The sequence below is a fragment of the Streptomyces populi genome, assembly GCF_002911015.1.
GTDB lineage: Bacteria > Actinomycetota > Actinomycetes > Streptomycetales > Streptomycetaceae > Streptomyces > Streptomyces populi.
Genome location: NZ_KZ626848.1, coordinates 57,672 through 138,472, shown reverse-complemented (window position 1 = coordinate 138,472; position 80,801 = coordinate 57,672). Strand labels below are relative to the sequence as shown.

Below are 80,801 nucleotides of genomic sequence, written 5' to 3'. Positions count from 1 at the left end.
GTCCCCCATGCCCCGCGCACCCCTGATGTTCGGCCTGCCCGCCCTCTGCTTCACGCTCGTCACCTGGCAGGTCGTGGCGGGCGGCCCCCTCGTGCGCCTGGACGAGCGGCTGAGCGGCACCCTCGTCCACCCGGACCGGTTCTCCGAACTGTTCGCCGACCTGGGCAGTGTCCAGGTGGCGGTGCCGCTCCTCGCCCTGGCGCTGGTCCTCGTCGCCCGGCGGAACCGTGCCACCGGCCTGGACCGCTGGTGGCTGCCCCCGGCCGCCGCCGCGGTCCTGATGCTCCTGGTCCCCGCGGTGGTCGTGCCCCTGAAGGAACTCGTCGCCCGGCCGGGTCCCCCGGTCATGGGACCCGGCACCGGCTTCTACCCCTCGGGCCACACCGCCACCGCCTTCGTCGCGTACGGGGCGGCGACCCTGCTCCTGCTCCCGCTGCTCCGCACCGCCGGTGCCCGGGGCGCGCTGCTGTGCGTCTGCGCGGCCCTGAACGCGTGCGTGGCCTTCGGCCTGGTCCGGCGCGGCTACCACTGGCCACTGGACGTCGTGGCCAGTTGGTGCCTCTGCGCGATGCTGCTGTCCTGCCTGTGGCTCTTCCTCAGCCGAAGTACGCGTCGAAGTTCCGCGAGAACTCCCAGCCTCCGAACCGGTCCCAGTTGACCGACCACGTCATCAGGCCGCGCAGGCCCGGCCAGGTGCCGTGGGTCGCGTACGAGCCGCAGTCGGTCTTCTTCGTGAGGCAGTTCAGGGTCTTGGTGACCTCGGCCGGGGCGACGTAGCCGTTGCCCGCGTTGGTGGTGGCGGGCATGCCGATCGCTATCTGGTCGGGCCGCAGGGGCGGGAAGACGTTGTTCGCGTCGCCCGCCACCGGGAAGCCGGTCAGCAGCATGTCGGTCATCGCGACGTGGAAGTCGGCGCCGCCCATGGAGTGGTACTGGTTGTCGAGGCCCATGATCGACCCGGAGTTGTAGTCCTGGACGTGCAGGAGGGTCAGGTCGTCCCGCAGCGCGTGGATCACCGGGAGGTACGCCCCGGCGCGCGGGTCCTGGCCGCCCCACTTGCCGGTGCCGTAGTACTGGTAGCCGAGCTGGACGAAGAACGTCTCCGGGGCCATGCTCAGCACGAACTTCGAACCGTACTTGGCCTTCAGGGTCTTCAGGGCCGAGATGAGGTTGACGATCACCGGGGTGGTCGGGCTCTTGAAGTTCGTGTCGCTCGCGTCGAGGGAGAGCGAGTGGCCCTCGAAGTCGATGTCCAGGCCGTCCAGGCCATAGGTGTCGATGATCTTCGAGACCGAGGAGACGAAGGTGTCACGGGCGGCCGTGGTGCTCAGCTGGACCTGGCCGTTCTGGCCGCCGATCGAGATCAGCACCTTCTTGCCGGCCGCCTGCTTGGCCTTGATCGCGGCCTTGAAGTCGGCGTCGCTCTCGACCGTGGGGCACTCGGTGACCGGGCAGCGGTTGAAGCGGATGTCCCCCGAGGTGACGGAGGTCGGCTCGCCGAAGGCCAGGTCGATGACGTCCCAGCTGTCGGGCACGTCGGCCATGCGCGTGTATCCGGCTCCGTTGGCGAAGCTCGCGTGGAGGTAGCCGACGAGCGCGTGCGTGGGCAGGTCGGAGGAGCCGCCGCCCCCGCCGGAGCCCGCCGAAGTGGTCGCGGTGACGGTCGCCGACTTCGCGGACTCGCCCGCGTCGTTGGTCGCGGTGACCTGGAAGGAGTACGCGGTGGAGGCCGAGAGCCCGCTCACGGTGGCCGAGGTCCCGGTGACGCTCTGGACCTTCGCCCCGTCGCGGTAGACGGAGTAGCCGGTCGCGCCGGACACCGCCGTCCAGGACAGACCGACCGACGAGGACGTGACCGTGCCGGTCCTCAGACCGGTGGGCGCGGCCGGCGGCTGTCCCGCGTCGACGCCGGGGCCGGTCAGCGAGAGGTCGTCGGCCCAGTAGGAACCGGTGCCGTACCAGCCGTGCGTGTAGATCGTGACCTGGGTGGTGGCGGCGCCGGTGCGGAAGGTGGTGCTGAGGTGCTGCCAGTCGGCGGCGGACGGGGTCCAGGTGCTGACGTCGGTCGTGCCGGTGCCGGTCGCGCCGAGGTAGACGTAGGCACCGCGGACGTAGCCGGAGAGGGTGTACTGCGCGTCGGGCTTCACCGTCACGGTCTGCGAGCACTGCGCGTAGTCGCTGCTGGCCGGGGTCGCCGTCATCGCCGAACTTCCGCCGTGCACAGGTGAGTTGACGACCGCGGATGCCGTGCAGGCCCAGTTGCCCAGGCCCGACTCGAAGCCGCCGTTCTTCACGAGGTCGACGTCCGCGGCCTGGGCGGCCGAGGAGAGCGCGACCAGGCCGGGAACGGCCAGGACGGTGGCCGCGCAGGCGGCGAGCAGCCGTCGGCGACGGTGCGCGAGGGGTCTGTCGTGTCTGGTGGGGGCCATGAGTGCCTCCGGGCAGGGGGAGTTGGAGGGTGGGGCGCGCCCAACTTGGTCCAGACCAATTCGGTTGTCAAGTCCCCCGGCACGTACCGGAGTTCACGCTTCCACCGGAACGACTCCTGGACAGCCGCCGGAACCGGGCCCCTCACCGCGACCGGAACCGCCCCTCACCCCCGCCCCTCACCCCCACCGGTCCCCGCCGCCGCCCTCATCGGGACCGGCGCTCACCCCACCCCTCCCGTCTCCCCGCGAGGCCCGCCGCGGCCTCGTGCATGGCCAGTTCGAGCAGTGCCGGGTCGGTGAGGGTGCCCGAGCCGTCCGGCGGGACCAGCCAGCGGACCCCACCGGTCGACCGCCCCGGATACGGCACCACGATCCATGTGCCGTGGCCCGCCGTGCGCACCCCCGTGCCCAGCCACCGAGCCGCGGTGCCCGCGGGCACGAAGAAGCCCGTCCGGGCGTCGCCGAAGTCGACGAGCACCGGCCCGGGCAGGTCGAGCACCCGGGTCAGCACGTCGAGGGTCGGATAGCCGAGCTCGGCCGGCAGGATCAGGACGTCCCAGGCCCTCCCCGCGGGCAGCAGCGCGATCCCGCGCGGATCGCGCTCCCACTCCCAGCGGCAGGCCTCGGGATCCGGAGCCACGGATGCCAGCCACTGGACCGCCGCCTTGGGCCCTGTCATGACGGAACCTCCCTCTCGTGTCGACGCGGGTCGCGTCACGGGGGAGAGGGAGGTCCGGGCGGTTCATTACGCGGGTTCGGGCGACGACTTGAAAGAAGTTCAACTCACCGGCTCATCGGCCCACGCGGAGCGGGCGCCGCCCGCCGCGGCCCTAGGGCGTGTTTCGAAAGTGGCGTCGTCCGCCCGGAGGGCGGGGCTCGCGGCGCCTGGTGCGGTGCATCGCAAGGCGGAGGGTCGCCCGCGTACTGGGCGTACTCGGGCGATCCCGACAACGCAGCGAGGTGCCGTACCAGGCGTCGCGAGCCAGACGGGACTTTCGAAACACGCCCTAGCTGTCGAAGCCGAGGCCCAGTCTGTCCATCACCTTGAGCCACAGATTGCGCCGGCCGCCGTGCGTGTCCGCCCGTGCCAGCGACCACTTGGTGAGCGCGATGCCGGTCCAGGCGAACGGCTCGGGCGGGAACGGCAGCGGCTTCCTGCGGACCATCTCCAGCTCGGTGCGTTCGGTGCGCTCCCCCGCCAGCAGGTCGAGCATCACCTCCGCGCCGAACCGGGTGGCGCCCACACCGAGACCCGTGTAGCCGGCCGCGTAGGCGACCTTGCCGTGGTGGGCGCTGCCGAAGAACGCCGAGAACCGGGAGCAGGTGTCGATCGCGCCGCCCCAGGCGTGCGAGAAACGGACGCCCTCGAGCTGCGGGAAGCAGGTGAAGAAGTGCTCGGCGAGCTTGGCGTACGTCTCCGGGCGGTCGTCGTACTCGGCGCGCACCCGGCCGCCGTACGGGTAGATCGCGTCGTAACCGCCCCACAGGACGCGGTTGTCGGCCGACAGCCGGAAGTAGTGGAACTGGTTCGCCGAGTCGCCGAGCCCCTGGCGGTTCTTCCAGCCGACGGACGCGAGCTGCTCGGCGGTGAGCGGTTCGGTCATCAGCGCGTAGTCGTAGACCGGGACGGTGAACGGACGGACGCGCTTGACCAGGTTGGGGAAGATGTTGGTGCCGAGGGCCACCCGGCGGGCGCGGACCGAGCCGTACGGGGTGCGGACGACCATGCCGGCGCCGTACGGCTTCAGGGCGAGGGCGGGCGTGTGCTCGTACACCCGCACCCCGAGCTCCACGCACGCGCGCTTGAGGCCCCAGGCCAGTTTCGCCGGGTGGAGCATGGCGACCCCGCGGCGGTCGTGCAGCCCGGCCAGGAAGGTCGGGGAGTCGACCTGTTCGCGTACCGCCCCGGTGTCGAGGAACTCGATGCCCTCGGCGAGGCCCCGCCGCTCCAGTTCCTGGTACCACTCGCGCAGCTCGGCCGCCTGGTGCGGCTCGGTGGCGACGTCGATCTCGCCGCTGCGCTCGAAGTCGCAGTCGAGGGAGTAGCGGGCGACGGCCGCCTCGATCTCGTCGAGGTTGCGGGCGCCCAGCTCCTCCAGCTTCCCGATCTCGTCCGGCCAGCGGGCGAGCCCGTTGGCCAGACCGTGGGTGAGGGAGGCTGCGCAGAAGCCGCCGTTGCGGCCCGAGGCGGCCCAGCCCACCTCACGGCCCTCCACCAGGACGACGTCCCGCCCGGGGTCGCGCTCCTTGGCGATCAGCGCGGTCCACAGCCCGCTGTAGCCGCCGCCGACGACGAGCAGGTCGCAGGTCTCGGCACCGGTGAGCGCGGGCTCGGGGCGGGGCCTGCCGGGGTCGTCCAGCCAGTACGGGACCGGCTGGGCGTCGGAAAGGGATTTGGTCCACTGATTACCACGGGTCATGGCGCTTGGGGCCATGATTTCAACTCCCTACAAAGGTGGAGAACGTTATGCCTTCTGCCTGTTCCGGCGATTTCCGATGATCATTCCGGCCAGGACGAACAGCACGGCGACGAGGAACATGGCCGTACCGATGACATTGATCTGGACGGGCGTTCCGCGCTGTGCCGAACCCCAGACGAACATGGGGAACGTGACGGTCGAGCCCGCGTTGAAATTGGTGATGATGAAATCGTCGAAGGAGAGCGCGAAGGCGAGCAGCGCGCCCGCGGCGATTCCGGGGGCGGCGATGGGCAGGGTGACCCGCAGGAAGGTCTGCGCGGGTCCCGCGTAGAGGTCCTGGGCGGCCTGTTCGAGCCTCGGGTCCATCGACATCACACGGGCCTTGACGGCCGTGACGACGAAGCTGAGGCAGAACATGATGTGGGCGATCAGGATCGTCCAGAAGCCGAGCTGGGCGCCCATGTTGAGGAACAGGGTGAGCAGCGAGGCGGCCATGACGACCTCGGGCATCGCCATCGGCAGGAAGATCAGCGAGTTCACGGCGCCACGCGCGCGGAAGCGGTAGCGGACCAGCGCGAAGGCGATCATCGTGCCGAGGACGGTGGCCCCGAGCGTCGCCCAGACGGCGATCTGGAGGCTGAGCCCGAGCGAGCCGCACATGTCGGCGACCCCGCACGGGTCCTTCCAGGCGTCCGTGGAGAACTGCTGCCACTCGTAGTTGAAGCGCCCCTTCGGTTTGTTGAAGGAGAACACGGTGACGACGACGTTGGGCAGCAGCAGGTAGGAGAGCGTCAGCAGTCCCGCGATGACGACGAGATGACGCTTGAGCCAGTTGACGAAGGGCATTTAGACCAGGTCCTCCGTCCCGGACCGGCGGATGTAGACCGTGACCATGAGGAGGATCGCGGCCATGAGGATGAAGGAGAGGGCGGCGGCCGTCGGGTAGTCCAGGATCCTCAGGAACTGGGTCTGGATGACGTTGCCGATCATGCGGGTGTCGGTCGAGCCGAGGAGCTCGGCGTTGACGTAGTCACCGGCCGCCGGGATGAAGGTGAGCAGGGTCCCGGAGACCACGCCCGGCATCGACAGCGGGAAGGTGACCTTGCGGAAGGTCGTCCAGGGCCGGGCGTACAGGTCTCCCGCGGCCTCGTGCAGCCGGCCGTCGATGCGCTCCAGCGAGGTGTAGAGCGGCAGGATCATGAACGGCAGGAAGTTGTACGTCAGACCGCACACGACGGCCAGTGGCGTCGCGAGGACGCGGTCTCCCGCGGTCCAGCCGAGCCAGGTGGTGACGTCGAGCACGTGCAGCGTGTTGAGCGCGCCGACGACCGGGCCGCTGTCGGCGAGGATCGTCTTCCAGGCCAGGGTGCGGATCAGGAAGCTGGTGAAGAAGGGGGCGATCACCAGGATCATGATCAGGTTGCGCCAGCGGCCCGCCCGGAAGGCGATGAGGTACGCCAGCGGGTAGCCGAGCAGCAGGCACAGGACCGTGGCGGCGGCCGCGTAGGAGACCGAGCGCAGGAACTGCGGCCAGTACTCGGTGAGCGAGTCCCAGTAGGTCGCGAAGTGCCAGGTGACCTTGTAGCCCTCCTCCAGGGAGCCCGTCTGCACGGACGTGGAGGCCTGGTAGATCATCGGCAGCGCGAAGAAGATCACGAGCCACAGGAGTCCGGGCAGGAGCAGCCAGTACGGGACCAGACGGCCCCGCTTCCTCGGCGGCTTCGGGTCGGTCTCCGGCGCGAGCGGCGGCGCTTCGGCCTCGGTGACGGTGGCCATCAGGCGGCCTCCTCCCCGGCCGTCTCGACGCCGGCGTCGATGTCCTGAGCCGCGTCGAGGCCGAAGGTGTGCGCCGGGCTCCAGTGCAGGACGACGTCCGCGCCGGGGACCAGCCGGGGGTCCCGGTCGACGTTCTGCGCGTAGACCTCGAACTCGGGGCAGACGGCGCTGTCGACGACGTACTGCGTGGAGACGCCGATGAAGCTGGAGTGGGCGATCTTGCCGGTGATCCGGTTCCGGCCGGCGGGTATCTCGCCCGCGTCGTCCGCGTGGGTGAGGGATATCTTCTCCGGGCGGATGCCCACGAGGACCTTGCCGCCCGCCTGCGCCGGGGCGGAACATCGCGCCCCGGGCAGCACCAGCTTGCCGCCGCCCGCCTTGAGCACGATGTCCTCGCCGCTCCTGGTGTCGACCTCGGCCTCGATGAGGTTCGAGGTGCCGAGGAAGTTGGCCACGAACGTGGTCCGCGGGTTCTCGTACAGGTCGGTGGGCGAGCCGAGCTGCTCGACCCGGCCCCCGTTCATCACCGCGACCGTGTCGGCCATGGTCATGGCCTCCTCCTGGTCGTGCGTGACGTGCACGAAGGTGATGCCCACCTCGGTCTGGATCCGCTTGAGCTCCAGCTGCATCTGGCGGCGCAGCTTGAGGTCGAGGGCGCCCAGCGGCTCGTCGAGGAGCAGCACCTTGGGGTGGTTGATCAGTGCGCGGGCGACCGCGACGCGCTGCTGCTGGCCACCGGAGAGCTGGTGGGGTTTCTTGCGCGCCTGCTCACCGAGCTGGACCAGGTCGAGCATCTCGTCGACCTGCTTCTTGACGCTCTTGATGCCGCGTCGGCGCAGGCCGAAGGCGACGTTCTCGAAGATGTCCAGGTGCGGGAAGAGCGCGTACGACTGGAAGACGGTGTTCACCGGCCGCTTGTAGGGCGGCAGGTGCGTCACCTCCTGGTCGCCGAGGTGCACGGTGCCGGAGGAAGGTTCCTCCAGACCGGCGATCATGCGCAGGGTGGTCGTCTTGCCGCAGCCCGAGGCGCCGAGCAGGGCGAAGAAGGAGCCCTGCGGCACGGTCAGGTCGAGCGGTTGCACGGCGGTGAAGCCGTTGTCGTAGGTCTTGCTGATCCCGCTGAGGCGGACGTCGCCGCTGGTCTGTGTCGTCATCATCGTCACGCCCCTGTGAGCTTCGCGAACTTCTCTTCGTAGGCCGTCTCTTCCTTCTGGCTCAGCGCGCGGAAGGAGTGGGACCTGGCCTGCATGGCCTTGTCGGGGACGATCAGCGGGTTGTTCGCCGCGTCCTGGTCGATCTTGGCAAGGTAGGGCTTCACGCCTTCGACCGGCGTCGCGTAGTTGATGTACGCGGCGAGTTCGGCGGCCTGCTCCGGCTCGTAGTAGAAGTCGATCAGCCGCTCGGCGTTCGTCTTGTGACGCGCCTTGTTGGGGACCAGCAGGTTGTCGGTCGACGTCATGTAGCCGCTGTCCGGGATGACGAAGTCGACGTCCGGGCTGTCGTTCTTGAGCTGGACGATGTCGCCGGCCCACGCGACACAGGCGGCGATGTCGCCCTTGGTGAGGTCGGACGTGTAGTCGTTGCCCGTGAAGCGGCGGATCTGGCCCTTGTCGACGGCCTTCTGGAGCCGGGCGATCGCCGCGTCGTAGTCGTCGTCGGTGAACTTCGCCGGGTCCTTGCCCATGTCGAGCAGGGTCATGCCCATGGTGTCGCGCATCTCGGACAGGAAGGAGACGCGGCCCTTGAGCTTCGGGTTGTCGAGGAGGTCGGAGACCGACTTCACCTCGATCCCGTCGAGCGCCTTCTTGTTGAAGGCGACGATCGTGGGGATACCCTGCCACGGGTACGAGTAGGCGCGGCCCGGGTCCCAGTCCGGGTTGCGGAACTGCGGCGACAGGTTGGTGTAGGCGTGCGGCAGGTTGGACGGGTCCAGCTTCTGCACCCAGCCCAGGCGGATCACGCGCGCGGCCAGCCAGTCGGTGAGGACGATCAGGTCGCGGCCGGTGTCCTGGCCCGCGGCGAGCTGCGGCTTGATCTTCGCGAAGAACTCGTTGTTGTCGTTGATGTCCTCGGTGTACTTGACCGAGATGCCCGTCCGCTTGCGGAAGGTCTCCAGCGTCGGGTGGTGCTTGCCGCTGTCGTCGAGGTCGATGTACTCGGTCCAGTTGGAGAAGCTGAGGGTCTTCTCCGTGGCCGAGTGGTCCTGGGCGGACGTGCCGCCCTGCGTCCGGCCGGCCGCGGGGATCCCGCAGCCGGTCAGCGCCCCGAGTCCGCCGACGGCCAGCGCGCCGCCCGCCGAGGCGCGCAGCAGCGAACGGCGGGTGAGGGACGCCCTGCCGCTGCGGAGACTGCGCCGCATGGCGGCCAGTTGTACCGGGGACAGGCGTTCGGGCTCGTACTGCTCCATGCTCTGGTGCCCTTTCGGAAGGGTCGCGGCCGTGGTCGCGGCCTGGTGTGCCACTGGGCCGTAGCCGGTGGAGGGGCTACGGCCGGTCCCCGAAGACCGTGCGGTGCCAGTCCTTCCTGGCGACCGCGGTGTTGTCGAACATGACGTGCTTGACCTGTGTGTACTCCTCGAAGGAGTAGGCGGACATGTCCTTGCCGAAGCCGGAGGCCTTGTATCCGCCGTGCGGCATCTCGCTGATGATCGGGATGTGGTCGTTGACCCACACGCAGCCGGCCTTGATCTCGCGGGTGGCGCGGTTGGCGCGGTAGACGTCCCGGCTCCAGGCGGAGGCGGCGAGTCCGTACGGGGTGTCGTTGGCCAGCGCGATGCCCTCGTCGTCGGTGTCGAAGGGCAGCACCACGAGCACCGGGCCGAAGATCTCGGCCTGCACGATCTCGCTGTCCTGCGCGGCGTCGGCGACGAGCGTGGGCGCGTAGTAGGCGCCGCTCTTCAGGTCCCCCTGCGGGGCCTCGCCGCCGGTCACCACGCGCGCGTAGCCGCGGGCCCGGTCGACGAATCCGGCCACGCGGTCGCGCTGGGCGTGCGAGACCATCGGGCCGAGGTCGGTGCCGGGCGCGAACGGGTCGCCCACGCGGACGCTCGCCATCAGGGCGGCGGTGCGCTCCACGAACGCGTCGTACAGCGGCCGCTGCACGTACGCGCGCGTGGCGGCGGTGCAGTCCTGGCCGGTGTTGATGAGCGAGCCGGCGACCGCGCCCTGCACGGCGGCCTCCAGGTCCGCGTCGTCGAAGACGAGGAAGGGGGCCTTGCCGCCGAGCTCCAGGTGCAGGCGCTTGACGGTCGAGGTGGCGATCTCGGCGACGCGCTTGCCGACGGCGGTCGATCCGGTGAAGGAGGTCATGGCGACGTCGGGGTGTCCGACGAGGTGTTCGCCGGCCTCCTTGCCCAGCCCCGTCACGATGTTGATCACACCGTCCGGGATGCCCGCGTGCGTGGCCGCCTCGGCGAACAGCAGGGAGGTCAGCGGGGTCAGCTCGGCGGGCTTCAGCACGATCGTGTTGCCGGCCGCGATCGCGGGGAGGATCTTCCAGGCGGCCATCTGGAGCGGGTAGTTCCAGGGCGCGATGGAGCCGACGACGCCGATGGGCTCGCGGCGTACGTACGAGGTGTGGTCGCCGGAGTACTCACCGGCCGACTGGCCCTGCAAGTGCCGGGCGGCGCCCGCGAAGAACGCGGTGTTGTCGATGGTTCCCGGGACGTCGAACTCACGGGTGAGCTTGAGGGGCTTTCCGCACTGTAGCGACTCGGCCTGCGCGAACTCCTCGGCCCGCTCGGCGAGCACGGCGGCGAACCGGTGCAGCGCGTCGGACCGCTCCCCGGGGGTGGTGGCCGCCCAGCCGGGGAACGCCGCGCGGGCGGCCGCGACGGCGGCGTCCACGTCGGCGGTGCTCGCCAGCTCGTAGGTGTACACCTCCTCGCCGGTGGCGGGGTCCACGACCGCGTGCGTACGACCGGAGGTGCCCTCGACGAGACGGCCCCCGATGTACTGCGCGCCGTCCGCGAGGCGGTCCTGCGCCTGGAAGCGATGGCCCGGATTGTGCATGTCGCTCTCCTCCGCCGTTCTCCCCGTCGAGACGGGGCCGGCGTAGCTCCAGATCGATTTGAGTGCCGATCCTGACAGAGCAAAGGGACTCCAACAAGTGATTCCGTTGTTGCCTTTTGGTTACGCGACGGAATCCTTTGACCAGGTGTCGAGTCCTCCCGAAAAAGGCGGGACGGTGTGTCAGTGGTGCGTGCCAAAGTGGCGTGCATGGGGAAGATCGATACACGCGATGCGCTGATCAGCGCGGTCGCGTCGGGCACGCCGGTGAAGTACCTGCACTTCTGGGGACACCGCCCGAGGGCCGACGGCTCGGTGGGGGCGGGCTGTCTCAGCCAGTGGTGGCCGTCACCCTTCGTGGTCGAAGGGGTCGAGTACGCGACGGCGGAGCACTGGATGATGGCGTCCAAGGCACGCCTCTTCCGCGACGCCGAGGCCGAGCGGCAGGCCGTCGCCGCGGCGAACCCCGCGCTCGCCAAGAAGGCGGGGCGGCTGGTGCGCGGCTTCGACGAGACCGTGTGGGAGCGGGAGCGGTTCGGGATCGTCGTCGAGGGCAGCGTCCACAAGTTCGCCGCCCACCCCGACCTGCGGGCGTTCCTGCTGGGCACGGGCGGGCGGGTGCTGGTCGAGGCGAGCCCCATGGACCGGGTCTGGGGCATCGGCCTCGCCGCCACCGACCAGGGCGCCCACGACCCCCGGCGCTGGCGGGGCGCGAACCTGCTGGGTTTCGCCCTGATGGAGGCACGCGAGCGGCTGCGTCGGCAGCCGGCCTGAACAGGGGACCCGGACGCGGGAACCAGGGGCCACCGCGCCCCGGGTTCCACGTGGCGGCGCTCCGCGCGGCGGGTGCCGCCGCCCCGGTCCTGCCACCGGGTCCGCGCGGCGGCCGACGGCCCCGGCTCGGCGGGGGCTTCACGGTGCCGGGGGGGAAGCGGGGCGCCCGGCACGAGAAGGGCCGGGCGGCAGGGCGGCTCCGCGGACGCCCCTCGACGGTCCTCCGCGGGCGTACTCGACGGTTCCCCACGGGCCCCGGCACGGCTCCGCGGGTGCCCTCGGCACGTCTCGGCACGCGCCCGGTCGTGCGGCGGCCCGGATGCAGCGGCGGGCGAACCGGCTGAGACTGTGCCCGTGACCGGCATCGATGCGTCGCGGGACGACACCGCGGCCACAGGACCCCGCACCCCGAACCAGTCGCTCGCCCTGGCGGCGATGCTCTTCGCGGTGTCGATGACCTTCATCGACCAGACGATCGTCTCCATCGCCGCACCGGACATCGTGCGCGAGCTGGGGCTCTCGGCGTCCGGCATGCAGTGGGTGGTGAACGCCTACCTGCTGTCGCTGGCCGCCTTCTTCGCCCTCGGCGGGCGGCTGGCCGACCTGCTCGGGCCACGCCGTGTCGTGGTCGTCGGCACGCTCGTGTTCGTCGTCTCGTCGGTGCTGTGCGGCTGTGTGCCCGAGGGGGACCTCGCCCAGACCTGGCTGATCGTCTTCAGGGCGACGCAGGGCCTGGGGGCCGCCCTCCTCTTCCCCGCGGCGCTCGCCGTGGTCGTGGCCGTGTTCCCGGTGGACCGGCGCGGCCGGGCCCTGGCGCTGTTCTTCGGACTGTCGGGAGCGCTGACGGCCGTCGGCCCGCTGCTGGGCGGCTGGCTCACGGCGTGGACCTGGCGGGCGATCTTCTGGGTCAACGTGCCCGTCGCGGTCGTGGCGCTCGTGCTGACCGTGCTGGCCCGCATTCCCGACCGGCGGCGCGACGAGTCGCTGGACGTCGTCGGGGCCGTGCTCATCGCGGTGGGCATGGGCCTGAGCGTCCTCGGATTCCAGCAGGCCGCGTCCTGGGGCTGGGGCAGCGTGGCGACCTGGGTCTGCATCGTGGGCGGCCTCGTCGTCCTGGTCCTGTTCTGCCGCTACGAACGGGACCGGCGCCATCCGCTGGTCAACCTGGCGGTCTTCCGGGACAAGGCGTTCACCGTGGACGCCCTGGTGCTCTTCTTCGCCATGCTCGCCTTCGTCCCGGTCTTCTTCTTCGCCTCGGTGTACGCGCAGGTCTCCCTCAGCGCCTCGCCGAACCAGGCGGCGCTCTACCTCCTGTACTTCTTCGCGGGCTTCGCGATCGCCTCCCAGTGGGGCGGCCGCATGCTGGACAAGAAGGGCGCGCGGCCGCCCATGAAGATCGGCGCCGTCCTGGGCGCGGTCGGGTTCTACCTCTGGGCCGGCAAGCTGACCGACCTGTCCATGCACGACCAGTGGCCCTACGTCGCCCTCGCGGGAGCGGGCATCGGCTTCATCCTGGCGCCCGCGTCCACCGACGCCGTCAACCGGTCCATCGGCGCCTCCTACGGCGAGGTCACCGGCATCACCCAGACCGTCCGCAACTACGCGGCCAGTGTCGGGCTGGCCGTCTTCGGGACGATCCTGACGCACAGGATGACGGACAACGTCGTCTCGACGCTCACGTCCCACGGCCTGTCGTCGGCCAGGGCCCACGACGTCGCCGACGACATCGCCCAGGCCGTCACCGGCAACGCCGACGCACGGCAGCCGACGGGGACCGGCGCCGCCGCGTCGACCATGCGCGAGGTGATGGCCGACGTCCGCACGGACTTCGCCGAGGCCAACCAGTGGGTCTTCTACGGCATGGCGATCGCGCTCGCCGTCGCGTTCTTCTGCGCCCTGCGCCACCCCGGGGGCCGAGGGGGTACGGCGGCGCGGGACGACCCCCCGCCCGCCGGCTGACACCGCCGTCGGACCGGCCCGCGGGCGGGCCGGCCGCAGGTCATCGCCGGTGTGTCAGCAACGACGTGGAGAAGCCGTCGCCGTCGCCCGGGTCACCGCCCCTGTCGTTCGGGGCGAAGACGATGATGAGGACGAACACGGCGACGGCGAGGACGAGCCCGACGGCTCCGCAGATGACCCCGGCCAGTGCCTGCCCGGAGTTCGTGGCCTCGCCGCGGCGGGCCTTGGCCCCGCCGATCAGCCCGAAGACCACCGCGAGGACGCCCAGCACGATCGCCAGCGGCCACACGACGAACAGCACCGCCGCGATGATGCCCAGCACGAGCCCGGCGGTTCCCATGCCGTTGCTCGGCATCGGCTGCATCAGGGGCCAGCCGTAGCCCGGAGCGCCGGAGTACCCCGGGGGGCCGTAGCCGTACGGAAGGCCCGGGCCGCCGGGGGCGATCGGCGGCGGGGGGACGGGCTCGCCGGGAACGGGCTGCGGGTAGGGGGTGGGGACCGTCGGCGCCGCGAAGGGGTTGTTCCCCGTCGGCGGGGCGAAGGGGTTGCCCCAGGAGGGACCGCCGGGGCCTCCCGGTCCGGGCGGGACCGGTGCGCCGGGCAGCGAGGTGATCGCCGGAAGGCCGTACGCCGGAGGAGGCGCGGCGCTCCCCCGTGCGGCCCTCCCGGACGGAGAGGTCTCCTCGGGCGGCGCCCAGGGGTCGAACCCGGGCTCCCCGCCCGCGTCCCGCTTCCCCAGGGAGACCTTGGCGTCGGGGGCGGGAGCGGCGGCGAGTGGCGCGGTGCCCTGCGCGGGCACGGAGCCCCTCGGCTCGTCGCCGGACACACCGCCCGTCACGGACGCGCCGTCCGTCCGAGGCGTGCTCCCCTCGGGCCCGGGACCCGGACCACCGTCGCGGTCGCCGCCCGCTTCTCCGCCCCGGTCACCGTCCGGGTGCCCGTCCCGGCCGCCGTCCGGCGAAGGCACCGTGTGGTCCGGACCGGCGGCAGGTGTCACGTGGTCAGGACCGGTGGCGGACGCGCGATCCGCGCCGGGTATCGCGTCCGCGGCGGGACCGGAGTCCGCGGCGGCGCCCGTCCCGGCCGACCCGGCCCGCGCGGACGCCGGGTCCGCCCCGCCGGGCGGAGCCCACGCACCCGCGTCGCGCGGGGCTGCCGGCCTCTGGGCGTCGTCGGACATGCGCGAGGTCCCCTCTCTCGTACGTTCCGTCATGCTACGGCCCGTGCTCCTCCGTGGATCTCCGTCGTACGGGCCCGCACCTCCCGGCAGAACGCACCGGGCCCGGACGGCGGCGGACGCCTACGATGATCCCGAACCGTCGATCAGCCGATCACCCGCGTCCCGCCGAACACGGCACGGGGACGCCGTTCCGGGGAGGAACCCGTTGACCGAGCACATCACCGCACGTGACGACGCCCGTGACCTGGGCACCTTCATCGCCGGGCTGCCCAAGGCCGAACTGCACGTCCACCACGTCGGCTCCGCCTCCCCGCGCATCGTGGCCGAGCTCGCCGCCAACCACCGCGACTCCCGGGTGCCGACCGACGCCGAGGCGCTCGTGGACTACTTCACGTTCACGGACTTCGCCCACTTCATCGACGTGTACCTGTCCGTCGTCGACCTCATCCGCACGCCCGAGGACGTCCGGCTGCTGACGTACGAGGTCGCCCGCGACATGGCGCGCCAGCAGGTGCGCTACGCCGAGCTGACGATCACTCCGTGGTCGTCCACGCGGCGCGGGATCGACGAGCGCGCCTTCATGGACGCGATCGAGGACGCCCGCAAGGGGGCCGAGAAGGAGCTCGGTGTCGTCCTGCGCTGGTGCTTCGACATCCCCGGCGAGGCCGGTCTGGAGGCCGCCGAGGAGACCATGCGGCTCGCGACCGACGACCGGCTGCGGCCGGAGGGGCTCCTCTCCTTCGGGCTCGGCGGTCCCGAGATCGGCGTGCCGAGGCCCCAGTTCAAGCCGTACTTCGACCGTGCCCGCGCGGCGGGACTGCGGTCGGTGCCGCACGCCGGTGAGACGACAGGTCCGGAGACGGTCTGGGACGCGCTGAACTTCCTCGGCGCCGAACGCATCGGCCACGGCACGAGTTCCGCGCGGGACCCGAGGCTGCTCGCCCATCTCGCCGAGAACGGCATCGCGCTCGAGGTCTGCCCGACGTCGAACATCGCCACCCGCGCGGTCCGCACCCTCGGCGAACACCCCGTCAAGGAGTTCGTGGCGGCCGGGGTGACGGTCACCGTCAACTCCGACGACCCGCCGATGTTCGGCACCGACCTCAACACCGAGTACGCGGTCACCGCCCGCCTCCTCGGCCTCGACGAGCAGGGCGTCGCCGGGCTCGCGAAGAACGCGGTCAACGCCTCGTTCCTCGGCGACGCGGAGAAGACCGAACTCGTCGCGGAGATCGACACGTACGCCGCGACCTGGCTCGCGCCCTGACCCACCACAATGGCCCCATGCGCACCCTGACCGCAGTCGCCCACCGCGGCGACCCCTATCGCGCCCGTGAGAACACGGTCGACTCGCTGCGTTCCGCGCTCCGCCGGGGCGCGGACGCCGTCGAGATCGACGTACGGCTCACGCGCGACCGCGTACCCGTCCTGCTGCACGACGCGACGCTCAAGCGCCTGTGGGGACACGACCGGCCGCTGAGCTCGCTCTCCGGCGACGAGGTGAGCGGACTCACCGCGGGCGGTGTGCCGACGCTGGCGGAGGCGCTCGGGGCGACCGGCGGCAGCCGGGTCATGGTCGACCTGCCGGGACAGGTGGACGTGAGGGTCGCGCGCGAGGTCGTGGACGTGGTGCGGGCGTGCGGGGCCGGGGAGCGGGTGTACTACTGCGCCGCCGCCCCCGCCATGCTCGCGGTACGGGCCGCCGACCCGTCCGCGGAGATCGCGCTGACCTGGACGACCCTGGCACCGCCACGCCCCGGCCTGCTCGACGTCGTACGCCCGCGCTGGCTCAACTACCGCTTCCCGCTGGTGGACCGGGAGCTGGCGGACCGCGTCCACCGCGACGGCCACCTGCTCTCCGTGTGGACCCCGGACACCCGTCGCTCCATGCGCCGGCTGCTCGACGCGGGGGTCGACTCGATCACGACCAACCGCATCGACGCGCTGACGGCCCTGCGCGGGGACTGAGCGGGGGTCCGGAGCGAACTCAAGAGGTGTTTGACCAAAGGGAGTTGACGCCGTCCCCCTAGGGGCGACCCCGGCACGGATACGGGGGGCGGTGCCCTGCCTGGTGAGGATCCCGGGGCGGGCGCACCGGCCGAGGATGAGCGGTGTCCCCTTCCGGCACAACCTCCTCAGGAGCACTCGATGCCCGTACGCCGTACCGCAGTCGTCCTCGCCGCCGCTCTCGCCCTCGGTCTCGCGGCCGGACCGCTGGTCGCTCCGGCCTCCGCCTCCCCCGCACCCGTGGCGGCGCGGACGTCCACCGGGCCCGACGCCGCCGCGCTGCGCGCCGCGCTCGCCGGACTCCCGGACGCGGACGCGACGGCGGCGCTCGTACGGGTCGGGGGCAGCGACGGCACCTGGCGCGGCAGCGCCGGGGTGCACGACCTGGAGAGCGGGCGCGCGGCCGATCCGGACGCCCGCTTCCGCGCCGGTTCCACGACGAAGGTCGTCACGGCGGCGGTCGTCCTCCAGCTCGCGGCCGAGGGCCGGATCGGGCTGGGGACTCCGGTGCAGAAGTACCTCCCCGGGCTGCTGCCGTCCTCCTTCGAGCCGGTCACCGTACGGCAGTTGCTCAACCACACGAGCGGCATCCGGGCCGGGGACGGCTTCGGCGACGCCTTCGAGGACGCGTACGCGCACCGCTTCGACACCCTCACCCCGCGCCGGGTCGTGGCCTCCGCCGTGGCGAAGGGACCGGAGTTCGCGCCGGGCACCCGGCAGGACTACCTGAACATCAACTACACGGTCCTCGGCCTGCTGATCGAGAAGGTGACCGGTCACAGCTACGAGCACGAGGCGGCCCGGCGGATCCTCGGTCCGGCCGGGATGCGCCACACGTACTTCCCCGGCACCGACCCGCGCATCCACGGGCCGCACAACCACGGGTACCAGGCGGTTCCCCGGCCCGACGGCACGACCGCGTTCGTGGACGTCACCGACTGGAACCAGGCGGACCGCTGGGCGGCGGGCGACATGATCTCCACCACGGCGGACCTGGAGCGGCTGGTCACGCACCTGTTCCGGGGCGACCTGGTCCCGGCGCGGCAGTTGGAGGAGATGTTCACCGTGCCCTCGGACATCGAGGGCGCCGACATGAGCGCGGGACTCCAGCGCTTCGAGTACGGGGGCACGGTCTACTGGCTCAAGTCGGGTGCCCGGTACGGATACAGCACCGTGATCGCGGCCACCCGGGACCTGTCGCGCACGGTCGTCTACTCGGTCGGCTCCACCGACGCCAAGGGCGAGGAGATGAACCCGGTGGCCCGGCGGATCGCCCTGGCCGCGCTCAAGTAGCGGGCACCGGCACGGGCGTCGGGCCGGCGCCGAGCGCCTCCAGACGCTTGATCCTCTTCCGGACGACGTACAGCGGGATCACCCCGAAGACCCCGAAGGACATGTCGAGGACCGACCACCAGAAGGGGATTCCGCGGACCGGTCCGCAGATCAGGGCCAGCGGGACGATGCCGGCACAGGCGATCATCCCGAACTCGACGACCCAGATGTTGCGGACCGGATCGCGGTACGGGCCGTAGAACGCGACCGCGATCACCAGGTGCGCGAACGCCAGCCAGTCCGTTCCGTAGAGCAGGAAGGGGTAGTCGGCGTCGGCGGTGTCGAGGCCGCGCCGGACGCGTTCGATCCAGTCCGCCAGGGCGGGCAGGTGCTCCGGCACGGACAGGGCCTTCAACAGGTCCTCGGTCCAGTGCAGTTCGTGCACCAGGGGGAAGGCCGTGGCGCCACTGAGCACCAGGCTGACGACGAAGAAGGCAAGCCACGCACGGATGCCCCGGAGCAGGGCGGCTCTGTCGCTCATACCGGGAGCGTACGCCCCGACTTGAACGTGTTCAAAACCGCCCCCGTCCGGGGCATCGGCGACTCAGGCGCCGCTCTCCCGCAGCATGTCCTCGCGCTCCACGAGCTTCACGCGCTCGCGGCCCTGCGGTTCGCCCAGCGCCTTCTCCGCCGCGTCGAGCTTGTACCAGCCCTCCCACGTGGTGAAACGGACGTCCCGCTCGCCGAGGAAGGCGTCGACGGCCTCCGGCTCGGGCGAAGTGGGCGTGAGCAGACGGCCGTTCGCGTGGTCGTCGAGCAGGCTCGCGACCGTCTCGTTGGCGTCGCCCTTGGTGTGACCGATCAGACCGATGGGACCGCGCCGGATCCAGCCGGTGACGTAGGTGGACGCCAGGTGCTCGCCCGAGTCCTCCAGCACCCGGCCGGCCGCGTCCGGCACCGTGCCCGACTCGACGTCCCAGGGCAGCTTGGGCAGGCTGTCGGAGAGGTAGCCGACGGCGCGGTAGACCGCGCTGACGTCCCAGTCCTTGAACTCGCCGGTGCCCTTGACGTTCCCGGTGCCGTCGAGGGCGGTGCGCTCGGTGCGCAGGCCGACGACCTCGCCGTTCTCGCCGAGGATCTCGGTGGGCGACTCGAAGAAGTGCAGGAACAGCTTGTGCGGGCGGTCACCGGTGTCGCGGATCGCCCAGTTCTCCAGCGTCTTGGCGACCATGTCGGCCTGCTTGTTGCCGCGCCGGGTGGCGATCGAGCCCTCGTCGTAGTCGATGTCCTCGGGGTCGACGATGACCTCGATGTTCGGCGAGTGGTCCAGCTCGCGCAGCTCCATCGGGCTGAACTTCGCCTGCGCCGGTCCGCGGCGGCCGAAGACGTGGACCTCCAGGGCCTTGTTGGCCTTGAGCCCGTCGTAGACGTTCGGCGGGATCTCGGTGGGCAGCAGTTCGTCCGCGGTCTTGGCGAGGATGCGGGCCACGTCCAGCGCGACGTTGCCGACGCCGAGGACGGCGACCTTCTCGGCCTCCAGCGGCCAGGTGCGCGGGACGTCCGGGTGACCGTCGTACCAGGAGACGAAGTCGGCCGCGCCGTACGAGCCGTCGAGGTCGATGCCGGGGATGTCGAGGGCCCGGTCGGCCGTCGCGCCCGTGGAGAAGATCACCGCGTCGTAGAAGGCGCGCAGATCGTCCAGGCTGATGTCGCGCGGGTAGTCGACGTTGCCGAAGAGACGGATCTGCGGCTTGTCGAGCACCTGGTGCAGGGCGGTGATGATGCCCTTGATCCGGGGATGGTCGGGGGCGACGCCGTAGCGGATGAGACCGAACGGGGCCGGCATCCGCTCGAAGAGGTCGATGGACACACCGGGATCGGCGGCCACTGCGGATTTCAGCAGCGCGTCGGCGGCGTAGATTCCGGCGGGGCCGGCTCCGACAATGGCTACCCGCAGGGGGCGAGGCATGATCAGGTTCCCTTCGAGCAGGGGCGGGGGACTCGACGGGAAGCCTAAACTGAGGCAAACCTAAGTCAGTAGGCGGGTCCGGGCTATGACCTCATAAGGCTGACTTATGGGTACTGAAGGACCTCTTTATGAGTGGCGCCCACCACCCTCGCACGGCGGGGAACCCGCCCTTCCGGCACCCCCTGGTACGGGCCCCGAACGGGGGGACCCGCACCCGCTACCGCTGGGTCCCCCTGGCCGGGGTGGGGACGGCCGCCCCGGTCCGGGCGGCGGACGGACGGGCGGTCGCGGTCGCGGAGTCCTGCCCGGCCGACGGCACGCGGGTGAAGGTGGGCACGCCGGAAGGCCGCGCGGTGGGAACGGGTGCGGTGCTCGGAGCCGAGGTCCGGTCGCCGAGGCCGCTCCCGCCGGAACCCCGGTCCGCGGGCCCGGGAGACGCCGAGGGCGTGGGCTCGGCCGGCGGACTGCTCGCGGGGGACGGCGGGGCCAGCGGGACGACCGGGGACACGGGCGCCTCCGGTGCGGCCGACCGCAGCGGCAGCACGAAGAGGGCGCCGACGGCACACGCCACCGCCGTCCCGGCCGCGGCGCGCAGCAGCCGACGCCGGGCCGCGCCCCGGCGGATCGCCTCGTAACGGCCGGGCGGTGGCGAGAGGTACTCGGCGGGGGGCCGCATGATGACGGCGAGCGGGTCGTCGGGTCCGAAGTCCGGGTCGTCGTCAGAGTGTGTGATCAAGGCTTCTCCTCAGGTGGGCGCGGAGCAGTTCGCGGGCCGCGTGGAGATCGGCCTTGATCGTTCCTTCCTTGCGCCCGGTCAGCGCGGCCACCTCCCGGATCGGCATGTCAGCGTAGTAGTGCAGCAGGATCGGGACGCGCAGCCGTCCGGGCAGGGACTGCACGAGCAGGCGTACGGACGGGTCGGCCTGTTCGTTGCGCGGACCGACGGCGGCCTCGGCGGTGGCCCGGCGCACGGCCCGGCGCTCCCGCTCCAGCTTGCGCCAGTGGTCCCGGACGAGGTTGGCCGCCGTGACGTAGAGGAACCCCCGCGGCTCGGCCACGGCGGTCCAGCGGGACCAGAGCCGGGTGAACGCCTCCGAGGCGATCTCGTGGGCCGTCCCGTCGTCGTCGACGAGACGGCGGCACCAGCCGGCGAGGCTCGGATAGAGGGCGGCGAACAGCTCGGACGCTGCCTTCTCACGGGACCCTTTCAACGTTCTCCATGGTCGTGACGGTGCCGGCCGGGGGATCCCGGGCCGCGGGGTGTTACGTCCGCCGGCCCAGGATCCCGGACCGCCGGCCGGCCGGGGGGTCAGGGGCTCGCGGAGGTCAGCACCGCGAACACGATCACGTTGTCGAGGTAGCCGCTCCCGGAGCGGGGCCCTCCACAGGTGATGAGCCGCAGCTCCGGGCGGTCCACGTCGCCGTAGACCGCGTCCGCGGGGAAGTCGGCCTTGGCGACCGTGCGGACCTCGGTGACGGCGAACACCGCCGACCCGCCGTTCTCCAGGCGCACCACGATCCGGTCGCCGTGGCGCAGCCGCGCGAGGTGCCGGAAGACGCCGTCGCCGTACGAGCCGACGGTGACATGACCGAGGATCACGGACGGGCCCTTCTGACCCGGCGTCGGCGAGTACCGGTACCAGCCGGCCCGGTCGTGGGCCGTGATCGGGGGCACCTGGGCACGGCCGTCCGGGGTCAGCCCGAGCCGTGTCAATCGGGTGTTGACCCCGATGGCCGGTATCCGCAGCCCGACCGGGACCGAACGCCCCAGCGCGCGCGCCGGTTCCACGGCGGACGGCGCGGCCGCGGAGGCTTCGCCGGAGCGTGCGGTCGCGGGTGCGCCGCCGGACCGCGCACCGGCGGAGGGACCGGAGGGATGGCCGCCGCAGCCCACGAGGAGCGCGGCCACCGCCGTGGCGACGAACGCGCGCCTGGAGCGGGACGTCATGCCCCGGTCGCCCGCCGGCGGCGTACGACGAGGACGACCGCGCCCGCGGCGACCACCGCGGCGGCACTCCCGCCGACGAGCCCGCCCGGACCCGAGGAAGACGCGTCGGTCGACGCCACACCCGTGTCGGGCGCTCCGTTCGGCCGGACGGAGACCTGTCCCGTGTCGGAGGCCTGCCCCGAGCGCGGCGCCCGGGTCGGCGCGGCGCTGGGAACGGGGGACGGCGCCCGGGTCGCGGTGGGGCTCGCCGGAGCGGGGGTCGGGCCTCCGCCCGAACCGGTCCCGGTGGAGTCGGCCGGGGCGGGCGCCGAGGTGGCGCTCGGGCGGGCCGTGGGGCGCGGGGAGCCCCCGTCGGCGAACGCGGGCACCGTGCCCACCAGAACGGCGGTGCACGCCAGTGCCGTGGCACTGAAGACGGTTCGGCGCATGAATCGCTCTCTTTCGTCGGTCCGCCCGCCCGTCGGAACGGGCGGGCTGTGTTACGGATCGAGCGGAGAGACGAACCGGCGGGGGACGGGGTTGTAAAGAGATGGCAAAGGCGCCGGGGGCGGGAACGGACGGCCCCGGCGCACCGGGCGACGGCGACTCGCGGGCCGGTCGTCAGTTCGCGGGCAGGCCGTCGGCTCGCGGGCCTGCCACCGGCTCACGGTCCGGCTGCCGACTCACAGACCGGCTATCGCGTTCCAGCGCTTGGCGAACTCCGTGCGTTCGGCGGAGGTGATGTCACGGGCGATCGCGAGGCGCTCCCGCATGGTCGCGTCCGGGAAGATCAGGGGGTCCTAGGCGAGGGCGGCGGTGTCCTTGTCCTTGGAGGAGGCGAGGACGTCCTGGGCGGCCGGGACCGGGCAGACGTAGTTGACCCAGGCGGCCAGCTCGGCGGCGACCTCCGGCTCGTAGTAGTAGTCGACGAGCTTTTCCGCGTTGGCCTTGTGCCGGGCCAGGTCGGGGATCATCAGCGACTCGGCCCACAGTTCGGCGCCCTCCTCGGGGACGACGAAACGGATGTCGGGGTTGTCGGCCTGGAGCTGGATCACGTCGCCCGAGTAGGCCTGGCAGGCCAGCACGTCCCCGCTCGCGAGGTCCTTGATGTAGTCGTTGCCGGTGAAGCGGCGGATCTGACCGCGGCGCACCTGCTTCTCGACCTGGTCGCACACTCGGTGGAAGTCGTCGGCCCGCCACTTCGTGATGTCGACGCCGTCGGCCTGCATGAGCAGCGCGAACGCCTCGTCCAGACCGGAGAGCAGGGTGACCCGGCCCTTGAGGTCGTCGGCCCACAGGTCCGACACGTGCCATCTCGCGGCCGAGTTCGCGGTGGTTGTAGGCGATGCCGGTGATCCCGGACTGCCACGGCACCGAGGACTTGCGGCCGGGGTCGAAGGCGGGCGACCTCAGCAGCGGATCCAGGTACCTGGCGACGTTCGGCTGCCGGGACCGGTCCATCTCCTGGACCCAGCCGAGCCGGACGAAACGGGCGCACATCCAGTCGCTGACGACGACGAGGTCGCGGCCGGTCCGCTGGTGGTTCATCAGCGACGGACTGATCTTGCCGAAGAACTCGTCGTTGTCGTTGATCTCCTCGATGTAGTCGACGGAGATCCCGGTGCGCTTCCCGAAGGCCTCCAGCGTCGGCCGCCGGGTGGTGTCCTCGTCATCGGTGTCGATGTACAACGGCCAGTTCGCCCAGGTCAGCCGCTTGTCCGTGGCCGAGAGGTCGGCTCCGGCCCGGTCGCCCGGTCCGACGTACGCCGCCGGCACCCCGCATCCCGCGAGGGCTCCGAGCGCGGCGCCGCCGCCCAGTGCGCGCAGCAGGGAGCGGCGGGAGGGGGACGGGGTCTTCCGGTCGACTGGCACACGCGAAGCATGCCGACCCGGCCCCGGTCCGGACAATGGACGCTGCGTCGATCACCGGCCCGCGGACCCGACACCCTGTCGATCGGTTCCCGGGAGCGGCGGTGCGCACGGCGGGAACGTGACCCTCACCGACAGACCGCCCCGGGAACGGGGCCACGCCTCGACCGTGCCGCCGTGGGCGGTGGCGACGGCCGTGACGATGGACAGGCCGAGCCCCAGGCCGTCACGGGGCCGGCCCTTCCCGCGCGGCTGGACGCGGGTCCGTTCCGCGCCCAGCCGCCGGAACGGCTGGAAGAGCCCGGCCACCTGCTCGCGCGGGATCACCGGGCCGGTGTTGTCGATCCGCAGGACCGGGCGGCCCGCCTCAGTCCCGGTCCACAGACGGACCCAACTCTCGCCGTCCTCGGTGACGTTGTGCCGTACGGCGTTGTCCGCGAGGTTGACCACCAGCCGCTCGATCAGCTGGGGATCGCCCAGCACGGGCGCGGAGCCGAGGTCGGCCCGCACGCGCGGCCGGCCGTCCCCGGGCCCACCGCCCTCGTGCCCGCCATGCCCGGGCCCACTGTTTTCGGGCCCACTGTTTTCGGGTCCACTGTTTTCGGGCCCGCCGCCCTCCTGGGGCCCGGCAGCCCCGGCCCCGGTGCCGTGGGAGCCGCCCGCCACCACCGCACCGTCCGGCAGGCGTTCGCGCACCAGGTCGGCGAGGTCGACGAACTCCCGCCGCTGTAGCCCGCCCTGGCTGCGGGCGAGGGTCAGCAGGGCGTCGATGAGACGTGCCTGTTCCTGCCCGGCGGCGCGCACGCGCAGGCACGCGGCCCGCAGACTCTCCACCGACGCCCCGGGGTCGGCGAGCGCGACGTCCACGATCGCCTGCTGGAGCGTGAGGGGAGTGCGCAGTTCGTGCGAAGCGTTGGCGACGAACCGCTTCTGCGCCTCGAACGCGCCCTCCAGCCGCCCCAGTACGTCGTCGAAGGTGTCCGCCATCGCCTTCAGTTCGTCCTCGGGGCCGGGCACCGCCAGCCGCTGGCGGAGGTTGTCCGCGGAGATCCGGCGGGCGGCGGCGGTCATCGTGCGCAGCGGCGCGAGGACGCGTCCTGCCATCAGCCGGCCCAGGGCCACGGAGGCGAAGGTCATCACGGCGAGCGCGATGCCCGCCTCGACGAGGAGCTGGTGCAACTGGTCGGCGCGCAGGGCCTCGGCGTACATCGTGAGCGTGGGCGGATCGGGGGCGTAGCCGTCGCCCCCCGGTATCCCGGACACCGAGGACGACCCCCCGACCGCCGTCGACGGCGCGGCCCGCGAGGCCAGCAGGTAGGTGAAGCCGAGCAGGGCGGCCCCCGCGGCCATGAACAGCGCGCTGTAGATCAGGGTGAGCCGCCAGCGGATGCTGCGCGGGGCCAGCCGCCACCGGAAGCCGCCCGGGGCCGGCGGCCTCCGCGCACCACCCGGGGCCGGCCACCACCCGGCACCCGGGTCCCGCCGTCCGCGGACGGCCCGCGGGACGCGCCACCGGCGACGGCCGGACGCCTCGGACGGCACGGACTGCACGGACGGCGGGCACGCGCCGTACGGGCCCGGCCTGTTCACGTCTGCGGATACGTCCGTCATGCGATCCGGTATCCCGCCCGGTCCACCGTCGCGATCAGTTGCGGCTCCCCCAGTTTGCGGCGCAGACGGCTCACCGTGACCTTCACGGTCTGGCTGAAGGGGTCGGCCGCCTCGTCCCAGGCCCGCTCCAGGAGTTCCTCGGTGGAGACCACGGCACCCTGTGCGGCCAGCAGGAGTTCGAGCACGGCGAACTCCTTCGGGCTGAGGGCGAGCCCCGAACCGCCCCGGGTCGCCTGCCGCCGCGCCGGGTCGAGCCGCAGTTCCCCGCGGACCAGGACGGGGGGCAGGGCGGGCTGCGCGCGTCGCGCCAATGCCCGTATCCGCGCGACGAGTTCGGCGAACGCGAACGGTTTGGGCAGGTAGTCGTCGGCACCGAGGCCGAGCCCCATGACCCGGTCGGCCACCGTGCCGGACGCGGTCAGCATCAGCACCCTCGCCCGGCTGCCGCCCGCGGCCAGCGTCCGGCACACCTGGTCGCCGTGGACGCCGGGCAGATCGCGGTCGAGCACGACGACGTCGTACCCGTTGACAGTGGCGCGCTCCAGCGCCGTGGGCCCGTCCAGCGCGAGATCGACCGCCATGCCCTCGCGGCGCAGCCCGGCGGCCACGGTCTCGGCGAGCTCTTCATGGTCCTCGACCACCAGCACACGCATGGCGGCCAGTGTGGCGCCCCGGCGGTTACACGGGGATAAACGCCCCCTGTGCGGGCCCCGACCGCTCCCACGCTCCCCGACCAGGACCACACCCTCCGGCGGCCCACGCACTCCCAGACCGAACCCTCGGCCCCCAGCCGTCCCACACCCCCGGGCCGGACCCGCAACCCCCGGCACACCCCGCACTCCCCGACCCGACCCGCGCTCCCCGACCACCCCCGGCACACCCCGTACTCCCCGACCGGATCACGGTCCCTGGCGGGCCCCCGACTCCCCTTCCCGGCCGGGCAGTCCCGGTGACTCCGGCTCCTTGTCGGTTCGCGATAAGGACGGCCGTTCCCGTGCCGTAACCGCCCCCCGGCTTGTCTGGAGCACGGCACGACAGCGCACACCCCGCCACGCCGCCTCCCGGCACGACGGGTCACGCCGGGCACAGCGCGGCACGACCCGTCGGGTCACGACGCGGACCGGCACGGCGGCGCGCGGTCGTGCGCCACCCGTACGAACCGGCGGCACCGCCGCCCACTCCATGGAGGAAGCCCATGCGTGCACCGGCCACCCGGCCACGACGACTCGCCCTGGCCTGCGCCTTGATCTCGGCCGCCACTCTCGGGACCGTCAGCGCCTCGGCCGCTTCGGCGTCCGACAGCTCCACCACGACGGCGGGGACCGCCGCGGAGGTCCGGACCGCCCAGCACTCGACGGCCGGCAAGCCGCCGAAGGGCGGCCCCGCGGGGCTCCCGGGCGCCGTCGGGTACCGGCCCACCTCCCACGCGCCCGGGGACGTGAACACCGCCAACGACGCGTTCGCGGCCTGCATGCGCGGCCACGGCCAGAAGGTCTTCCCGGCCTTCCACGCCTCGAAGGACAAGCACGGCCGCATCCTGTTCAGCGTGCAGGTCGGGGCGTCCAAGGGATTCGACCCGGACTCCAAGAGCTACCGGGCCGCGGTGAAGGCGTGCGCGCCGATCCTGAAGAAGGCCGGCATCACCCTCTCGTCGAAGGGCGGCCTGCCCCCGCTGCCCGTTCCGGGCAAGCCCGGCGAGCCCGGCACCGGTTCCGGCGGGGGCTCCGTCGGCGGTTCCGTCGGCGGCTCCGACGGACTGCCCGGCTTCCACACGGAGAAGGGGGAGCCGGGCGCGCCCACGCTCTCCCGCGTGACCGAGAGCGCCTGATCCGGCGCGAAGGGGGAACGGCGTGGCCCCGGACGGGATCGACTCCCGTCCGGGGCCACGTGGTTCACCCGGTCCGACGCGCGGCCGCTCAGCCGTCCAGCGACGTCATCACGTGCTTGATGCGCGTGTAGTCCTCGAAGCCGTAGCCCGACAGGTCCTTGCCGTAGCCGGACTTCTTGAAGCCGCCGTGCGGCATCTCGGCGACCAGCGGGATGTGGGTGTTGATCCACACGCAGCCGAAGTCGAGGGACCGGGACAGGCGCATCGCGCGGCCGTGGTCCTTCGTCCAGACCGAGGAGGCCAGCGCGTAGTCGACGCCGTTGGCCCACTCGACCGCCTGCGCCTCGTCCGCGAAGGACTGGACGGTGATGACCGGGCCGAAGACCTCGTTCTGGATGATCTCGTCGTCCTGCTTGAGGCCCGAGACGACGGTCGGGGCGTAGAAGTAGCCCTTGTCGCCGACCTGCTGGCCGCCCGCCTCGACCTTGGCGTGCGCGGGCAGGCGCTCGATGAACCCGGCGACCTGCTTGAGCTGGTTGGGGTTGTTCAGCGGGCCGTAGAGCACGTCCTCGTCGTCCGGCTGGCCGGTCTTGGTCTCGGAGGCGGCCTTGGCGAGCGCGGCGACGAACTCGTCGTGGATGGAGTCCTGGACCAGGACGCGGGTGGCGGCCGTACAGTCCTGGCCGGCGTTGAAGAAGCCCGCGACCGAGATGTCCTCGACGGCCTTGGCGATGTCGGTGTCCTCGAAGACCACGACCGGGGCCTTGCCGCCCAGCTCCAGGTGGACGCGCTTGACGTCCTTGGACGCCGACTCGGCGACCGAGATGCCCGCGCGGACGGAGCCGGTGATGGAGGCCATCGCCGGGGTCGGGTGCTCGACCATCGCGCGACCGGTGTCACGGTCGCCGCAGACGACGTTGAAGACGCCCTTGGGCAGGATGCCGCCGAGGATGTCGGCGATCAGCACGGTGGAGGCCGGGGTGGTGTCCGAGGGCTTGAGCACCACCGTGTTGCCCGCGGCGAGGGCCGGGGCGAACTTCCACACCGCCATCATCATCGGATAGTTCCACGGCGCGACCTGGGCGCAGACGCCGACCGGCTCGCGGCGGACGATCGAGGTCATGCCCTCCATGTACTCGCCGGCCGAGCGGCCCTCGAGCATGCGGGCGGCACCCGCGAAGAAGCGGATCTGGTCGACCATCGGCGGGATTTCCTCGGACCGGGTCAGACCGATCGGCTTGCCGGTGTTCTCCACCTCGGCCGCGATCAGTTCCTCGGCGCGCTCCTCGAACGCGTCCGCGATCTTCAGGAGGGCCTTCTGGCGCTCGGCGGGGGTCTTGTCCCGCCACGCCGGGAAGGCCGCGGCGGCGGCGGCCATCGCGGCGTCCACGTCCGCCTGGCCGGAGAGCGGCGCGGTCGCGTACGCCTCGCCGGTCGCGGGGTTGACCACCTCCGTGGTCCGTCCATCGGCGGCATCGCGGAACTCTCCGTCGATGTAATTGCGCAGACGACGCAGCTCGGTGCTCACTGCCCGGCCCTCCTGTCGGATGTCCAACGACCCAGGTGTCCACTACCTGAGATGCCTGGCCCCCACCCTAATCCGTGGCTCCACGTTTTCAACACCCCCGAACGGCCCAGGGCTGCGAAATCCGCAAGACACGTAGCCGTAAACAACGAATTTCATCGCTGGAGCCTTGCGGAACTGTCGATACGTCGTGCAGAGTGAGCCCGTGGCCAGTCGAAGCGCGGAACCCAGGGACTCCCGCGAGTCCAGGAACGGCAGTCCCCAGTTGGACACCGTCTCCCTCGCCATCATCGAGCAGCTCCAGCAGGACGGACGCCGCCCGTACGCCGCGATCGGCAAGGCCGTGGGCCTCTCCGAGGCCGCCGTGCGCCAGCGAGTCCAGAAGCTGCTCGACCAGGGCGTCATGCAGATCGTCGCCGTCACGGACCCGCTCACCGTGGGATTCCGCCGGCAGGCGATGGTCGGAGTCACCGTCGAGGGCGACCTCGACCCGGTGGCCGAAGCGCTGACGGCCATGTCGGAAGTCGAGTACGTGGTGATGACCGCGGGCTCGTTCGACATCCTCGCCGAGATCGTCTGCGAGGACGACGACCACCTGCTGGACGTCATCAACAAACGCATCCGGGCCCTGCCCGGGGTGCGCTCCACCGAGAGCTTCGTCTATCTGAAGCTCAAGAAGCAGACCTACATGTGGGGAACCCGATAGCCGTGAGCACCAAGGACCTCAGCAAGACCGCGTACGACCACCTGTGGATGCACTTCACCCGCATGTCCTCGTACGAGAACGCGCCCGTTCCCACCATCGTCCGTGGTGAGGGCACCTACATCTACGACGACAAGGGCAGGCGCTACCTCGACGGTCTCGCGGGCCTGTTCGTGGTCCAGGCGGGCCACGGACGCACCGAGCTGGCCGAGGTCGCCGCCAAGCAGGCCGCCGAGCTGGCCTTCTTCCCGGTGTGGTCCTACGCCCACCCCAAGGCCGTCGAGCTGGCCGAGCGGCTCGCGCACCACGCGCCGGGCGACCTGAACAAGGTCTTCTTCACCACCGGAGGCGGCGAGGCCGTCGAGACCGCGTGGAAGCTCGCCAAGCAGTACTTCAAGCTCAAGGGCAAGCACACCAAGTACAAGGTCATCTCCCGCGCGGTCGCCTACCACGGCACCCCGCAGGGCGCCCTGTCCATCACCGGCCTGCCGGCCCTGAAGGCGCCCTTCGAGCCGCTCGTCCCGGGCGCGCACAAGGTCCCGAACACCAACATCTACCGCGCCCCGATCCACGGCGACGACCCCGAGGCGTTCGGCCGCTGGGCCGCCGACCAGATCGAGCAGCAGATCCTCTTCGAGGGCCCCGACACCGTCGCCGCGGTCTTCCTGGAGCCGGTGCAGAACGCCGGCGGCTGCTTCCCGCCCCCGCCCGGCTACTTCCAGCGCGTGCGCGAGATCTGCGACCAGTACGACGTCCTGCTCGTCTCCGACGAGGTCATCTGCGCCTTCGGCCGCCTCGGCACCACGTTCGCCTGTGACAAGTTCGGCTACGTCCCGGACATGATCACCTGTGCCAAGGGCATGACCTCGGGCTACTCCCCGATCGGCGCCTGCATCGTCTCCGACCGGATCGCCGAGCCGTTCTACAAGGGCGACAACACCTTCCTGCACGGCTACACCTTCGGCGGCCACCCGGTCTCCGCGGCCGTCGGCCTCGCCAACCTCGACCTGTTCGAGCGCGAGGGCATCAACCAGCACGTGCTGGACAACGAGGGCGCCTTCCTCAAGACCCTCCAGAAGCTGCACGACCTGCCGATCGTCGGCGACGTCCGCGGCAACGGCTTCTTCTACGGCATCGAGCTGGTGAAGGACAAGGCGACGAAGGAGTCCTTCAACGAGGAGGAGACCGAGCGCGTCCTGTACGGCTTCCTGTCGAAGGCGCTGTTCGAGAACGGTCTGTACTGCCGTGCCGACGACCGCGGCGACCCGGTCGTCCAGCTCGCCCCGCCGCTGATCTCCACCCAGGAGACCTTCGACGAGATCGAGCAGATCCTGCGCGCGACGCTGACGGAGGCGTGGACCAAGCTCTGATCCCGTGCCGTATGCCCGGCCCCGCCCTTTCACCGGGCGGGCCCGGTCTTCCGTACGGCTGACCGACACCGGCCCCGGTGCCGCCCGTTCGAGTGAGAATGGGCGGCCCGGGGCCGCGTGCTGTCCGGCCTCCCGGCCCCGACTCCTTAGCGTGCCCTGTAACCGATCGGCCCTGCCTTCGTTCCCTCGTCCGGGGGACCGAGCGACCTCCAGGAGGTCGCCGGGCACTGCACATCAGATCCGAACGAGGTGTACGCGATGGTGGCCCCGCCCGACAACGACGTGCTCTGGGCACGCGCCCTGCACGTCGAGCACAACGGCTCGCCCGCGCTCAGCGGTGTCTCGCTCGGCGTCCGTGAGGGCGAGATCCTCGCCGTCGGCGGCCCGCGCGGCAGCGGCAAGACGACCCTCCTGCGGTGCCTGTCCGGCCAGCTGCTGCCGCGGGAGGGCGAGGTCTGGTTCAACAGCACGCCCGTGCACACCATGGGCCCGCTCACCCGCGAGCGGCTGCGACGGGACCGGTTCGGCTGGATCGACCCGGTCCCGACACTGATCCCCGAGCTGAACGCCTGGGAGAACACCGCCCTCCCGCTGATGCTGCGCGGCTGGACCCGCCGGGCCGCCAAGACCGCCGCCCGGGAGTGGCTGGAGCGCCTGGACATCGGCGGCTGCGCCCGCAAGCGCCCGCACGCCCTCCTCCAGTCCGAGCGGCAGCGGGTGGCCGTCGCCCGCGCCCTCGCCCCCTCCCCCACCGTGCTGTTCGCCGACGAGCCGACGGCGCCGCTGCACCGCGCCGACCGGGCGCACGTGCTGCGCACCCTCACCTCGGCGGCCCGTTCGCACGGCATCACCGTCGTCCTCGCCACCCACGACCCGGACACCGCCGCCCTCGCCGACCGCACGGTCTCCCTGCTCGACGGACGGCGTGTGAACACCGTCCACCTGCCCCCGCTCGCCGAGGCGGAAGGCCGGACCGCGTGCTCGCTCTCCGTCTAGTCCGCGGGGGCCGCCCCCTCGTCCAGCTCCGCAGGCTCCTGGTCACCGCCGCCTCCGCGGGCACCGGGTTCCTGCTGCTGTGCACGCTGGGTTACGCGATGAGTCATCCGGACACCTCGGCCGCCGGTGCGCTGCGCCTGGCCTGGTGCGCCGTTCCCCTCGCCACCACGGTCCATTTCGCCGTCGCGGTGGCCCGCACCGACCCCGCCGCCCGCCCCCGGACCGGTCTGTCCGCCATCGGCCTCGGTCCGGGCCGGCTGATGGCGGTCTCCGCCGCCACCACGGCCCTGTCCACGCTCCTCGGTTCGCTGCTCGCCCTGCTCCTCTTCCTCCATCTGCGCGGTGACCTGACCGGCGTCCCGTTCGGCGGCTCGACGACGGACTTCCTCGCCCCCGGCCTGTCCCTGCCCCTGCCCGCGGCCCTGACGCTGCTCACCCTGGTGCCGGTCGCGGCATCCGGGGCGGCCGCCCTGGCCCTGCGCCCGCGGCGCGGCGGCCCGGCACGCACCGCACGGCCGTACGGCCGCACCTGGATGTCGGCACGGCAGAACACGGCCACGAGCGCTCCGCGGCCCGGTGCCCGCGACGGCGGACGGCACGCGGACGGCACGCGCGGCAGGCCCGCGGCGACCGGCGCGGCGGACGGTCTCGCCCTGGACGGCACGGTCGAAGGTCTCACCGTGACGGGCACGGGCGACGGATTCCGGGGCGCGGCGGCGGACGGCGCCTCCCTGCCGGCACCCGACCCGCGGGCCCCCGGACCGGACGGCTCCCTCGACCTCGACTTCCACTGGACCGCCGAGGCGTACGCCTCCGGGGAGACCCTGCCGGTGGCCGACCGGGACCGTTCGGCCGTCGTCGCCCCCGGACGGCACGAAGAACGCGGCCGGCGGGGAACCCCTTCCCGGTACGAGTTCATGGACATGCCGTACGTGGACGTGGCCGTGCCGTACGTCGAGGTGGCCGTGGCGCACGAGGGCTCGGCCGTGCCCTGGGGCCCGGACCGGCACCGGAGCGCCGACGCCGGCCCGCATCGGCCGACACCCCCGCAGTCCTGCCCCGACGGGCTCCCCTGGGGCGCGGCCACGCTGGCGGCGGGGCTGGCCGTGGAGACGTACGCGAGCCGTTCGGGCCCCTCGCCCGCGCTCGCGCTGCCCGGCGGATTCGTCGGCGGCCCGGCCGGGGTACTGCTCGGCTGGGTGCTGACGGCGGCCGGTCTGGCCCTCGCCGGGCCCGCGATCACCTATCTGTGCGGATGGCTGCTCCAGTCCGTACGGCCGGGCGCGCTGCGGCTGCTGGCCGGGCGGGCGCTCCAGGCGGAGGCCCGTCGTATCGGGCGGCCGCTGGGAGTGGTGTGCGCGGTGGCGTCGGGCGGGTTCGCCATGACGGCCCTGTACACCGGAGCCCGGCCCGCGTTCGGCCCACTGACCACCCTCGGCGCCCTGCTGGTCGCCGGGTGCACGCTGCTGACGCTGGCGACCGCCGCCGTCGAGGCGCGGCAGGCCCGGGCCGACACCACGGCCGCCCTGCTGCGGCTGGGGGCGCCCGCCACGCTGCTGCGCGGTGCCGCGGCCCTGCGCGCCGGAGCACTGTTCGCCGTGTTCGCCCCGCTGACCTGGGCGGTCGCCGAACTGGCCGCGCTTCCCCTGATCGGCTGACCGGTCCGCGGGGCGATCAGCCGGTCCGCCCGCTGACCGCGCGGACCGCGCGGACCGCCGGAAAAAGATCCGTGCCGGGCGATGATTTCCGTGCGGGCCCCCGGTCTACCCCTGCGAACGGCACAACACCGACGGGAGAACCTCGCATGTACCAGCAGATGATCTTCGTGAACCTGCCCGTGTCCGACGTCGCCGCCTCGAGGAAGTTCTTCACGGAGCTCGGCTACACGATCAACCCCCAGTTCTCCACGGACGACTGCGCCTGCGTGGTGATCAGCGACACGATCGTCGCGATGCTGCTGAGCAAGCCGCGCTACGCGGACTTCACCAAGAAGGAGATCGCGGACGCGACGAGGACCAGCGAGGTGCTGCTGTGTCTGAGCGCCGAGAGCCGCGAGAAGGTCGACGAGCTGGTCGACGCCGCCATCGCGGCGGGCGGTTCGGGAACCGGCGAGGCACAGGACCAGGGCTTCATGTACGGCCGTGCCTTCGACGACCTGGACGGCCACACCTGGGAGGTCATGTGGATGGACCCGGCGGCGGTCCAGGGCTGAACCCCCCGCGGACCGGGCGGCGTTCCGGGGCCGACGCGCGGTACAGGGGTCCGCGCGCCGGCCCCGGTGCGTCCACCCGAGGGGCCGGCCCGCTCCGCCGTGCCGTGCCGTGCCGTGCCGTGCCGTGCCGCGCCGCGCCGAGGAGACACCTGCCGGAGCGTCACCCCCGCACCGGCCGCCCCCGGCTGACGCGACAACGGCCCGGCCCGCCGGACCGGACACCGCGAATCCCACGCGGGCCACCACACCGCCAAGCCCCCGCCTCAGCCACGGCCACGGCCACGGCCACGGCCACGGCAACCGAACCAACTCGGCGAACCCGGCCCGGCCCGCCGCACCGGCCCCGAACCGGGCACGGACCCGGGCCGAGCACGGACCCGAACACGGGTGTAGGGCATGGAGCCGGACAAGGGCGCGGAGCCAGGCACGGCACGGACCCGAGCACGAATCCGAACACAGCCGTGGGGCCTGGTACGGGCGCGGCCCCGAACACAGGCGTGGACGTGTAGTCGGGCGCGGGCGCGGAGCCGAGCGTGGACGTGGGGTCGGGCGCGGAGCTGGGCCGGGCCGGGCGCGGGGGTTGGCGTGGAGGTCCGCCCGCCCCGGTGGGGGACCAGGCCCGGGGCCGGAATGTGCCGCCGGGCCCCGGACGCCGGGTGCACCCCGGGCGGCAGCCCCTAGCATGGCCGCGTGCTGCCGACTCCTCATCACACCTCCCACGACCGTGAGATCGAATCCCTCGCCGAGTTCGACGAAGTCGTCTCGGCCGGCGGATCGCTCGCCGGTTTCCGTGTCCAGGCGGTCGACCTGACGGGCCGTACGCGGGATCTGCTCGCCGTGGACACCACGGACGCCGTCTTCCTCGGATGCCCGATGGAGCCCGAGGCGGCCGCGCGGGTCCGGCTCTCGGGCGCCCTCGTCTTCCCGCCGGTGCCGGACCTTCCCCTCGATCCCTACCGGGGCCGTCTCTACTCCCCCGCCGAACTCTTCGCCTCGCTCGACGCGGGGTACGAGTCGACGCCCGACGCCCGCGCGTACGCCTGGTTCCGGCGGACCAGAGCCGACGGCGACATATTCGCCTCGGCGATGCGCGCCCTCCACGACGACTCCGTCTCGGACGCGTTCGACGAACTCCTCGTCGGCGCAAGGGTGGTCGGAGTGATGGGCGGCCACGCCACGGCCCGCGGCACGGAGGCCTACGCGGGGGCCGCGCGGCTCGGCCGCGCCCTCGCGCGCTCCGGTCTGACGGTCGCCACCGGCGGTGGCCCCGGCGCCATGGAGGCGGCGAACCTCGGCGCGTACGCGGCCCCGTTCGACGACGGCATGCTCGACGAGGCGCTGCGCGTGCTGGCCGCGGTCCCGTCGTTCACCCCGTCCGTCACCGACTGGGCGCGCGCCGCGTTCGAGGTGCGCGGGCGCTGGCCCTCGGGCGGCCCCTCGGTCGGCGTCCCCACCTGGTTCTACGGCCACGAGCCGCCGAACGCCTTCGCCGCGCACATCGCCAAGTACTTTGCCAACGCAACCCGCGAGGACGGGCTGTTGGCCCGCGCGAACGCGGGTGTCGTCTTCCTGCCGGGCGCCGCCGGGACCGTCCAGGAGATCTTCGACAACGCGACCCCCAACTACTACGGGTCCAGGGGCGAGCCCACCCCCATGGTCCTGGTGGACCGCGCGCACTGGACCGAACGGTTCCCGGCCTGGGAACTGCTCAAGTCGCTGGCCCGGGAACGTGCGATGGAGTCGCGGATCGCCCTCGTCGACGACGTCGATGACGCTCCGCAGGCGCTCAAACACCTGGGAGGTTAACAACTCGGCAAAGCCGAGGGCCATACAGGACGCACACATTGACAGGCCTTAGGCCGCGCTTATAAACCTGTGAAACCGCTGGGGGCCCTGTTGCTGGAATGATTCACAGCAAATCCCCCAAAACCCCCCGCAGTTGCGCAACCTGTGAAGGGCAATCGTGTCCATATCTCGACGCACCGCACGTTCCGTGCGAATCCTCGGCGTTGCCTCCGCCTCTGCCGCGCTCGCGCTCGGCGTCGCCGGCAACGCACTCGCTTGCAGCATCAAGGACTTCTCGGCCGCCGCCACCTGTGACGGCAACGGGAAGGGCATCATCACCGTGACCGACGTCGACCCCTCCGCCAAGGAAGCCACCATCACGGTCTTCCTGGAGCGTAACGGCGCCGACGACCACCAGGTCGGAGAGGCCCAGAAGGTCACCGGCAGCAAGAGCGGCGCCACCATCTCCTTCTCGGAGGACTGGGCGCCCAAGGCCGAGTACCGCATCCACGTCAGCGTCCCGGGCCTCGTGGACAAGGACATCTCCCCGAACCTGGTGACGAAGGACGAGGCCTGCTCCACGAAGTCGGAGTCGCCGTCCCCGTCGGCGAGCCCCGAGCCGTCGGAGTCCGCCTCCTCGGAGTCCCCCTCGGCCCCGGCCGCCGGCCCCTCCGAGTCGGAGAGCAGCGCCGCCCCGGCCACCCCGGGCGACAACCAGCCGTCCGCGGCCGCCGGTGAGTCCAACCTCGCCGAGACCGGTGCGAACTCCAACACCCCGATGATCGCCGGTATCGCCGGCGCGTTCGTCCTCGTCGGTGGCGGAGCGGTCTTCTTCGGCATGCGCCGCCGTGGCGCCTCGAAGGCGAGCTGAACCACCTCCTGAACGACCGTGTGGCCCGCCCCCTCGACAGGGGGCGGGCCACACGGCTTTCCGGACGTTCCGCTCAATCGGCCCCCGGCGCCGGGCCCTTCACGGCCGGCTGCGCCGAGGGAGCCCCGAGGACGACGGTCTCGGCGGCGTCGAACCGCACCCCGACCGTGGCCCCGGGCTCCGGCGCCTCCCGCAGCGCGCACGCCGCCTCGAGGCGGGGCGCCCCCTCGGGCTGCAGTTGTACCGCGACGTGCGTGCCCCGGAAGGTGCGTGCGGCGACCGTGCAGCGCAGCCCGTCCGCCGCGGCCACGAGCCGTACGCCGGCGGGCCGTACGAGGAGCGTGCCGGGTCCCTGGGCCGAACCCTCGGGCACCGGGACCTCGCCCCACGGGGTGTCGGCCGCCGTCCCGCCCACCACCGCCTCGACCACGTTGTCGAAACCGAGGAAACGGGCCACGAAGGCGTCCGCGGGCCGCTGCCAGACCTCCAGCGGGGTACCGGACTGGGCGATCCGTCCGTCGCGCATCACCACGACCCGGTCGGCGAGCGCGAAGGCCTCACCCTGGTCGTGCGTGACGGCGAGCACCGTCGTACCCAACTCGCCGAAGAGATGGCGGAGTTCGACGACGAGCCGTTCGCGCAGCGAGCGGTCCAGCTGACCGAGCGGTTCGTCGAGCATCAGCAGCCGGGGCCGCGGCGCCAGCGCGCGGGCCAGCGCCACGCGCTGCTGTTCGCCACCGGAGAGCGAGGCGACGGCGCGGTCCCGGGCCCCGGGCAGACCGACGAGGTCCAGCAGCTCCCCCACCCGCGCGGCCTGTCCGTCCCTCGACGTGCCGTGCATCCGCAGCCCGAAGGCGACGTTGCCGCCCACGTCCCGCTGCGGGAAGAGCTGGTGGTCCTGGAACATCAGGCCGACGCCCCGCTTGTGCGCGGGGACGGCCGCCTGGTCCCGTCCGTCCAGCACCACCCGGCCCGCGTCGAGCTGTTGCAGACCGGCCACCGCCCGCAGCAGCGTGGACTTGCCGCTGCCGCTCGGCCCGAGCACGCACACGGTCTCGTGCTCGGCGACGTCGAGGTCGACGGCGTCGAGCACGGTCCGCCCGCCGAAGCGCACGGTCGCGCCCTCGAGGCTCAACAGCATCTAGAACTCCCCGGTCCTGTCGGTCCGTACCCGCTCCAACAGCAGCAGCGCCACCGCGCACACCACCATCAGGATCGTCGAAAGGGCCATTGCCTGGCCGTAGTTGAGATCACCGGCGCGTCCGAGCAACCGGGCCACGGCGACCGGCAGCGTCGGGTTGTCGGGCCGGGCGATGAAGACGGTCGCCCCGAACTCCCCGAGGGAGACGGCGAAGGCGAACCCGGCGGCGATCAGCAGCGCCCGTCGCACCATCGGCAGGTCGACCTCGCGCCACACCCGCCAGGGCGAGGCCCCGAGCACGGCCGCGGCCTCCCGCAGCCGCCCGTCCACCGCGCGCAGCACGGGCAGCATGGTCCGTACGACGAAGGGGACGCCCACCAGCGCCTGCGCCAGCGGCACCAGGATCCAGCTCGCGCGCAGATCGAGCGGCGGCTCGTCCAGGGCGATGAGGAACCCGAAGCCCACGGTCACCGCGGAGACGCCGAGCGGCAGCATCAGCAGCGCGTCGAAGCCCCGCATCAGCCGGCCGGCCCGCCGGGTGAGGGCGGCGGCGGCCAGACCGCCGATCAGCACGGCGATGGCGGTGGCGGCGAGCGCGTACTCCAGCGAGTTGCCGACCGCCTCGATCGGGGCGACGAGGAAGACGCCTCCGTCGTCGTCGGCCAGCGCCCGGTAGTAGCCGAGGCCCGGGGCATCGAAGGACCGCTGGACGAGGACCGCGAGCGGCAGCACGAGCAGGACCGCGATGCTCACCAGCACGCCGCCGAGGAGCGCCCACTGCCCGGCGCCGCGCGGCCGGCGCGCGGTGGTGTCCGGGGCCACCAGACGCAGGGCGGTCTCCCGTCGGCGTACGGTCGCCGCGTGCACGGCGAGGATCGCGCCGACCGCCACGAACTGGACGATCGTCAGCACCGCGGCCGTGGTGAGGTCGAAGATCTCGGAGGTCTGCCGGTAGATCTCGACCTCCAGGGTCGAGAAGGTGGGGCCGCCGAGGATCTGCACCACACCGAACGAGGTGAAGGTGAAGAGGAAGACCATGAGGGCGGCGGCCGCCACGGCGGGGCCGAGCGCGGGCAGCGTCACCCTGCGCCAGGCCGCGAGGCGCGAGGCGCCGAGCATGCGCGCGGCCTCCTCCTGGCGCGGGTCGAGCTGCGACCAGAGCCCGCCGACGGTCCGTACGACGACCGCGTAGTTGAAGAAGACGTGCGCGAGCAGGATCGCCCACACCGTGGTGTCCAGGCGTACGCCCCACAGCTCGTCGAGCAGTCCGCCCCGGCCGACCAGCGCGAGGAACGCCGTGCCGACGACCACGGTCGGCAGCACGAAGGGCACCGTCACCACGGCTCGCAGGACCTGCTTGCCCCGGAAGTCGAAGCGCGCGAAGACATACGCGCCCGGGAGCGCGACCAGCAGCGTGAGCGCCGTCGAGGCGAGCGCCTGCCAGGTGGTGAACCACAGCACGTGCCGGATGTCCGACCGGGTCGCGACGTCCCAGATCCGGCCGAGCTGCCAGCCGCCGTCCCCGTGGAGCCCGCGCGAGACGATGGCCGCGACGGGATAGGCGAAGAACACCGCGAAGAACGCGACGGGCAGCGCCATCAGGGCGAACCGCGCCGCGTCCTGTCCGCGGGCCCGGCGCGGAGCCCGGCCGGCGCGGTCCCGCCCGCCGGGTCCGCCCGGTCCGGCGGTCCTCTCCGGCCCGCCGGCCTTCACCGGTCCGGCGGCTACTTCAGTACGAGCGAGGTCCACGACTTGACCCACTGGTCGCGGTCGGCGGCGATCTTCGCGGGCGCCAGGGTCTCGGGATCCTTGGCCGGCGGACCGTACCGCGTGAACTCCGGCGGCACCTGCGCGGCCTCGCGCACCGGGTAGACGAACATGCTGAGCGGCATGTCGTCCTGGAACTCCTTGCTGAGCATGAAGTCGAGGAGCGCCTTGCCGCCCTTGGCGTTGCCGGCGTGGCTGAGCAGACCCGCGTACTCGACCTGGCGGAAGCAGGTGCCGGTCGCGACACCGGTCGGAGCGGTGCTGGGCTTCGGGTCGGCGTAGATGACCTCGGCGGGCGGCGAGGAGGCGTACGACACGACGAGCGGCCGGTCGGCCTTGGCCTTCTTCCCGCCTGCGGACCCCGAGAACTCCTCGTTGTACGCCTGCTCCCAGCCGTCGACGACCTTGACCCCGTTGGCCTTGAGCTTCTTCCAGTAGTCCTCCCAGCCCTTGTCGCCGTAGTGGGCGGCGGAGCCGAGCAGGAAGCCGAGGCCCGGCGAGGAGGTGGCGGCGTTCTCGGTGACGAGGAGGTTCTTGTACGCGGGCTCGGCCAGGTCGTCGAAGGACTGCGGCGGCTTCAGCTTGTGCTCGCTGAAGTACGCCTTGTCGTAGTTGACGCAGATGTCGCCGGAGTCGATGGGCGTGACCCGGTGCTTGTCCTGGTCGATCCGGTACTCGGGCAGGACCAGGTCCGCGCCCTTCGCCTCGTACGGCTGGAACAGTCCGTTGTCGAGCGCGCGGGAGAGCAGGGTGTTGTCGACGCCGAAGAAGACGTCGCCCTGCGGATTGTCCTTGGTCAGGATCGCCTTGTTCACCGCCTGCCCGGCGTCGCCGTCCTTGAGGACCCGGACCTTGTACCCGGACTGCTTCTCGAAGTCCTTGAGCACGCTCTTCGACACGACGAACGAGTCGTGGCTGACGAGCGTGACCGTCTTGGACTCGCCCGAGCCGGATGCCTCGGACGAACTGCACGCGGACAGTGCGGGCAGGGCGATCAGGCCGAGCCCGACGGCCGTGACCGCGAGCCGTCTGCTGCCGGTGTTGGTGATCACTGATTCCTCCTGGGTGACCAGGAAGAGACGCGGCCCTGCCCGGGACCTCTGACGGTTCCCGGGCAGGGCGCAACAGCTTGAGTAACGACCGAACTTCCTACCCAGAATGACCTGGGCAAGGTTCAGAGGGTCTGCGGGCTGTCCCGCACTCTCAGCGCTGTGGCGCTCCCCTGTCGGAATATGAAGATGTCGGACGGTGAAGATGTCGGGTCATGACGGCGTCGGACCATGAGGACGCCGGAACGGACCGACTCGGTTCAGACTACCGCTCCGTCGCGGCGAGCTGGCCGCACGCTCCGTCGATCTCCTGGCCCCGGGTGTCCCGGACGGTCACCGTGACGCCGTGGGCGGCGATCGCCTCGACGAACGCCTTCTCGTCCTCGGGCCGCGACGCGGTCCACTTCGAGCCCGGGGTCGGGTTCAGCGGGATGAGGTTGACGTGCACGGGCCTGCCCTTGAGCATCCGCCCGAGCCGGTCGCCACGCCACGCCTGGTCGTTGATGTCGCGGATGAGCGCGTACTCGATGGACAGCCTGCGCCCGGACCGGTCCGCGTACCCCCAGCCCGCGTCCAGCACCTCGCGCACCTTCCACCGCGTGTTCACGGGGACGAGGGTGTCGCGCAGCTCGTCGTCCGGGGCGTGCAGGGAGATCGCGAGCCGGCACTTGAAGCCCTCGTCCGCGAAGCGGTTGATGGCGGGGACGAGCCCGACCGTCGAGACCGTGATGCCGCGCTGCGAGAGGCCGAGGCCGTCCGGCTCGGGGTCGGTCAGGGCCCGGATCGCCCCGACCACGCGCTTGTAGTTGGCGAGCGGCTCGCCCATCCCCATGAAGACGATGTTGCTCAGCCGCGCCGGTCCCCCGGGGATCTCGCCGTCACGCAGCGCTCGCATGCCGTCGACGATCTGGTGCACGATCTCGCCGGTCGACAGGTTCCGGTCGAGGCCGGCCTGTCCGGTGGCGCAGAACGGGCAGTTCATCCCGCAGCCCGCCTGCGAGCTGATGCACATGGTCACCCGGTCCGGGTAGCGCATCAGCACGGACTCGACGAGCGTGCCGTCGAAGAGCCGCCACAGGGTCTTGCGGGTGGTGTCCTGGTCGGTCGACAGGTGCCGCACGACCGTCATCAGCTCGGGAAGCAGCGCTTCCTGGAGCTTGCCGCGCGAGGCGGCCGGGATGTCCGTCCACTGGGCGGGGTCGTGCGCGTACCGGGCGAAGTAGTGCTGCGAGAGCTGCTTGGCACGAAACGGCTTCTCACCGATCGCGGCAACCGCCTCTTTGCGCTCGGCGGGCGTGAGATCGGCGAGGTGCCGCGGCGGCTTCTTGGCTCCGCGCGGCGCGACAAAGGTGAGTTCTCCGGGTGCAGGCATAACCCTTCCAGTGTCGCAGATCAACTCGACCGGCCCAGGCCGGAGCGGGGTGGGAGCGGTCACCTGTGGGTGCCGTCTGTCAGCTCCGGTCGACCTCGCACGGCCCGGGAACGGCACAGCACGGCACTCGGCCGGACCGCCCTGGCGACTTCAGTGCGGTGACTGTGGTGCGACGACCATGGAGCGTGACCTGTTCTTCCCCGGCACCGCGGGCTCGATCAGCCCCACGGACAGGAACCACTCCCTCACCATCTGATCATGGTTCGTCACTCTTCGCGGTCAGTCCTTCCGCTCCCCGGAGGGAGACCGACGGCGCCGGCGAACTCATGCGTGAAGACGGCCATGACGTCATCGGTGGCGAGGTAGAAACGCCCGTCCGGTGGCCATTCCACCGGCCGGCCCACGACAAGCCACGCTGTGGCGGCAGGCGCACGAAGCTCGACAGCGACAGGTATGCGGAGTCCGTCGACACTCTCGGACCATAGGATGTCGGCACCCAGGAGCGGAACCCCGACAAGCCTCGACCAAGAGGGATGGCCGGTCACCTCCACGGCCGGCGTTCCTCCGGGCTGTCCGATCATGGTCAATCGGCTGGACATCGGCTCCCGGAAGATCTCCAGGCCGTAGTGGTCGAAACTGTGGCCCCACACTGCCGAGTACCGAGTGCCGTTCTCGGCGACCAGGCCGACGCCCATCGTGGGCTGGTGCCATGCGCCGAAGTCCCACTCCTCGGCCTCGGCGCCGTCGTCACCGCAGCTCAGCGGATAGTAGGTGACTTCTACCAGGCGCGTCCCGCGCAGACTTTCGACAGTTCTCTCCTACTCACCCTCGGTGAGCTCGGGCGACCGCATCGCACCATTGTCGTGGTCCCGACGCCGCTGTCGGACCTGGATGGCAAAGCTCCGGGTCCTGATCGGCGGGGGCCTTCTCCCCTGCGGGCGCGGAAGCTCGAACCGTCGGCATCCGCCTTGTCCGTTCGATCTGCTCTCGCCCCGGAAGGGGCCACCTCAGTCACCGGTGCCACACGTGGGTGCCGAGTGCCGCCGCCGTCCGGGGCATTGATGTCAACGCTGGATGTCAGCGGAAGAGCTCCGGCACGGGGCAGGGCTCCAAAGGCTCGTCCGGCCGGTCGGCCCAGTTCCACCAGACATGCCGACCGCCACATCTCCACAATGTCCGGCAGGTGCGCCGGCCGTCGTCCTCCCGCCCGCAGAGGACGAAGCCGCCGGACTTCATGGGCCGGCTGCACTCGGGACAGGCCGGGGCGTCGTCGGTCATGCCGCGCACCTTAACGGAGCGACCGCTTCGTCCCGAAGCGACTTGGGCGAACCGTACCGACATACCCGGTCGAGTTCAGTGGTCGGGCCCGGTCCAGTCGAAGGTGATGTGCTTGCTGGACCGGCCTTCGCGGCTCCAGAGGAAGCCGTGGGCATCGGCACGGTCCACCGTCGAGCGGCCCCAGGTCGCGACCTGGCCCGGTCCGGTCTCCGCACCCGGCAGGTTGGTCGACTGGACGCGTGCGCCCTCCGGGGTCGTGGGTCCCGTGAGCGCGGTCGCGCTCGCCTCGATCCGGCCCGGTACCACGGCCCGCCAGCTCGCGAGGTCGTCGGCGACCTCGATCTCGATGGGGGCGAACTCCATGCCGCGCATCTCGGCGCCCATCATGCTCACCATCTGGGCGGGCCAACTGCCCGCCTGGCCACCGAAGATCATCTGAATCGCCCCGCGCTGGGGGTCGTCGGCGCGCTCGTCGACGAAGACCGCGGCGTACGTGTCCGTGTGCTCGGCCCAGATGTTGCCGACGAACGAGGCCACCATCAGCACGTTCAGGCCGTCGAGCCGTACGTCACCGTAGTGGCCCTCGCGGATGTGCCAGGCCAGGATGCCGTCGCAGTCCCCGTGGCTGGGCAACTGCGCGAACGAGCAGGGGCAGGGCACGTTGCACTTGCAGGTGTCGAACCAGTCGCCCGCCGCGTGCCACCGGGGAACGGTCGCCGTCGTATCGGACATCTCCCTGCCTCCTTGTGACCGTGCCAGGACGTCGGTCTCGGGAGGACGGCAGAGCCCCCGTGAGCCGTCGTCGGCCCACGCCCGGGTCGTACAGGTATCCACCCCGATTGTCCCACCGCAGGGGCAACCGGAGGAGGTGCTTTACGCGTACACGCGTTCCCGCGCGCACGTGCCGGTCCGCCGTGGTGTGCTGGAGGCGTGCGCCTCGACCGGCAGGCCCTGTCACCCCCTCTGCGTCCGGCGAATCTGCTGTCGGCCCGGCAGCTTGCGTTCGCCTGGTCCCTGATGGCGTCGATCGCCCTCCTCGCCTGGGTGCTGGTGGTCGATCAGGCCCGTGACATGGGGGTCGAGCCGGGAACCATGGGTATGGGCGTCCCGCTGTTCCTGCTGCTGTGGCTGGTCATGATGATCGCCATGATGTTCCCGTCGGTGGCCCCGGTGGCCCTCACCTGGGCGCGGGCCATCGGGCGCCAGTCGCCCACGGGAGTCGTGCGGGTGTCTCGTACCGCCCAGTTCGTCGGCGGGTACCTGCTGGTCTGGACAGCCTTCGGCCTGGTCGCCTACGGCCTCCTCGCCGGGACCGGTGCCCTGGTGGACGAGCACCCGGGCACCGGGCGCTGGATCGGCGCCGGGGCCTTCCTGTTCGCCGGGCTGTACCAGTTCGGCCCGTGGAAGGACCTCTGCCTGCGACACTGCCGGAGCCCGATGGGCCAGCTCGCGCATTACGCGGGCTTCCGGCCCCGGGCCCGCGATCTGCGGGTCGGGGCGCACCACGGGGCGTACTGCGTGGGCTGCTGCTGGGGGCTGATGGTCGTGCTCGTCCCGCTGGGCGTCATGAACGTCCTGGCGATGGCCGCGGTGGCCGTGGTGATCTTCGTGGAGAAACTCTGGCGGCTGGGCCCCGTCTTCTCGCAGGTCGTCGGGGCCGCCTTCCTCGTCCTCGCCGTACTGAGCCTCTTCCAGCCCTGGCTGCTGCCGGGCCTGATCCCGCCGCAGTCGCCCATGACGGAGATGCTCCGCCCCTAAGGGCTGTCCCGTCATGGCTCCGCGCGTGAGGGCCATTGCCGTCCGACGCGTCGAGGAGACGGACCGTGAAGGCTTCGGCCATGCGCTCGGCAACCTCTTCGGGAGTGAGCCGCGCGACGCCGCCCCCGCCGGACGTGCGCCCGACGGGGTGGCGGCGTCGCTCACTTCGTGGTCGGCACGCTCACCGGAACGGCGCTCTTGAAACCGGTCAGGGTGAGCGTGCTCTGAAGGCCGGGTTCGGACGTGAAGTGGACGTCCTGGCGTACGCGTACGATCCGGCCCTCCTTGTCGATCCACGCGTCGACGTCGATCGCGGTGGTCGGCGGGGGCGTCGGCACCGACTCCACGGCGTCGGTCCGGTCTACGCGCCCGGCGGGCGGAAGGCGACCTCCCTGCGGGCGGCCTCGTCGATCTCGTCCAGGGTGAGGAGCGGCGTGGCCCGGGTGTGGAGCGCGCCGCTGGCCTTCACCCTGAGGCTGACGGCGGCCATGGAGACCGTGTCGGGGAAGTCGAGGATGCACACGAAGTCGTCCTCCCCGAAGGAGAAGTACATGGTCTCGACCGTTCCACCGAGGCCCGCGACGACGTGTTCGACGGCGGCGCGACGGCCGCTCGCGCCTTCCCCGATCACGCCCTTCGCCCCCTCGGGCGTGTAGCGGGCCTGGATGAGGAACTTCGGCATAGGGGGTGCTCCCTGCCCGTGAGTGTCCGGTACGGGGTTGGCCTTCCCCTCGGCGCGTCCGTCGCCGACCGGGGAACGGCCGGATTCACCCGTACGGCACCTCGGCGTGCGCCCGCGCGGGCGGCGAGCGGGCTGCGCGCGGCGGGCGGGCCGACGAGAGGCCGGACCGGGAGGAGACGTCTCCCGGTCCGGCCCGGCCCCGCGGCCCGTTACGCGAACTGGCCGGGCCGGTAGTCGCCGGCGGGCTGCTGGATCATGACGTTCCCGCGGTTGAAGGCGTTGATCAGCGCGATGCAGCACACCAGGGCGGCGAGCTGCTCCTCGTCGTAGTACTTGGCGGCGTTCGCCCAGCACTCGTCCGTGACCCCGCCGGCCGCGTCGGCGATGCGCGTGCCCTGCTCCGTCAGTTCCAGGGCGGCGCGCTCGGCGTCGGTGAACACCGTCGCCTCCCTCCAGGCCGCGACCAGGTTGAGCCGTACGGAGGTCTCGCCCGCGGCTTCCGCGTCCTTGCTGTGCATGTCGGTGCAGAAACCGCAGCCGTTGATCTGGCTGGCGCGGAGCTTCACCAGTTCCTGCGTCGCGAGCGGCAGCGTCGATTCCGCGAGCGGCCTGCCCGCGGCCACGATGTGCTTCATGAACTTGGCCGAGACCGGGCTGGCGTAGAGGTTCAGACGGGCTTCCATGATGTGCTCCCTGCGTCGTTTCCCGTGGGTACACCTCATTGACGGAACGGCCCGCCACGATGTGACCGACCCTGATGTGACCTGCGTCTCCCTCCGGCGCCGCCGTGGCCGGGGCCCGCGCCGGGCGGAACGGCAGGACGGCCGGCCCCGCGCATACGACACCACCCCTCCCGGTCGCGGAGATCACGATGAGGTGACCGGACGACCCGGAGGGGTGGTGTCGTGGGTGTGCTCGAAGCGGGCGCGCACGTCGTAAACGCGTGCGGAAAAACGATCAGCCGGATCCGACGAAGAGCACGAGCAGCAGCCAGACGACCGGAGCCGTCGGGAGCAGGGAGTCCAGCCGGTCCATGATGCCGCCGTGGCCCGGGAGCAAGGTGCCCATGTCCTTGATGCCCAGGTCCCGCTTGATCATGGACTCGCCGAGGTCACCGAGCGTGGCGCTGGCCGCGACCGCGAGGCCGAGGATCAGACCCTGCCACCAGGTGCCGTCGTCGATCAGGTACTGCATGCACAGCGCACCCGCCGCCATCGCGAACGTGACCGCTCCGAACAGACCCTCGCGGGTCTTTCCGGGGCTGATCCGCGGAGCCAGCTTGTGCTTGCCGAAGCGCCAGCCGACGGCGTACGCGCCCGTGTCGCTGACGACCGTCAGCAGCAGGAAGGTCAGCACGCGGCGCGGGCCGTCGTCGGCCGTGAGCATCATGGCCACGAAGGTCGCCAGGAACGGTACGTAGAAGGCCGCGAAGACCCCCGCCGTGACGTCCTTGAGGTAGCCCTCGGGTGGTTCGGTCATCCGCCAGACCAGGACGGCCAGCGCGGTGAGCGCCATGGCCACCCAGGCGCCCTCGGCACCGCGCACGTACCCGGCGACGACCATGGCGGCCCCGCCGAGCGCGAGCGGCACGAGGGGCGCCTTGATGCCCTTGCGCTCCTCCAGCCGTGAGGTGAGCTCCCAGAGCCCCACCACCACGGCGACCGCTATCACTCCGACGAAGACGGCCTTGACGACGAACAACGACGCGACGATGACCGCGCCGAGCCCGACGCCCACTCCTATGGCCGCGCCCAGGTCGCGTCCCGCACTCTTCTTCTGAGGTGCGGGGGCGGGCTCGGGTGCGGCGCTGGGCATGGGCTCCTGCGGGCTCTGCGGGTCGTGCGACGGATCCCCGTAGGGCGCCGTCGACGGCGTGTCGTTGTGGACCGGGGGGCCGCTCAGCCGAGCGGCCCCCCGGTCGTCATCCTGGTCTCCGCCATGAGCGGGTACGTCGGGCGCGGTGGGCATGGGCCGAGTGTGCTGCGCGTCATGCGCATCGTACGTGGGACCCGCCGGGGCCGCCCCCTGGGCAGGCCCCTGCTCGGACGGCCCCCAGTACCCGGCTTGCGGCGGCGCCCCCCAGGAAGAGTCGTTCATCAGACTTCGAGAAGTTCCGCTTCCTTGTGCTTCAGGAGCTCGTCCACCTGGGCGACGTACTTCGCCGTGGTGTCGTCGAGTTCCTTCTCCGCACGGCGGACCTCGTCCTCGCCGGACTCCTTGTCCTTGACGAGCTTGTCGAGGGCGTCCTTGGCCTTGCGGCGCACGGCGCGGATCGAGACCTTGGCGTCCTCGCCCTTGGTCCGCGCGACCTTGATGTAGTCCTTGCGGCGCTCTTCCGTCAGCTCGGGGAACGTCACCCGGATGATGTTGCCGTCGTTGCTGGGGTTGACGCCCAGGTCGGAGTCGCGGATCGCCTGCTCGATGTTGCGCAGCGCGCTCTTGTCGAACGGGGTCACCACGGCCATGCGCGGCTCCGGAACGGAGAACGAGGCCAGCTGGTTGATCGGCGTCAGCGCGCCGTAGTAGTCGGCCACGATCTTGTTGAACATCGCCGGGTGCGCACGGCCGGTGCGGATCGCGGCGAAGTCCTCCTTGGCGACCACGACGGCCTTCTCCATCTTCTCCTCGGCCTCGAGGAGGGTCTCTTCGATCACCACTTGCTCCTGCGTGTCTTGAAGTAGGCCCGGCTGCTGTTTCCTCGTCGGTTCGGCGGCCGGCTGCGTCGCGTCTTGTTCCTGCACGGTTCCGGACCGGCAGGACATTGTCCATCCCCCGGCCGGGGTCCGTCCGGGTCCGGAAGGCGTATCCGGTCCTGGCCGTTCCCCGTCAGGCTCGGCCGCTCTGGTCGCCCACGAGTGTGCCGATCTTCTCACCCTTGACGGCCCGCGCGATATTGCCCTCCGCCAGGAGTTCGAAGACCAGGATCGGCAGCTTGTTGTCCCGGCACAGCGTGATGGCGGTCATGTCGGCGACCTTGAGGTCCCGGGTGATGACCTCGCCGTAGCTGAGCGAGTCGAACTTGACCGCCTCGGGGTTGGTCTTCGGGTCGGAGTCGTAGACACCGTCCACGCCGTTCTTGCCCATGAGGAGCGCCTCGGCGTCGATCTCCAGGGCGCGCTGGGCGGCGGTGGTGTCGGTGGAGAAGTACGGCATGCCCATACCGGCGCCGAAGATGACCACACGGCCCTTCTGCAGGTGCCGCACGCCGCGCAGCGGGATGTACGGTTCCGCGACCTGGCCCATGGTGATGGCGGTCTGGACGCGGCTGTCGATGCCCTCCTTCTCCAGGAAGTCCTGGAGGGCGAGGCAGTTCATGACGGTGCCGAGCATGCCCATGTAGTCGGAGCGCGCCCGGTCCATGCCGCGCTGCTGGAGCTCGGCCCCGCGGAAGAAGTTGCCGCCGCCGATGACGACGGCGATCTGGGCGCCGCCGCGCACGACGGCCGCGATCTCGCGGGCGATCTTGTGCACCACGTCGGGGTCGACGCCCAGTCCCCCGCCACCGGCGAACGCCTCGCCGGAAAGCTTCAGCAGGAAGCGGCCTGCGCCCTTGCCGTCGTCGCTCTTCTCGCCGTTTCCGGCCTGGGTGGTGGTCATGGAGATCTCCTCATGGTGCACATACGAAGAAGGCCATTGCCGGTGGGGTGTGTTCGCATCCCATGCTCGGCAATGGCCTCCTCGTCAGATCTGCTGTCGTCCGGCACACACGCGTGAGTGCCGGCGTACGCGGACGACTGCTGTCGACCCTATCGGGGTCGCGCGTCGATCGCTGTACGGACTCAGATGCCGACCTTGATGCGCGAGAAGCGCTTCAGGGTGACACCGGCCTCGTCCAGAACCTTCTGGACGGACTTCTTGTTGTCGAGCGCGTACGGCTGACCGAGGAGGGTGGCCTCCTTGAAGAAGCCGTTGACGCGACCCTCGACGATCTTGGGGAGGGCGGCCTCGGGCTTGCCCTCGGCGCGGGTGGTCTCCTCGGCGACGCGACGCTCGGTCTCGACGACCTCGGCCGGAACGTCCTCACGGGAGAGGTACTTCGGCGCGAAGGCGGCGATGTGCTGCGCGATGCCCTTGGCGAGGTCGGCGTCGGCCTTGTCCAGCTCGACCAGAACACCGATCTGCGGGGGCAGGTCGGGCATGGTGCGGTGCATGTACGAGGACACGAACGCGCCGGAGAACTGGGCGAAGCGGTCCAGGACGATCTTCTCGCCCAGGTTGGCGTTGGCCTCGTCGACGAACGCCTGAACCGTCTTGCCGGGCTCGATCTCGGAGCCGAGCAGCGCCTCGATGTCGGCCGGCGACGTCTTGACGACGTGCTGGGCGATCTCGTTGGCGACGGCCTGGAACTTCTCACCCTTGGCGACGAAGTCCGTCTCGCACTTCAGCTCGACCAGGACACCGGAGGTGTTGTCGTCGGCGATGATGGAGACCACGGCGCCGTTCTCGGCGGAGCGGCCCTCGCGCTTGGCGACGCCCTTCTGGCCCTTGATCCGCAGCGCCTCGACGGCCTTGTCGACGTTGCCGTCGGCCTCGTCCAGCGCCTTCTTGCAGTCCATCATGCCGGCGCCGGTGAGCTCGCGGAGCTTCTTGACGTCAGCGGCGGTGTAGTTCGCCATGATTCCTGGAGTCTCTCTCGAAGTCTGAAGATCTACGGGCGGAACGGCGGGGGCTTCGTGCGCCCCCGCCGTTCACAGACCCGAAGGGGTGAGGGGTCAGGCCTGCTCGGCGTCCGCGGCGGGGGCCTCGGCCGGAGCCTCGGCGGCGGCCTCGGCCGGAGCCTCGGCCTGCTCGGCGTCGGCGACCTTCTCCGTCTCGGCGGAGGTCTGGACCTCGGCGTCGTCGGCCTTCTTCTCGCCCTCGAGCAGGTCGCGCTCCCACGCGGCGAGCGGCTCGCCCGCGGCCTTGTCGCCCGCGGCCTTGCCGGCGCCGGAGCGGGCGATGAGGCCCTCGGCGACGGCGTCGGCGATCACGCGGGTGAGCAGGGTGACGGAGCGGATCGCGTCGTCGTTGCCCGGGATCTTGTAGTCGACCTCGTCGGGGTCACAGTTGGTGTCGAGGATGGCGACGACCGGGATGTTGAGCTTCCGGGCCTCACCGACCGCGATGTGCTCCTTCTTGGTGTCCACGATCCAGACGGCGCTGGGCACCTTCTGCATCTCGCGGATACCGCCGAGGGTCTTCTCCAGCTTGGCCTTCTCGCGCGAGAGCACGAGAAGCTCCTTCTTGGTGAGACCCGAGGCCGCGACGTCCTCGAAGTCGATCTGCTCGAGCTCCTTGAGGCGCTGCAGACGCTTGTAGACGGTGGAGAAGTTGGTGAGCATGCCGCCCAGCCAGCGCTGGTTGACGTAGGGCATGCCGACGCGGGTGGCCTGCTCGGCGATGGCCTCCTGCGCCTGCTTCTTCGTACCGACGAACATGACCGTGCCGCCGTGAGCGACGGTCTCCTTGACGAACTCGTAGGCGCGGTCGATGTACGACAGCGACTGGAGCAGGTCGATGATGTAGATGCCGTTGCGCTCGGTGAAGATGAAGCGCTTCATCTTCGGGTTCCAGCGACGGGTCTGGTGACCGAAGTGGACGCCGCTTTCCAGCAGCTCCCGCATCGTGACGACGGCCATGGCCGTTCTCCTCGGTTTTCTCGGTTGTGCCGCGTGTGCCGGACGGCACTCGCGCCTGACGCCCGCGACGCGCCTTGCCACAGAGGACCGAGAGGCGCTGACACCGGTTGTACGACCAGATGTCGGGGCGTGCGAAGTCGACCCGATGACCCGGGTCGCCTCCAGAAGTGTACGGGACCCGGGAGGGACCGGGTGACGTCGCTGTCCACAACCGGCCGGTACTCCACAGATCCCGGCCATGATCCGCTCGATGCGGGACGGTTCCCGCATGCGAGTGAACCGATGTGCGCGTATGTGGCGCGTGGTCCTGCCGTGCCTGGCCGTGGCCGTCCTGTGCGCCCCGCCCCCGCCCGCGCTGGCCCGGGGCGCGGGCCCCGCTCCGGCGGTCCCGCTCCCCCCGCCGGCGGCCGACCCCTCCGTGCCCGCACTCGCCCGCGCCTGGCCCGTGGGGGTCCGGCCGTCCGTCGTACGGGGCTGGGAGCCGCCGGCGACGGTCTACTCCCCGGGGCATCGCGGTGTCGACCTCGCGGCCGCCCCGGGTTCCCCGGTGCGGGCCGTCGCGCCCGGCCGGGTGTTCTTCGCGGGCCGGGTCGCGGACCGCGGGGTCGTCTCGGTGGAGCTGTCGGGCACGGGGGCGCCCCCGCTGCGGACGACGTACGGCCCGGTGCGGGCATCGGTTCACGAGGGCGACGAGGTCCTCGCGGGCGAGACCGTCGGCACCCTGGAGGCGGGGGGCGCGCACTGCGGGCCGACGGCCTGTCTGCACTGGGGGCTGCTCAGAGGAACGGCCTACCTGAACCCGCTGTCCCTGCTCCCTCCGTGGCTCCTGGACACGGGCCCGTCCCGCCTGCTGCCGCTCACCCCGTCGGCACCGGGCACACGTCCCTGACACCCCCGCAGGGCGAAGGACCCGCGCCGGGACGGGCCGGGGGACGGGAACTCCCACCGAGGACGACGGCCCGGGGCCCGGCAGGGTGGGGCACCGGGCCGGAGAAGGCGGTCCGGCACGCGAACCCGCACCGGGAGGGGCGGCCCGGCTGGGCGAGGGGCTCACATCGGGGACATGGTCCGGCGTGGGCGGGGGCGCTCACAGCGAGGGCGGCGGCCCGGCGGGACGCGGTCCGGGGGCGAGGCACCGCGGCGAGGGCGACGGTCCAACGGGGCGGGAGCCCGTGGCCGAGGCGGCGGGAGCCCGTGGCCGAGGCGGCGGGAGCCCGCACGACCAGGACGGCGGGAGCCCACGTGGCGGGGCGGCGGGAGCCGCGGGCCGGGGCGGCGGGGCTTCAGCCCCGGACGCCTCGCAGGGCCATCGCCACGGCCGCCTCCGTGATCGCGGAGGAGTCCTCGGCGGCGCCCAGCTCGATGCGCCGCACCGCGGCGTCCACCACTCCCTGGAGGAGCATCGCGGCCAGCCTCGGCTCCGCGTGCCCCATCTCGGCGAGCGCCTCACCGATCATCGCGACCAGCCCGCCGTGCGCGGCCCGGATCTTCTCCCGGGCGCCCGCGTCGAGTTCGCTGGCGGAGATGGCGACCACGGCCCGGTGCCGCCGGTCGCCGACCAGGGCCAGCTGACTGCGGACGTAGGCCTCGACCGTGGCCTCGGGACCGTCCGCCACGGCCATGGCGGCCGAGACCTCGGCCGCCCAGACGGGGAAGTCGACCTCGCACAGCTCCTCGACGACGGCCGCCCTGGACCGGAAGTACTCGTACACGGAGGAGCGCGCGAGCCCCGTGCGCTCGGCGAGCGCGGGGAAGGTCAGCGCCTCCGTCCCGCCCTCGGACAACAGGGACCGCGCCGCGTCCAGCAGGGCGGCTCGCTGCATCGACCGGTGCTCGGCCACGGAGGCCGCTCGAATCCTTGGCACGTCAACCACTGTACGGACGTGGCGCCACGGACGGGAACCACTCCGCCGACCCGGCCGCGGCGGCGTCCGCCGCGGCACTCCCGCCGCCGGGACGGCACGGCGGCACCGCCCCGCATCACGGCGCCGCTCGGCTCAGCGCCCGAAACCGGCCAGCTTGGCGCGCAGCTGGAGCACCGACTTGGTGTGGATCTGGCTCACCCTGCTCTCGGTCACCCCGAGCACATTGCCGATCTCCGCGAGCGTGAGTCCTTCGTAGTAGTACAGCGTGACCACGGTCTTCTCCCGGTCGGGCAAGGTGTTGATCGCCCGGGCCAGCAGTCTCCGCAGCTCCCGGTCCTCGGCCACCTCGACCGGATCGTCGGCGGCGGTGTCCTCCAGCGTGTCCATCAGGCTCAGCCGGTCGCCGCCCTCGCCGCCCACGTGCAGCAGCTCCTCCAGAGCGACCACGTTGGCCAGCGACAACTGGCTGAACACCGTGTGGAGTTCCTCCACTCCGATGCCCATCTCGGCGGCGACCTCGCCCTCCGAGGGGGTGCGCCGCAGCCGCGCCTCCAGCGTGGCGTAGGCACGCTCCACGTTGCGCGCCTTCTGCCGCACCGACCGCGGGATCCAGTCCAGCGCACGCAGTTCGTCGATCATGGCACCGCGGATGCGGGTGATCGCGTACGTCTCGAACTTGATCTCCCGTTCGATGTCGAACTTCTCGATCGCGTCGATCAGCCCGAACACCCCCGACGAGACGAAGTCGGCCTGCTCGACATTGGCCGGCAGCCCCACGCTGACACGGCCCGCCACGTACTTCACCAGCGGCGAGTAGTGCAGGATCAGCTGCTCCCGCAGTCGCTCGTCACCGGTCGACTTGTACGACCGCCACAGCTCGTCGAGCGTCGAGGGCGCGGGCGGGCGCACGCTGCCGCCGTCGCGGGCGGCTGGCGGGATCGCCGTCCGGTCGGACCCGGAGGTGTGCTGGGGCATTCGTCGCCTTGTGCCGTTCTGCCGTGGACTGGGATTGCCTGGGCGCCCTGTCGGCCTCATGCCGAGATCGCGTCACGTGCTTCGGATTCTTGTGAGCGTAGCGTGACTGGGCTGTCGCAGTGTGCGAAGGGTGGGCTGTCACCCGCACGCGAAACCTTTCCCCGGGACGTCTCCCGGAGTCACCACGGTCGCCCTGCGTGACCGTCGGGAGTCGCCAACTGCGAGGATTCCCAGGCGTGTCGGCGTTCCCCCGGACGGCCGAACACGCTCGGTCAGCATCTCTCCCGATCACCTCGGACGGGGGCCGTCGCCTGGCGTGTCAACTTCCAGCCGTCGCCATGTCGTTCGACGAATCCAAGTGCCCGGAGTTCGTACAGTCTCCCGACCGCGTCGTCCGGGCTGGTCGCAGCCCGCCGGGCGATCTCCTCGATCCCGGCCTGATCCCGCGCCGGCAGGGCGGCCAGGACACGTCCCGCACCCGGCTCCAGCAGATCGCGCGGCAGCACGGGGCCACGCCGCTCCGGGGCCAGCTCCCCCATGTCGCCCACCAGTTCGGCGACTTCCGCGGCGTCGGACACGAGGACCGCTTCCCCGCGCAGCAGTTCGTGCACCCCGGCCGACAGTCCGCTGGTGACGGGTCCCGGCACGCCCATCGTGAACCTGCCCAGCCGCTGTGCCGCGCGGGCGGTGACGAGCGCTCCGCTGCGGTAGGCCGCCTCGACGACCACGGTGCCCCGGGTGAGCGCCGCGATGACCCGGTTCCGGAGGATGAATCTGCTCGGCGTCGGGTGCTCTCCCGGTGGCAACTCGCCCACCACGAGCCCCTGTTCCGCGATCCTCGCGATCAGCTGGGCGTGTCCGCGCGGATAGGGCCGGTCGACGCCGCAGGCGAGCACCGCCACGGTGGCACCGCCCGCGCCGAGGGCGCCCCGGTGCGCGGCACCGTCGATGCCGTAGGCACCGCCGGACACCACCACCCAGCCCCGCTCCGCGAGCCCGGCGCCGAGGACGGCGGCCATGTGCGCGCCGTACTCCGTACAGGCACGGGCGCCGACGACGGCGACGGACCGCAGCGCCCACAGCCGCAGGCCGGCCCGCCCCCGCACCCACAGCCCGACGGGCCGGGAGTCCCCCAGGTCGTCGAGCTGCGCGGGCCATTCGGGTTCGCCGGGACAGACGAACCTCACCCCGGCGTCCCGGGCGAGGGCGAGGTCGCGCTCCGGGTCGGCCCGCGCCGCCCTGGCCCGCAGTCCCGCCCACCTTCCGTCGGTCATCCCCCGCGGCTGCCCCAGGTCCCCGTACAGCCACCGGACCGCTTCCGGGGCCCCGACCTCCCGGATCCAGCGCCCGCAGACCTCGTCACCCGGTTCGACGACCCGGGACAGCATGACGCGGGCTCCGCGCTCGGCGGCCGTCACGCCGGCGAGCCGATCGCCATCGGCACCCCGCGCGGGATGCCGGTACGCAGCTGGAGCGCCAGGGCGACGTCCCCGGCGTCGGGCCGGTCGTGTCCCGACAGGTCCGCGACCGTCCACGCGACCCGGAGCACCCGGTCCAGCCCCCGGGCCGTCAGCAGCCCGCGCTCCAGACCCCGCTCGGCCTCGTCCATCGCTCCCGCCCGCGCCTGCCAGCGGCCGCGCAGCTCGCGCCCCGGCACCTCGCTGTTGGTGCTCCAGGGGGTCCCCTTCAGGCGCTCGGCGGCCCGCTCACGGCCGGCGAGCACCCGGTCCGCGACCGTCCGCGTCGACTCACCGCGCGCGCCGCGCGCGGTGAGTTCGGCCCGGGTGACCGGCTCGACGTCCACCCGCAGGTCGACCCGGTCGAGCAGCGGTCCGGAGAGCCTCGCCTGATAGCGGCGGATGACGGAGGGCGGGCAATCGCAGAAGTCGTTCGTCGTGCTGAAGCGCCCGCAGGGGCAGGGGTTGGCGGCCAGCACCATCAGGAACTTGGCGGGGAACCGTACGACACCGGCGCTGCGCGCGATCACCACGTGCCCCGCCTCCAGCGGCTGCCGCAGGGCGTCCAGCACGAAGCCGCTGAACTCCGGCGCCTCGTCCAGGAAGAGCACGCCGCGATGCGACAGGGACACCGCGCCGGGCCGGGCGAGCCCCTTGCCGCCGCCGACGAGCGACTGCATGGTCGCGGAATGGTGGGGTGCGCAGTACGGCGCGACGTCCACCAGCGGTTTGCCGGGCGGCAGCAGGCCCGCGACGGAGTGGATCGCCGTCACCTCCAGGGATTCCTGGCGGGTGAGACGCGGCATGATCAGCGGCATCCGCTCGGCGAGCATCGTCTTGCCCGCGCCCGGCGGCCCCTGGAGGAAGACGTGGTGACCTCCGGCCGCCGCCACCTCCATCGCGGTGCGCGCCGAGAGCTGGCCGACGACGTCGCCGAGGTCGTGGCCCCGGTCGTGTTCCGGCGCGGAGACGCCGCACAGGCCGGTGGCCTCGCCCGTGCCGGGCAGGCGCAGGCCCGCCGACAGCGGGTCCGGGCGGCCCCGCTCGTCCGGATCCTCCTCGGGCACCGGTTCGTCCGCCAGCACCGCGATCAGCTGGCGCAGGCTGCGGACCCCGAGCACCGAGACGCCCGGCACGAGCGAGGCCTCGGCCGCCGCGCACTCCGGCACCACCACCTGTTCGTAACCGGCGTCCGCCGCGGCGAGGACCGCCGGCAGGATGCCCCGGACCGGCCGCACCCGGCCGTCGAGCCCCAGCTCCCCGATCATCACGATGTCGGCGAGCACACGCGGATCGATCCGCTCCGCGGCGCCGAGGACCGCCGACGCCACGGCGAGGTCGAAACCCGAACCGCCCTTGGGCACGGAGGCCGGGCTCAACCCCACCGTCAGCTTCTTCTGCGGCCAGGAGGCGCCGGAATTGACCACCGCCGCCCTGACCCGGTCCCGGCTCTCGGTCAGGCTCTTGTCGGGGAGGCCGACCAGCGTGAAGGCGGCGATGCCCGGCTCCAGGTCGGCCTGGACCTCGACGACGACGCCCTCCACGCCCACCAGGGCCACCGAGCACGTACGTGCGAATCCCATCAGGCCGCCCCCCGCGCGTGCTCGACCACGGGCGCGCCGCGTTCGGGGATCAGGACGCCGATCAGGTCGATGCGGACACCGCCGGGCGGGGCTCCACCGTGTTCCTGGAGCCAGCGTTCGGCCAGGCCGCGCAGTCGGCGCGCCTTGGCCGGTGTGACGGCCTCCATCGGATGCTGGAACGCGCCCGCCCTGCGGGTCTTGACCTCACAGACGACCAGCGCGTCGCCGTCCCGGGCGACGATGTCGATCTCGCCGGTCCGGTCACAGCGCCAGTTGCGGGCCAGAACCGTCATGCCGGCCCCGGCCAGCCGTCGTGCGGCCAGTTCCTCGCCGTAGGCGCCCAGTGCGTTGCGTGCCTCGGATGTCTTCATGTCGGCACCACCTCCGGCACCGACACTGAGGCCACACCGCTCAGCTGTTGGATCTTGGTGGACGAGCGGGTGACTGTGGAGAACTCCGTCACCCGTACGAGTCACCATCACGATCGCCGCCGACCCGGCGGGCACACGTGCACGGGCCGACCGGCCGACGGGAGGTCCCGGCCCGGGGACCTCCGCCCCCCTCCTCCGGCCCGTCGGCCTCCGGCCCGTCAGTCCCCGGCCCCTCGGCCCCCGGCCCGGCCGCCCGGGCCTCAGCCGCCCGGCAGCTCCAGATCGCTCTTGTTCAGCTCCTCGATGTTCACGTCCTTGAATGTAAGGACGCGCACCTGTTTCACAAAGCGGGCGGGCCGGTACATGTCCCACACCCAGGCATCCGCCATGGAGACCTCGAAGAACACCTCGCCCTGGACCGAGTGCACCTGCATCTCGTAGTCGTTGGTGAGATAGAAGCGCCGCTCGGTCTCGATCACATATTTGAACAGACCGACGACATCGCGATACTCCCGATAGAGCTTCAGCTCCATCTCGGTCTCGTACTTCTCGAGGTCCTCGGCGCTCATGGCATGTTCCCCTTCAGCCGTGCGTCCCCCTATTGTGCGTCAGCCCCGGGAGCCCCTAGACGATTTCCGTGTCGAGGACCTCGGGCGTGGCCGGGGGACCCTCGTCGAGCACCCTGCGCAGCAGCCCGGCGAGCTTGGTCGGATACACCGTCTCATGCGCCTCGGCCAGTTCCCGGCACGTCCACCAGCGCGCTCCGGCGACGCTGCGCCGCTCCAGCTCCGTCAGCCCCGTGGCCGCCGTCGCGGTCTGGGTGGTACGGGCCAGGAAGTACCACTCGTCCTGGTCCCAGCGCCTCCCGGCGAACGGGAACGAGCAGACCCGCCGCCACAGCACGGGGCCCAGGTCGACCTCGGTGATCCCGGTCTCCTCGACGAGTTCCCGCAAAGCCGCCTGTTCACGTGTCTCGTCGCCCTCCACTCCGCCGCCGGGCGTGAACCACCAGTCGTCGGAGGGATCGCCCGGCTCGTGGCCGTGCAACAGCAGGACACGGTCCTGCGGGTCGAGCAGCACGACCCGGGCGACCTTGCGCAGCCCGCCCCGGCCGGAGCCCTCGTCCGGGCCCGCCGCGTCAGCGGGCACCGGCGGACTCCGTGCGGGCGCGGGACCGCCCGGCCAGCTTGGCGACCGGCCCGTACGCCGCTCCGCCGAGCACCAGCACGGCGCCGGCGATCACCAGGGCGATCATCGTGGGCAGCGGACCGGGCTGGGACAGGGCACCGAGCGTCTTGAAGCCGTCGGGGCGGGCGAGCATGCCGTTCATGGGCCAGGCGACGGCTTCGACCCGGGCCTTGACGGCCCCGCGGGCCACGGTGCCCTGCGCCGCGTCCGTCAGGTGCGCGGTGGAGTCCAGGGAGCCCCGCCGCTCGTCGCCCAGCAGGAACAGCCGGCCCGCGGGGACCTTGACGGTCGGGAAGCCCGTGAGCTCGGCGAGGCTGCCCTTGGGCAGATACGATTCGTCGATCTGCTTGCCGTTGACGGTCAGCTTGCCGTCGGTGCAGCAGGCGACGGTGTCGCCGCCGACGGCGACCACGCGCTTGACCACGGACGAGCCCGTGACCCAGGTCTTGTCGTCGAAGACGACGACGTCACCGCGGCGGACCTCGCTCCCGTCGACGCGCTGCGCCAGCACCCGGTCACCGATCTTGATCGTCGGGGCCATCGAACTCGTGGGCACGGTGTACGGCCGGTAGACCAGCGCCGCCCAGACGAATCCGCCCAGGAACAGCACCAGACCCAGTGCGACGGCCAGCCCGGACAACCGCTGTCCGGTCCTGCTCCCCACCGGGGCCTTGCCTGTGCCGCCGCTGCGCGGGGCCGTACGTGTTGCGCTCTCGCCACCCATGGGCCCGCACCTTACCCGGGGGTACGGTCCGAGGTCAGCCCCCTCCGGATCACGATCGCCGGAGCGGACCGGATCCGGGTGCCCGTGCCGGGAACGAACGGGGCCGGCCGCCCCGGACGTGTCCGGAGGGGCCGGCCCCGAGGCCGTGTGACGGGCTCAGTCGTCCTTGGACGCCCTGCGCCTGCGGCGCACCAGCACGAGCGGCGCGGCCCCCAGGAGGGCCACGGCGCCCGGAGAGGTGACCGCGGCGGCCGCCTGGGCGCTCAGACCGGGCTGGTCGAAGGTGTCCGGGACCGGGAGGGTGCCCCAGCGGCTGATGGGCCAGGCCTTGACGATGGCACGGCCGACGACCTCGTTCACCGGCACCATGCCGTGGTGCTCGTCCGCCTGGTTGTAGCGCGAGTCCCGCGAGTTCTGGCGGTGGTCGCCCATCACCCAGATCATGCCCTTGGGGACCTTGACCTTGAACTGACCGCCGTCCTCGTCCTGGCTGCACGGGGTGTTCCCGGCGTACACGTACGACGACTCGTTCAGCGCCTTGCCATTGACCTTCAGCGGGCCGGTGCCGTTGCATTCGACGGTGTCACCGGCGACGCCGATGACCCGCTTGATGAGGTCCTTCTCCTCGGCGGACGGCATCAGGCCGATCCAGCTGAGCACCGTCTGCAGGGCGTTCGGGTTGGCCGTGGGCTCGCCCGCCAGCCAGTTGTCCGGGTCGTGGAAGACGACGACCTCGCCCCGCTCCGGCTCGGAGCCGAACCACGGGGTCAATTTGTCGACCAGGACACGGTCGCCCTGCTGGAGGGTGTTCTGCATCGAGTCCGAGGGAATCGAGAACGCCTGCACCAGGAAGGTCTTGATGATCAACGCGAGGACCAGAGCGATGCCGATCAGGATCGGCAGCTCCTTCCAGAAGGAGCGCTGCTTCTTGGGGGACTTCGGGTCCTGTCCGGAACGCCCGGTCGAGGCGTCACCGCCCTCGGAGCCGTCCCCGGAATCCGAGCCGGGGTCTACGGCCGGGGCAGCCGCATCCTCGGGCCTTTCCGGCTGCCCTTCGGGCCCTTCGTGCCCAGAGCGCGCGCCGACCGCCACATCCCCCACATCCACTCCTCACTCCGTGCCGCCGCCCGTGCCGTATTCGGCGCAGGCCCACCACTCCCATAACGAGCGGGAGTTCCGCAGGGCTCGGGAGCGGGATCAATCCGTCTGGATCCGCAGAGCCCACCCTATGCGACAGAGCTGGAGCGGAAGCCGACCCTCCGGGCGCGTCGGACACCGTCGAGAAGGTGTTCGGCTCCTGCAACCGGGTCCAGTGGCCGATGGGCCATCCGATGACCATCGCCCGGCCCACGACCGAGTCCTCGGAGACGGTTCCGCTGAACTTGTCGGTGCGGTGGTACCGGGAGTCCGCGGAGTTGCCCCGGTGGTCGCCCAGCACGAACAGCCGGCCCGCGGGCACCTTCACCTCGAAGGCGAAGTCCGACGGTTTGTCCCCGGCGTAGATGTACGGCTCGGTCAGGGGGGTGCCGTTCACGGTCACCCGGCCCTCGGCGTCACAGCACTTGACCGTGTCCCCGCCGAGACCGACGACCCGCTTGATCAGGTCCTTCTCGTTGTCGGAGGGCAGCAGACCGATGAAGGTCAGCCCCTCCTTGAACTGTTTGACGACCACGGGGTCGTTCTTCTTCTGGGTCTCCTCGGCGGTGAGCCAGCCTCCGGGGTCCTTGAAGACGACGACGTCACCGCGCTTGGGCTGGGAGCCGAACCAGGGGGTGAACTTGTCCACCAGGACGCGGTCGCCGATCTGGATCGTGTTCTCCATGGAGCCCGAGGGGATCACGAAGGCCTGGACGAGGAACGTCTTGAGGACCAGGGCTATCAGCACGGCGACACCGACGAGGAGGGGTATCTCCTTGACCGCCGAGCGGCGCCTGCGCCGCTTGATCTTGCGCGCGAGCTTTCGGCGCTCGACCCGGCTGGGCCGGGCCGCGCCTCCCGCGGCGCGCCGGGACCCGGTGGGCAGCAGGTTGTCGGCGGCGCTGGCGGAGACCCCGCGCGCGCGTCCGCGGTTACCCATGGGCACCCCCGGTGGCCGGCACACCCGCGTACGCGCCGGAACGCGTCAGCCGGGTCCAGTGGCCCACGGGCCAGGCGATCCAGTCGGCCCTGCCGATGACGTCGCCGACGGGGACCATGCCGCCGCCGGGCGAACCCAGGTGGTCACGGGAGTCGCGGGAGCGGCTGCGGTGGTCCCCCAGGAGGAACAGGGACCGCTCGGGCACGACGATGTCGAAGGGCACCTCGGAAGGGCTGTCGCCCTGATAGAGAAATGTCGACTCGTCGACCGATCGGCCGTTCACTTCGAGTCTCCCCTCCTTGTCGCAGCAGACCACGTGGTCTCCCTCTACCCCGACGACGCGTTTGACGTAGTCCGCGTTCCCGAAATAACCGGTGCCGTCGAAGACGACGACATCGCCCCGCTGCGGCTCGGAACCGAAACGGTACGCCAACTTGTTTACGAGAACGCGGTCCCCGATCCTCAATCCGGACTCCATGGAGCCGCTGGGAATTTCGAACGGCTGCATCACGAAGCGGCTGACCAGCAGCAGAAAAACCAGACAGACCAGCACCGTCAGGGTGATCCGGCCCCCGGGGAGCCAGTCGGCGACCTTGCCGGGGAACGCAGAACGCGACCGTTCCTCCGGCCCCGCTGTGTCCGAGATCTCCTCGGAAGCGGAAGGGCGGGAGGAGCGGTCGCGCTCCACGGGCTGTGCTTCGGTGTCCATCGGGGCCAGATGCTATCCGGCCTGTCCGAGACACCTTCTTACCGGCTCGGTCACCGACGGGTGACCGCGACGGCGCGAGCTCAGTTGTCGCGCTTCTCCTTGATCTTCGCGGCCTTGCCGCGCAGCTCACGGAGGTAGTACAGCTTGGCGCGACGGACGTCACCACGGGTGACGAGCTCGATCTTCTCGACGATCGGGGTGTGCACCGGGAAGGTGCGCTCGACGCCGACGGAGAACGAGACCTTGCGGACCGTGAAGGTCTCGCGGACACCGGAGCCCTGGCGGCGGATGACTACGCCCTTGAACTGCTGCACACGGGAGCGGTTGCCCTCGATGACGCGGACGTGGACGTTGACGGTGTCACCCGGGCGGAAGGCCGGGATGTCGGTGCGCAGCGAGGCGCCGTCGACGGAGTCGAGCAGGTGCGACATTTTGTCTGCTTTCTTCGCTGATGCCACAGGTCATCAACGGGAGAGAGGTTCGAAGAGGATGCTGTCTCGTCGGGACGGGCGTCGTGTCCCCCTGTGGCAGGGGCGCACGCCGGACGACGTAGAGCAGCGGCCTATTCTTCCACGGCCTCGGGTCTGCACCAAAATCGGCCGTCGGGGGCCGGTCGCCAGCCCAGGATCGAGAGCATCTCGCGGTCCTTCTTGTCGAAGGCGGAGGCGTCACAGCGTTCGATGAGGTCGGGCCGGTTCGCCGCCGTACGGCGCAGGGCCTCGTCGCGGCGCCAGCGGGCGATCTTCCCGTGGTGGCCGCTGACCAGCACGTCGGGGATCTCGCGGCCGCGCCACCGCGGGGGCTTGGTGTACACCGGGCCCTCCAGGAGGTTGGCCATGGCTCCGGGGGCGAACGAGTCGTCCCGGTGGGACTCGGCGTTGCCGAGGACTCCCGGCAGCAGCCTGGCCACGGCCTCGGTGACGACGAGGACGGCCGCCTCGCCGCCGGCGAGGACGTAGTCGCCGATGGACACCTCGTAGACGGGCATCCTGGTGGCGTACTCGTCGATGACACGGCGGTCGATGCCCTCGTAGCGCGCGGGCGTGAAGACCAGCCAGGGGCGTTCGGAGAGCTCGACGGCGAGTTCCTGGGTGAACGGGCGTCCACTGGGGGTGGGGACCACCAGGACGGGCCCGTGGGCGCCCGACTCGTACCCGTCCGCCAGGGCGGAGTCCAGGGCCTCGCCCCAGGGCTCGGTCTTCATGACCATGCCGGGGCCGCCACCGTAGGGCGTGTCGTCGACCGTGTTGTGGCGGTCGTACGTCCAGTCCCGCAGATCGTGCACGTGCACGTTCAGCTGCCCGCGCGCGCGGGCCTTGCCGACGAGCGAGACGTTCAGGGGCTCCAGGTACTCGGGGAAGATCGTGACCACGTCGAGCCGCATCAGGCACCGGTCCCCGGGGTGTCCTCGCCGTCCTCGGCGGAGCCGTCCTCCGCGTCCCGGGCGGAGGCGACCTCCGCCCGGTCGTCGATCAGTCCGGGCGGCGGGTCGATGACGGCCCGCTGCTCCTCCAGGTCGATCTCGACGACGATCTCCTCCACGAACGGGATCATCACCTCGGTCCCGTCCGGGCGCTCCACCACGAACAGGTCCTGCGAGGGCAGGTGCGAGATCTCCGTGACGCGTCCGACCTCGACGCCCTCCGTGGTGACCACGTCCAGGTCCATCAGCTGGTGGTCGTAGTACTCGTCCGGGTCCTCCGGCGTCTCGTCCGGGTCGACCTCGGCGATCAGCAGGGTGTTGCGCAGGGCCTCGGCGGCGTTGCGGTCCCGCACGCCCGCGAAGCGCAGCAGGAGACGGCCGCTGTGGACACGGCCCGTCTCGACGGTCAGTGGTCCGGCGGAGGCCGGATCGGTGAGCAGGACGGCACCGGGGCCGAGCCGGAGTTCCGGCTCGTCGGTGCGGACCTCCACGGTGACCTCGCCCTTGATGCCGTGGGCACGGCCGACGCGAGCGACTACCAGCTGCACTGTGCTTGATCTCCTGTCGTGTGCCGACGGCGATGCTTCTCGGACGACCGCGGGGCGCGGCCGTCAGGGGGCGTGGGGCCCGCGCGGTCCGGGCCGCGCGGACGGCTTCACAGACGACTACGGGCCGGGGACGGCTCGTAAGCCCTCCCCGGCCCGAGCCGGTGTGCCTGCTACGTCAGCGGACGTGGTCCACGTCGACGAGGTCGACGCGGACACCGCGGCCGCCGATGGCGCCCACGACGGTGCGCAGAGCGCGCGCGGTGCGGCCGTTGCGGCCGATCACCTTGCCGAGGTCGTCGGGGTGGACCCGGACCTCGAGAACGCGCCCGCGGCGCAGGTTGCGCGAGGCGACCTGCACATCGTCGGGGTTGTCGACGATGCCCTTCACGAGGTGCTCGAGAGCCTCCTCGAGCATGCTCAGGCCTCGGTCGACTCGGACTCGGCCGCGGCCTCGTCCTTCTTCTCAGCCTTCTTCTTCTGGGTGATGGCCTCACCCTTGCCCGTGTCCTCGCCGCCGAGGGCGTCGAAGGACGGGCGCGCGGCCTTCGGCTCGGCGACGAGCAGCGGAGCCGGGGCCGGCAGGCCCTTGAACTTCTGCCAGTCACCGGTCAGCTTCAGGATGGCGAGCACGGGCTCGGTCGGCTGCGCGCCGACACCCAGCCAGTACTGCGCACGGTCCGAGTCGACCTCGATGCGCGAGGGGTTCTGCACCGGGTGGTACAGGCCGATCTCCTCGATGGCCCGGCCGTCACGGCGGGTACGGGAGTCGGCGACGACGATGCGGTAGTGAGGCGAACGGATCTTGCCCAGACGCTTCAGCTTGATCTTGACTGCCACGGAAGTGGTGTCTCCTGGTCTTGACGGGGTTGGGCACGCAGAGATGGCCGCGTGGGGTTGCGGTACCCGAGTGCCCGATGGACGCGTCAGCCGGAGGAGAGAGGGGTCCTATGCGGCTGTCGAGTACAGCTAGCCATTCTGCCACATCCTGCGGTCCGCCCGGACCGAGGGTGCCCGAGCCCCGACCGGACGGGCGCACGCCTGACGGGCACCCGGCGTTCCGGGTGCCCGTCGGGCAGAGGGCGGCGCGGACCGGCCGGCGGGACGCCGGAGAGGTGCCGCCCGCGCGCACTCGTGCCTCCTGAATTCCCCCACCCGCTCCGGTGCGGTGGGGGAGGCACGACTGCTCACGGGCCGCGCGGACTCGTCCGGCATCCACGAGACGCCGGTGGAGCGCGCCTCAGCCGGCCGCCGCCCCGACCACCTCCGGGATCCGGAAGGGCTTGCCGCACCCTCCGCACACGATCGGCGCCTGCGCGAGGACGGACGGGACCACGCGCACGTTGCGCCCGCAGTCGCAGACGGCCTTGACGCGGACACCTCCCCCGGAGGAGCCGTGGCGGGCGGCCGGGCCGCGGAACGAACGGGCGGTGTCCGCGGACGTGGCGGCCGTGTGGGCCTTCAGCGCGCGCTGGAGCCGCTCGATGGTCGGGCGGTAGCGGCGCTTCGCCTCGGGGTTGAGCGTGACCAGGGAGAAGCCGCTGCTGGGATGCGGCTCCTCGGGATGGTCGAGGCCCAGTTCCTCGGCGATCGCCAGGAATCTGCGGTTGTGATAACGGCCGGCGCGCGAGGTGTCGCGGACTCCTCGGGCGGCGGCGATGCCGTGGACTGCTTCGTGAAGCAGTCGTTCGAAGGAGAGCTCGTGTCCGCAGGCGGACGACGATTCCCCGATCAGGGACTCTGGCGCGGCAAGATCGGGCAGTTCGGGGTGGTGCCGCTGAATGTCGGCCCACGCGCCTGCCAGCTCTGCGGCGAGAACAGGTGGTGTCGTGCTCACGTAATGACAACGAGCGGGAGTGCCTCCGTGTTCCTATTACGGGGCATCCCAAATAATTTGCACGTACCCGTCAGTTGTCACTGATGCGTCCCGACGAGGGCGGGTGCGCTGATCTGCGGAGAAGCATCGCAGCTCGTACCAAGGCGGTACGTAGGCACACGTACGCCCCGGCGCGTAGACGACATCCGCACACCGGGACACCTGGGGCCGGCGGATGCGCAAGAGGTGTTTCGGCCGCCCTGCGCTCCCGCTCAGTAGGCGCGGGCGACGACGGCGACGTTACCGGGTGCGTCGTCGGCGTCGGGCACCGACCCGTCCTCGGCGACCAGACACCGTACGGTCACCGCGTGCTCGGCGAGCCTGGCCTCGCCCTCTTCGCCGAGGTCGGCCCAGGGGATGCGCGCCCAGCCGCCCGCCACGGCGGCCTCCACCGCCGCGCCGACGGTCGACACGTCCGACGTACGGGACTCGCGGCGCTCGCGGGACTGCCTCAGGAGCAGCGCCTGGTCCTCCTCGAGGACGGCGGGGAGCAGCGCCGCCGGCGCGTCGAGGGCCACCGGCTCCTTGCTCCCGGGAATGCGGCGGACCAGCGTCGCCGTGCCGTTCTCCAGGTCGCGGGGGCCGATCTCGACCCGTACGGGGACGCCCTTGAGCTCCCAGTCGACGGCGCGGCGCCCGAACGGGGTGTCCGTACGGTCGTCGACCTGGACCCGCACACCGGCCGCCGTCAGCCGGTCGCCGATCTCGCGGACCTTGGCCAGAACCGCCTCGTCCCCCTTGATCGCGAGGACGACGGCCTGTACGGGGGCGAGCCGGGGCGGGACCCGCAACCCGCTGTCATCGCCGTGCGACATGATCAGGCCACCCACCATGCGGGTCGAGGCTCCCCAGGAGGTCTGCCAGACGAGTTCCTGCCGCCCCTCCTTCGACAGGTACCGCGTGCCGAACGCCCTTGCGAAGTTCTGCCCGAGCTCGTGACTGGTGCCCAGCTGGAGCGCCTTGCCGTCGCCCATCATCCCTTCGAGGGTGAGGGTGTTGACGGCACCGGCGAACCGCTCGCTCGCCGTCTTCCGGCCAAGGACGACATCGATGCCGAGGACGTTCACCATGAAGTCGGCGTACACCTCCTCGTGGATGTGCGCGGCGTAGTCCCGGGCGTCCTCGTAGGTGGCGTGCGCGGTGTGGCCCTCCTGCCAGAGGAATTCGGTCGTCCTCAGGAACACCCGCGGGCGCATCTCCCAACGGACCACGTTCGCCCACTGGTTGATCAGCAGCGGCAGATCGCGGTAGCTCTGCACCCACTTGGAGAAGTACTCGTTGACGATCGTCTCGGAGGTGGGGCGGACGACGACCGGCTCCTCCAGCTCCTTGCCCCCGCCGTGCGTGACGACGGCGAGTTCGGGGGCGAAGCCCTCGACGTGCTCCGCCTCCCGGGTCAGGTACGACTGCGGGATGAACAGCGGGAAGTACGCGTTCCGGGCACCCGCCTCCTTGATGCGGGCGTCCATCTCCTGCTGCATCCGCTCCCACAGCCCGTACCCGTACGGACGGATGACCATGGTGCCGCGCACCGGCCCGTTGTCGGCGAGCTCGGCCTTGTTGATCAAGTCCTGGTACCAGCGCGGGAAGTCGTCCGCCCGGGGCGTGAGAACGGATGCCTTTGCCATGCGGGTGATGCTACGGGGCCACGTTGCCGGTATGTGAATTCTTGTGCCTTTCGCGGCCTGGGCGCAAACGGGCCCTCGAGACCCCTGGACGGCACGTCGAGGGCGGAGTTACCTGACATACGGGGGGAGTGCGGGCCTCGCGCACGGGGGCGGAGGAAGGGGGCCCGGCGGCAACTCTCGGCGGATTGGGGCACTTTCTATGACACCTACGCTCGTGCGGCAGCACCTTCCTCATGCGGGCCCACCGCCCCGCGCGGACCGGGGCGCACGCGCGCGTGACTGGGCCGAGATCCAGGAGCGGATGCTGGTGCCGCTCTACGAGGCCGTCTACGAGCGGCTCGAAGTGGGCGGCGGGACGCGGCTGCTCGGGCTCGGCTGCGGATCCGGGCTCGCCCTGCTGATGGCGGCCTCCCGCGGCGCCGCGGTCACGGGTGTCGACCCCTCGTCACCCGAACGGCTGACCCTCGCGCGGGAACGTCTGCTGCCGCGGGAAGGGGACACCGGCCCGCGCGCCGAGGCCCGGATCGTGGCCGGGTCCCCCGGGGACACGGTGGCCGCGGGAGACCCGGCCTACACCCTGGTGACCGCGTTCGAGCCGATCGGGTGCGTGGCCGGCGACTCCGAGGGGCTGGGTTCGCTGCTCGCGCAGGCGGCACCGCTCGCCCGCCGGGGAGCGGCCGTGGTGCTGGTCGGATGGGGGCCGCCGGAGCGGTGCGCCACCTCGGCCGTGCTGCGGGTGGCCACCAAGCTGGCCGACCCCCTGCGCGGTGCGGCGAGCTGGCGTGCAGCCTGCCGGGACGACCTGGAGGAGGTCGCCCAGCGGGCCGGGCTGCGGCCGGACGGCTCGGGCCGGGTGGCCTGCCCGTTCGGCTACGCCGATGTGGACAGCGCCGTGCGCGGGCTGCTCTCCACGGGCCTGTTCGACGCCGCGGTCGAGGCAACCGACCAGGACCAGGTCGACAAGGAGGTGGCCGAGGCGCTGCATCCGCATCTGCGGCGGGACGGGACCGTCTGGATGCCGAACGTGTTCCGGTATCTGATCGCCCGGACGCCCTGAGGCCGGTCCCGTACGCCCTGGGATCGGTGGGTCGGGGCCGTGCCGGTGCATCAGCCCGTCGCCGTCGGGTGAGGCGTGAGCGTCGGTGGCGACGGGCATCGATGTACCGGCACGGCCCCTCACGCCGGGTCCCGGCTGCGGGTGTGTCGTGGTGACGGGTAGCGGGGTGCCGGCACGGCCCCTTCCGCCGGATCCCGGCCGCGGGTGCGTCGTGGTGGCGGGTAGCGGGGTGCCGGCACGGCCCCTTCCGCCGGATCCCGGCCGCGGGGGTGCGGTGGCTCGGGTGCGGTCCGGGCGCCGGGGTCACGCCTCCTTGGCCATCCGGGTCACCCCGGCGATCCGGTACGCCTCGGCCTCCTCCAGCGTCTCGTTCGCGAGGAGCGCCTCCGCGAGGGCGTCCAGTTGCCCTCTGTGGTCACGGAGCTTCTGGCATGCCTCCTCGTAGCACTCGTCGACGATGCGGCGCATCTCGTGGTCGATCGAGTCGAGGGTGCCCGGGGCGGCCGCGAGGCCGTAGGCCTGCTGGGCGTCGTTGGGCAGTGCGGACAGCCGGCCGACGCGTTCGCTCATGCCCCAGCGGGCCACCATGCCGCGGGCGAGGTTCGTGACCTGCTCCAGGTCGTTCTCCGAGCCCGTGGTGATGACGTCGTAGACGACGTGCTCGGCGGCCATGCCGCCGAGGGCGCCGATGATCCGGCCGCGCAGATACGCCTCGGTGTACGCGTACCGGTCCGCGTCCGGCGTCGAGAGGGTGACGCCGAGGGCACGGCCGCGCGGGACGATGGTGATCTTGCGGACCGGGTCGGCCCCGGGACGCAGCATGCCCAGGAGGGCGTGACCGCTCTCGTGGTACGCGGTGCGGCGGCGCTCCTCGTAGGGCATGACCAGGGAGCGTTCGGCGCCGAGCTGGACCTTTTCGAGCGCTTCGGAGAGGTCGCCCTGGGTCACCTCGGCCTGCTTGCGCTTGACGGCGAGGAGCGCCGCCTCGTTGGCGAGGTTGGCGAGGTCGGCGCCCGTCATGCCCGGGGTCGTCCGGGCCACCTGGGTCAGGTCCACGTCGGGGGCGAGCGGGATCTCGCGGGTGTGGATCTCCAGGATCGCCTTCCGGCCGCCGCGGTCGGGGGGCGAGACGTTGACGACGCGGTCGAAGCGGCCGGGGCGGGTGAGCGCCGGGTCCAGGATGTCCGCGCGGTTGGTGGCGGCGATGACGATGACGCCCTCCGAACCGGAGAAGCCGTCCATCTCGGTGAGGATCTGGTTGAGCGTCTGCTCCCTCTCGTCGTGGCCGCCCATCGCGGAGCCGCCCGAGCGTGACCGTCCGATGGTGTCGATCTCGTCGATGAAGATGATGGACGGGGCCACCTTGCGCGCCTCGGCGAACAGTTCGCGCACGCGCGAGGCGCCGACGCCCACGATCATCTCGATGAACTCGGAGGCGGAGGCCGAGAAGAACGGGACGCCCGCCTCGCCCGCGACCGCCCGGGCGAGCAGGGTCTTTCCGGTGCCGGGCGGGCCCGCGAGCAGCACGCCGCGCGGCATCTTCGCGCCCATCCTGCGGTAGGCGTCAGGGTTCTTGAGGAAGTCCACGACGTCGTCGACCTCGCCGGCCACCTCGTCGATGCCCGCCACGTCCGCGAACGTCGTGCGCTTGCCGCCGGGCACGAGTTCGACCGGCTTCGGCGGTGTCTTGCGGCCGAGCATGCCGCCCGCGCCGCCCATGCCGGAGCCCATTCGGCGGGCGATGAAGATCCACAGGACGACGAGCAGGATCATCGGGGCGAGCGAGATCAGCAGGTTGAACAGGAAGCTGCGCTCCTGGACCACCGGCGAGGCGGTCACCGTGACGTCGTGCTTCTGGAGGTTGTCCCAGAGCTTGTCGTCCGCGAAGACCGGGCGCTGGGTCTTGAACTTGGTGTACTTCCCGTCGCCGTCGGGCTTCTCCTGGGAGTTCTTGAGCTGCCCCTGGATCGCGTCGCCCTTGGCGTAGATCTTGGTGACGTTGCCGTCGTCGACCTGCCGGCTGAACTCCGTGTACGAGATCGTCGGCTCGTTGCCCTTGTTGTAGAAGGACAGCACCAGGTTGGCGATCAGGAACACGATGAGCGCGGCCAGCGCCAGGCTCCACCAGCCGCCGGGCAGCTTCCGCCGGCCGCCCGACGGCGGTGTCGGCTCGGGCGGGGTGCCCTCGGTGCGCCAAGGCTGGTCCGGTGCCTTGCGGGGCGGCACGGGATTGCTCATAAAGGGACGTTACGACAGATGGCGGACAGCGGCACCCGCGGTTCACGTCGCTGGGGGCGCCCCTCGCGGTGAGGAGCGCCCCCAGCGGGCGTCACGACGGCGCTCCCGTACGGGAGGGAGGCCGTTCCCGGGCGTCAGCCCATGAACTTCTTGAACTCGTCCGGCAGCTCGAAGTTGTCCTGGGCGTTCTGCTGCGGGAGGCCGAAGGCGTTGCCGCCCTGCGCGCCCGCCTCGCGGCGAGCGGCCTCCTCTTCCTCCTGCTGCCTGCGCTTCATCGGGTTGCCGGAGCGCTGCTTGCCCTTGGCCTGCTTCGGCTTCTTCTTGGTGCGGCCGGGGCCGCCACCCATGCCCGGCATCCCCGGCATGCCGGGCATCCCGCCGCCCTGGGCCATGCGGGACATCATCTTGCGGGCCTCGAAGAAGCGCTCGACCAGGCCCTTGACGGCGCTGACCTCGACGCCGGAGCCCTTGGCGATACGGGCGCGGCGCGAGCCGTTGATGATCGTCGGGTCCTGGCGCTCGCTCGGGGTCATCGACTTGATGATCGCGCCGACGCGGTCGACGTCCCGCTCGTCCAGGTTGTTGATCTGGTCCTTGATCTGGCCCATGCCCGGGAGCATGCCGAGCAGCTTGCTGATGCTGCCCATCTTCCGGACCTGCTCCATCTGGGCCAGGAAGTCGTCCAGGGTGAAGTCCTGGCCCTTCTTGGACGCCAGCTTGGAGGCCATCTTCTCGGCCTCTTCCTGGCTGAACGTCTTCTCCGCCTGCTCGATCAGGGTGAGGAGGTCACCCATGTCGAGGATGCGGGAGGCCATCCGGTCCGGGTGGAAGGCGTCGAAGTCGTCGAGCTTCTCGCCGTTCGAGGCGAACATGATCGGCTTGCCGGTGATCTGCCGGATCGACAGGGCGGCGCCACCGCGGGCGTCACCGTCGAGCTTGGAGAGCACCACGCCGTCGAAGCCGACGCCGTCGCGGAAGGCCTCGGCGGTGTTGACCGCGTCCTGGCCGATCATCGCGTCGACGACGAAGAGGATCTCGTCGGGGCTGACGGCGTCGCGGATGTCCGCGGCCTGCTGCATCAGCTCCTGGTCGATGCCGAGGCGGCCGGCGGTGTCCACGATCACGATGTCGTGGACCTTGGCCTTGGCGAACTCGATGGAGTCCTGGGCGACCTTGACCGGGTCGCCGACGCCGTTGCCCGGCTCGGGGGCGTAGACGGCGACGCCCGCGCGCTCGGCGACGACGCTGAGCTGGTTCACCGCGTTGGGGCGCTGGAGGTCGGCGGCGACCAGGATCGGGGAGTGGCCCTGGTCCTTGAGCCACTTGCCGAGCTTTCCGGCGAGCGTGGTCTTGCCCGCGCCCTGGAGGCCCGCGAGCATGATCACGGTGGGCGGGTTCTTGGCGAACCGCAGTCGGCGGGTCTCGCCGCCGAGGATCGTGACGAGTTCGTCGTTGACGATCTTCAGGACCTGCTGGGCGGGGTTGAGGGCCCGGGAGACCTCGCTCCCCATCGCCCGCTCCTTGACGTTCTTGATGAACGTGCGGACGACCGGCAGGGCGACGTCGGCTTCGAGGAGCGCGATGCGGATCTCGCGGGCCGTGGCGTCGATGTCCGCCTCACTGAGGCGCCCCTTGCCGCGGAGGTTTTTGAACGTCGCGCTGAGGCGGTCGGAGAGGGTATCGAACACGGTGGCTTCGGTCCTCGGAGTCGGGGTCGTTTCGGGCTGCCCTCCAGGGTATCCGCCCCCGCAAGCGATTCGTCCCCGCACACCGCATTCGGTGCCCGTGGACAGGCCCTCGACGACGGGGAACGGGGCCGCGGAGCCTCCCGGAGGACCCTCCGGTAACCCGGACGGCCCTCCGGGTTACCGAGATCACACCCGGCGCGCGCCGGCCGGGGAACGAAGGACACCGGGCCGCGGGACGGACCGAGGGCGGAGGACGGAACGCGGCGGGCAAAGGACGGCAGGCGGCAGGCGGCAGGCGGCAGGCGGCAGGCGGCAGGTGAAGGACGGCGGGCCGCGCTCAGGACCTGAGCGCCTCCTCCAGGGTCCGCGCCACCGAGGCCGCCTCCTCCCCCGGCAGGGGTTCGCCCTTCGGGCCCGTCACGTAGAAGGCGTCCACGGCGTTCGCGCCGAGCGTGGAGACGTGCATGCTCCGCACCCGCACCCGCGCCTCCTCCAGGGCCCGTCCGATGCGGTGCAGCAGGCCCGGGGCGTCGTGGGCGCGGACCTCGATGACCGTGGCCAGGCGGGAGGCCGCGGGCGCGACGGTCACCCGCGCCGGGGGCGCGACGACGCCCCGGCGGCGCGGGTAGGCGGCGTCGCGCTCGGCGAGGCGCGCGGCGATGTCGAGGGAGCCGTCGAGGGCGCGGACGAGGTCGGCGCGCAGCCGGGCGGCCTGCGGCAGCGATCCGTACTCGGCGGCGACGCGCCAGTTGAGGAGCAGGACGGAGCCCTCGACGCCGTCGGGCAGGTCCAGGGCGCGCAGTTCTGCGGTGCGGACGGTGAGCCGGTGCATGGCGAGGACGCCCGCCACGGAGGGGAGCACCCCGGGCTGGTCGGGGACGGCGATGAGGAGTTCCACGCCGAGCGGCTCCGGGTCCTCCGGGTCGGTGTCGGACGCGCTCTCGGTGTCGGAGTCGGTGGTGACGGGCTCCGTCTGCGCGCGCAGGGCGAGGACGGGCCCGCCGGTGCGGAACGCCTCGATCGCGAGGCGCTCCATCTCGGCGGTGGGCGCCGCGGGCTCGGGTTCCTCGGACGCGTCCCCGGAGAGGACGGCGGCGACGCGTTTGACCAGGTCGGCGACGAGGGAGCCGCGCCAGGAGGACCAGGCGGCGGGCCCGGTGGCGAGCGCGTCCGCCTCGGTGAGCGCGTGCAGCAGTTCCAGGGTGCCCTGGGAGCCGACGGCCTCGGCGACCGAGCGGACGGTGGCCGGGTCCTCCAGGTCGCGCCGGGTCGCGGTGTCGACGAGCAGCAGGTGGTGGCGCACGAGGGTGGCGAGCACCGCGACGTCCGCGCGGTCGAAGCCGATGCGGGTGGCCACGTCACGGGCGATGATCTCGCCCGCCACGGAGTGGTCGCCGGGCCAGCCCTTGCCGATGTCGTGCAGCAGGGCGGCGACGAGCAGGAGGTCGGGGCGGCCGACGCGGCGGGTCAGTTCGGAGGCGCGGACGGCCGTCTCGATGAGGTGCCGGTCGACGGTCCAGATGTGGACGGCGTTGCGCTGGGGTCGGCAGCGCACCCGCTCCCAGTCGGGCAGCAGCCGGGTGATCAGTCCCTCCGCCTCCAGTGCCTCCCAGACCTCGACGGTCGGGCGGCCGGAGCCGAGGAGCGTGACGAGCTGTTCGCGGGCCTCGGCCGGCCAGGGGGTCGGGAGGGGGCGCGCGGCGGCGGCCATGCGCCGTACGGCGTGCAGGGAGAGCGGGAGGTCCGCCTGCGCGGCGGCGGCAGCGGCGCGCAGCGGGAGCACGGGGTCGCGTTCGGGCCGGGCGGCGCGGGCGAGCACGACCTCGCCGTCCTGCTCGACCACGCCCTCGGCGAGCGGGGAGCGTTCGGCGACGGGTTTGCCGCCACCCAGCATGGCGCGCAGCCGCGGGCGGACCGCGCGTGAGCGCAGGACGCGTCCGACCTCGCGCCAGGTGACGTCGGAGGCGTACGAGACGACGCGCGCGGCCTCGTACACCTGGCGCAGCAGGGTGTCGGCGTCCAGCAGGCCGAGTCCGGCGGCGACCTGGTCCTGTTCCTGGAGGGCGAGGCGGTCGGTGGCGCGGCCGGTGGCGAGGTGCAGGGCGTCGCGGACGTCCAGGAGCCTGCGGCGGGCGTCGGCGAGGCCTTCGCGGGGCGCGTCGGCGAGCCAGGAGGCGGCCACGGCGCGCAGGGCGACGGCGTCACGCAGTCCGCCGCGCGCCTCCTTCAGGTCGGGTTCGAGGAGGTACTGGAGTTCGCCCTGGCGTTCGGCGCGCTCGGCGCACAGTTCCTGGAGTTCGGGCAGTCGCTTGGGCGCCTGGTTGCGCCAGTCGGCGAGGACGGCGGTGCGCAGTCCGGCGGTGAGGCCGAGGTCGCCGGCGATGTGCCGGGCGTCGAGGAGGCCGAGCTGGACCTTGAGGTCCTCGGCGGCGGTCCTGCGGGCCTCGGCCGGGGTGCGGACCGAGTGGTCGAGGTCGAGACCCAGGTCCCACACCGGGTACCAGAGGCGGTCGGCGAGGGCGGCGACGGCGCCGGAGTCGGAGCCGTCGTGCAGCAGGAGCAGGTCGAGATCGCTGCGGGGGGAGAGCTCGCCGCGGCCGTAGCCGCCGACGGCGACGAGGGACACCCCGCGCAGGCCCTGGGATCCGGCGGTGAACAGGCCGGTCAGCCAGTCGTCCGTCAGTTCCGCGAGGGCGGTACGGCGCGGCGGCCCGGACCGCGCCTCCTCCTGGAGGAGGCGCAGCCGGGCCGCCGCGTAGCCGCTGGGTCCCGAGTCCTCTGCTTCCACTCGCGTGTCCGTGCTCGTCACCCAGCGACTCCTGTCTTTCCTGTTCGTACGGGCCGGTCCCGTCAGAGAGCGTCGGGGCCGCGCTCGCCGGTACGGACCCGGACGGCCGTGTCGACCGGGACGGACCACACCTTGCCGTCACCGATCTTGCCGGTGCGGGCCGCCTTCACGACGACGTCGACGAGCTGTTCGGCGTCGTCGTCCTCGACCAGCACCTCGATGCGGATCTTGGGAACGAGGTCGACCGTGTACTCGGCGCCGCGGTACACCTCGGTGTGTCCCCGCTGCCGACCGTAGCCGCTCGCCTCGGTGACCGTCAGTCCGTGGACCCCGAAGGCCTGCAACGCCTCTTTGATCTCGTCGAGCCGGTGGGGCTTCACGACGGCGGTGATGAGCTTCATGCGTCCACCTTCTTGGCGTCCGTGTCGGCCGGGGCGGGCACGGCGGTCCGGGCGGCGCCGCCACCGGCGCCGCTGAAGTCGTATGCGGTCTCGGCGTGCTCGGCCTGGTCGATGCCGGTGATCTCCTCGTCCTCGGTGACCCGCATGCCGATGGTCCGGTCGATGAGGAAGGCGAGGACCGCGGAGACGACCAGGGAGTAGCCGAGGACGGCGAAGACGCCGGCGCACTGCTTCCAGAACTGGGTCAGGCCGCCGCCGTAGAAGAGGCCCTCGACCGTGGACTGGCCCTTGCCGCTGGCGAAGAGGCCGATCAGCAGGGAGCCGATGACACCGCCGACGAGGTGGACGCCGACGACGTCGAGGGAGTCGTCGTAGCCGAACTTGTACTTCAGGCCGACGGCCATGGCGCACAGGACACCGGCGATGGCGCCGACCGCGATGGCGCCGAGCGGGGAGACCGCGCCGCCGGACGGGGTGATGGCGACCAGACCGGCGACCGCGCCGGAGGCGGCGCCCAGCGTGGTGAACGCGCCGTGGCGGATCTTCTCGTAGAGGAGCCAGGCCAGCATGGCGGCGGCGGTGGCGATCTGGGTGTTGACGAACATCAGCGCGCCGACGCCGTCGTCGTTGCCCAGCCACGAGCCGGCGTTGAATCCGAACCAGCCGAACCACAGCAGACCGGAGCCGAGCATGACCAGCGGGAGGCTGTGCGGGCGCATCGGGTCCTTCTTGAAGCCGACGCGCTTGCCGATGACCAGGATCACGCCGAGCGCCGCGGCGCCCGCGTTGATGTGGACCGCCGTACCACCGGCGAAGTCGATCACACCGAGCTCGAAGGCCCAGCCGCCGGTGCCCCACACCCAGTGGGCGACCGGGAAGTAGACGACCGTGGCCCACAGCGTGATGAACAGCGACCACGCCGTGAACTTCACCCGGTCCGCGAGGGCGCCGCTTATCAGCGCGGGGGTGATGATCGCGAACATCAGCTGGAAGACCATGAAGACGAACACCGGGATGGTGTAGCCGTCCCAGAGCTCGGTCAGGCCGATGTCGCTGAGGCCGACCCAGCCGGAGGTCCAGCCGATGAACGATCCCTTGTCCGTGCCGAAGGCGAGGGAGAAGCCGTACAGCACCCACAGGATGGTGACGATCCCCATGCTGATGAAGCTCATCATCAGCATGTTCAGCGTGCTCTTGACCCGGACCATGCCTCCGTAGAAGAAGGCGAGGCCCGGCGTCATGATGAGGACCAGGGCGGAACAGATGAGCATGAACCCTGTGTTGGCGGCAGACAGCTTGGGTGCCTCTGCGGCAAGGGTGATGGCTGGTGCCATCGGCGTCTCCTCGTCGTTGGTACGGCCCCGTGCGGGCGAAGCCTGAATGGGTCGTGAGGGGTGGGCCGGTTATGCGCCATGAGATTGGCGCAGCGCCGTTTCCGTGGACGCCCCTCGATGTTTCGCACCAGTGACGAAGGCGCTCCGCGTGTTACGCGTTCATGAACTGCCTGATTGCGGTCGAAGCGATCGTTATCGTGACGCAATCTCCGGACGGGCGCTCACGGCGTCCGGAACGGGACCGACCCCGGCTCCTGCGGGGACGTCCCTGCGGTGGCCGGTCGCCTCCGCGGGAACGGCGCCGGCCGGGACCGCGCCCAGCGGAACCGGCCACGGCCGGCCGTCCGATGACCTGGCATGGGGGAGCCGAGTCGGGCAGTTCGGGACGGCCGGCCGCGGCCGGGGTACCGGGTGGGGCCGCTCACGCGGCCGGGTGTCAGACCGCCTCGGCGGTCTCGGGCAGGTCGACGGCCAGTTGGTCGGTGAGGTCGATGACCTCCGCGAGGTCCCCGAAGTCACGGACCGCGGTGTCGACCGTCTTTCGGATACGAGTGTTGACGCGCTCGGAGCGCACCTTCTTGCCGATCCTCAGGGCCTCCCTGGCCAGGACCGCACCCTGCTCGGGCTCGCGCTGCAGGAGGTGCACGGTGGCCATGCCGATGAGGTTGAGCGCGTACGAACGCTGGTGCTCGGGGTCCTTGCCGAAACGGTCGACCGCCTCCCGCATCAGGGGTTCGGCCATGGAGGCGTACGTGGGGCTGCGCCCGGCGACATAGGCGAGATCTCGGTAGGAGTGCGAGTTCTCGCCGTACAGCTCGGCCTGGGAGAAGAAGCGGATCCAGTCGGGGTCCGGGTCGTCCCACTCGTGCACGTCGGCGAAGGTGTCCTCGGCCATGCGGACGGCCCGCTTGCACTTTCCGGGCTGGCCCATGTTGGCGTAGGCGCGGGCCTCCATCGCATACAGCATCGACTGGGTGCGCGGGCTCGCGCAGTCGCGGCTGCCGTACTGGGCGAGGTGGATCAGCTCCAGCGCGTCCTCGGGCCGCCCGAGGTGGATCATCTGGCGGCTCATGCTGGAGAGGATGTACGAGCCGAGCGGTTTGTCGCCCGCCTCCTTCGAGGCGTGCAGGGCGAGCACGAAGTACTTCTGCGCGGTGGGCTGGAGGCCCACGTCGTAGCTCATCCAGCCTGCCAGCTCGGCCAGTTCGGCGGCGACCTTGAACAGGCGCTTGGCGGTGGCGGCGGGCTGCGGCTCCTGGAGGAGGTCCGTCACCTCGTGCAGCTGGCCGACGACGGCTTTGCGGCGCAGTCCGCCGCCGCACTGGGCGTCCCACTGACGGAACATCACCGTGGTGGATTCCAGGAGGTCCAGCTCCGGCTGGGAGAGCCGGCCGCCGCGGCGCGTCGAGGCCGGGGGTTCGGACGCCTCGTACGGTGCCGGGGGCGTGGGGACGAGCCAGCGCTGCATGGGTTCGATGAGGGCGGGGCCCGCGGCGAGCCCCAGCGAACTGCCGAGGAACCCGCGCCGCGCCAGCATCAGGTCGCTGCGCGAGTACTCGCTGATCAGCGCGACGGTCTGGGGGCCGGTCCACGGCAGGTCGACACCGGACACGGAGGGTGCCTGGTGGGCCGCGCGCAGACCGAGGTCCTCCACGGCGACGACACAGCCGAACCGCTCGGAGAACAGCTCGGACAGGATCCGCGGGATCGGCTCGCGCGGGTTCTCCCCGTCCAGCCAGCGGCGCACCCGCGAGGTGTCCGTCGAGATGTGGTTGGCCCCCAACTGGCGGGCCCTGCGGTTCACCTGGCGCGCCAGCTCGCCCTTCGACCAGCCACTGCGCACGAACCACGAGCCGAGAAGCTCGTTGGGGCGCTTGTCAGCGTTCGTCCCGCCTCCGCCGTTGCCGCCCACTGGAACGCCCCCACTCCCCGAGAACACTTGTCGCCGCTCTGCGCCAAGCCCTATCAGAATGCCGGTAAATGCGGCCGCGTGTCCGGTAGTTCTGACCCTTCGAACGGGAAACCGGCTTGCCCTTGGCATACTCACGAGTAAACAAAACCCCAGGACTCGTGCACACAAAGTAATCCGACGATCACGCGTCCAACCATGGCGATCCCTGAAACGCCACCATTCGCCACCCCTTCGAATGAACTCCGGTCGCCCCTCTCGCGATTCACTTGACACAGGACGACCACGGGTGGGCGAAGAAGCGCACTCCCGGGCGCACGAAGCCGGGTGCACCACCCCGCGCACCACAAGGCGCCGCCTGGATCGCGCGATACCGGGCAGCCAGGAACAGAGGGTGACAATCCGGTTCCGTCACGTAACCACGGGCGCATCGAACCCGTTGGAGGGGGCATGGGCTTCACGATCGGCAGTAGTCGGGCGATGCGCGAGATCCGGACCGGTGCTCGTCGCCGCGGCCGCTCGTCGGAGGGAACCGCCGTCGCCGCGTTCACCGGACTGTGGGGATGGGACGTCGTCCCGGGCGCCCGAGCCGCCGCGGGGGCGTGCTCGTGCGGACGGGCCGACTGTCCGGCGCCGGGCGCGCACCCCCTGGCCTTCGCCCCGACGATCCCGGCCGGCACCACACTGGACGAGGCGACCGGCGTCTGGGCCGGCTTCCCCGGTGCCGCGGTGATGCTGCCCGTCGGCCGGGCCTTCGACGTGATCGAGGTGGCCGAGGCGGCCGGGCGCCGCGCGCTCGTCCGCCTGGAGCGCATGGGTCTGCCGCTCGGTCCCGTCACGGCCACCGCGGACGGCCGCGCCCACTTCTTCGTCTCCCCCGGTTCCGCCGCCGAACTTCCCGAGCTGCTCTACCGCATGGGCTGGGACGACGCCTCCCTCGACCTGCACGGCCTGGGCCCGGGCACGTACATCACCGCCCCTCCCTCCGACCGCGCGGGCCTCGGCCCGGTCCGCTGGCTGCGCTCCCCCGTCCTCGACTCCGCCACGAAGCCGCCGCCGGCACGGCTGCTGCTGGGCACCCTCGCCTACGTGGCACACCGCTCACGGGCCTGAGCCGCCGGCACGGTCCGTGCATGAAGAAGCGCCCGCCCCGGCAGTGCTGCCGGGGCGGGCGCTTCTTCATGCACCTACACGTTCACAAAGGTGGTCAGTCACCGATGAGGGCGTCCACGAACGCCTCCGGCTCGAACGGCGCCAGGTCGTCCGCGCCCTCGCCGAGCCCGACCAGCTTGACCGGGACGCCCAGCTCGCGCTGCACCGCGACGACGATGCCGCCCTTCGCCGTGCCGTCGAGCTTGGTCAGCACGATGCCGGTGATCTCCACGACCTCGGCGAACACACGCGCCTGCACCAGACCGTTCTGGCCGGTGGTCGCGTCGAGGACGAGCAGCACCTCGTCGAGCGGAGCGTGCTTCTCCACGACGCGCTTGACCTTGCCGAGCTCGTCCATGAGACCGGTCTTGGTGTGGAGCCGGCCGGCGGTGTCGATGAGGACCACGTCGACCCCCATCTCCTTGCCCTCCTTCACCGCGTCGAAGGCGACGGAGGCGGGGTCGCCCGCCTCCGGCCCGCGCACGGTGTGGGCGCCGACCCGCTCGCCCCAGGTCTGGAGCTGGTCGGCGGCGGCGGCGCGGAAGGTGTCGGCGGCGCCGAGCACGACCGTGCGGCCGTCGGCCACGAGCACGCGGGCGAGCTTGCCGGTGGTGGTGGTCTTGCCGGTGCCGTTGACGCCGACGACCATCACGATGCC

Annotated in this window: 74 protein-coding genes and 4 pseudogenes (1 of these 78 only partly in view); 18 read left to right on the top strand and 60 right to left on the bottom strand. The window is 71.6% G+C overall.

The window, feature by feature from the left end:
* Positions 1–7: 7 nt before the first annotated feature.
* Positions 8–658, top strand: coding sequence for a phosphatase PAP2 family protein (locus CW362_RS07830; RefSeq protein WP_103548626.1), 651 nt, complete (start codon positions 8–10; stop codon positions 656–658).
* On the opposite strand, the gene CW362_RS07825 is transcribed toward CW362_RS07830, so the two are convergent.
* The 8 genes from CW362_RS07825 to CW362_RS07790 form a co-directional block, all read right to left on the bottom strand.
* Entirely contained in the window at positions 597–2,429 is a 1,833-nt protein-coding gene (locus CW362_RS07825; RefSeq protein WP_103548625.1) for a chitinase, read from the bottom strand. The genes CW362_RS07830 and CW362_RS07825 overlap by 62 nt on opposite strands.
* Positions 2,430–2,634: 205 nt before the next feature.
* Positions 2,635–3,108: a bifunctional DNA primase/polymerase gene (locus CW362_RS07820; RefSeq protein WP_103548624.1), complete on the bottom strand. Its 474-nt coding sequence runs from the start codon at positions 3,106–3,108 to the stop codon at positions 2,635–2,637.
* A gap of 328 nt (positions 3,109–3,436) precedes the next feature.
* A complete protein-coding gene (locus tag CW362_RS07815) occupies positions 3,437–4,864 on the bottom strand; it encodes an NAD(P)/FAD-dependent oxidoreductase (protein ID WP_103548623.1) in 1,428 nt (475 codons plus the stop codon).
* Positions 4,865–4,894: 30 nt separating this feature from the next.
* Positions 4,895–5,695 carry an ABC transporter permease gene (locus CW362_RS07810; RefSeq protein ID WP_103548622.1) on the bottom strand — a complete coding sequence of 267 codons (801 nt, stop codon included), beginning with the start codon at positions 5,693–5,695 and terminating at the stop codon, positions 4,895–4,897.
* The gene (locus CW362_RS07805) at positions 5,696–6,625 is read right to left on the bottom strand and encodes an ABC transporter permease (RefSeq protein WP_103548621.1); all 930 of its coding nucleotides are present in this window, start codon (positions 6,623–6,625) and stop codon (positions 5,696–5,698) included.
* Positions 6,625–7,779, bottom strand: a complete 1,155-nt coding sequence (locus CW362_RS07800) for an ABC transporter ATP-binding protein (RefSeq protein WP_103548636.1) — start codon at positions 7,777–7,779, stop codon at positions 6,625–6,627. The genes CW362_RS07805 and CW362_RS07800 overlap by 1 nt, the downstream gene beginning before the upstream one ends.
* Positions 7,780–7,784: 5 nt before the next feature.
* Positions 7,785–9,032, bottom strand: coding sequence for a polyamine ABC transporter substrate-binding protein (locus CW362_RS07795; RefSeq protein ID WP_103548635.1), 1,248 nt, complete (start codon positions 9,030–9,032; stop codon positions 7,785–7,787).
* A 76-nt stretch (positions 9,033–9,108) separates the two neighbouring features.
* Complete coding sequence (locus tag CW362_RS07790) at positions 9,109–10,635, bottom strand: gamma-aminobutyraldehyde dehydrogenase (protein WP_103548620.1); 1,527 nt, start codon at positions 10,633–10,635, stop codon at positions 9,109–9,111.
* A gap of 207 nt (positions 10,636–10,842) precedes the next feature.
* Here CW362_RS07790 and CW362_RS07785 point away from each other — a divergent pair, with 207 nt between their 5' ends.
* Both CW362_RS07785 and CW362_RS07780 read left to right on the top strand, forming a co-directional pair.
* Positions 10,843–11,406 (top strand): NADAR family protein, encoded by a 564-nt coding sequence (locus tag CW362_RS07785; protein WP_103548619.1) that lies wholly within the window; start codon positions 10,843–10,845, stop codon positions 11,404–11,406.
* Positions 11,407–11,841: 435 nt separating this feature from the next.
* Entirely contained in the window at positions 11,842–13,365 is a 1,524-nt protein-coding gene (locus CW362_RS07780) for an MFS transporter (protein ID WP_103548634.1), read from the top strand.
* 40 nt (positions 13,366–13,405) lie between these two features.
* Here the strand turns inward: CW362_RS07780 and CW362_RS44020 are convergent, their stop codons facing one another.
* A complete protein-coding gene (locus CW362_RS44020) occupies positions 13,406–14,203 on the bottom strand; it encodes a DUF4190 domain-containing protein (RefSeq protein ID WP_206300889.1) in 798 nt (265 codons plus the stop codon).
* Positions 14,204–14,663: 460 nt separating this feature from the next.
* On the opposite strand from CW362_RS44020, the pseudogene CW362_RS07770 reads away from it, so the two are divergent.
* The 3 genes and pseudogenes from CW362_RS07770 to CW362_RS07760 form a co-directional block, all read left to right on the top strand.
* Positions 14,664–15,812, top strand: a pseudogene (locus CW362_RS07770) (adenosine deaminase); the annotation flags it as partial.
* 17 nt (positions 15,813–15,829) lie between these two features.
* Entirely contained in the window at positions 15,830–16,513 is a 684-nt protein-coding gene (locus tag CW362_RS07765; RefSeq protein ID WP_103548617.1) for a glycerophosphodiester phosphodiesterase, read from the top strand.
* Between the two features lie 180 nt (positions 16,514–16,693).
* Complete coding sequence (locus CW362_RS07760) at positions 16,694–17,845, top strand: serine hydrolase domain-containing protein (RefSeq protein ID WP_103548616.1); 1,152 nt, start codon at positions 16,694–16,696, stop codon at positions 17,843–17,845.
* On the opposite strand, the gene CW362_RS07755 is transcribed toward CW362_RS07760, so the two are convergent.
* From CW362_RS07755 to CW362_RS07715, 9 genes and pseudogenes are all read right to left on the bottom strand, one after another.
* Positions 17,838–18,365, bottom strand: coding sequence for a hypothetical protein (locus CW362_RS07755; RefSeq protein ID WP_103548615.1), 528 nt, complete (start codon positions 18,363–18,365; stop codon positions 17,838–17,840). The two genes, CW362_RS07760 and CW362_RS07755, sit on opposite strands and share 8 nt — an antisense overlap.
* A gap of 63 nt (positions 18,366–18,428) precedes the next feature.
* Positions 18,429–19,793, bottom strand: coding sequence for an FAD-dependent oxidoreductase (locus CW362_RS07750; protein ID WP_103548614.1), 1,365 nt, complete (start codon positions 19,791–19,793; stop codon positions 18,429–18,431).
* A 217-nt stretch (positions 19,794–20,010) separates the two neighbouring features.
* A complete protein-coding gene (locus CW362_RS07745; protein WP_103548613.1) occupies positions 20,011–20,529 on the bottom strand; it encodes a hypothetical protein in 519 nt (172 codons plus the stop codon).
* The gene (locus CW362_RS07740) at positions 20,513–21,004 is read right to left on the bottom strand and encodes an RNA polymerase sigma factor (RefSeq protein WP_103548612.1); all 492 of its coding nucleotides are present in this window, start codon (positions 21,002–21,004) and stop codon (positions 20,513–20,515) included. Before CW362_RS07740 ends, CW362_RS07745 begins: the two co-directional genes overlap by 17 nt.
* Positions 21,005–21,102: 98 nt before the next feature.
* Positions 21,103–21,741, bottom strand: a complete 639-nt coding sequence (locus CW362_RS07735; RefSeq protein WP_103548611.1) for a class F sortase — start codon at positions 21,739–21,741, stop codon at positions 21,103–21,105.
* On the bottom strand, positions 21,738–22,169 hold the full coding sequence (locus CW362_RS07730; protein ID WP_103548610.1) for a Tat pathway signal sequence domain protein: 432 nt from the start codon (positions 22,167–22,169) through the stop codon (positions 21,738–21,740). Before CW362_RS07730 ends, CW362_RS07735 begins: the two co-directional genes overlap by 4 nt.
* A gap of 234 nt (positions 22,170–22,403) precedes the next feature.
* Positions 22,404–23,592: pseudogene (locus CW362_RS07725) on the bottom strand (ABC transporter substrate-binding protein).
* 51 nt (positions 23,593–23,643) lie between these two features.
* The gene (locus CW362_RS44355; protein ID WP_240657714.1) at positions 23,644–25,200 is read right to left on the bottom strand and encodes a sensor histidine kinase; all 1,557 of its coding nucleotides are present in this window, start codon (positions 25,198–25,200) and stop codon (positions 23,644–23,646) included.
* Positions 25,197–25,853, bottom strand: a complete 657-nt coding sequence (locus CW362_RS07715) for a response regulator transcription factor (RefSeq protein ID WP_103548609.1) — start codon at positions 25,851–25,853, stop codon at positions 25,197–25,199. The genes CW362_RS44355 and CW362_RS07715 overlap by 4 nt, the downstream gene beginning before the upstream one ends.
* 542 nt (positions 25,854–26,395) lie before the next feature.
* Between CW362_RS07715 and CW362_RS07710 the strand changes: the two genes are divergently transcribed.
* Positions 26,396–27,028 (top strand): hypothetical protein, encoded by a 633-nt coding sequence (locus CW362_RS07710; protein ID WP_206300888.1) that lies wholly within the window; start codon positions 26,396–26,398, stop codon positions 27,026–27,028.
* An 88-nt stretch (positions 27,029–27,116) separates the two neighbouring features.
* Here the strand turns inward: CW362_RS07710 and CW362_RS07705 are convergent, their stop codons facing one another.
* Entirely contained in the window at positions 27,117–28,556 is a 1,440-nt protein-coding gene (locus CW362_RS07705) for a gamma-aminobutyraldehyde dehydrogenase (protein WP_103548608.1), read from the bottom strand.
* A 187-nt stretch (positions 28,557–28,743) separates the two neighbouring features.
* Here CW362_RS07705 and CW362_RS07700 point away from each other — a divergent pair, with 187 nt between their 5' ends.
* The 7 genes from CW362_RS07700 to CW362_RS07670 all read left to right on the top strand — a co-directional run bounded on the left by CW362_RS07700 (position 28,744) and on the right by CW362_RS07670 (position 36,490).
* Complete coding sequence (locus CW362_RS07700) at positions 28,744–29,259, top strand: Lrp/AsnC family transcriptional regulator (protein WP_103548607.1); 516 nt, start codon at positions 28,744–28,746, stop codon at positions 29,257–29,259.
* Between the two features lie 2 nt (positions 29,260–29,261).
* Positions 29,262–30,626: an aspartate aminotransferase family protein gene (locus CW362_RS07695; protein WP_103548606.1), complete on the top strand. Its 1,365-nt coding sequence runs from the start codon at positions 29,262–29,264 to the stop codon at positions 30,624–30,626.
* Between the two features lie 258 nt (positions 30,627–30,884).
* Positions 30,885–31,622 (top strand): ABC transporter ATP-binding protein, encoded by a 738-nt coding sequence (locus CW362_RS07690; RefSeq protein ID WP_103548632.1) that lies wholly within the window; start codon positions 30,885–30,887, stop codon positions 31,620–31,622.
* Positions 31,604–33,280 carry a hypothetical protein gene (locus CW362_RS07685; protein WP_103548605.1) on the top strand — a complete coding sequence of 559 codons (1,677 nt, stop codon included), beginning with the start codon at positions 31,604–31,606 and terminating at the stop codon, positions 33,278–33,280. Before CW362_RS07690 ends, CW362_RS07685 begins: the two co-directional genes overlap by 19 nt.
* 146 nt (positions 33,281–33,426) lie before the next feature.
* Positions 33,427–33,834, top strand: coding sequence for a VOC family protein (locus CW362_RS07680; protein ID WP_103548604.1), 408 nt, complete (start codon positions 33,427–33,429; stop codon positions 33,832–33,834).
* 693 nt (positions 33,835–34,527) lie between these two features.
* Entirely contained in the window at positions 34,528–35,640 is a 1,113-nt protein-coding gene (locus tag CW362_RS07675) for an LOG family protein (protein WP_420856862.1), read from the top strand.
* 187 nt (positions 35,641–35,827) lie between these two features.
* Positions 35,828–36,490, top strand: coding sequence for an LAETG motif-containing sortase-dependent surface protein (locus tag CW362_RS07670; protein WP_103548602.1), 663 nt, complete (start codon positions 35,828–35,830; stop codon positions 36,488–36,490).
* Positions 36,491–36,563: 73 nt separating this feature from the next.
* Here the strand turns inward: CW362_RS07670 and CW362_RS07665 are convergent, their stop codons facing one another.
* From CW362_RS07665 to CW362_RS07635, 7 genes are all read right to left on the bottom strand, one after another.
* Complete coding sequence (locus CW362_RS07665) at positions 36,564–37,631, bottom strand: ABC transporter ATP-binding protein (protein ID WP_103548601.1); 1,068 nt, start codon at positions 37,629–37,631, stop codon at positions 36,564–36,566.
* Positions 37,632–39,380, bottom strand: a complete 1,749-nt coding sequence (locus CW362_RS07660; protein ID WP_420856861.1) for an ABC transporter permease — start codon at positions 39,378–39,380, stop codon at positions 37,632–37,634.
* Entirely contained in the window at positions 39,356–40,450 is a 1,095-nt protein-coding gene (locus CW362_RS07655; protein ID WP_376452765.1) for a thiamine ABC transporter substrate-binding protein, read from the bottom strand. The genes CW362_RS07660 and CW362_RS07655 overlap by 25 nt, the downstream gene beginning before the upstream one ends.
* A gap of 262 nt (positions 40,451–40,712) precedes the next feature.
* Positions 40,713–41,819: a dual-specificity RNA methyltransferase RlmN gene (rlmN, locus tag CW362_RS07650; RefSeq protein ID WP_103548599.1), complete on the bottom strand. Its 1,107-nt coding sequence runs from the start codon at positions 41,817–41,819 to the stop codon at positions 40,713–40,715.
* Positions 41,820–42,085: 266 nt separating this feature from the next.
* On the bottom strand, positions 42,086–42,514 hold the full coding sequence (locus CW362_RS07645; RefSeq protein WP_103548598.1) for a hypothetical protein: 429 nt from the start codon (positions 42,512–42,514) through the stop codon (positions 42,086–42,088).
* A 382-nt stretch (positions 42,515–42,896) separates the two neighbouring features.
* A complete protein-coding gene (locus tag CW362_RS07640; RefSeq protein ID WP_103548597.1) occupies positions 42,897–43,097 on the bottom strand; it encodes a dehydrogenase in 201 nt (66 codons plus the stop codon).
* Between the two features lie 75 nt (positions 43,098–43,172).
* Entirely contained in the window at positions 43,173–43,829 is a 657-nt protein-coding gene (locus CW362_RS07635) for a DUF1326 domain-containing protein (protein ID WP_103548596.1), read from the bottom strand.
* Between the two features lie 198 nt (positions 43,830–44,027).
* Between CW362_RS07635 and CW362_RS07630 the strand changes: the two genes are divergently transcribed.
* Positions 44,028–44,855 (top strand): DUF2182 domain-containing protein, encoded by an 828-nt coding sequence (locus tag CW362_RS07630; RefSeq protein ID WP_103548595.1) that lies wholly within the window; start codon positions 44,028–44,030, stop codon positions 44,853–44,855.
* Here the strand turns inward: CW362_RS07630 and CW362_RS44350 are convergent.
* The 9 genes and pseudogenes from CW362_RS44350 to rpsB all read right to left on the bottom strand — a co-directional run.
* Positions 44,854–44,973: pseudogene (locus CW362_RS44350) on the bottom strand (NUDIX hydrolase); the annotation flags it as partial. The gene CW362_RS07630 and the pseudogene CW362_RS44350 overlap by 2 nt on opposite strands.
* A 43-nt stretch (positions 44,974–45,016) precedes the next feature.
* Positions 45,017–45,193, bottom strand: coding sequence for a hypothetical protein (locus CW362_RS07620; RefSeq protein WP_162683993.1), 177 nt, complete (start codon positions 45,191–45,193; stop codon positions 45,017–45,019).
* Positions 45,194–45,216: 23 nt separating this feature from the next.
* A complete protein-coding gene (locus CW362_RS07615; protein WP_103548593.1) occupies positions 45,217–45,537 on the bottom strand; it encodes a GYD domain-containing protein in 321 nt (106 codons plus the stop codon).
* 209 nt (positions 45,538–45,746) lie between these two features.
* Positions 45,747–46,220: a carboxymuconolactone decarboxylase family protein gene (locus CW362_RS07610; protein ID WP_103548592.1), complete on the bottom strand. Its 474-nt coding sequence runs from the start codon at positions 46,218–46,220 to the stop codon at positions 45,747–45,749.
* Between the two features lie 274 nt (positions 46,221–46,494).
* Positions 46,495–47,634 (bottom strand): phosphatidate cytidylyltransferase, encoded by a 1,140-nt coding sequence (locus tag CW362_RS07605; RefSeq protein ID WP_103548591.1) that lies wholly within the window; start codon positions 47,632–47,634, stop codon positions 46,495–46,497.
* Positions 47,634–48,191 carry a ribosome recycling factor gene (gene frr / locus CW362_RS07600; RefSeq protein WP_037625129.1) on the bottom strand — a complete coding sequence of 186 codons (558 nt, stop codon included), beginning with the start codon at positions 48,189–48,191 and terminating at the stop codon, positions 47,634–47,636. The genes CW362_RS07605 and frr overlap by 1 nt, the downstream gene beginning before the upstream one ends.
* 172 nt (positions 48,192–48,363) lie before the next feature.
* Positions 48,364–49,134 carry a UMP kinase gene (pyrH, locus tag CW362_RS07595; protein WP_103548590.1) on the bottom strand — a complete coding sequence of 257 codons (771 nt, stop codon included), beginning with the start codon at positions 49,132–49,134 and terminating at the stop codon, positions 48,364–48,366.
* Positions 49,135–49,316: 182 nt separating this feature from the next.
* Positions 49,317–50,153, bottom strand: coding sequence for a translation elongation factor Ts (tsf, locus tag CW362_RS07590; RefSeq protein WP_037625126.1), 837 nt, complete (start codon positions 50,151–50,153; stop codon positions 49,317–49,319).
* Between the two features lie 96 nt (positions 50,154–50,249).
* Positions 50,250–51,155 (bottom strand): 30S ribosomal protein S2, encoded by a 906-nt coding sequence (gene rpsB, locus CW362_RS07585; protein WP_037625124.1) that lies wholly within the window; start codon positions 51,153–51,155, stop codon positions 50,250–50,252.
* Positions 51,156–51,423: 268 nt separating this feature from the next.
* Here rpsB and CW362_RS07580 point away from each other — a divergent pair, with 268 nt between their 5' ends.
* Positions 51,424–52,044, top strand: coding sequence for a murein hydrolase activator EnvC family protein (locus tag CW362_RS07580; RefSeq protein WP_240657712.1), 621 nt, complete (start codon positions 51,424–51,426; stop codon positions 52,042–52,044).
* Positions 52,045–52,438: 394 nt separating this feature from the next.
* Here CW362_RS07580 and CW362_RS07570 read toward each other — a convergent pair whose 3' ends face one another.
* The 18 genes and pseudogenes from CW362_RS07570 to proS all read right to left on the bottom strand — a co-directional run bounded on the left by CW362_RS07570 (position 52,439) and on the right by proS (position 67,576).
* Positions 52,439–52,996, bottom strand: a complete 558-nt coding sequence (locus CW362_RS07570; RefSeq protein ID WP_103548587.1) for a TetR/AcrR family transcriptional regulator — start codon at positions 52,994–52,996, stop codon at positions 52,439–52,441.
* 156 nt (positions 52,997–53,152) lie between these two features.
* Complete coding sequence (gene whiG / locus CW362_RS07565; protein ID WP_103548586.1) at positions 53,153–53,995, bottom strand: RNA polymerase sigma factor WhiG; 843 nt, start codon at positions 53,993–53,995, stop codon at positions 53,153–53,155.
* 272 nt (positions 53,996–54,267) lie between these two features.
* Positions 54,268–55,383: a DNA-processing protein DprA gene (gene dprA / locus CW362_RS07560; RefSeq protein ID WP_103548630.1), complete on the bottom strand. Its 1,116-nt coding sequence runs from the start codon at positions 55,381–55,383 to the stop codon at positions 54,268–54,270.
* 26 nt (positions 55,384–55,409) lie between these two features.
* Positions 55,410–57,035 carry a YifB family Mg chelatase-like AAA ATPase gene (locus tag CW362_RS07555; RefSeq protein ID WP_103548585.1) on the bottom strand — a complete coding sequence of 542 codons (1,626 nt, stop codon included), beginning with the start codon at positions 57,033–57,035 and terminating at the stop codon, positions 55,410–55,412.
* Complete coding sequence (locus tag CW362_RS07550; RefSeq protein ID WP_240657711.1) at positions 57,035–57,406, bottom strand: YraN family protein; 372 nt, start codon at positions 57,404–57,406, stop codon at positions 57,035–57,037. Before CW362_RS07550 ends, CW362_RS07555 begins: the two co-directional genes overlap by 1 nt.
* Positions 57,407–57,666: 260 nt before the next feature.
* A complete protein-coding gene (locus CW362_RS07540; protein WP_003965949.1) occupies positions 57,667–57,975 on the bottom strand; it encodes a DUF2469 domain-containing protein in 309 nt (102 codons plus the stop codon).
* Between the two features lie 55 nt (positions 57,976–58,030).
* Positions 58,031–58,555, bottom strand: a complete 525-nt coding sequence (locus tag CW362_RS07535) for an NUDIX hydrolase (protein ID WP_103548584.1) — start codon at positions 58,553–58,555, stop codon at positions 58,031–58,033.
* Entirely contained in the window at positions 58,545–59,318 is a 774-nt protein-coding gene (lepB, locus tag CW362_RS07530) for a signal peptidase I (protein WP_103548583.1), read from the bottom strand. The genes CW362_RS07535 and lepB (CW362_RS07530) overlap by 11 nt, the downstream gene beginning before the upstream one ends.
* A gap of 156 nt (positions 59,319–59,474) precedes the next feature.
* The gene (gene lepB / locus CW362_RS07525; protein ID WP_103548582.1) at positions 59,475–60,419 is read right to left on the bottom strand and encodes a signal peptidase I; all 945 of its coding nucleotides are present in this window, start codon (positions 60,417–60,419) and stop codon (positions 59,475–59,477) included.
* Positions 60,310–61,395 (bottom strand): annotated as a pseudogene (gene lepB, locus CW362_RS07520) (signal peptidase I); the annotation flags it as partial. The pseudogene lepB (CW362_RS07520) and the gene lepB (CW362_RS07525), both read right to left, overlap by 110 nt.
* Complete coding sequence (gene lepB / locus CW362_RS07515; protein WP_103548581.1) at positions 61,388–62,104, bottom strand: signal peptidase I; 717 nt, start codon at positions 62,102–62,104, stop codon at positions 61,388–61,390. The pseudogene lepB (CW362_RS07520) and the gene lepB (CW362_RS07515), both read right to left, overlap by 8 nt.
* An 80-nt stretch (positions 62,105–62,184) precedes the next feature.
* Positions 62,185–62,535, bottom strand: coding sequence for a 50S ribosomal protein L19 (gene rplS, locus CW362_RS07510; protein WP_037625104.1), 351 nt, complete (start codon positions 62,533–62,535; stop codon positions 62,185–62,187).
* 131 nt (positions 62,536–62,666) lie between these two features.
* A complete protein-coding gene (gene trmD / locus CW362_RS07505) occupies positions 62,667–63,488 on the bottom strand; it encodes a tRNA (guanosine(37)-N1)-methyltransferase TrmD (RefSeq protein WP_103548580.1) in 822 nt (273 codons plus the stop codon).
* The gene (rimM, locus tag CW362_RS07500) at positions 63,488–64,075 is read right to left on the bottom strand and encodes a ribosome maturation factor RimM (RefSeq protein ID WP_103548579.1); all 588 of its coding nucleotides are present in this window, start codon (positions 64,073–64,075) and stop codon (positions 63,488–63,490) included. Before rimM ends, trmD begins: the two co-directional genes overlap by 1 nt.
* A 175-nt stretch (positions 64,076–64,250) precedes the next feature.
* Complete coding sequence (locus tag CW362_RS07495) at positions 64,251–64,490, bottom strand: RNA-binding protein (RefSeq protein WP_003973401.1); 240 nt, start codon at positions 64,488–64,490, stop codon at positions 64,251–64,253.
* A gap of 2 nt (positions 64,491–64,492) precedes the next feature.
* Positions 64,493–64,912 carry a 30S ribosomal protein S16 gene (gene rpsP, locus CW362_RS07490; RefSeq protein WP_103548578.1) on the bottom strand — a complete coding sequence of 140 codons (420 nt, stop codon included), beginning with the start codon at positions 64,910–64,912 and terminating at the stop codon, positions 64,493–64,495.
* A 400-nt stretch (positions 64,913–65,312) separates the two neighbouring features.
* Positions 65,313–65,909 carry a hypothetical protein gene (locus CW362_RS07485; RefSeq protein WP_037625093.1) on the bottom strand — a complete coding sequence of 199 codons (597 nt, stop codon included), beginning with the start codon at positions 65,907–65,909 and terminating at the stop codon, positions 65,313–65,315.
* A gap of 251 nt (positions 65,910–66,160) precedes the next feature.
* Positions 66,161–67,576: a proline--tRNA ligase gene (gene proS / locus CW362_RS07480; RefSeq protein WP_103548577.1), complete on the bottom strand. Its 1,416-nt coding sequence runs from the start codon at positions 67,574–67,576 to the stop codon at positions 66,161–66,163.
* A 199-nt stretch (positions 67,577–67,775) separates the two neighbouring features.
* On the opposite strand from proS, the gene CW362_RS07475 reads away from it, so the two are divergent.
* Positions 67,776–68,633, top strand: coding sequence for an SAM-dependent methyltransferase (locus CW362_RS07475; RefSeq protein WP_103548576.1), 858 nt, complete (start codon positions 67,776–67,778; stop codon positions 68,631–68,633).
* A gap of 303 nt (positions 68,634–68,936) precedes the next feature.
* Here CW362_RS07475 and ftsH read toward each other — a convergent pair whose 3' ends face one another.
* The 6 genes from ftsH to nsdA all read right to left on the bottom strand — a co-directional run bounded on the left by ftsH (position 68,937) and on the right by nsdA (position 78,994).
* Complete coding sequence (gene ftsH / locus CW362_RS07470) at positions 68,937–70,871, bottom strand: ATP-dependent zinc metalloprotease FtsH (protein ID WP_103548575.1); 1,935 nt, start codon at positions 70,869–70,871, stop codon at positions 68,937–68,939.
* A gap of 134 nt (positions 70,872–71,005) precedes the next feature.
* Positions 71,006–72,559, bottom strand: coding sequence for a signal recognition particle protein (gene ffh, locus CW362_RS07465; protein ID WP_103548574.1), 1,554 nt, complete (start codon positions 72,557–72,559; stop codon positions 71,006–71,008).
* Positions 72,560–72,896: 337 nt separating this feature from the next.
* Entirely contained in the window at positions 72,897–75,368 is a 2,472-nt protein-coding gene (locus tag CW362_RS07455; protein ID WP_103548573.1) for a [protein-PII] uridylyltransferase, read from the bottom strand.
* Between the two features lie 41 nt (positions 75,369–75,409).
* Complete coding sequence (locus tag CW362_RS07450; RefSeq protein ID WP_037625082.1) at positions 75,410–75,748, bottom strand: P-II family nitrogen regulator; 339 nt, start codon at positions 75,746–75,748, stop codon at positions 75,410–75,412.
* Positions 75,745–77,082 (bottom strand): ammonium transporter, encoded by a 1,338-nt coding sequence (locus CW362_RS07445; protein WP_103548572.1) that lies wholly within the window; start codon positions 77,080–77,082, stop codon positions 75,745–75,747. The genes CW362_RS07450 and CW362_RS07445 overlap by 4 nt, the downstream gene beginning before the upstream one ends.
* 436 nt (positions 77,083–77,518) lie before the next feature.
* On the bottom strand, positions 77,519–78,994 hold the full coding sequence (gene nsdA, locus CW362_RS07440) for a transcriptional repressor NsdA (RefSeq protein ID WP_103548571.1): 1,476 nt from the start codon (positions 78,992–78,994) through the stop codon (positions 77,519–77,521).
* A 447-nt stretch (positions 78,995–79,441) separates the two neighbouring features.
* Between nsdA and CW362_RS07435 the strand changes: the two genes are divergently transcribed.
* Complete coding sequence (locus CW362_RS07435; RefSeq protein ID WP_103548570.1) at positions 79,442–80,104, top strand: bifunctional DNA primase/polymerase; 663 nt, start codon at positions 79,442–79,444, stop codon at positions 80,102–80,104.
* A 94-nt stretch (positions 80,105–80,198) separates the two neighbouring features.
* Here the strand turns inward: CW362_RS07435 and ftsY are convergent, their stop codons facing one another.
* Positions 80,199–80,801, bottom strand: partial view of a signal recognition particle-docking protein FtsY gene (ftsY, locus tag CW362_RS07430; protein ID WP_103548569.1) — the 3' portion only. Its footprint extends 600 nt past the window's final position; 603 of the gene's 1,203 nt are visible here — the last part of the coding sequence; the start codon falls outside the window, past its right edge; it ends in the stop codon at positions 80,199–80,201.

Bases quoted from the DNA above. Each gene is read 5' to 3' on its own strand.
- ftsH (WP_103548575.1), bottom strand. From the start codon at position 70,871: ATGAGCAATCCCGTGCCGCCCCGCAAGGCACCGGACCAGCCTTGGCGC.
- CW362_RS07605 (WP_103548591.1), bottom strand. From the start codon at position 47,634: ATGAACGACTCTTCCTGGGGGGCGCCGCCGCAAGCCGGGTACTGGGGG.
- CW362_RS07790 (WP_103548620.1), bottom strand. From the start codon at position 10,635: ATGCACAATCCGGGCCATCGCTTCCAGGCGCAGGACCGCCTCGCGGAC.
- CW362_RS07750 (WP_103548614.1), bottom strand. From the start codon at position 19,793: ATGCCTCGCCCCCTGCGGGTAGCCATTGTCGGAGCCGGCCCCGCCGGA.
- CW362_RS44355 (WP_240657714.1), bottom strand. From the start codon at position 25,200: ATGACGGACGTATCCGCAGACGTGAACAGGCCGGGCCCGTACGGCGCG.
- whiG (WP_103548586.1), bottom strand. From the start codon at position 53,995: ATGCCCCAGCACACCTCCGGGTCCGACCGGACGGCGATCCCGCCAGCC.
- CW362_RS07730 (WP_103548610.1), bottom strand. From the start codon at position 22,169: ATGCGCCGAACCGTCTTCAGTGCCACGGCACTGGCGTGCACCGCCGTT.
- CW362_RS07830 (WP_103548626.1), top strand. From the start codon at position 8: ATGCCCCGCGCACCCCTGATGTTCGGCCTGCCCGCCCTCTGCTTCACG.
- CW362_RS07445 (WP_103548572.1), bottom strand. From the start codon at position 77,082: ATGGCACCAGCCATCACCCTTGCCGCAGAGGCACCCAAGCTGTCTGCC.
- CW362_RS07815 (WP_103548623.1), bottom strand. From the start codon at position 4,864: ATGGCCCCAAGCGCCATGACCCGTGGTAATCAGTGGACCAAATCCCTT.
- CW362_RS07795 (WP_103548635.1), bottom strand. From the start codon at position 9,032: ATGGAGCAGTACGAGCCCGAACGCCTGTCCCCGGTACAACTGGCCGCC.
- CW362_RS07680 (WP_103548604.1), top strand. From the start codon at position 33,427: ATGTACCAGCAGATGATCTTCGTGAACCTGCCCGTGTCCGACGTCGCC.
- rlmN (WP_103548599.1), bottom strand. From the start codon at position 41,819: ATGCCTGCACCCGGAGAACTCACCTTTGTCGCGCCGCGCGGAGCCAAG.
- CW362_RS07760 (WP_103548616.1), top strand. From the start codon at position 16,694: ATGCCCGTACGCCGTACCGCAGTCGTCCTCGCCGCCGCTCTCGCCCTC.
- trmD (WP_103548580.1), bottom strand. From the start codon at position 63,488: ATGCGGCTCGACGTGGTCACGATCTTCCCCGAGTACCTGGAGCCCCTG.
- CW362_RS07665 (WP_103548601.1), bottom strand. From the start codon at position 37,631: ATGCTGTTGAGCCTCGAGGGCGCGACCGTGCGCTTCGGCGGGCGGACC.
- CW362_RS07810 (WP_103548622.1), bottom strand. From the start codon at position 5,695: ATGCCCTTCGTCAACTGGCTCAAGCGTCATCTCGTCGTCATCGCGGGA.
- CW362_RS07825 (WP_103548625.1), bottom strand. From the start codon at position 2,429: ATGGCCCCCACCAGACACGACAGACCCCTCGCGCACCGTCGCCGACGG.
- lepB (WP_103548581.1), bottom strand. From the start codon at position 62,104: ATGGACACCGAAGCACAGCCCGTGGAGCGCGACCGCTCCTCCCGCCCT.
- CW362_RS07765 (WP_103548617.1), top strand. From the start codon at position 15,830: ATGCGCACCCTGACCGCAGTCGCCCACCGCGGCGACCCCTATCGCGCC.
- CW362_RS07540 (WP_003965949.1), bottom strand. From the start codon at position 57,975: ATGAGCGCCGAGGACCTCGAGAAGTACGAGACCGAGATGGAGCTGAAG.
- CW362_RS07635 (WP_103548596.1), bottom strand. From the start codon at position 43,829: ATGTCCGATACGACGGCGACCGTTCCCCGGTGGCACGCGGCGGGCGAC.
- CW362_RS07780 (WP_103548634.1), top strand. From the start codon at position 11,842: ATGCTCTTCGCGGTGTCGATGACCTTCATCGACCAGACGATCGTCTCC.
- CW362_RS07580 (WP_240657712.1), top strand. From the start codon at position 51,424: ATGCGAGTGAACCGATGTGCGCGTATGTGGCGCGTGGTCCTGCCGTGC.
- rpsB (WP_037625124.1), bottom strand. From the start codon at position 51,155: ATGGCCGTCGTCACGATGCGGGAGCTGCTGGAAAGCGGCGTCCACTTC.
- CW362_RS07690 (WP_103548632.1), top strand. From the start codon at position 30,885: ATGGTGGCCCCGCCCGACAACGACGTGCTCTGGGCACGCGCCCTGCAC.
- rplS (WP_037625104.1), bottom strand. From the start codon at position 62,535: ATGTCGCACCTGCTCGACTCCGTCGACGGCGCCTCGCTGCGCACCGAC.
- CW362_RS07710 (WP_206300888.1), top strand. From the start codon at position 26,396: ATGCGTGCACCGGCCACCCGGCCACGACGACTCGCCCTGGCCTGCGCC.
- CW362_RS07735 (WP_103548611.1), bottom strand. From the start codon at position 21,741: ATGACGTCCCGCTCCAGGCGCGCGTTCGTCGCCACGGCGGTGGCCGCG.
- CW362_RS07755 (WP_103548615.1), bottom strand. From the start codon at position 18,365: ATGAGCGACAGAGCCGCCCTGCTCCGGGGCATCCGTGCGTGGCTTGCC.
- CW362_RS07645 (WP_103548598.1), bottom strand. From the start codon at position 42,514: ATGGGCGTCGGCCTGGTCGCCGAGAACGGCACTCGGTACTCGGCAGTG.
- CW362_RS07615 (WP_103548593.1), bottom strand. From the start codon at position 45,537: ATGCCGAAGTTCCTCATCCAGGCCCGCTACACGCCCGAGGGGGCGAAG.
- CW362_RS07555 (WP_103548585.1), bottom strand. From the start codon at position 57,035: ATGGGATTCGCACGTACGTGCTCGGTGGCCCTGGTGGGCGTGGAGGGC.
- CW362_RS07435 (WP_103548570.1), top strand. From the start codon at position 79,442: ATGGGCTTCACGATCGGCAGTAGTCGGGCGATGCGCGAGATCCGGACC.
- CW362_RS07450 (WP_037625082.1), bottom strand. From the start codon at position 75,748: ATGAAGCTCATCACCGCCGTCGTGAAGCCCCACCGGCTCGACGAGATC.
- CW362_RS07715 (WP_103548609.1), bottom strand. From the start codon at position 25,853: ATGCGTGTGCTGGTGGTCGAGGACCATGAAGAGCTCGCCGAGACCGTG.
- proS (WP_103548577.1), bottom strand. From the start codon at position 67,576: ATGGCAAAGGCATCCGTTCTCACGCCCCGGGCGGACGACTTCCCGCGC.
- dprA (WP_103548630.1), bottom strand. From the start codon at position 55,383: ATGCTGTCCCGGGTCGTCGAACCGGGTGACGAGGTCTGCGGGCGCTGG.
- CW362_RS07805 (WP_103548621.1), bottom strand. From the start codon at position 6,625: ATGGCCACCGTCACCGAGGCCGAAGCGCCGCCGCTCGCGCCGGAGACC.
- tsf (WP_037625126.1), bottom strand. From the start codon at position 50,153: ATGGCGAACTACACCGCCGCTGACGTCAAGAAGCTCCGCGAGCTCACC.
- CW362_RS07475 (WP_103548576.1), top strand. From the start codon at position 67,776: ATGACACCTACGCTCGTGCGGCAGCACCTTCCTCATGCGGGCCCACCG.
- CW362_RS07640 (WP_103548597.1), bottom strand. From the start codon at position 43,097: ATGACCGACGACGCCCCGGCCTGTCCCGAGTGCAGCCGGCCCATGAAG.
- CW362_RS07610 (WP_103548592.1), bottom strand. From the start codon at position 46,220: ATGGAAGCCCGTCTGAACCTCTACGCCAGCCCGGTCTCGGCCAAGTTC.
- CW362_RS07550 (WP_240657711.1), bottom strand. From the start codon at position 57,406: ATGAAGACATCCGAGGCACGCAACGCACTGGGCGCCTACGGCGAGGAA.
- CW362_RS07800 (WP_103548636.1), bottom strand. From the start codon at position 7,779: ATGACGACACAGACCAGCGGCGACGTCCGCCTCAGCGGGATCAGCAAG.
- CW362_RS07495 (WP_003973401.1), bottom strand. From the start codon at position 64,490: ATGCTCGAGGAGGCTCTCGAGCACCTCGTGAAGGGCATCGTCGACAAC.
- CW362_RS07820 (WP_103548624.1), bottom strand. From the start codon at position 3,108: ATGACAGGGCCCAAGGCGGCGGTCCAGTGGCTGGCATCCGTGGCTCCG.
- CW362_RS07785 (WP_103548619.1), top strand. From the start codon at position 10,843: ATGGGGAAGATCGATACACGCGATGCGCTGATCAGCGCGGTCGCGTCG.
- pyrH (WP_103548590.1), bottom strand. From the start codon at position 49,134: ATGACCACCACCCAGGCCGGAAACGGCGAGAAGAGCGACGACGGCAAG.
- lepB (WP_103548583.1), bottom strand. From the start codon at position 59,318: ATGGGTGGCGAGAGCGCAACACGTACGGCCCCGCGCAGCGGCGGCACA.